This window comes from Limnohabitans sp. (assembly GCF_036804465.1).
GTDB lineage: Bacteria > Pseudomonadota > Gammaproteobacteria > Burkholderiales > Burkholderiaceae_C > Limnohabitans.
This window is the reverse complement of record NZ_DAIRSK010000003.1, coordinates 57,672-166,501: the sequence shown is the minus strand read 5'-3', so window position 1 is coordinate 166,501 and position 108,830 is coordinate 57,672. Positions and strand designations below refer to the sequence as shown.

73 protein-coding genes and 4 tRNA genes are annotated in these 108,830 nt (G+C 56.1%); 28 read left to right on the top strand and 49 right to left on the bottom strand.

Going from position 1 to position 108,830, the window contains the following annotated elements; genetic code table 11:
- The 4 genes from V7Q41_RS02710 to V7Q41_RS02695 all read right to left on the bottom strand — a co-directional run.
- Positions 1-34,067 (bottom strand): autotransporter-associated beta strand repeat-containing protein (locus tag V7Q41_RS02710; protein ID WP_333842454.1); only part of this gene is annotated, 34,067 nt, incomplete at its 3' end.
- Between the two features lie 61 nt (positions 34,068-34,128).
- A complete protein-coding gene (locus V7Q41_RS02705) occupies positions 34,129-35,841 on the bottom strand; it encodes a ShlB/FhaC/HecB family hemolysin secretion/activation protein (protein WP_333842452.1) in 1,713 nt (570 codons plus the stop codon).
- A gap of 188 nt (positions 35,842-36,029) precedes the next feature.
- Positions 36,030-36,473 (bottom strand): POTRA domain-containing protein, encoded by a 444-nt coding sequence (locus V7Q41_RS02700; RefSeq protein WP_333842450.1) that lies wholly within the window; start codon positions 36,471-36,473, stop codon positions 36,030-36,032.
- Between the two features lie 59 nt (positions 36,474-36,532).
- On the bottom strand, positions 36,533-36,940 hold the full coding sequence (locus tag V7Q41_RS02695; protein WP_333842447.1) for a hypothetical protein: 408 nt from the start codon (positions 36,938-36,940) through the stop codon (positions 36,533-36,535).
- A 147-nt stretch (positions 36,941-37,087) separates the two neighbouring features.
- Here V7Q41_RS02695 and V7Q41_RS02690 point away from each other — a divergent pair, with 147 nt between their 5' ends.
- Positions 37,088-37,369 (top strand): tetratricopeptide repeat protein, encoded by a 282-nt coding sequence (locus V7Q41_RS02690; protein WP_333842444.1) that lies wholly within the window; start codon positions 37,088-37,090, stop codon positions 37,367-37,369.
- 215 nt (positions 37,370-37,584) lie between these two features.
- On the top strand, positions 37,585-38,547 hold the full coding sequence (locus V7Q41_RS02685) for an amidohydrolase family protein (RefSeq protein ID WP_333842441.1): 963 nt from the start codon (positions 37,585-37,587) through the stop codon (positions 38,545-38,547).
- 88 nt (positions 38,548-38,635) lie between these two features.
- Here the strand turns inward: V7Q41_RS02685 and V7Q41_RS02680 are convergent.
- The 6 genes from V7Q41_RS02680 to tolB form a co-directional block, all read right to left on the bottom strand.
- A tRNA-Lys gene (locus V7Q41_RS02680) sits at positions 38,636-38,711 on the bottom strand.
- A gap of 62 nt (positions 38,712-38,773) precedes the next feature.
- Positions 38,774-39,592, bottom strand: a complete 819-nt coding sequence (locus V7Q41_RS02675) for a tRNA threonylcarbamoyladenosine dehydratase (RefSeq protein WP_333842439.1) — start codon at positions 39,590-39,592, stop codon at positions 38,774-38,776.
- Entirely contained in the window at positions 39,570-40,652 is a 1,083-nt protein-coding gene (locus V7Q41_RS02670; RefSeq protein WP_333842436.1) for a YeeE/YedE family protein, read from the bottom strand. The genes V7Q41_RS02675 and V7Q41_RS02670 overlap by 23 nt, the downstream gene beginning before the upstream one ends.
- The gene (gene ybgF, locus V7Q41_RS02665) at positions 40,649-41,392 is read right to left on the bottom strand and encodes a tol-pal system protein YbgF (RefSeq protein ID WP_333842434.1); all 744 of its coding nucleotides are present in this window, start codon (positions 41,390-41,392) and stop codon (positions 40,649-40,651) included. The genes V7Q41_RS02670 and ybgF overlap by 4 nt, the downstream gene beginning before the upstream one ends.
- On the bottom strand, positions 41,389-41,910 hold the full coding sequence (gene pal / locus V7Q41_RS02660; protein ID WP_333842432.1) for a peptidoglycan-associated lipoprotein Pal: 522 nt from the start codon (positions 41,908-41,910) through the stop codon (positions 41,389-41,391). The genes ybgF and pal overlap by 4 nt, the downstream gene beginning before the upstream one ends.
- 27 nt (positions 41,911-41,937) lie before the next feature.
- Positions 41,938-43,221 (bottom strand): Tol-Pal system beta propeller repeat protein TolB, encoded by a 1,284-nt coding sequence (tolB, locus tag V7Q41_RS02655; protein WP_333842429.1) that lies wholly within the window; start codon positions 43,219-43,221, stop codon positions 41,938-41,940.
- A 92-nt stretch (positions 43,222-43,313) separates the two neighbouring features.
- Here tolB and msbA point away from each other — a divergent pair, with 92 nt between their 5' ends.
- Positions 43,314-45,122 carry a lipid A export permease/ATP-binding protein MsbA gene (msbA, locus tag V7Q41_RS02650; protein WP_333842426.1) on the top strand — a complete coding sequence of 603 codons (1,809 nt, stop codon included), beginning with the start codon at positions 43,314-43,316 and terminating at the stop codon, positions 45,120-45,122.
- Positions 45,119-45,991 carry a glycosyltransferase gene (locus V7Q41_RS02645; protein WP_333842424.1) on the top strand — a complete coding sequence of 291 codons (873 nt, stop codon included), beginning with the start codon at positions 45,119-45,121 and terminating at the stop codon, positions 45,989-45,991. The genes msbA and V7Q41_RS02645 overlap by 4 nt, the downstream gene beginning before the upstream one ends.
- Before the next feature lie 140 nt (positions 45,992-46,131).
- On the opposite strand, the gene rng is transcribed toward V7Q41_RS02645, so the two are convergent.
- The 9 genes from rng to V7Q41_RS02600 are packed head-to-tail and all read right to left on the bottom strand — an operon-like array spanning position 46,132 to position 53,725.
- Positions 46,132-47,634 (bottom strand): ribonuclease G, encoded by a 1,503-nt coding sequence (gene rng, locus V7Q41_RS02640; protein ID WP_333842422.1) that lies wholly within the window; start codon positions 47,632-47,634, stop codon positions 46,132-46,134.
- 13 nt (positions 47,635-47,647) lie between these two features.
- Positions 47,648-48,265 (bottom strand): Maf family protein, encoded by a 618-nt coding sequence (locus tag V7Q41_RS02635; protein ID WP_333842420.1) that lies wholly within the window; start codon positions 48,263-48,265, stop codon positions 47,648-47,650.
- 3 nt (positions 48,266-48,268) lie between these two features.
- On the bottom strand, positions 48,269-48,736 hold the full coding sequence (rlmH, locus tag V7Q41_RS02630; protein ID WP_333842418.1) for a 23S rRNA (pseudouridine(1915)-N(3))-methyltransferase RlmH: 468 nt from the start codon (positions 48,734-48,736) through the stop codon (positions 48,269-48,271).
- Positions 48,733-49,473 carry a ribosome silencing factor gene (gene rsfS / locus V7Q41_RS02625; protein ID WP_333842415.1) on the bottom strand — a complete coding sequence of 247 codons (741 nt, stop codon included), beginning with the start codon at positions 49,471-49,473 and terminating at the stop codon, positions 48,733-48,735. Before rsfS ends, rlmH begins: the two co-directional genes overlap by 4 nt.
- Before the next feature lie 5 nt (positions 49,474-49,478).
- Positions 49,479-50,090 (bottom strand): nicotinate (nicotinamide) nucleotide adenylyltransferase, encoded by a 612-nt coding sequence (gene nadD / locus V7Q41_RS02620; protein WP_333842413.1) that lies wholly within the window; start codon positions 50,088-50,090, stop codon positions 49,479-49,481.
- Positions 50,091-50,100: 10 nt separating this feature from the next.
- A complete protein-coding gene (hemF, locus tag V7Q41_RS02615; protein WP_333842411.1) occupies positions 50,101-51,048 on the bottom strand; it encodes an oxygen-dependent coproporphyrinogen oxidase in 948 nt (315 codons plus the stop codon).
- Between the two features lie 13 nt (positions 51,049-51,061).
- A complete protein-coding gene (locus V7Q41_RS02610; protein WP_333842408.1) occupies positions 51,062-51,715 on the bottom strand; it encodes a 1-acyl-sn-glycerol-3-phosphate acyltransferase in 654 nt (217 codons plus the stop codon).
- A 1-nt stretch (position 51,716) separates the two neighbouring features.
- Positions 51,717-53,009 carry a phosphoribosylamine--glycine ligase gene (gene purD / locus V7Q41_RS02605; RefSeq protein WP_333842406.1) on the bottom strand — a complete coding sequence of 431 codons (1,293 nt, stop codon included), beginning with the start codon at positions 53,007-53,009 and terminating at the stop codon, positions 51,717-51,719.
- On the bottom strand, positions 53,006-53,725 hold the full coding sequence (locus tag V7Q41_RS02600; protein ID WP_333842404.1) for a YebC/PmpR family DNA-binding transcriptional regulator: 720 nt from the start codon (positions 53,723-53,725) through the stop codon (positions 53,006-53,008). The genes purD and V7Q41_RS02600 overlap by 4 nt, the downstream gene beginning before the upstream one ends.
- 68 nt (positions 53,726-53,793) lie before the next feature.
- Between V7Q41_RS02600 and V7Q41_RS02595 the strand changes: the two genes are divergently transcribed.
- On the top strand, positions 53,794-55,329 hold the full coding sequence (locus V7Q41_RS02595; protein ID WP_333842401.1) for a helicase HerA-like domain-containing protein: 1,536 nt from the start codon (positions 53,794-53,796) through the stop codon (positions 55,327-55,329).
- Here the strand turns inward: V7Q41_RS02595 and clpA are convergent.
- A complete protein-coding gene (gene clpA, locus V7Q41_RS02590; RefSeq protein WP_333842399.1) occupies positions 55,326-57,656 on the bottom strand; it encodes an ATP-dependent Clp protease ATP-binding subunit ClpA in 2,331 nt (776 codons plus the stop codon). The genes V7Q41_RS02595 and clpA overlap by 4 nt on opposite strands.
- A gap of 113 nt (positions 57,657-57,769) precedes the next feature.
- On the bottom strand, positions 57,770-58,117 hold the full coding sequence (gene clpS / locus V7Q41_RS02585; RefSeq protein ID WP_333842397.1) for an ATP-dependent Clp protease adapter ClpS: 348 nt from the start codon (positions 58,115-58,117) through the stop codon (positions 57,770-57,772).
- Between the two features lie 60 nt (positions 58,118-58,177).
- On the opposite strand from clpS, the gene V7Q41_RS02580 reads away from it, so the two are divergent.
- Positions 58,178-58,633 (top strand): DUF192 domain-containing protein, encoded by a 456-nt coding sequence (locus V7Q41_RS02580; RefSeq protein WP_333842395.1) that lies wholly within the window; start codon positions 58,178-58,180, stop codon positions 58,631-58,633.
- 58 nt (positions 58,634-58,691) lie between these two features.
- On the opposite strand, the gene V7Q41_RS02575 is transcribed toward V7Q41_RS02580, so the two are convergent.
- The 8 genes from V7Q41_RS02575 to xseA form a co-directional block, all read right to left on the bottom strand.
- A complete protein-coding gene (locus V7Q41_RS02575) occupies positions 58,692-59,261 on the bottom strand; it encodes a CoxG family protein (protein WP_333842392.1) in 570 nt (189 codons plus the stop codon).
- Positions 59,262-59,275: 14 nt separating this feature from the next.
- Positions 59,276-60,454, bottom strand: a complete 1,179-nt coding sequence (locus V7Q41_RS02570; protein WP_333842390.1) for a vWA domain-containing protein — start codon at positions 60,452-60,454, stop codon at positions 59,276-59,278.
- 12 nt (positions 60,455-60,466) lie between these two features.
- Positions 60,467-61,384, bottom strand: coding sequence for an AAA family ATPase (locus V7Q41_RS02565; RefSeq protein WP_333842388.1), 918 nt, complete (start codon positions 61,382-61,384; stop codon positions 60,467-60,469).
- Entirely contained in the window at positions 61,381-62,172 is a 792-nt protein-coding gene (locus tag V7Q41_RS02560; protein WP_333842386.1) for an FAD binding domain-containing protein, read from the bottom strand. The genes V7Q41_RS02565 and V7Q41_RS02560 overlap by 4 nt, the downstream gene beginning before the upstream one ends.
- A gap of 18 nt (positions 62,173-62,190) precedes the next feature.
- Complete coding sequence (locus tag V7Q41_RS02555) at positions 62,191-64,572, bottom strand: xanthine dehydrogenase family protein molybdopterin-binding subunit (RefSeq protein WP_333842384.1); 2,382 nt, start codon at positions 64,570-64,572, stop codon at positions 62,191-62,193.
- Between the two features lie 10 nt (positions 64,573-64,582).
- Positions 64,583-65,050 carry a (2Fe-2S)-binding protein gene (locus V7Q41_RS02550; protein ID WP_333842381.1) on the bottom strand — a complete coding sequence of 156 codons (468 nt, stop codon included), beginning with the start codon at positions 65,048-65,050 and terminating at the stop codon, positions 64,583-64,585.
- Between the two features lie 160 nt (positions 65,051-65,210).
- Positions 65,211-65,792, bottom strand: a complete 582-nt coding sequence (locus tag V7Q41_RS02545) for a superoxide dismutase (protein WP_333842379.1) — start codon at positions 65,790-65,792, stop codon at positions 65,211-65,213.
- A 35-nt stretch (positions 65,793-65,827) separates the two neighbouring features.
- The gene (gene xseA / locus V7Q41_RS02540; RefSeq protein ID WP_333842376.1) at positions 65,828-67,111 is read right to left on the bottom strand and encodes an exodeoxyribonuclease VII large subunit; all 1,284 of its coding nucleotides are present in this window, start codon (positions 67,109-67,111) and stop codon (positions 65,828-65,830) included.
- A gap of 252 nt (positions 67,112-67,363) precedes the next feature.
- Here xseA and V7Q41_RS02535 point away from each other — a divergent pair, with 252 nt between their 5' ends.
- The 6 genes from V7Q41_RS02535 to adk all read left to right on the top strand — a co-directional run bounded on the left by V7Q41_RS02535 (position 67,364) and on the right by adk (position 71,160).
- Positions 67,364-67,990, top strand: coding sequence for a MotA/TolQ/ExbB proton channel family protein (locus V7Q41_RS02535; protein WP_333842373.1), 627 nt, complete (start codon positions 67,364-67,366; stop codon positions 67,988-67,990).
- A gap of 21 nt (positions 67,991-68,011) precedes the next feature.
- On the top strand, positions 68,012-68,437 hold the full coding sequence (locus V7Q41_RS02530; protein WP_333842460.1) for an ExbD/TolR family protein: 426 nt from the start codon (positions 68,012-68,014) through the stop codon (positions 68,435-68,437).
- A 26-nt stretch (positions 68,438-68,463) separates the two neighbouring features.
- The gene (gene lpxK, locus V7Q41_RS02525) at positions 68,464-69,516 is read left to right on the top strand and encodes a tetraacyldisaccharide 4'-kinase (RefSeq protein WP_333842371.1); all 1,053 of its coding nucleotides are present in this window, start codon (positions 68,464-68,466) and stop codon (positions 69,514-69,516) included.
- Positions 69,497-69,679: a Trm112 family protein gene (locus tag V7Q41_RS02520; RefSeq protein WP_333842369.1), complete on the top strand. Its 183-nt coding sequence runs from the start codon at positions 69,497-69,499 to the stop codon at positions 69,677-69,679. Before lpxK ends, V7Q41_RS02520 begins: the two co-directional genes overlap by 20 nt.
- A complete protein-coding gene (kdsB, locus tag V7Q41_RS02515; protein ID WP_333842367.1) occupies positions 69,680-70,423 on the top strand; it encodes a 3-deoxy-manno-octulosonate cytidylyltransferase in 744 nt (247 codons plus the stop codon).
- A gap of 80 nt (positions 70,424-70,503) precedes the next feature.
- Positions 70,504-71,160, top strand: a complete 657-nt coding sequence (adk, locus tag V7Q41_RS02510; RefSeq protein ID WP_333842365.1) for an adenylate kinase — start codon at positions 70,504-70,506, stop codon at positions 71,158-71,160.
- 50 nt (positions 71,161-71,210) lie between these two features.
- On the opposite strand, the gene V7Q41_RS02505 is transcribed toward adk, so the two are convergent.
- Positions 71,211-72,116, bottom strand: a complete 906-nt coding sequence (locus V7Q41_RS02505; RefSeq protein ID WP_333842363.1) for an asparaginase — start codon at positions 72,114-72,116, stop codon at positions 71,211-71,213.
- 95 nt (positions 72,117-72,211) lie between these two features.
- Here V7Q41_RS02505 and lexA point away from each other — a divergent pair, with 95 nt between their 5' ends.
- The 7 genes from lexA (at position 72,212) to V7Q41_RS02470 (ending at position 78,078) form a co-directional block, all read left to right on the top strand.
- On the top strand, positions 72,212-72,868 hold the full coding sequence (gene lexA / locus V7Q41_RS02500) for a transcriptional repressor LexA (protein WP_333842362.1): 657 nt from the start codon (positions 72,212-72,214) through the stop codon (positions 72,866-72,868).
- Positions 72,869-72,882: 14 nt separating this feature from the next.
- Positions 72,883-73,119: a hypothetical protein gene (locus tag V7Q41_RS02495; protein WP_333842360.1), complete on the top strand. Its 237-nt coding sequence runs from the start codon at positions 72,883-72,885 to the stop codon at positions 73,117-73,119.
- Between the two features lie 28 nt (positions 73,120-73,147).
- Entirely contained in the window at positions 73,148-74,155 is a 1,008-nt protein-coding gene (locus V7Q41_RS02490; RefSeq protein WP_333842358.1) for a D-2-hydroxyacid dehydrogenase family protein, read from the top strand.
- Between the two features lie 105 nt (positions 74,156-74,260).
- The gene (locus V7Q41_RS02485) at positions 74,261-74,980 is read left to right on the top strand and encodes a Crp/Fnr family transcriptional regulator (protein WP_333842355.1); all 720 of its coding nucleotides are present in this window, start codon (positions 74,261-74,263) and stop codon (positions 74,978-74,980) included.
- A 13-nt stretch (positions 74,981-74,993) separates the two neighbouring features.
- A complete protein-coding gene (locus tag V7Q41_RS02480) occupies positions 74,994-76,076 on the top strand; it encodes a phosphotransferase (RefSeq protein WP_333842352.1) in 1,083 nt (360 codons plus the stop codon).
- Between the two features lie 25 nt (positions 76,077-76,101).
- Positions 76,102-77,364, top strand: coding sequence for an acyl-CoA dehydrogenase family protein (locus V7Q41_RS02475; RefSeq protein ID WP_333842350.1), 1,263 nt, complete (start codon positions 76,102-76,104; stop codon positions 77,362-77,364).
- 9 nt (positions 77,365-77,373) lie between these two features.
- Positions 77,374-78,078, top strand: a complete 705-nt coding sequence (locus tag V7Q41_RS02470) for a glutathione binding-like protein (RefSeq protein ID WP_333842348.1) — start codon at positions 77,374-77,376, stop codon at positions 78,076-78,078.
- Here the strand turns inward: V7Q41_RS02470 and V7Q41_RS02465 are convergent.
- The gene (locus V7Q41_RS02465; RefSeq protein WP_333842345.1) at positions 78,075-79,298 is read right to left on the bottom strand and encodes an FG-GAP repeat domain-containing protein; all 1,224 of its coding nucleotides are present in this window, start codon (positions 79,296-79,298) and stop codon (positions 78,075-78,077) included. The two genes, V7Q41_RS02470 and V7Q41_RS02465, sit on opposite strands and share 4 nt — an antisense overlap.
- A gap of 105 nt (positions 79,299-79,403) precedes the next feature.
- Between V7Q41_RS02465 and V7Q41_RS02460 the strand changes: the two genes are divergently transcribed.
- Both V7Q41_RS02460 and V7Q41_RS02455 read left to right on the top strand, forming a co-directional pair.
- Positions 79,404-79,964, top strand: a complete 561-nt coding sequence (locus tag V7Q41_RS02460; RefSeq protein WP_333842342.1) for a hypothetical protein — start codon at positions 79,404-79,406, stop codon at positions 79,962-79,964.
- Positions 79,965-80,021: 57 nt separating this feature from the next.
- Positions 80,022-80,918 (top strand): hypothetical protein, encoded by an 897-nt coding sequence (locus tag V7Q41_RS02455; protein ID WP_333842339.1) that lies wholly within the window; start codon positions 80,022-80,024, stop codon positions 80,916-80,918.
- Between the two features lie 18 nt (positions 80,919-80,936).
- Here V7Q41_RS02455 and V7Q41_RS02450 read toward each other — a convergent pair.
- Both V7Q41_RS02450 and V7Q41_RS02445 read right to left on the bottom strand, forming a co-directional pair.
- Positions 80,937-81,013, bottom strand: a tRNA-Arg gene (locus tag V7Q41_RS02450).
- 43 nt (positions 81,014-81,056) lie between these two features.
- Positions 81,057-81,133, bottom strand: a tRNA-Pro gene (locus V7Q41_RS02445).
- Positions 81,134-81,162: 29 nt separating this feature from the next.
- On the opposite strand from V7Q41_RS02445, the gene V7Q41_RS02440 reads away from it, so the two are divergent.
- Positions 81,163-82,074 (top strand): CoA transferase, encoded by a 912-nt coding sequence (locus V7Q41_RS02440; RefSeq protein ID WP_333842337.1) that lies wholly within the window; start codon positions 81,163-81,165, stop codon positions 82,072-82,074.
- A gap of 76 nt (positions 82,075-82,150) precedes the next feature.
- On the opposite strand, the gene V7Q41_RS02435 is transcribed toward V7Q41_RS02440, so the two are convergent.
- The 11 genes from V7Q41_RS02435 to V7Q41_RS02385 all read right to left on the bottom strand — a co-directional run bounded on the left by V7Q41_RS02435 (position 82,151) and on the right by V7Q41_RS02385 (position 97,263).
- Positions 82,151-83,284, bottom strand: coding sequence for an enoyl-CoA hydratase/isomerase family protein (locus tag V7Q41_RS02435; RefSeq protein ID WP_333842336.1), 1,134 nt, complete (start codon positions 83,282-83,284; stop codon positions 82,151-82,153).
- A gap of 92 nt (positions 83,285-83,376) precedes the next feature.
- A complete protein-coding gene (gene typA, locus V7Q41_RS02430) occupies positions 83,377-85,194 on the bottom strand; it encodes a translational GTPase TypA (RefSeq protein ID WP_333842334.1) in 1,818 nt (605 codons plus the stop codon).
- Positions 85,195-85,208: 14 nt separating this feature from the next.
- A complete protein-coding gene (gene truB, locus V7Q41_RS02425) occupies positions 85,209-86,210 on the bottom strand; it encodes a tRNA pseudouridine(55) synthase TruB (protein WP_333842332.1) in 1,002 nt (333 codons plus the stop codon).
- A gap of 1 nt (position 86,211) precedes the next feature.
- On the bottom strand, positions 86,212-86,583 hold the full coding sequence (rbfA, locus tag V7Q41_RS02420) for a 30S ribosome-binding factor RbfA (protein WP_333842330.1): 372 nt from the start codon (positions 86,581-86,583) through the stop codon (positions 86,212-86,214).
- Positions 86,584-86,617: 34 nt separating this feature from the next.
- Complete coding sequence (infB, locus tag V7Q41_RS02415; RefSeq protein WP_333842328.1) at positions 86,618-89,476, bottom strand: translation initiation factor IF-2; 2,859 nt, start codon at positions 89,474-89,476, stop codon at positions 86,618-86,620.
- A gap of 24 nt (positions 89,477-89,500) precedes the next feature.
- Complete coding sequence (gene nusA, locus V7Q41_RS02410) at positions 89,501-90,985, bottom strand: transcription termination factor NusA (RefSeq protein WP_333842325.1); 1,485 nt, start codon at positions 90,983-90,985, stop codon at positions 89,501-89,503.
- A gap of 28 nt (positions 90,986-91,013) precedes the next feature.
- On the bottom strand, positions 91,014-91,574 hold the full coding sequence (gene rimP / locus V7Q41_RS02405; protein WP_333842323.1) for a ribosome maturation factor RimP: 561 nt from the start codon (positions 91,572-91,574) through the stop codon (positions 91,014-91,016).
- 137 nt (positions 91,575-91,711) lie between these two features.
- Entirely contained in the window at positions 91,712-93,346 is a 1,635-nt protein-coding gene (locus V7Q41_RS02400) for an ABC transporter ATP-binding protein (RefSeq protein ID WP_333842321.1), read from the bottom strand.
- Positions 93,343-94,404 (bottom strand): ABC transporter permease, encoded by a 1,062-nt coding sequence (locus tag V7Q41_RS02395; protein WP_333842318.1) that lies wholly within the window; start codon positions 94,402-94,404, stop codon positions 93,343-93,345. The genes V7Q41_RS02400 and V7Q41_RS02395 overlap by 4 nt, the downstream gene beginning before the upstream one ends.
- Complete coding sequence (locus V7Q41_RS02390) at positions 94,370-95,404, bottom strand: microcin C ABC transporter permease YejB (RefSeq protein WP_333842314.1); 1,035 nt, start codon at positions 95,402-95,404, stop codon at positions 94,370-94,372. The genes V7Q41_RS02395 and V7Q41_RS02390 overlap by 35 nt, the downstream gene beginning before the upstream one ends.
- Positions 95,401-97,263: an extracellular solute-binding protein gene (locus tag V7Q41_RS02385; RefSeq protein ID WP_333842311.1), complete on the bottom strand. Its 1,863-nt coding sequence runs from the start codon at positions 97,261-97,263 to the stop codon at positions 95,401-95,403. The genes V7Q41_RS02390 and V7Q41_RS02385 overlap by 4 nt, the downstream gene beginning before the upstream one ends.
- A gap of 36 nt (positions 97,264-97,299) precedes the next feature.
- Between V7Q41_RS02385 and fabI the strand changes: the two genes are divergently transcribed.
- Positions 97,300-98,112 carry an enoyl-ACP reductase FabI gene (gene fabI / locus V7Q41_RS02380; RefSeq protein WP_333842309.1) on the top strand — a complete coding sequence of 271 codons (813 nt, stop codon included), beginning with the start codon at positions 97,300-97,302 and terminating at the stop codon, positions 98,110-98,112.
- 33 nt (positions 98,113-98,145) lie between these two features.
- Here the strand turns inward: fabI and V7Q41_RS02375 are convergent, their stop codons facing one another.
- Entirely contained in the window at positions 98,146-100,410 is a 2,265-nt protein-coding gene (locus V7Q41_RS02375; protein ID WP_333842306.1) for an arginine/lysine/ornithine decarboxylase, read from the bottom strand.
- Positions 100,411-100,488: 78 nt separating this feature from the next.
- Here V7Q41_RS02375 and V7Q41_RS02370 point away from each other — a divergent pair.
- Together V7Q41_RS02370 and V7Q41_RS02365 are read left to right on the top strand one after the other, a co-directional pair.
- Positions 100,489-100,579: transfer RNA gene (locus V7Q41_RS02370), tRNA-Ser, on the top strand.
- A gap of 70 nt (positions 100,580-100,649) precedes the next feature.
- Complete coding sequence (locus V7Q41_RS02365; RefSeq protein ID WP_333842303.1) at positions 100,650-102,116, top strand: HD domain-containing phosphohydrolase; 1,467 nt, start codon at positions 100,650-100,652, stop codon at positions 102,114-102,116.
- A gap of 7 nt (positions 102,117-102,123) precedes the next feature.
- On the opposite strand, the gene V7Q41_RS02360 is transcribed toward V7Q41_RS02365, so the two are convergent.
- On the bottom strand, positions 102,124-102,567 hold the full coding sequence (locus V7Q41_RS02360) for a bactofilin family protein (protein ID WP_333842301.1): 444 nt from the start codon (positions 102,565-102,567) through the stop codon (positions 102,124-102,126).
- Between the two features lie 27 nt (positions 102,568-102,594).
- Positions 102,595-103,530 (bottom strand): peptidoglycan DD-metalloendopeptidase family protein, encoded by a 936-nt coding sequence (locus tag V7Q41_RS02355; RefSeq protein WP_333842298.1) that lies wholly within the window; start codon positions 103,528-103,530, stop codon positions 102,595-102,597.
- Between the two features lie 176 nt (positions 103,531-103,706).
- Here V7Q41_RS02355 and aat point away from each other — a divergent pair, with 176 nt between their 5' ends.
- Genes aat through V7Q41_RS02340 form a run of 3 tightly spaced genes read left to right on the top strand, consistent with a single transcriptional unit; the run spans position 103,707 to position 105,985 of the window.
- Positions 103,707-104,453, top strand: coding sequence for a leucyl/phenylalanyl-tRNA--protein transferase (gene aat, locus V7Q41_RS02350; RefSeq protein ID WP_333842295.1), 747 nt, complete (start codon positions 103,707-103,709; stop codon positions 104,451-104,453).
- Positions 104,450-105,193: an arginyltransferase gene (locus V7Q41_RS02345; RefSeq protein ID WP_333842292.1), complete on the top strand. Its 744-nt coding sequence runs from the start codon at positions 104,450-104,452 to the stop codon at positions 105,191-105,193. The genes aat and V7Q41_RS02345 overlap by 4 nt, the downstream gene beginning before the upstream one ends.
- A gap of 12 nt (positions 105,194-105,205) precedes the next feature.
- Positions 105,206-105,985, top strand: coding sequence for an IclR family transcriptional regulator (locus tag V7Q41_RS02340; RefSeq protein ID WP_333842290.1), 780 nt, complete (start codon positions 105,206-105,208; stop codon positions 105,983-105,985).
- A gap of 51 nt (positions 105,986-106,036) precedes the next feature.
- Here the strand turns inward: V7Q41_RS02340 and V7Q41_RS02335 are convergent, their stop codons facing one another.
- Positions 106,037-107,008: a serine hydrolase gene (locus tag V7Q41_RS02335; RefSeq protein WP_333842288.1), complete on the bottom strand. Its 972-nt coding sequence runs from the start codon at positions 107,006-107,008 to the stop codon at positions 106,037-106,039.
- A 120-nt stretch (positions 107,009-107,128) separates the two neighbouring features.
- A complete protein-coding gene (locus V7Q41_RS02330) occupies positions 107,129-108,667 on the bottom strand; it encodes a 2-isopropylmalate synthase (RefSeq protein ID WP_333842285.1) in 1,539 nt (512 codons plus the stop codon).
- Positions 108,668-108,830 lie beyond the last annotated feature (163 nt).

The window sequence follows — 108,830 nt, the reverse complement described above, 5'->3', positions numbered from 1 at the left end:
CGAACGGTTCTGCCAGCGCTGGTGTTGCTCAGCACCACGGCGGTGGCTGCGGTGATAGGCGCATTGAAGGTGGCGCCGTCACTGTGGGTCAGCGTCAAGGTATGGAGCGAGGCGCTTTGGCCAATCGCAGCAGTCACACTCACCGCCCCTGCTGCGCCTGCATTCAAGCTGAGCGACTGGCTGTTGGCGCTCGTGCCGTTGACCGCACCGTTGAGGGTCAAAGCCCCACCAGCCGTGTTGAGCGTCAGGTGGTTGTTCAACACCAGCGGGGTGTTGTTGTCGCCCAGCGTCATGGCTGTGTGGGTGGTGTTCACGGTACCGCCTAAGCTCAGGCTGCTCGGTGCGGTGACCACCAAACCACTGTCAAAGCTTAAAACGTCCGAGGCAGAGTCGCCCAGCGTCAACGTGCCCGTGTTCAAGAAGGATGCGGCGCCGCTGATCTGCGTGCTGTCGCCCCCCAACACCACGTGGTAGGCATTGCCGTTGTCGCTTGCTGTGATGGCTGGCGTGCTGAGGTTGTTGGCAAAGCGAACGGTTCTGCCAGCGCTGGTGTTGCTCAGCACCACGGCGGTGGCTGCGGTGACAGGGCCATTGAAGGTGGCACCAAAGCTGTTCGCCAAGGTCAGTGTGTTGAGTGACTTGGTCTGACCTACAGCGCCAGAGACCAAGACGGTGCCACCTGTCCCTGCGTTCAAGGTCACAGACTGGGCGTTGTTGCCAACGCCGTTGAGAGTTTTGCCAAAGGTGATGTCGGCGCCGGTGGTCAACATACCGTTGTTGGTCGTGTCAAACGTGGTGGTAGCCGCTGTGACCACCACATCGTCTGCAATGATGATGGAGTTGGGTCCGTTGGTGCGCACCAAGCCGCCACTGAAGGTGCTGCTGCCCAGCGCATTGGTTTCAAAATGTGCTGGTGCAGTGATGCCCCCAATTGCGCCGCCGTAGGTGGTGTCGCCACTGTCGTTCACGAGCAGTCGGGGTGCGCCATCCAAGGTGCGAACAAAGCTCATGCCCCGACCCGTGAAGGTGGTGGTTGGCGCTGCGCCACCTACCAAGACAGCACCATCGTAGGTTTGCGCGAAGTTTCCAGAGTTCACACTGCCGCCATTGACCACTGTGGCGCCATGAATGGTCAGGTGACCCAAGGCGGTCACTTCACCCCCCAAGGTGATGGTGGTGGCGGTCACGCTGGTGTTGCCACTGAAGGTCACGGGCCCCACCAAACTGAAAGCTCCCGCGCTGGTGATGTCACCCTCCAAGGTGGATGACCCCGTGCTGAGGATGCGCCATGCATAGGTTTGTTCGCCTGTGGTGACGGGGCTTGCCAAACGCACACTGCCCGTGCCAGTGTCGAGGGTGCTGTTAGCCAGCAAGGTGATGGTGCTACCCACACGACCCAGCCACATGTTCTGATTGGCCGTGCGCAAAGTTCCAGCCAGACCCAAGCCACTTGGCGCGGTGGCTGTTAAGCCACCCGCAAAGCTCAAGTCGTCAGATTCAACGCCACCCAAGCGCAAGTTGCCCGTGTTGTTCATCGTCACGGTGTTGGTGATGGCCACTTGGCCAAGCAGTGTCAGTGCAAAAGGAGCCCCCGCCACGCTCAAGGTGGGGGTGGTCAAGCCACCGTTGAAGGCAATACCGAAGCGGGTGTTGGTCAACACCACGCTCGTGCCCGTGGTCACCGCCGCCGTCAACGTGGTGGATTCGCTGTTCACCACCTCAATGGTTCTGAGGGGCACAAGCCCACCGACCACCCCTCCAACGCTGATGGCAGCCGTGTTGCCACCGTTCAGGCTCAGTGTTCGCGTATTAGCAGTGATATCCCCGTCTACGGTGTTGGCCAAGTTGAGCTGGCCTGCCGCTTGCAAGCTGACATCGGTGAACAATTTCACGGGGTCACGCAACACCAAGTTCAAACTGGTGCGAACGGATGCGCCTTTGAGGTGTGTTTGACCCAATGCATCGGTGCTCAGGCTGGTCAATGGTGTGACGCCCCCCACGGCACCACCCAAGACGGTGTTGCCGCTGTCATTCAGTGTCAAGCTGTGCGCGCCATTCACGTTGGACAGCAAAGACAAATGCACGCCGCTCAAGGTGGTGTCGGCCCCTAAATGAAGGTCTTCGCGGTAGGTTTGTGCGCCAGTAGTGATGATCTCACCGCCGTTGATGGCCACGGTGCCTAAGGTATCGGTGGTCAAGCTGCTCAAAGCCGTGGTTCTACCGACTGAATTTTGGAAAATGGTGGCACCCGAGGTGTTCACGGTCAAGTTCTTGGCCCCATTGAGGGTGTTGCCAAAGGTGATGTCGCCAGCTCCAGTGCTGCTCAATGTGTTGTCGACGCTTAAGGTCACCGCACCGCTGTAGGTTTGTGCGCCCGAGGTGGTCACGGTGGAACCGTTCAGCACAACCGCGCCATTGACAGTCAATGAACCTGTGCCAGTGACGGCTTGGTTCAAGGTCACTTGTGTGCCCTCGAATGTGGTGTTGGCAGGCAAGACCACAGGGCTGTTGTACACCTGCGTCGCGCTGGTGGTGACGGAATTCATGGTCAACGTGGTGCTGCGCAAGGTCAGGTTGGCGGCATTGTTCACGCTGATGAGACCCACCATGTTGTTGCCTGCGTTATCCAAGGTCACATTGGCATTCGCCACGGTCAGGTTTGTGGTGCCAGCCGCAGACACAAGGGTGTCCGCTGTTTGGGTCAGTTGGCCACTGGTGGTGCTGATGCTCAAAGCCCCAGTGCTGTTGAGGTGACCCAACACGATCGGCGCATTGCCGCTGATTTGCATCGCGCCACCTGCGGTGAGCGTGCTTTGGGCGCCCATGGTCAAGGCAAATGAGGCGGCTTGCGATGTGGCACCCGTCACGCTCACTTGTGTGGCTGCAGACACGCTCGAGGTTTGTGTCATCCAGACGCCCTCAGCCCCAGCGTTCACACCACGCCCCGTGCCGTTCAAGCTCACGCTGCTGGCCGTCGAGCTGAGCGTTGAGCCATCCAAATAAATACCGCTGTTGTTTGAAGCTGATCCACCCGCGCCTGCTGAACCCGTGCCAGTCAAGCTCACAGCGCCAGTGCCTGTGATGCTGCTGCTGGTGAGTGAAATGCCACGGTTAGACGAGCCATTGCCACCCGCATTGCTCGCGTTGTTTGACACACCCACCAAGCTGATGGCGCCGCCTGTGATCGCCGATGTACCGGCATCACCGCGCAACATGATGCCCATGGCGAAATCATCTGCAGAGCCGACCGACTCTCCGCGCACAGTCACGGCACCTGTGCCCGCGTTGAGGGCGGCATTGAACAAGGCGACGCCGCCAGAATAGTTGGCTGCGTTGTTACCCGTATTGCCTACATGGGTGGTCTTGTGGGTGGCGTAGCCTGTGGCCAGCGAAGTGCCGCCGCCCAAAGTGATGTTGCCGTTTTGGCTGCTGATGCTCGCGCCTGAGTTGAGCAAGATGCTGCCGACATGGACGGTGTCGCCATCGCTGTTGGCCCACAGTGTGATGTCGCCGCCGTTGCTGCTCACCGCCACGTTGCTGGCTTGCGTGATGTTGCCCGCCGCTTTGAACAACAGGGCCGCATTCGCCAAACTGCTGCTGACGTTGGCATTCAAATTGAGGTTGCCGCCGTACAAGCTGATGGGCCCCGCAATACTGAAGGGGCTGGCCACGGTCAAGTCAGCCACGTTCGTCGACTTGCCCCAGGTGAAGCCAGAAATGGTGTTGGCAAAGGTGTAGTTGGCGGTGACAGCGCTGGCAAAGCTGGTACTGGGCTCAATCGTCACAGTGCCCGAACCTGTGAAACCTGCTGTGGTGGGTGCGGTGTCGTGGGTGAACACCACCCCGCCCGAGTTGCCCGTGTCTGTGGCGCCTGTGTAACTGTTCAAGCCTGTCAGGCTGAGCGTGTTGCCGCCAAGCTTGTTGAGTTGTCCGGCGCCACTGATGGCGTTGGCCGCGGTCACCGCGGCGCTGTGGTTGAAATTGAGTGTGGTGCCTGTGCCAATGCTGACCGTGTTGGTACCGAGTGAGGCAGAAGCATCTGTGCCATCCCCCACATTCAAAATGCCAGCCGAGATAGTGGTGAGACCCGTGTAGGTGTTGGCACCCTTCATCACCCACTTGCCTGCGCCCGCTTTGGTCAAGCTGCTGATACCCGTGTCGTTGGCCAACACAGGAGTCATGGTGTTGTCGTTGAGGTTGCTACCTGTCAGCGTGAGCAATCGACCTGCAGTGCCGCTGAAGGCCAAAGCGCCCGTGTTGGTAAACACCAAGGCACCCGTACCCGATGCATCTACGGTGGCGCCGTTGTCACCCAAGGTGAACAAGCGATCCGTGCTGCTGGCCGCGCCCGTGTACTTGAGCGTGGCGTTATTGATGACCAAGTTCGCCGCCGCATTGGTGGACTGGCCGATGTTGCTGGCCACACCCCCATTGGCCAAGCTGGCCACAGTCAAGGTACCGCCTTGCAAGTTGGTGATGCCGCTGTAAGTGTTGGCGCCGCCTAGCGTGAGTGTGTTGGCGCCGTACTTGACCACATAGCCAGTGCCACTGATGGTCTTGGCAAAGTTGTAATCAGCGGTTTGGTTGAAACCCAAGCCTGCGTTGTTCACCACATCGGTCACGATAGAACCTGATTGTTCTAACTCTAAGAAGCCTGCAGACACAGTGGTCAGGCCGCTATAGGTGTTCACGCCACGCAAGTACATCGCACCTGTACCCTGCTTCACCAAGTTGACGCCATCGCCAGAAATGATGCCCGACAAAAAGCTGCTGCTACCGCTGTGATCAAGGGTGAGCGTGCGACCTGTGGCCAAGTTGATGCCATGCGCGCCAGTGATATCCACGCCCCTCAACAGCACATCACCCGTATTGGCTGTCGTGGTGACTGTGTTGTTCAAATTGATGTTGCTGGCCATCAAGCTGATAGGACCAGCAATCGTCACTGGTGAATTGACAGTGATGGTGGCTGTGTTGCCAACACGACCCAAGGTCAAGCCTGTGAGTGAACTGCCAAACCTGTAAGCACTGGTGGACAAGGTGCTGCCAAAACTGCCCGAGGCGGCAGGTTGAATCGTCACAGCGCCATTGCCCGTGAAAGCGCCAAGCGTCACGGGCAAGGTGTTGTTGGTAAACACCATGCCGCCACCCGAATCACCCGTGGCTGTATCACCGTTGTAGGTGTGTACCCCTGTGAGCGTGAGCACATTGGTACCCAGCTTGGTGACGGTGCCTGCACCGCTGATATTGCCCACATGATCAGCGGCGTTTGAATGGCTAAACACCAAGCCCGCTCCCGCAGCCACCGCAGTGTTACCCGTGATGCTGCCTGTAGCGCCTGCGTCGCCCACTTGCAAGACACCTGCATTCACGGCAATGGCATCGGTTGATGTGTGGGTGCCTGTGAGCTTGACTGTGTTGGTTTGTTGCTTGGTCAGCGTACCCGCTGTTAGCGCACCGCTGAAGGTGTAGTTGGTGGTGGAATCAAGCAGCAATCCACCATTGGCTTGTACAACACCAGAAAGCAATTGCCCTGCGCTGCCGCCATTGCCGATGCTGATGGTTTTGCTGGCACTGCCCTTGAGGTTGGCAATCGTCACATCACCGAGTACATATTCTGTGGTGGTCAGTCCACCGCGCATGAACAAGGTGCCCAAGCCAGATAAATTTTTGTAATACAAGCTAGTCGCTAAACCTTGCGTCGCATCTTCAGTCACGCTGACACCAGATGCCACATCAATGCTCATAGCATTCGCCTCGGTGTCACTGCCAATGAACCAGAGGTTGAACGAGCTCACGCCATTGGTCAAAGTGAACTTCGCTGTGGCCTGGCCTGCGGCACGCACCACCAAGCCGCTCATGTTGTGTCCGGTGAAGGTCACGTGACCCTTGATGAAGTAGCTGGCTCCTGCCCCAGTGGGCGTCATCAAATTGGCGATGGTCAAGCCAGCGGTGCCGCCATCTATCACCACGTTGCCTGACAAGTTGGTGTCAATGCCACCTGTGGTGGTGATGGCGTTGCTTCCGATGTTTTCAAAAATACCGCTACCCGTCACACTGAAAGCGTTGGCATACGACACAGCTGCCGAGGTGTCAAAGCTCAAGCGGCTGGCCACAGACACAGCGCCCGTGCCTAGCGCAGTGCCGGCATTACCCCCAACGGTCAATTGACCCGCAGATACCGTAGTCAAACCAGCGTAGTTCGGACTGGCCCCAGTCAAGGTCAAGGTGCCCGAGCCCGACTTGGTCAGTCCACCCGTGCCTGCAATGACGCCTGCGTAGCTCAAGCTCTTGGCAGCATTTACTTGGAAAGTGCCGCCATTGTTCGTGAGTGTGAGGCCACGGTTCGCACGCAGTGTGACGTTGTCTGTGGCATTCAAAGTACCGCCATCCAGCGTGATCAAGTCAGCCGTGGCGCTAGCCGGCACTGCCCCCAAGAAGCTGTCATTGGCCACGCGCAAAGTGCCTGCCAAATGAATCTTGCCGCTGTAGCCTGTTTCAGCGTTCGCCACTGCCGTGGTGCCGGTTGGAATCATGGCCAAGGCCACGTTGCTCTCATCGGGCAACACACCTGTTTGCGCCAAATTGCCCGTCACCGCCCAATTGGCCGCATCACCCCAGTTGGCTCCTGCCGCACCCACCCAAGTTGCGGAGGGAAGCTGAACAATCGTGCCCGACGCGGTTTGACCCGATGCCGTGTCCCACGCATAGTTATTGGCGCTGGTGCCTGTGAGCGTGACACCTGTCACCGTCACCACCCGCGTGGCGGACACATGACGTTGGTCGTAGCTGCCGCTGATGGCGTTGACCGAGACATCATCGCTGCCAAACACGACACTTGGGGTCACGCCCGTGGTGATGACAGAGGCTGACACATTGCCGTCATAGGTTTTACTGGCTGTCAACGTGCCATTGAGCGTGATCAATTTGCGGTTGATCGTCACGGGCGAGCTGGCCAAGGTCACGCTGTAGTTGTTCAGATTGGCCGTGCCCGTGTTGGAGGTGAGCGCCGTCACAAAGTTGTTGCCGTTGTTGGCCACATTAGCAAACTGCGCCGTCACCCCAGTGGGCACCAATGTCTCACTGTTGACCAAGCCCCCCACAATGGAAGTAGTTGGTACCAAAGCCGTGCTGCCGCTGTAGGTGGCTTCGGCCGTGATGGTGATGGCCTTTTTGTGGATGGTCACGTTGTAAGTCGCGCCATCCAAGGTGTATTTGTCGCTGGTGATGCTGAAGCTGTTGGTCGACAAGCTGTTGTAAGTGGCTGCATTGGCGCTGGCCACAGTGGCCGTGCCGCCATTGAGTAGCACCGTATCGCCTGCCACCAGACCTGTCACGGTGTAAACATTGCTGGTGGTGAACAGGGTTGACGCATCGTAGGTTTTTGACATCGTCAAGATGATCGGTGCTTTGGTGATCTCACCAGGCCCCGACATCACGGGGTTGCTCAGCCGATAGCCATAAATGATTTTGTTGCCATTGGTGGCGGTGACGATGGCGGCATTGACATCCACATTTTTGCCAGTGCCCACAGCGACGATGGAGGTGCCTGTACCCGCCGTGGTGAACACCGCATTGGAGTTTTGCGACAGGCTCAACGCATCGCCGTTCAACAAGCCACTGACCAGCAAGTTAGCGGCACCTACGCTGGCGCTGGTGGTGCCGTCATAGTGCTTGCTGATGATGCCGACCAAACTACCCGTCAAGACAGGGGCAAAGGTGTAGAGCAAGCCATTGCCAGTGCCCAAGACTTGGCTGCTGCCATAGGTGGCGTTGTACTGCACAAAGTTGTTGACCAAGTTGCCCGTGTCGTCACCGCCGTTGGCTAGGGTTGCCAAAGGCGTGGGGTTGGCGCTCCAGACTTGCCAGCTCTGACCATTGCTCACCGTCAAGGCATTCACGCCCGCCGCGTTGATGAACTGGGTGCCCGCCAACACAATATTGCCGTTGGTGGTGGTGATGCCCTGCCCGCTCATCAGCGTCAGGCCTGCGGTGTTGTCAATCGTCACGTGGCCTGTGGCGTTGATCTGACCCACGGCCAATGCAACGCTGTTTTTCATCGTCAAGGCATTGATGGTCGACCCAGCAGCTGTGGCCAAGGTGTTGATGGTGTTGCTGGCATTGCTCATGGTGAAGCTACCCGTGCCGCCTAGGGTGAGGCCATAACCGTTGTCATCCACCAAGCCCGACAACGTCATGGCCGTGCCCGTGGTGGACAAGGTGCTGGCAGCACCCAAGTTCACAGAGCCCGACCAGCTGCTGCTGCCTGTTGAGACGCGCAAAGTGCCGCCATTGAGGGTCAGGGTTTCGTTGCCAATGGACGCATTTTGAATGTCCAGCACTGCGCCAGTGGCCACGGTGGCTGTGCCCGTGTTGTTGCCCAAGCCGTTGTTTTGTGTGACCACCACGGTGCCTGTGTTGACCGTGACATTGCCACTCAAGGTGTTGGCCCCAGACAACGTGAGCACGCTGGCAGATGTGTCTTTCACGATGTGGCCTGCGCCGCTGATCACACCACTCAAGGTTTGGTCTGTGCTGCTGCTGTTTTGCAACTGCGCACCTGCGCTCATCGCGATATTGGCTGCATAAGTGCCAGCGCCCAAGCTGCCCGAGCCACTGAGTTTGATGCTGCCTGCACTGAGGGTGGTGTTGCCACCAAAGGTGTTGGCTGCGGTGAGGTTCAACACACCCGCTGCACCCTTGGTCAACGTCGTGGTGGCGCCGCTGATCAAACCGACGGTACCCGAGGTGATGGGGTTCAAGGTCACAGCTTGGGTGGCGTCAATGCTCAGCACCGTCATTTCATCGGCGCTCACGCTCACCGTGGTCAGGGCCGTGGCGCCGCCACCCACCGCACTGGCCAAGCTCACATCACTTGTACCCGCTGAGATGGTCACAGCTTTGGCGGCGTTGGTAGCGGTGAGTGTGCCCGTCATGCTCACGTTGGCACTGGCGACCAAGGTGCTGTCGAACAAAAAGCTGTTGCCCGCAGCCGACAACACCACATTACCGCCAAACGTTTGTGCACCGGCCGAGGTCACTTGGCTACCGCCCAGCGTGGCCAAACCAGTCACGTTGATAGCGCCCAAGCTGGTCATCGAACCGCCCGTGGTCAGAGGGCCATTCACGTTGAGGTTGTATTGGCTGGCCGAGCCTGCCAGTGTGGACGCGGTAGTAACTTGTGTGCCCGTCAGGGCAGCGTGTGCACCCAACGTCACCAAGCCGTTGTAGGTTTGAGTCAAGGCGCTGGTGTAGGTCCCGCCCGACAACGTGAAAGTGGTGCCGTTGTTGGTGATGCCGTTGAGCGTCATCAAGCCCGCATTGCTGGCCGTGGTTTTGCCGTAGACCAAGGAAGTGTTCACATTAAACGCAGCAGCGGTCGTGACAAACTCCAATGAAGAGTTTGTGGGCAATGTGGACGAGAACACGGCACGGTTGTTGGTACCTGCAATGGCGCCCATGGTGTTGTCCATGTTGGTGTTGAGTGCCGTCATGCTCACATCGGCAGTGCGCAGCTGGGTCAGGCCTTGCATGACCTTGCCCAAACCAACACCCGTGCCGTCAATCACCAAGTTGCTGCCTGTCAATACTTGGGTGTCGCTGTAGGCCATGCTTACCACGGTTTTGCTTCCATACAAACTCAGTGTGTTTGCCAGTTTGGTGGATGGGCCAACAACCAACTTGCTGTCTGCAAACAATGCGCCACCCGCTGTATTGGCCAGCAATTCATAGAAGTAACCGTTGGCGCCCGTGGTCACGGTGCCACCATTCAACAAATAGCCGTTGCCATAAATGCCAACCTGTGCTTTCGCTGCAATTGAGGTCCCGTCTGCAAGATAGGCATAACCCAAGATAGCCTGAGGGGCTGAGCTACCGTAAATCGATTTGAGGTAGGGATACAGGCCGGTGCCAGTTCCCCATGTTCCAGCCGCAAAATTGGTGACATTCGCCAACGTTCCTTGCAACGACGTTGTCGTCAAACCACTCGCGGGGCCTGTACCGCCGACGCCCGCAGCGTCCGAATTCACGCTCAAACCCGAAGTGTTGATGTCGTAGAAGAGGTTGTTACGAATCACCCATTGCGTGGTCACTTGGTTCGGCGATATTCCTGAAATCGTTGTCCGAGTACCCACGCTACCAAATGTTGCGCCGACAGAGCTTGCACTGGTCGTCGATAACACCACGCCGGTTGAATAACCATAGTTGAACGTGCCCCGCTCTGCTTTGCCGATTAAGCCGCCCACGTTGGTGGTACCGATGACAGCGCCCGTTGCATAGAAATCTTGAACGGTGCGGTTGTAATAGCCATTTGAACCATCATCCACATAACCAATAAATCCACCTGCATAGTCCCCGGTCGCAGTGACCATGCCCGTGGCGTAACTTCTGGAGATGCCACCACTGATGGTCATACCGCCCATAAATCCACCCACAGAAGATGTGCCCGAGACGGATCCTGCCGCACGCGAATCAGAAATACTTCCTGTGGTGTTGAAGTAACCCACAAAGCCACCTGTGTTGCCGCCTGTGCTGGTGACGTTGGCGTTGGCATAAGAGCCTGACACGTTGCTGGAGTTGTACATGCTGCCAACCAAACCACCCACGCTGCCAACACCGCTTACCGTACCAAGGGAGCCCGAGCTTTGGACAGATGCACCACTGACCATCTGGCCTACCAAACCGCCCACATCAGAGCTTTGACCAATCACCACTGTATTGGCCGTGGATCCTGTGATGGATGAGTTATTGAGGTAGCCCACCAAGCCTCCCACCAGAGAGCTACTACCTCTGACTCCGAAGTACACCGTGGTGCCAGCGTTGTTGTAGGAACCTGTGACCGAGTTATTTGCGGCTGAGTTTGTGATCGTGGTGGAATGGTTCGACACGTCGCCAATCAGACCACCCACGCGGCTGGTACCCGATACCCAGCCAAACGCTTTCGAGTCAGAAATGGTGTTGGCAATCAACGCCTGCCCCAACAAACCGCCGACGCTCGAGCTACCTTGAACGTTACCAAACGCCGTGGAGCTCAAGATATCTGCGTAGTAGTAAAGGTAGCCCACCAAACCGCCCGTGTTGTGTGTGCCCGTCACATTGCCACTGGCATAGGTGTTGTTGATCACGGCATTTGACCACTCTGCATAGCCGAGCAATCCGCCGGTTTCACTATTGCCAGTCACATTGCCTGTTGCATAGGTGGTGCTGCCCACCGTAGCCGTGGTACCTGTGATGGTGGCGTTTGTCCAACCCACCAAGCCGCCAACGCTGGAACTATTGCTTTGAACCTCGCCCGTGCTGTAAGAGTTGGTGATGGGGTTTGAGTTGCGTCCAATCAATCCACCCGTTTGATGGCCGCCCTTGACCAAGGCTCCGATGTAGCGGTTCCAGCTGCTGGTCGCCGAAGACTCGCCAATCAATCCGCCCACATAGTTACCGCTGTAGGCCGAGGCAACGCCCGTCACCGTGCCAGACACTGAACTGTTGGTCACCGTACCGCTGGCACTGCCAATCAAACCGCCCACATAGCTGCCCGACGCTTCCACGTTGCTGGAGTTAAACGTGCTGTAAGTCGGCGTATTGGCCACGACGGTCACACCCACGGTGCCTTGAGATTGACCAATCAAGCCACCCACATACGAGACACCTTTGACCAAACCTGTGGTGTGCGAACTGTTGTTGAGCAACGAAGAGCTATGCTCCAAGTACCCCACCAGACCACCCGTGGTGTTACCTGTGGCCGTGACAGCACTGGTTGAAACAGAACCTGTGAGTGCACCGTTATACAGGCGTCCGATCATGCCGCCAACGTTGTTCACGCCGTTCACCGCACCAGATGAAGTTGAGTTGGTCAATGTGCCTGTGTTCAAACGACCCACAATGCCACCCACATGCGTCCCGCCAGTGACTGTGACACTCGAGGCCACGACTGTCAGTGCGTTGATGGTGTTGCCCGACGCATTGATCCAACCCACCACGCCACCGGCATTGCCCAAACCACGGTTCGACTCTGACCCCGACACGTTGTCACTCGGGTCAAGTTGATAGGCCAAATCACTGCCTGTCACCGAACCCGAAACCGTGGTGTTGGTGATAGCGCGCAAATACGAGGCACCCACCTCTGTACCCACATTCAATTTACCCAAGACAGACGCGTTGCTTATGGTCAAACCATTCAGCGCTTGCGTTGTCGTGCGGCCATTGAGGTAACCAATAAAGCCAAGGTTGGACGTGTTTTGGCTCAGCGTCAAATTGGTGATGGTCTTGCTATTGGCATCAAAGAAACCCGACACATACGGAATGAATACACCCGCAGCCATCGTGATGTTTGTAGACAGACGGAACTTCAAGGTGGCTTGGTCTGAGTAGCCCAAATAGTCTTTGAGGTTTTGCACTGAGCTCAGGTTGTAATAACCGCTGGCCTCAGCAACGCCAAAATAGCTTTCGAGTTTGGCTGTGTTGGCAATCGCTAAACCATTCAAGGCACCAGCGTTGAACCAGTCGGTGTACTGCGTACCAAACAAACCACCCGAGGTAATCAAGCCCGTCACGCTCACACGAGCAGCAAGGCTCGCTGGCGTGAAGCCCGTGATCGACACAGCGTCGATGTTGTAGTGTGAATTCTCTAGAGTTGAGCCAGGTGTCATAAAGCCCACCAAGCCGCCGTAGTTGTGATCAGCGCTCACGGCACCTGTTGAATAGGCGTTTTTGATCACGGCTGAGGTATCAGCACGACCTACTAAGCCGCCCACATCGTTGCGCCCTGTCACAGTGCCTGCGGCATACGAATAGTTAGAACCGTTGCCACCGTTGGTCGTGGGCAATGCACCCATGTTGTCACTCGCCTGAATGGTGCCTGCCAGCTTGCCCACCAGTCCACCCACATAGTCATAGGTCCCGATGACGGGCCGTGCGGTGGATGAACCCTTGATCACAGCCGAACTGTTGGTTCCACCAATCAGGCCACCAACTGCTGACATGCCTGTGACAGTGCCAATGATGTACCTTGAATCTGCAACCACGTAACCGTCTTGGTACCCGATCAAACCACCCGTATTGCTTGAGTTCGCACCGGTAGACGTGACATTGCCCGTGGCGTATGAATTGGTCACATTGCGATAGGAATAACCGACCAAACCACCCACGTTACTGGCCGTGCTTTGCACCACACCTGTTGCAAACGAGTCGATGATGTTGTGAATGCTTTGGCCCACCAAGCCGCCCACGTTGTTGCCGCCATTGGCAGTCACATTACCCGTTGCAGAGCTTGAGGTAATGCTGGTGCCGTTGCTGTAGCCAATCAAGCCGCCCACGTGACTGCCAGAGGAGGTCGCCACAACGTTGCCTGTTGCTGACCCACGCAACAGTGTGGTTGCTGAAAACTGTCCGATCAGACCACCGACCTGCTCGCTGCCAGTCAGTGTCACCACGCCAGAGGCGCTGATGTCGCTGTAGCCTGTTCCGTAGGCCAACCCAATTAAGCCCCCTAAATAAGCGTTGGCGCTATTCACATTTCCTGTAGCCGAGGAATTCGTCAGCACCACGGTTCCACCCGTGGACTCACCAATCAGGCCGCCAGTGCGATCACTCGTGGCTACAACCACACCACTGGCTGTGAGCAAGGTCGCCGAGTTGGTCGTTACGTTGGTGTTTGCAGTTGTGAAGTTGCTGTTCATGTAACCGGTCAGGCCACCTGTCAGCCTTACACCTGTAACAGGAACATCGCTGTTGAGTGACTTAGAGGCAACCGCGTCCATGGAGCCCATCAAGCCGCCCGTATAGGTAGAGCCTTGGACGCTGCCCGTTGTTGGCGTTGCGCGCAGAGATTGGGTGTTGTAGATCACACCTTGGTTGAAAGTACCAGCAAAGCCACCGGTGTAGCTCTGACCGCTGATGAGCGCGCCAAGAGTTGCCAAGCTGCCAGACACTGTGCTGTAGCTGACAAGGCCTGCATAGCCTCCAACATAGTTTGTGCCCGTGACACTGGCTAAGTCCCTCACCGCGCTGTTTGACACCGTCGCTTGGGTGATGTAGCCAGATGAGCCGCCCACGTAGTTCGAGCCAACCACCTTGGCCGTGTTGGTGACCAAACCGCCTGTTATCGTGCCACCGTACATTGCACCCGTTGCGCCACCCACATACTCCAGGGCGTTGATGGCATTGATGGCTTGACCACCATATGCGATGCTGTTCACGACCAAATCAGTCAACGCACTCTTGTACACCATGCCCAAGAAGCCAATGCCTGAGGTCTGACGGTTGAAGGAGAAGTTATTCACGGCAAATGTGTTGCCCTTGAACTCTGTCGCGCCAAAGTAAGGCACATAAGGCGTTCCCGTAGCGATGGCGGTCATGTCAATGTTGTTGGCCAACTTGAAGGAGTAGGGATTCACGTTGCCAGCGCTGGTGGAGCTGACAAACGCCAACATCTTGCTCAGGTCTGACAGGTCACCCGCTACCGTGCTGATCACGTAGGCGTTGTCTGTGTCTTTGGTCAGGTAGTTATCAATGTTCAGCGCCGCACGGCTTGAAGGCGTCACCACCAAAGTAGCACCTACCGCAGCAGGATCACCTTGGTAAGCCCAGCGAGCATATTGGCCCGTGTAAATACCACCCGGCGACACGACCTTGGCGTTGTTGATCTTGCTGTTGTCAATGTCGTAGTAACTGTTGCTGATCCATGTGCCTGGAACCATATAACCCGTCAAACCACCAAAGTTGGTGGGTGTTGTTCCGCTGATCGTGATGTTGCCTGTGTAGTACGTATCCACCAATTTGCCACCGTTGACGTTGCCAGTCGTACCCATCGAACCGACCAAGCCACCGATGTAACTTGTACCGGTCGTGGTGATGTTGCTGTTGACATAGGTGTTGGTCACGTTGGCATTGGAACCAGCGTTACCGATCAAACCGCCCACGTAGTTGCCCGTTGCTGTGATGCCTGGGCTGTTGACATACCCATTGGAAATCGTGGCAGTACTCACCGAACCTGCCATACCGCCCACATAGCTACTGATGTTGCTTGCGCCCGTGCCGCTGATCGTGGTGCCGCTCACGTAGGTGTTGTTGGTGACCAAGTTGTTGGCATTGCCCACCAAGCCACCCACATTCGCACCTGGACCGGTGACCGACACACCCGTCACGCTGGTGTTGTTGATGGTGGTAGTGCCGCCGTAATAGGCATTGGATACGCCAACGATGCCGCCTGCATAGGCGTTGTTACTTGTCTGGGATGTGGCCGTGACTTTGGCATTGGAGGATGGGGAAAGTGATGCACCGTACACGCTGGTATTGGTGTTATCCGATTGAATGCTCAAATTGGAGCCGCCATAGCCCACCATGCCACCCACATAAAACGTGCCTTGCACACCTGTGGCGGAAGACACGTCTACATAGGAGTTTCGAATGTCAATTTGGCGGTAAAAACTCTGACCAACCAATCCGCCCACACCCGAACCCGTACTCGTCACACCAGCACCTCGGTAAGAGGAGCCAAAGATGTTGATGTAACCCCAGTGCGTACCACCGATCAAACCACCGACATAGCTGTCGCCCGTGTTCGTGCCCTGCACGGTGCCTGTGGCGTAAGAGTTAAGGATGGTTTTGGTGTTGCCATAGTTTTGCGTTTCGGTGTAACCAATGAGGCCACCCACACCGTATGTGCCCCTCACATTGCCCGTTGAGAACGCATTTTTGATGGTTGTGTCACCCCTGTCGATGTTGCCCACCAAGCCGCCCACGTAATTGGACGAACCGGTCACATTACCCGTGCTAGAGCCGCCATTGATGGTCAAGCCAACGCTGTTGTAGCCGACCAGTCCGCCCACGTTGTAAGTCCCAGACACAGTTCCCGTGCTGGACACCGTTGTCAAAGTGCCACTGCTGTAGGCGCCAATCAAACCACCCACGCTTTGTGCAGAGCCAGTCACATTGCCAGTGGTCGTCGCGGTGGTGACGTTGATGCTGCTGGTATTGCCAATCAAACCGCCCACGTTGTAGGTACCCGTCACGTTGCCGCTCGTGGTTGCAGAGGTGATGGTGCCGTTGTTGTAATACCCGACCAATCCACCGACGTTATCTGTACCAGAGACATTGCCAGACGTACTGGCCGTTGTGATGTTGCCCGTGCCAGTGACATAGCCCACCAAACCACCCACGCGGTAGGTGCCCGACACGTTGCCGCCCGACGTGGACACATTGGTCAACGTGCCGCTGCCGTTCACGCCGATCAAGCCACCCACTTGGTTTGACGACGTCGCGGCCACAGTACCGGTGGCGAATGCGTTGGTGAGGGTGCTTGAACCGCCATCGCCAATCAAGCCCCCCACGCTGTTGTAGCTTCCGGTCACGGTGACGTTGCCCACTGAGTCCAGATTGCTGTGTGTGCCCGACATGTAGCCAAACGCACCCCCCACGTTGGAACCTGTGGCCGTGACGTTGCCTACCTTGTGCACGTTGCTCGACGACAGGTTGCCGTTGCCCGCAATGCCACCTACAAAGTTGGCGTTTGTACCGGTCACGTTGGTGTTCAACACGTAAATATTGGTCAAGTTCCCTGAACCTGCGGTGCCGATCAAACTACCCAAATAACTGTTGTTGCTGCTGATGGTGTTGGCTCCCGTCACGGCATCCATCACGATGTTGCTGACGGTCAAGCCATTGACTGCGCTGGCCACCAAAGCGCCGGTGTTGGTGCCCCCCGACAGGGTGGTGGCGCTCAAGCGCACATCACGCACTGCAGCAAGGTTGCCTGTGCTTTGGAACAAACCCACGTTGCTGGTGCCAGACAAGCTCAAGCCTGTAATGCTATGACCCAAACCTGTGAAAGTACCCGTATAGGTCGCGTTGGTGGTGCCCAGCACGCGCATGTTGGCAAACTTGGGACCCGCCGCCAAACCAGTGGTGGTGAAGGTGCTGGCATCAATATCGTTTGCCAAGGCAAAGTTTTGGGTATTGTTGCCGCACTGGTTTGAGGTTGAGCAATAGAAAGTAGTTACCCCAGGAGTGGCCGATGAGAAGGCGCTCACCAAAATGAATGACTTCACCGAAGCGACGTTGTTTTGCGTCGTGAACGTGGAATTCGTGCTGGCAAAATTAATCGAACCCGCAGAGCTGGCCGTCATCGCAGCACCCGCACCTGAAGACGTCAAGCCAAAGTTGTAATCGCCCGTTGTGTTGGACTTGTTGTACACCAGCGCAATGCCCGAGGCCGATGTGGTGCCGTTCACCGTGATCGGCGCATTGATGTTGATGTGGCGCGAGGCGGTGAAGGTGCTGATGTTTTCGCCGCTCAACGTCACGGGGCCATTGAGGGTGATGTCGCCGGTGCCAGCGCCTGTGCCCGCTGTGACGGCCAGTGAAAAGGCGCCGCCATTGACAGTCGCTAAGGTGATGCCGGGCGTGCTGATGAATGTGCTGTTGGCCGCCAGCGTGATGGGGCCAGTCACGGATGCTGCGGTTGCAGCGCTATTGAACAAAGAACCACCTGAAGAAATGCCTGTGCCAGCCACAGACAGCGCATTGGGAATCGTCATGCCGTTCAGGTCCAGGGCTGCGCCGCTGGCCACGGTGATGGTGTCTGTGCCCAGCGCGCCACTGGTCACCGCACCCACGGATCCCACCGAGGCGATGCCCACCTTGACGGAGCCGGCAGAAATCGTTGATCCGCCTGAATAGGTGCTGGCACCCGACAAAGTCATGGTGCCGTTGCCCGACTTGGTGAGTCCGCCCGTGCCGGCCATGACGCCTGCGTAGCTCAAGCTCATGCTTGGGTTCACCGAGAACGTGCCACCGCTGGCACCCAAGGTGATGCCACGGTTGGCATTGAGCGTGAGCGTGTTGGTCAACTGGAGCGTGCCGCCGTCCAGAGTGAGGGCATCCGCCACTGCCGCACCAGGTACCGCACCCAAATAGGTTTCCGTACCCACCGACAAGGTGCCGCCGTTGACTTGAATCTTGCCGGTATAGCCATTGGCGGTGTCAGCCACCACGGTACCCGTCACACTGGAAGGAATGATGGCCAAGGCCACATTGCCTTGGTCAGGAATGGCATTGCCCCAGTTGGATGCTGCGGACCAATTGCCACCGGCAGCCGCGCCTGCCCATGTGACGGATGCAAGTTGTGTGATGCTGCCTAAGCCTGTGACCGTTGATGCCGGGTCAAAGGTGTAGTTGGCCGCTCCTGCGCCGCCCAGTGTCAGCCCAGAAACGGTGAAGGTTTTGCCAATCCCCACATGACGGTCTGCAAATGTGCCAGTGATGCCCGAGAGCGTGACCACATCGCCATTGATGACGCCACCAAAGCTGGTGCCGGTGCCACTGCCAGCCACGGTCAGCAATCCGTCATACACCTTCGAGCCGGTAAAAGTGCCAGCTACGGTGATGGTTTTGGGCGTGATGCTGAGTAAACCGTTGTTGATGAAGCTGACCGAGAAACCAGGCTTGACAACACCGCTGCTGGCCGTGATGGCATAAGGACCGCTGCTCACACTGGCTGTGGTGGTGTTGCCCAAAGAAGTCAACGATGGCAAGGTGCTGAACAAATCAGCCAAGGTGTAAGAGCCACTGGCAGTGGTCAGGTAAGGGCCATTGGCTGAAGCAGCGGCACTCACAGACACATAGGAAATCAGATCAATGGCCGCACTTCCGTAGGTTTTGCTGGCGTTGGTGGTTTCCACCGTGGCACTCACGGTTTGGTTATTGGAAGCAAACACATAGCGCTTGCCACTGCCCACACTGGCTGGTGGCAAGCTGCTGTAAGTGCTGCCCCAGAAGGCCAAGTTGCCGCTGCTCAAATCGCCATTGGCGACGGTGCCAAACTGCGCCGTGCCGGGGTCTGCACTGTAAACAATCCAGCGGTCATCTGACCCTGCATCGGTGGTGCTGAGCGCAGCAGAACCTGCGTTATTGATGAAGTTGCCTGTCGCTGCGGCAACCACATGGCCACTGGCCTGACTGCTTGAAACCGACGATGACGCATTGAGGGTGATGTTGCCACCAGACAGCAAGGTGACGCTGTCCACAAAGGTGTTGGTGCCGCCCACAGTGATGTTGCCAGCATCAGCTGCCCCCAACACAATGCCACTGAAGCCATTTTTGAAGACCGAGCTGCCTGTAAACAAGTCGTTTGCCAACGACAAAGTGCCCGCACCTGAGCCTATGCCAATGCTTGCACCCGCTGTCGAAGGCCGTATCGACAAGATGCCGCTACTTTGAACTGCTGAGGCAGAAGTGCCCCAGGAAAAACTGTTGCCAGCAAGCGTGATGTTGCTGGTTGAGCTTGTCACAGAAGAAGCAGCGCGCTGCCCCAGCACCAAGAAACTCGCAGACGCTGTAGACAACCCACGCCCCACATCAAAGACAACAGGGCCAGAATTTGCCAACGCAACCAGGCTTGCTGCATTGTTCAAGTAGCCCACTTCCATTGCAAAAACACTGTTTGAGTTGGTGCTGGCCGTGACGTTGATGCCACCGCCATTTGTCGCCTCAAGCAAGGTTGAGCCTGCAAAAATGCCATTGCCGCCATTGGCCGAGCCCACGAGCGTGATGGCATCCGTTGATTGGTTGGTTGAAGCCACGTTGAATTGCGCAGAACGCACTGTGTAGTGGAGCCCAAAGAAAATACCGATGCCACCCGTGCTGCTGCCCACACCCCTGAGGTAAACCTTGCCCGACCCAGCATTCAAGGTGTTGTTGCCAATGGAAAGAATGCCGTTGTCTGCACTTCCACCATTGCCCCACAGCGCCATGTGGCCACCGCCCGTGTTGAGCGTTGTCGCTTCTAAGTAAATACCCGTTTTAAATGTGGAGCAATTTACACATGCGCTTGCAGTGATTGTGTTGCCCGCCACGGCATAACCATTGCCCACCGTCAACCCATTCCAAGTGGTGGAGCCCGAGCCACCACCCGCCCACACATGGCCGCCAGAAGTGGTGATGCTGGAGCCATCTCGCAGCAACACAGAACCCGTATCTGCACCCCCATCGCTGTTGGACCACAGCACCACATCACCACCATTGGTGGTGATCGTTTTGCCAGCTGCTAGTTCAATATTGCCACTGGCTTTCAGCAAAATGTCACCACTGGCACCACCTGTGGTGGTGTTGAGGTTGGCATTGACGTTAATCGTATTGGCGTAAACCGAGATGGGGCCTGCAATGCTGACTGCACTGTTGAGGGTGACATCTTGCGTGTTGGTGGTTTTACCGATCGTTAAACCACTGACGGTGCTGGCAAACGACAGATTCCCCAAGGTTTGTGCGCCGCCAAAACTGCTGCCAGTGGGTTGCACAATGACCGTTCCACTGGTGTTGAGGGTGGCACTCGAGGAGATGTTGTTCAGATCGCTCGCCCATGTGATGTTGCTGGTGGATGTGGGGACCGCACTCCCCGTGAGAAAGCCCAACGTGGAGGGTTGGTGCAACATCAATCCACGTGTCGCCGCGGTGAGACCAATCGCCCCACTTGAACTCAAAACGGCTGAATAACTCAACACAAGCCCCGTGCTTTGCGTCACGCTCGCATTGGCAGAGCCGTTCAAAGAGATGGCACCGCCACCGCTTGCCATCACATAGAAGGGCTTTGCCACACTGTTGCCGTGAAGCCATAACCCATGACGCCCATCGGTAGATGTTGTGGTGGTCGCACCCGTGATGCTGATGGCCGTTCCGCTGGTGGCCGCAGACTTGATGGTGTTGATATCTGAGCCACCCGAGCCCCAACCCAACTCAGCGCCATGCCCCCCCGCGCTAATGCCCGTGATATCAATGGTTCCAGTGCCGCTGTCCATCATCAACAAAGAACCGTTGACTTGAAAACCTGGCGCAGTCGATGCCGTGCCCTGTCCTTTGATGATGATGTTGCCACCGCCACTGCGAAGGGTGTTGGTGTTGCCAATGAACACACCGCCATTGGTGCCCGTCGCAGCGACAGAGGACTTGGCGTAGCCATCGGGGATGCCATCAGACGCCGTGCCGCCATTGGCCCCGTTATCTAAGCCACCCGCCATCACGATCATGCCGCCACCCGTGGTTTGGGTGGTCGACCCATTGGCTGTGTTGATCGTATTGCCGTTTGCGATAGAAACAAAACCGTCGCCGGAGTTGTCGCTGTCCGCCCAAAAAATTAAGTTGCCGTTGTTGGTTTGGACTGTTGAATTGGCTGCTGTGCTGACACTGCTCGTGCCTTTGAGCAAAATGGTCGAACCACTTCCGGTACTGGTTAGGGTGGTATTCAGGCCGATGATGCCGCCATAGATCGTGACAGGGCCCGCCACACTGATCCCGGCACCTGTCAAGTTCACGTCGGATGTATTCGTGGTCTTACCAAAGCGAAGAGAGGTCAAAGTCGAGGGAAACACAATCCAATTGGTCAGATCAATGCCTTGACCAAAGACGTTGGTGTTCGACTCAAATACAAATGCGCCTTGTGAGCCATTGAGTTTGGGTTTGGTGGCATTAGAGGTGACATCCCAATTCACCGTATGCGCCCGCCAAGTCAATGTGCCTGTGCCCGCTGCGTGCGTGGTGAAGTCGGGATTCAACACACCAGCGCCGCTGGCATCACTGTCGGCATTGAGCGTGATGTCACCGTTAACGGTTTGAATCGTCTTGGCGGTGTTGCTGGTGTTGATATCTGCCGTCGCATTGAACGTGATGGCGGCACCGCTGAGGGTACTGGCGATGTCGTTGTTCAAATTGACCGTGCTGCCGTACACCGTGATGGGGCCATTGATGCTCATCGCACTAGCCAATGTCACCTCGGTGCTGTTGGTGGACTTGCCGATGATCACAGAGGTGAGGTTGCTACCAAAATTCCAGCCAGACGTGGAGAACGCACCGCTAAACGCTGCACCTGGGGACTCAATTCGCAGGCTAGCTGGCCCGTCGATGGAGGAACTGGTGGAGGTGGGTGCGACATTCGAGATCACCAAGCCGCCACCCGACAATGTGGTGCTGCCGGTATAAGAGCCGCTGCCTGTGAGCGTGAGGGTCGTAGTACCCAGCTTCGTCACCCCACCTGCCCCACTGATGTTGCCCGCATAGGTGATGTCGTCTGATCGGTTGAAAACCAGACGAGCGCCACTTGCGATGGATGTATTGCCTGCAATCACCCCCGCAGTGCCACCCGAGCCAACATACAAGTTGCCGCCAGAAATGGTGGTGCCGCTGTAGGTGTTGGTCGCGGTGAGCGTGACCGTGTTGGTGCCTAACTTGGTGAGGCCGAAAGCCCCAGAAATAATGCCGCTGATGGAATAAGGATTTGCGCCGCCTATAGCGCTGGCGGCTGTCAAAGTAATGGTGCCGGTCACTGCGCCGGCAGTCGCGCTGGAGTTGATGATGACGCCATTGGCACCCAAGCCTGTGCCAGAAATACTCAAAGGGTTTGCGAAAGTTTTACCGTTTAAATCCAATACACCGCCATTGATCGTGACAGTGCCGGAGCCCAATGGTCCGCTGATGGGTGGACCAGCGGCTGTGTTGGCGCCCATCTGCAAGGTACCCCCCGTGACGGAGGTGCCACCTGTGTAACTGTTGGCCGCAGACAGGCTTTGCAAACCAGCGCCCGACTTGGTCAGCGTGACAGGGCCCGCAATGACGCCGCTGTAGTCATAGCTGCCTGTGGCGTTGTTGATAGTCAAGGTGCTGGCACTGGTCACGGTGATGCCTGCATCTGCGGTGTCAGTCAAACCGCCAGCAGTGAGGGCAACTGAGCCCGCTGTGATACCCACGATGCTGTTGAAGGAACCAATATTCAAAGGCCCTGCGTTGGTGTAGGTGAGCGAACCCGTCCCCACACTGGCCGCAAGACTGGATACCGAGTTGGAGGCCGTGAACGAATAGTTTTGGTTGGTCGCCAGCAAGGCCAGGCCATAGGATGACATGACGCCACTCACAAAGGGCGTTTTCGCTGCAACCTGTATGTAGCCAGTTGATGAATTGGCGGTGATGTTGCCCGTCCAGTACAAGCCGTTGTTTGCTGCAAAGGCCATATTGGCCGAATCAGCCACTGCAAACAAGGGGGCTGGATTGTTAAATGCGTCCAATGTGCCTGCTGCATTTACCAAGTATCCGCTGCCAGTAGCGGCTGAATTGATTTTGGCAGCTTGGAATACAACAGATCCATTCACTGCAGAAGCGTTGATGGCATTTGAATAGATGCCATAGTGCCCAACGTTTGCGCTTGAGGTGTAACCCGACAAATAAATACTGCCGTTGCTGGATGTCACCGAACCTGTATTCAAGTAAACGCCATTCATGGCCGTCGAATAACCAATCATATGAATGTCGTTCTTTGCCGAAACCGAGCCGTACCAAATGTCTTGCGCAATGCCGCCAGTACCGTAGAAGGAGTTACCGGCACCAGAAATGTAGACAGAACCATTCGTCGCAGTAATGGGCATCCTCACGTAGGTTGAGCCATAGCCCGAATTGTTCAGTCCATTGATGGAGATGTTGCCGTTATCTGAGATCACACCGCCACCCGCTCCAGTTCCAACGGTCAGATACATACCAATACCCTGCATCGAGACGCCTTTGAGCGTCAAGTCGCCCTTGGCTTGCAATGTATTTGAGCCATTCCACAGGGTGATACCCCCTGAAATATTGGCCCAATCAGTGACACCACCGTCAGCATGGTTGGCATAACCCGTGATGGTCAAACTGCCGTTGTAGCTTCGAATGGCCTGTGAACTACCGTAAAGAATCACGCCATGGCCTGCACCGCCCGTGTTCAGCCCTAAAGGTGCGCCGTTGGCGTAAATCGAGATATCACCGTAGCCAATGATCTTTGTGCTGTTGGCATCCAACCTGAGACCGGCATTCGTGATGTCCGTGCCACGGGCCACAGAGTTGATGCTGATCGTGCCACCGCTGGTCGGCGTCGTCAGATGATTACCCGCCACAATGCTGCCGCCGTACATGTACATACCACCTACACCGCTGACGTTGAATGCAATGTTGCCGGCTGTTGATTGAATGGTGCGACTATCCGCGAGATAAACGCCCCAATACGAGGTGGAAGCATGGGTCGCGGTGCCGTTGAGCGTGATGTTGCTGTTTGATTTGATGCCACCCGCGCCGTAGATGTAAAGCCCCTCTCGCGGGCTGGTGCCTGTCACCGTCATGGCCCCATTCGACACCAAAGAACCTGCAGCCACTTGCACACCATAGAACGAGTCACCTGTCGCACTCACCGTCAAGGTGCCACCCGAGGTGGGGTTTGAGGTTGCTGTGACAGGGCTGGTCGCATCGTTGCTGGCAAAGATACCGCCAGTGGTATTGAGGTACATGCCCCCCAGCGTGCCATTGGCGGTAATACCGATATTGCTGCCAGTGGATTGGATGACGGCGTTGTCGTACATCGTGAGGCCCCATGTGCCTGTGCCATTGATGGTCACGCCAGATGCTGATTGCACTTTGGCACCCGTGCCGCGCAAGATGATGCCGTGTTCGTTTGCCGATGTGCCGGTCAAGGAGATCGGCCCGAAGGCAACCATGGAACTGGTTGTGAGCTCTAGGCCGAAGTTTGCGCTGGTTGCGGTGGCATTGACCGTGATGCTGCCGCCCGACGTGGGCGTTGCTGCGTTACCAGCCAGCAAGTTGGCATAGGAGTAAATGCCCCCCGTACCCGAGCCCGTGAGGGAGATGTTGCCCGCGGTTGACTTGATGCTGTAGGCGTCTTGGAGCCACACACCAAAGTTGCCGGAGGGGTTTTGGCCGTTGATGGTGATGTCGCCCGCCGCAGTGATATTGCCTGTGCCGTAGATCCAAACGCCCATGTGGGCAGAACCGCCCGTGCCATGGATGGTCAGTGCGCCAGAGGTCGTGACGGAGGTCGTGCCCTCAAGGCGTACACCGTTGTAAGAGCTGGCCGACAAAGTCGTGCCTGTGAGCGACATCAAGCCCGTGCCTGCAACTAACCCAGCCTCGCCGATTCGAACCGCATTCCAACCCCCTGTCGCCTTACCGTCCAAGGTCATCGTGCCGGTGCCTGAGGTAGATAAAGAGGTGGCCCCCGCATTGCCCATCACCCGAATGCCGTCACCCGTGGTGGAAGCCACCGAATTGCCCAAGCCGTACATGGAAATGTTGCCGCCCGCTGCACTGATGGATGCGGTGGACGTCAGGGACACACCCACTGCGCCCGTGTTGCCGTTGGAGTAGCCAGCCGTACAACTGAACAAGGCGGCACACCCCACCGTGGTGTCAGTGGTACCGCCTCGAATAATGACGTTGCCGCCAAAGGTACTGATGGCAGAAGTCTGGCTGTAACCACCTGCGCCGTTGTTGTCGGTGTTGGCGTAGAAATAGGTGTTGAGCGACTTGCCCGCAGCGCCCGAGATGTTGCTGCTGATGACGATGTCACGTGAAGCCATCAGGGTCAGCGTATTGCCGTTGGTGTTGTTGGTGATGGCACCAGACACCGTGATGTCTTTGTCTGCGGTCACGGTTTGCAAGGTAGTGGCGCCGCTCAGGCTACTGGCGTTGACCGTCAAGGCGCTGGCGGTTTTTAAAGTGACGTCACTGTTGGTGATGGTGACGCTTGAAACCGTGTTGCCTGTATTGACTGCCGTGACATCTGCACCGTTGACAAAGCTGACGGTGTTGGTGCTTGCGGAAATCACACCACTGGCGGTCATGGCGCCTGTACCGCCAAACGCGGCATTGGCAGCAACCGTGATGGCACCCGTGGCTGTGGCCGCTGTGCTGTTGGTGTTGATCAAGGCGCCGTTGCCGTTGAATCCAGCGCCATTGAGTGTGATGGCGTTGGCGATGGAGGAACCATTCAAATCGAGGGTGGCAGCGGGTCGCACATTGACCATGCCTGTACCAAATGGCCCTGCTGCCCCACTCCCAGTGAGCACTGAACCCGCACTGAGCACACCATGCAAAATCTGTGTACCGCCTGAATAGGTGCCACCTACACCCGCCAGCGTGACCTTGTTACCGCCTGCTTTTTGAATGGCAAAGGCCCCAGAAATATTGCCTGTGATGCTGTAGTCCAGCGGACCCGCCAGCAGTGCGCTGCTTTGCAAGGTCACCGCGCCACTGGCAACGCCACCGCCCACTGAGTCTGACAGTGCAATGGTGCCCAGATGAGTGCTGTTGTTGGCAATGAGTTGGCCAAAACTTGAATTCAAATACAAGTTGTTGGAGAGTGTTCGACCTGCCAAGTCAAGCAAGCTGTAGTTGGCACTGCTCACATAAATGCTGCCAGAGCCAAAAGCGGTCGCACTACCCGCTCTTAACGCGCCGCCGTTGACGGTGATGTTGCCCGAATAGGTGCCAGCGCCACCGCTCAAAGTCATCGCGTTGAAGTTTGAAACGGACGCCAGGCCATAGCCCCCCCCAGTCACGCTGGAGGTGTTGAGTGTTTGGGCGTTGTAACCCGTTAAGGATGGGCCCAAGCTTTGCCCCAAAACGTTGCCGCTGTAATACCCAGCGTTTTGCATTTGCAGGGTGACGTTGGCACCCGACTGGGTCAACAAGGCAGTGACATACTTCGTGAAGCCACCACTGATCTCAATCGTTTGGAACTGCACAACCGCACTGGGTGTCGCACCGCCTGTGTAGCTCACGATGTACATGGATGCGCCAACTGGCGCACCGGTAATCGAATTGCCCCCCATCGTGCCCGTCAGCCCAGACGTCAACAGTTGCGCCACCGTTGTGTTGCTGGCAATCACCGTGGGTGCGACCGAACTGAAGTAGCCCGTGGCCAGGGCATTTGACGCATTGATGAGGGTGAGGTTGCCGCTGCCATTGAGCACGCCAGAGAATGTCGCGCCGCCCGAGTTGTTGTTGTTGACCGTGGCTGCAGCGTTGACGCCCAAGGTTCGTGCGCTGCTAAAGGCTGTTGCCCCCGTCAGGGTCAAGTTACCGCCACCAAACACTAAGTTACCCGAGGCCGCGCCTAAATTGGCGTCCGTCGCGATCGACAGCGTGCCTGCATTGATCGATGTATTGCCTGTGTAGGTGTTGGTGCCTGACAGCGTCAAGGTGTTTGAACCCACCTTGCTCAAGCCAAAGCCGCCGCCAATTGCAGCACCCAAAGACATGCCACCGCTGGAGCCCCCCACCGAGGCGTCCGAACCCAGCGTGATCGCCCCCGCATAACTGGCGGCAGTGGCTGATGAGTTGGTCAGCGCACCGACAGAACCAGCGCCAGCACCATTGAGTGTCAAGGCATTGGTGTTGGTGAAGGCCAAACCATTGAGGTCCAAACTGGCGCCAGAGGTGACGCTCACGGCGCCAGCAGAGGTGCCAAGCGCGCCCGCGTTGCCAAGTTTCAAAGTACCTGCATTGATGGTTGTGCTGCCCGTGTAGGTGTTGGCGGCTGAGACTGTCCAGGTGCCCGTTCCCGCCTTGATCAGCTGGCCCGTTCCCGAGACCGTGCCCGCATAGCTGGTGGAGGTGTTGTCGCCACCGGTGGTGAGGCTAAAGCTACCCAATGCAACGCTGCCGCCCGTAGCACCTCCAGAAGCCAATGAGCCGATGCTCAAGTTGCTGAGCAATTGCAGTTGAACACCTGCGGTGTTGCTAAGGCTGACGGCCGAGTTGTTGCCCAAGGCACTCAAGTGATTGGTTTTGACCAAACCACCCGTGACCGAGGTGGCGCCGGTGTAGGTGTTGGCCCCATTGAAGGTCAATGTGCCGCCTGTTGCATTGGCCACGATGGCGCCTGTACCGCTGAGGGTGCCATTGAATGACACGTTCAAGGGGTTGAGTGAAAGCGTTGCAGCGCCTGTACTGGTGAAGTTGTGCAGCGTGTAACCCAAGGCCGAGCCCGTTCCCGATGTCACCGTGCCGCCAGAACCAGCGCTGACACCCACATAGCGAACAATGACAATACCCGAGCCCCCAGCGCCACCTGTTCGGTTTCCCGTTTGGTTAATTGAGGCACCACCGCCACCATTGCCTAGATTATTCTCAGCGTTGACACCATTGCTGTAGGCCAAACCACTTCCGCCCGCGCCACCCGTTGCATAGGTAATTGACTGCCCAGAAATATCCGAAGCCAAGCCTGAACCGCCCGCACCACCTGCGCTGCCGGTTGCGCCAACACTACCTGCACCGCCACCTCCACCTGCGCGATTAGTCGTTGAGGTACTTCCACCATCATTACCCTGACCTGCAGTCCCTGAACCGCGACCGCCACCGGCGCCGCCAAACGACAGGCTACCGCCGCCTCCACTGCCACCATTCAACCCATTCGCTCTTTGAGCGCCACCGCCACCACCGGTTGCAGACACAAGTGTTCCGATGCTTGAGTTAGCACCACTGTTACCACTGCTTGAGCCCGCCGCTGCAACACCGCCGATGCCTACGGTGACGGCGTAGCTGGTATCCATGAAATCTTGTACACCGGCTAACAAACCACCCGCACCACCGCCACCGCCTGGACCAGAGTCATAAGCACCGCCACCAGATCCGCCTCCGCCAACCACCAGATACTCCACCGCTGCATCCAGGTCAAACGTCACACTGCCATTGAGGGTGACGTTGTTAGCGAAGTTGGTAACGTTGCGGCCAAACACCACCGTGGTGCTGCCTGCCGCTGTCAAAGTGCCAGTGCTGATAGAGGCGTTATCGTAAATTCCCAAGGTGCCGCCGCTCAGGGTGGTGCCGCCGGTGTAAGTATTGGCGCGAGTCAATGCAACCCTTCCTGAGCCCAACTTCGTGAGGGTTCCTAGGCCTGAAATAACGCCGCTAGCCACTGAATTGCCTGTGCTGTTGAACACCAGCGCTGTGTTGTTCACCACATCGCCAGAACCCAAAGAGCCTGTTGCACCGCCGTTACCCACTTGCAAGGTGCCTGCATTGATGTAAGTGATGCCGCTGTTGGTGTTGGTGTTGGTCAAAGACAAAGTGCCTGAGCCAAGTTTTGTGAGCGCTGTCGAACCCATCAATGCACCAGCAAAGTTGTTGTTGCTGTTGGCATCAATGGTGAGGTTGCTTAAGTTGGATGCATTCGATGCAAACGATAAAGCGCCAGCACCTGACACCACTTTGAGGGTGGTGCCTGCCGTGCGTGTGCCGTTGGTCAAGGCATAACGAACAACAACCAATCCATTGGCTGCCTGAGGCGTGCCGTAAGACACCGCCCCACCGCCACCGCCGGTGCCAGCCACTGCAGCGCCAGATATCACGCCGCCAGAACCGTATGTGATGTTGCTACCCGTGATGCTAGATGTGACGCCAGCCCCCGCTGCGGCAGGGGTGGATGATGCAGCGTAAGAAGCATTGCCACCCGCACCACCACCAGCGCCACCCCAGCCTAGGGTACCGGTTGTTGCACCCATGCCACCAGTACGTTGAGTTCCCACGCCACCTGCTTTATTGCCACTGACGTTCCAACCAGAACCGCCGCCACCGCCGCCTGCAGCGTAGCCTGCACCGCCGTTACCCGCCATGGCATTGTTATTTCCAGTGCCACCACCCCTGCCACCGCCACCGGCCAAAATGCCTCCAAAAGCAGAGTCAGCGCCTTGCGTGCTTGCAGCACCACCGGCACCAACGTTCAAACTGGTGGTGTTACCAACTAGTGTGTAACTGCCATCGGCTACGCCGCCGCCGCCGCCGCCGCCGCCTGTTGTGGCGCCAGAGACACTTGCGCCGCCACCGCCACCGCCGCCAACCACCAAGTAGTCAACGGATGACACACCATAGGGGGTGTAAAAAGTGTCGCTGCCAACCCCGCTGTATTGGTACAGCATGTAGTTAATGCCGCCCACCGTGATGACACTGAGGCCAACTGAACTGCTTACGGCTGCTTTGTTTTTATTCAAACCAAGCAAACCATAGTCAGCCACCGTGCCGCTAAAGCCAGACACGGTGCCACCTGTCAAGGTGATGGCGCCACCACCCGAATCAACCGTCACAGGGTTGGCATCGGGTGTGGCGCTGAGGTTGGCCAGCTGCACATTGCCCGTCACGCTGATGCCAGTGCCCACAGTTGTGATGTTGCCTGCCAAGTAACTAGTACCTGCGCTGAGCGTGACGCCTCCATTGGCCGTGATGGTGGAGCCCACGGTGGTGGCGTAATTCATCCCCATCGAAAAGCTACTGGCCGCACCCGCTGTGGCACTGAAGGCGCCGCTGGTGGACACATTACCCATCACGGTGACATCACCCGTGCCTTGCAGCAACAGTTGGCCGCCCGCAGTGGAAGCCAAGTTGTCCGCTAAAAACACGTTGCCGCCATAGATACGCACAGGTCCGCCAACACTGAGTGAATAAAGCGCTGATATGTTGGCTGTATTCGTGGTCTTACCAATGGTTAAACCCGCCAAGCCTGAAATAGCTTTATCGAATACAACGGGGCTGGTGAAAGTAGCGCCCGCCGACTGAACCACCAAGCTACCCGCGCCCGAGTAACCACTGGTGGTGAAAGTAGGCGCATTGTTTTCTATCACCAAGCTACCCGTATTGATGGTGGTCGCGCCTGTGTAAGTGTTGTTGCCGCCCAGGGTCAAAGTACCCGCACCATTTTTGATGATGCTGTAGCCCGAGCCCGTGAGGGTGTGGTTGATCACCGTGTTACCTGCCCCGGTGAAAGTCAGATTTCCCGAAATCACTGGCGCTTGTGCGCTGTTGTTCAAATTCCAAGTCACACCAGCCGTGGGGTTGTCAAAGGTTGCACCACCGCTTAGAACCGTGAATGAACGCCAAGCACCACCTGTGATGCCCGAATAAACAATGTTGCCGCCGTTGATGATCAAGTTTCCAGGGTCAAAACGGAACTTACCCAGACTGCCTTCCCAATCCCAGTTGTAGACATCCAACGTAGCCCCCGAATTGACATTCAAAGGGATAGTGATGTCGGTCAGGTAAATCTTGCCGGTGGAACTGATCTTCAAGGTGCCCGCATTTAAGGTGGTGCTACCTGTGTAGTCACTTGTTCCACTGAGGGTCAAAGTGCCAGCGCCAGCTTTGGTCAAAGAGCTCGCGCCCATGATCGCGCCAGTGATGGTTCCAGCCGCACTGTTGGTGATGTTGAATGCAGTGGTTGTGTTGATCGCCGTTGCGCTAAAGCTCGCGCTATTAACAGCCAGTGTTGAAATCGCCTTGTTTGAACCAACCGCACCCGACATGGTCACACTGCCACCCGCATTGATGGTGAGCTTGGATGGGTTGAGGTTTTTCTCCATCACATAGCCCATAACGTTGTATGGCCCACTCATGCTTTGGGAATAGCTGGTGGTTCCGACCAAATCATTCCACAGCGCTTGGCCACCAAAAAACTGGCCTGCGTATTCACTGCCTGTGCCGTTCCCGTTTGGCTCACCCGTACCAAAATTTTGGTAATAGCCAGAGGCCGCAGTAACGCTACTACCACCCGACACTCCGTTGGCGTTGCCTTGAATGCCTAAGACTTTTCCCGCTTCAGGGCTGCCAGCGGCGAACTTCCACGCGTAAGGCTGCCCAGCGTTGTCTTTGTCACGATAGGCGCCAATCCAAGCGCCACGATATTCACCATTTTGAAGACTGGCAGCCGATGCCAGCATGTTTTCTAGGCTTGAAGTAATGGTGACAAGGTAGCCACCCTTCACTTGCGCATCCGACTGAGCCTTGGTCCAGTTATCTACCCCACTAGTGCTGGTAATAGCGCTGTCATCCACAAATGCATACTCATTACCCGAGTCGATGGCGCCGCCGAAGCTGACGGCACCTGTTGTGGTGCTGACAGAGAACCCATTGGCACTCGAGTTAGCCACAATCAACTGACCTTTGACCACTAAATTACCCACCCCTGTGGAGATGCTGACGGCATTTGCTCCGCCTCCGACATAGAGGTCACCGCCAGATCGGTTACTGCCGTCTACCGTGGCACCAAAGGTGATGTTGCCGCCGCCTGAAACCAAAGATACGGCACCTCCGCCTGCAGCCATCAAGGAAATTCCACCGCCATCGCGGCTGGTACCTGTTGGTGATGAGTTATCGGCATCAAACACCATGTTCAACTTGCCGGTGCCCACACCTGACTGGGTAATGTTGGCGTCAATAAAGATGTGGTTGGCGGCCACCAGTTTGAAGGTGACGTCTGTAGCGCCAGAGCTTTTCTGGATAGCAGACTGAACGTTGATGTTGCCTAATTGGCTGCCCGATGAACCTGTGGTGATGGTCACGCTGGTTCCAGCGTTAAGCAAATTGTTGATGTTGGTATTCAGAATGGTCGAGTTGTCGGCGCTAGGCGTCCAGGTGCCGCTGGAAAAACTACCTGCATAGTCCGCCGAAATAATCGTCACGTTGTACGGGTCAAACAGCCAAAGACCTGCTTGACCGGTTTTAGAACCTGCACCACCAGACGCGCCGTCAACATTTAAGTAGTAGCCAGATGTTTCAATGCGGCCACCATTGCCACCAGTCATGCCACCTTTGGCGTAAATGCTGCCGTTCACCGCAGTGACCGAGTTGGCGTTATGAATATCACTCCACAACACAACCTCGCCCCCATCCCCGTTCTCAGTAGCGCTTGCGTCAATGCGGCTGTCCGCACTCATGGCGACCGTGGTGGCTTGGCGCAGTGGGCCGCTGCCTTGCCAGCCGCCGCCTATCCACACGGTGCCGCCTTTTGTGGCGCCAGTGGCTTCGATCAAGGTGCCGGTGTCTAGGCTGATGTCGTCGCCCTCCACCGCCACGCGGCCGGCTTGGGCGCGGGCGCTGTTGGCGCGCAACACGGTGTTGGTGCTCAACAGCACGGCGCCCTTCACGGGCGCTTGGGCAGGATTGTCCGAGGGGGTGGGCACGCCGTCGGCCTGAATGTGGATGCGCCCAGCCCCGCCCTGGCCCGAGGCGTCGAGCACGGCGGTGGTCAGGTCTACCCTGCGTGTGGCTTGCAAATGGATGGTGCCGCCTAGGGCGTTGGCCACGATGTGGGTGGGCTCGGTCACCACGCCGTTGGCAAAAACGCGGCCGCTGACCGACATGGCCTGCGCGGCTGCAATGTCAATGCTGCCCGCGGGGCGGTCCACTGCGGACACATCGATCACACCTGTAGCGGTTTGGGTGAAGGTGTCGGCCTGAATGCTGATGCGGCCAAAGTCTGCCGTTGGCACGCTGGCGTTGCCGCTGTCGGGGAAAAGGTTTGCCGCTGTGTGGCTGGCCGAGATGGTGCCACTGTTCACAATGCTGCTGCTGGCTTCTAACAAAATGCGGCCTGCGCGGCTGACCAAGCTGGTGGCCTCCAAGGTGCCGCTGTTGTTGACCACGCCGCTTTGCAGTCGGCTAGCAGCTTGGGCCGACAAAATGATCAGGCCACCCGGGGCGCGGATGGCGTTTTTGTTTTCCACCAAGGTGTTGATGCTGGCCGCCGTCACGATGACGCGGCTCAGGGCCCCGCTGCCGTCAAACTTGAGCTCAAAGGTTTCGCCCGCCGCCATGGCCACAGTGCCCAAGTTGGCCACGATCACGCCGTTGTTGCGCACCTCGGGCGCCAGCAAGGCGATGTAGCCACCCAGCGCGGCGCGCAGTTCGCCGTCGTTTTCTACCTTGCCGGTGGCGCCGTTGCGGCTGAGCTTGAGCTGGCCATCCATGAAGTCTTTGTTGGTGGTGTTGTGCGTGGTGGCCACCAAGCCGCCCACGTCCACACTGGACGACTTGCCAAAGTACACGCCCTCAGGGTTCACCAGCACCACCGCGCCAGGTGCCGTGATGCGGCCCAAGATCTGGCTGGGCTGGGTGTCGGCCACACGGTTGAGCGTGGCCGACTGCGCGTTGGGCTGCTGAAAGTTGACGGTGGCATCTTTGCCCACGTGGAAGGTGTTCCAGTCCACCACCGCCCTTTGGCTGGTTTGGTTGACATTGAGCGTGTTGCCCGACTGGCTGAGGGTGGCTTGGCCCGCGTTCACCTGCCCGCCGGTGGGCAGCTGGGTGGCGGCAACAGGCGGCGGCGCGGTAATTGGGCCTGTGGTTTGGGCCCACACAGGCGCTGACAACAGCCCAGCAGCCCCCAGAAGTTGGGCCAACAAACATATATATAGACGCGAAGGCGCAAACCGAACACGCGCAGCCGTGTCCAGACGCGCAAGAGCGTCTGAATCAGAGGGGCGTAGATGAACCGTGCGTGACATAACCATTCAGATTCGGAACGGCCAGCGGTTTCTTGAGGGTGTTTATGACAAAAATGTCACGTTAGAAAGGCACCGTGACTTGCAGCCAATAACGGTTGCGATCACGCGTGCCATCTTGGTCGTTGCCGGTTTGCGTGGGGTTGGGATTTTGGCCGCTCTTGCGCGCCCAAATGGCTTTGATGTTCACGCCATCGCTGGTGGTGTAGCCCAGGCTGGCGCCAAAACCTTTGTAGGTGTTTCGATTGTTGATGGGGCCGCCAGGGAAGTTGGGGTCGTGCTGAATCCAGACTTGGCCCCAGTCATAGAAGGTGGACAGGTTGATGCCGCTTTCTAGCTGATGTCGCAGCTCTAGCTGTATGAGTTGAGCGTCCGTGCCCGAGCCCTCGCCCGTGGGGTAGGCGCGCACGCCGTTCATGCCGCCCAATTGCATTTTTTCAGAGCTGTCTAGGTTTTTGTCGGCCAGCTGGCCGGTGTAGGACGTAAAAATTGAGGTTTGGGTGCTGAGGGCCTGTTGCCAGGTGCCGTTCAGACGGATTTTGTTGAAAGTGCCCGCGGTTTGCGGGCCATTGAGATCGGTTTGTTGGCTGAGCGAGCCATCTAGATTGATGTGGCCGTTGGTCAGCTGCGCTGAATAGGTGCCGGTGCCACCGCCCGGGCTGAGGTCGCGGTAAAAGCCCGCCACCTGCGCGGACATGACTTGGGCTTTGTAGTCGGACATCAGCAGGCCTTGGGCCGAGGTGTTTTGAAATTGTTTGGCCTCCGCCGCCAATGTGACGGTGGCGCTGCGGTCATCCGCACGCACCAGTGGGTAGATCCATTCCATGCCCTTGGTCAATGCGCGGCCTACTGCGCCCACCATGCCCTGTTCGCCCACCACCACTTGGTAGTTCATGAGGGATGTGTTCAGGCCCATACGCCAGCCGTCGGTGCCCACCGGCAGGCTGTAGGCCAAGCGGGCGTAGTCGCTGCCACGGGTGTGCACGGCCACCACGTTGAGCAAGTCGGCCAAGTCATTGGGGTTAAACCAGGTCAGGCTGGCCATGACGCGCATGAAGCCGGTAGCGCGCGAACCCGCGTTGTCTGCGGTCAGCTCGGCTTGACGGGTGCGACCTTGGTACATCTTGAGCAGCAATTCGGTCTCGCCCGCCTCTCGGCCTTGACGCAGTGAGCCTTGGACGTTGATGCCCGGTAAGTCATTGGCCAGTGCCAAGGCGCGGTCCAGCGACTTGGTGTTCAAAGGCTCGCCAGTTTTTTGCTGGGCTTCGATGATGGCCTCCACATGGGCTTGGGTGTTGGGCAGGTCAGCGAGTTCTTGCTCAATCTCGACTCTGGAGAACACCGATTCAATGACTTCGACCGTCAAAACCCCGTCAGTCAGGTCTTGCGGCGGCAAAATGGCGCGGGCGAGGTAGTTGTTTTTGCGGTAGTACTGCTCCACCACCATGCCGATTTCCAGCATTTGCTCGTAAGTCATGGGGGTGTTGAGAAAGGGCTCGACCATGCCCCTGAGTTCCATGTCGCCCAAAATCGTGACGCCTGTGAACTTGATGTTTTTGAGGGTCATGAGCGCTTTGGCGGCCTCTTCGACCTCTTGCTGCTCCAGCATTTTTTCCATGACGGCATCGACCATGGTTTTGGGTTCGGCCTTGTGTGGCGCGGGTTTGGTGATGGGTTTGGCGATGGTTTGGCCCGTGATGGACTCGACCCAACGGGTGACGGGCAGATCGGTTGTGTCCTCAATCGCGCGCAGCACAGTGCCTGCGGTTTTTGGCATCACCGGGTCGTAGACATCCCACGACCAGGCCAAAAGGCACAGTAAGGCAATCGCAGCAATGATTCGCGACCGAGTTAATTTCACAAAACGAGTAGAAAAACAACCATAGGGGCTGTCTTCATGCAAGTTTCATGCCTTGCCGCTTAATTGACGGGTTTTCTGGCCTCGGTATTGGGTTATTGGCTTCGTTATTGGCCTGGTTTGCTGGGTGGAATGCTTTCAATCACTTGCAGGGTCAGCACCACACCCGTGAGGGGTTGGCGCGGAATGTAGGCCTGCACCAGCCAGCCGGCTTGGCGATAGGCTTGAGACACGGCGTAGGTGAGCTGCTGCAAATCCTGTTGCTTGAGTGGACGGTTGGCAAAAGGCAAGGCCACTGCTTGCAGCTGACCCGTGGTCAAGAGCTGATTGCCCATGAATTGAAAACGCTGAGCGGTGACCACGGTGGTCTCGTCCACCACCATCTCAGGCGGCAGTGATGCCCGCTGCGGCTGAATGCGTTGCTGCTGGCTTTGTTTGAACATTTGCTCGCTTTGGCGCATCAACGTGCCCGCATCTGGCATGGTTTGCGCCCCTGCGCTTGCGCCAAACAGCAAGGCCCAGGCGGCTAGTGTGTATGGGGTTGGACGCATCAATACTCCCTTCAATCGCGCTATTCAGACAGCCTGAGCATAGCGTGGGCTGGAGGCCGCTACTGAGCCAAGGCCTTCTTCTTAAACACCTCAGGCAAGTTGCATTCAGCCAGCTCAGCCTCGAGTTGGGCGTCACCCACGATGAATTCGCCGCGCTTGGCGTAGTTGTTTTTGAGGCGCTTGCTGTAGACCTCAGACACGGTACCCACGTTGCGCTGCACGGTTTTCATGGTGTCTTTGCTTTTGAGGCCGCGTTTTTTGTCGATTTCGCGCTCATTGGCTTCGGACAAAACCATGTAGTGCTGGGCCAAGGCCTCAAAATCTTGGGCGCCTTTTTTCTCTCCCTTGCGCTGCAATAGCGCCGATACATTGAGTTGCAGTGCGGCGCAGCGGTTGTAGAGGTAGGACAGTCGCGTGGGATCACGGTAGGTTTTGTACTGGGTGCGAACCTCATCAAATGGGGACATTTCAACCGCGTGAACCAGTGACAGGCAGCTAAAAAATAACACGACAAGGAATCTTAAACTTTTCATATTTGGAAGTACCACTGTCAATTTTTTGTTGGCACAAATTATGCTTTAACTCACTCGAATTTTTAAATTTAGGAGAAAGACATGACAAACCAACATCTATCAGGTGCGCATCTCACCAGTTTCACCCTGGGTGAACTGACGCAAGCCGCAGAAATGCTGCAAGCCGCAGGTCAGCACCAAGAAGCAATTGAGTTGTACCGTCAGTGGCTCAAGCACGGCAAAGACGAGTGTAAGCATGTGGCATGGTTCAACTACGGTTGGCTGTTGCAAAAGCAAAACAAATTCGATGAAGCCGCCAGCGCCTACAACGAACTGACCAACAATTACGCCAGCTATTTGTCAGGCAACACCGCGATGGCTTGATCGGCTCACGCCTAATAAAAGATTCAATCGTCAGGACCTGGTGAACGCCAGGCCCTGCTTTTTTGCGTCTATTTTTTGTTTTTATTATATTTACATAAGATTAATCGTATTTTTATTAAAAACGACAATTTTAAAAATTTTAGTGCGTGACAACCAAGCGGTAAAGTTTAGGCGGTGTCTTGCACTCCCAAGTGAGAAGAAAAAAGGAAACTTCCATGCGTTCGTTTAAGTTGATCTTCGTCACACTTGTTGCTTTTTGTGCCGTATCTCAAGCCCAGGACAAACCCATTCAAATTCAAGCCTCTTTGGCGCTTGCAAAGACTGTCCCCATCGCAGACGTTCACATGCACACGGTGGACCGTTTGGTTTCATTTCATCAAGCGCAGATGGACAGAAACAATGTCAAATGGGGTGGCGGCGTCGGCCCCACGGGGAAAAACCCACCTAGCACGCAAGACATGCAAACGGCTTTGGGCAACAGATATTTTTTTGGTCTCGGGCAGGCTGAATTTACGCAAGTCTTTTACTCTGCTGGAGCCCAAGGCTTAACCAATTCAAACCACAGAGCTTTTGTGGAACTGTTCCAAGTCGCGGACGCCTTGCTTGAAACCAGAAAAGCCTATGGATTTGGCGAAATACACATTGACAACAACAACTCTGCACCCAGCAATAACTTTAGAAGAAAAGTCACTTTGGACAATCCCGTGGTTCGCAGGATGTACGAAATTGCCAACAAGCATTCGAGTTTCATACAACTTCACATGGAAGCAGATGATGTCAATATTGCCTCCCTCAAGAAATACCTTGCTGAATTTCCCAATGTCAGCACCGTCCTCTCTCATGGACTGCCCTACAGCAGGCAACCACTCATTCGTGACTTACTTGAAACACACCCAAACATTTATTTTGAGCTGTCTAGAAAAGGCGCGGTGTTGAATGAAAAGGAAGTTGGCCAGGCTTTTTCAACCCGCCACGGCGTCAAAGAAATTTGGCTCAAATCAATTGAGCTGTATCCAGATAGATTCATGATCGGCAGCGATACACACGCGCCAGACGAACACAGATACGACGAAGTCATGCAAGAGTTTAGAGAGGGACTCTTTCCCTACCTTCAGCCAGAGACTCTGAAAAAAGTCGCTTATCAAAACGCTGTCAGGGTATTTAGATTGACGGAATAACAAAAAGTGCGTCGTCGGTGCGCACTCAAAATTCAGGCAGAAAAAAAGCACTTGGATTTCTCTAAGTGCTTGATTTCATTGATATTTTTGGTGGGACCAGCGGGGGTCGAACCCACGACAAACGGATTAAAAGTCCGCTGCTCTACCAACTGAGCTATGGTCCCATCACGCACGGTGTTTAACGCTTATTACCCACCCTGCGAAGCCTGCAAGTATAGCGTATTTTTTACAGCGATGGCAATGGCGCGGAAGAAATTTGGTCCATCACCCAGCCCGCTGCGCACTGCCCAAACGTGGCCGTGACGCTCACCACAGAGCCATAGCCGCTGCAGTTCAACGAGCCATCGACTGGCCCATGGTTTGGAATGTTGCAGCTTGCATCTGGAGGCGCCACAGCCTCTCGGCTGAACACGCAGGCAACGCCTATTTTTTGGCCCTCACGCGCTGCGCCGTGCTCGCGGCGCAGGTTGTAGCGCAACTTGGCTAAGAGCGGATCGTGGCTGGTGTGGCACAGGTCGTCAATGTCCACTTTGTGCGCGTGTCGCTTGCCGCCTGCTGCACCCACGGTGATGAAAATCACATGCTTTTTAATGGCCCATGCAGCCATGGCGGTTTTGGCCTTGATTTGGTCACATGCGTCCACCACAGCATCCACATCTGTGTCGTCCAAGATGCCTGGCCAGTTGCTGGGCTCTACAAACGCTTCGATGCAGTTGACCACGCAGTCAGGGTTGATGTGGGTGATGCGCTGGCGCAATGCCTCAACTTTGGCCATCCCCAGGGTGTCGTCGAGCGCATGAATTTGTCGGTTGATATTGGACTCAGACACGTGGTCAAGGTCGATCAGGGTCAAGCGCCCCACCCCGCTGCGCGCCAAGGCCTCCACCGTCCAAGACCCCACGCCGCCCACGCCCACCACCACCACATGGGCTGCGCGTATGCGCGTCGCACCATGGACACCGTACAAACGTGCAAGGCCGCCAAAGCGACGCTCGGTCACGGAGGTTGCTTGTAAGCCAAGTTCAAGCACAAGCGGTGCGCTCATGCCTTGCGACTTGTTGGCGCAGCGCCACCCACGCGCCCAGCACGATGGCGGCCAAAGCCACGCAAGCGTTGAGGCTCAGGGTAGAGATACCGCTCAGGCCTTGACCAAATGTGCAGCCCATGGCGGTCACCCCGCCCACGCCCATCAACACGCTGCCCAGCAGGTGTTGGCCCAAGTCGCGTGGGTTGGCAAAGCCTTCCCAGCGAAAGCTTTTGTTTTGCAGGGCGGAGGCCGCTGAGCCCAACAAGACGCCCGCCACGGCCGCAATGCCCACGCTCAGCACTTTGGAGGCGTCGCTGTAAAACATCAACCAGTCCAAGGTGTAGGCCACGGGGGCGACAAAGTTCAGGGCTTCCATACGACCAGAGTTGGTGGCAAGGTACACGGCCTCTAAAGTTTCGGGGTGTTCGGGCACAAAGCCCACATGCCCACTGACCCACCACATGGCGACCACCAAGCCGCCCACGCCAAGGCCAGCCAACAGGCTGTCAAAAGTCCAAAAATCTTTGTGTCGCAACACCAACAACAGCAGCCCCGCGCCCAAGATGTAGCCAAGGTACGGCAGATCCAATGCATGGAGGTTGGCACCTGAGGGAAGCTGGATAAACACGGTATCGACTGTGTTGACACGCAGCACAGCGGTGATGCCTTTGAGCGTGGCAAAGGCGCTGATGCCCATCACCACCATGACCACCAAGGACTTGAGGTTGCCGCCACCGATGCGCACCAAGGTTTTGTTGCCGCAGCCAGACGCAATGACCATGCCGTAGCCAAACATGATGCCGCCCACCAGGGTGGACAGCCACATGAGACGGGGGCTGGCATACAAGGTTTTGCTGGGGTCAATGAGCCCGAGGTCAGACAAAGCCGTAAAGCCCAACATGGCCACACCGATGGCGCAGATCCATTGCCGGGCGCGGGTCCAGCTGCCCATGTGCACGATGTCTGCGATGGCGCCCATGGTGCAAAAGTGGGTGCGCTGGCTAATGGCGCCCAGCAACAAGCCGCCTAAAAAAAAGGCCCCTAGGACCTCTCGGGTGAGCGTGGCTAACTCTGTCATTTGAGTTTCGCCAAACGTTCAGACGCGGCCAGAGCGGCCTCGGTTTGTGGATACGTTTTGACCACATCGGCCAAAGTTTTGCGGGCGGCCTTGATGTCTTTGAGCTCCAATTGGCAATTGGCAACGGACAACATGGACTCTGGCGCCCGCAGATGTTGCGGCGCTTTGGCCAAGAGCGCGTTGAAGTGGCCAATGGCGATTGCATAGGCGCGGTTGGCATATTGGGCGTTGCCTAGCCAAAACAGGGAGGGCACCAGATAACCGCTGCTGGGGTAACGCCCTATGAATTCGGTGAAAGCCACGGCAGCGGGCACAAAGTCGCCCTTACGAAAGACGGACAGCGCATCTTCGTAAGCTTTGATTTCGTTGGGTTCAGCCATAAATCCAATCCCGTCGACTTTGACGGCAACGGGTTCAAACTTTTTCAGGCGCTCTTCCATACCCTGCGACTGCTCTTTGGCGCGGCGCAGCTCTTTGCTTAACTCTTGGCTCAATTCTTCTTTTTCACCACGCAAGCGAGCGGCTTCGGTTCTCAAGGCTTCGAACTGGTTTTGTTGTTGCAGCAAGGTGCGTTGGACGTTTTGAATTTCTTCGCCTTGTCGCTCCAAGCGCTGGCGCAAATCCAAAATGGCACGACGTGCATCGCTGTCTTCAAACAATGCCGCTTGCGCGCTCATGCTCAGCAACACACCTGCAGCCAGGGTCACCAGACGGATGGCAAAAGAAGGCTGGCGTGTCATTGGTAGTTCAGCGCCGCACGACGGTTTTGGCTGTAGGCCGACTCATCTGAGCCTTGGGCCACAGGTTTTTCTTTGCCAAAACTCACAGCTTCCATTTGGCTTTCTGGAACACCCAAGGCGGCCAAGGCTCGGCGTACCGCCTCTGAGCGCTTTTGACCCAGCGCCAAGTTGTATTCGCTGCCACCGCGCTCGTCGGTATGGCCTTCTAAGTTGACGCGGCGGTTGCGGTCTGCACGCAAGTAGCGCGCGTGCGCATCGAGCACGGCTTGGTATTCAGACTTGACGCTGTAGCTGTCGAGTTCAAAATAAATGATGTGCTCAACACCCACAGGGCCCACTTTGATGCCTTGCATGGCACCCAAGTTACGCGAGCTCAGACCAGGCACGGCGGTTTGGCTGTTGACGCTGGGAATGCTGCTGGCGGCGCGGTCTTCAACCTGCACATCATCGAGTTTGACACCCGAGGCACAACCCGACAGAAAGGCCACAAGAGAGAGAAGTAAGAGAAGTTTTTTCATGAGAACGCTTTAAAAGAGGAAAAGAAATCAGGGTTGTACTTTGTTGAATGGGCCCCAATGAGGCTCACGCAAGTCGCCAGTTTGGCCAGATAAACGGGCTTTGATGCGGCCATCCAACGTGGTGGTCATCAAGGCCTCGCGGCCATCTTGTTGGGTGGCATAAACAATCAGGCGGCTATTCGGCGCAAAACTGGGGCGTTCATCGCGGCTGGAGTCGGTGATGGCGGCCACATTGCCGCTGGCCAGGTCCATCACATGAAGCTTGAATGCCCCCCCGACACGAGAGATGTAAGCCAACCAACGGCCATCGGGGCTCAGGGCGGGTGAAATGTTGTAGCTGCCGTTGAAGCTCACGCGGTTGGCGGGGCCGCCCATGGCCGGCATGCGGTAAATCTGAGGGGCACCACCGCGGTCGCTGACAAAGTAGATCGCAGTCCCATCAGGCGAGAACACGGGCTCGGTGTCTATGCCCGAGGACTGGGACAAACGACGCGGCTCGCCGCCATGGGCGTCGATCACAAACAGCTGCGAGCCGCCATCTCGGCTGAGCGTCACCGCCAAGCTGCGGCCATCGGGGGACCACGTGGGCGAGCTGTTCGAGCCACGAAAATTGGCCACTACCCGACGTTTGCCGCTGGACACATCGTGCACATACACCACGGGCTTGCGCGATTCAAACGACACATAGGCCAGTTGGCCGCCCGAGGGTGACCAGCTGGGAGAAATGATGGGCTCGGGACTGGCCAAAGCAGATTGGGCGTTTTCACCATCAGAGTCAGCCACCCACAGGTTGAAGCGATCACCCGCCTTGGTGACATAGGCAATGCGGGTGGAGAACACACCTTTATCACCTGTGAGCTTTTCGTAGACAAAGTCAGAAATGCGGTGCGAGGCCAAGCGCAAATCGCCTGTCACCACCGTGTAGCTCATGGCGCCAAGGTCTTGACCCCGCACCACGTCCCACAAGCGCACGCGCACGTCGTAGCGGCCATCCGCCATGCGGCTGATGCTGCCGGTCAACAACGCATCAGCGCCCTTTTGGCGCATGACGCTGATGTCGGGGCGTTGGGTCTCGTCAGTCACCACACCGGCGCTCACGCCACGAAACTGGCCGCTGCGCTCGAGGTCAGACTGCACGATGGATGAAATCTTTTGGGGGGACGCCTCTTCACCCCGCAAAGGTGCAAAGGCAATCGGCACTTGGGTCAGCCCCACACCCGACACTTCCACGCGGAACTGCGCCCATGTGGGCAAGGCCAACAAACCGGCGGTCAAAAGCCCAAGTGAGAAGCGCAGAAGGTGTTGAGTCATGGTGAAAGAGCTAGCCAAAGAATAGGCTGATTTTAGTGGCGAACGAGTGGCGATAATGGCTTGAATTGCGTTTCTTGCTGCTCTCAGGATTTATGACCACCACTTCCCCATCCACGCCGACTGATTCCTTGTATCAAAGGCTCAAACGTGTGGCCCCTTGGTTCGCTGGCCAACCGGCGGCCTTGGGCTTAGGAATTGTGGGCATTTTTGTGGGTGCGGCCACCGAGCCCGCTATTCCTGCTTTGATGAAACCCTTGCTGGACAACGGCTTTGACCGTGGCACTTTAGAGCTCTGGATGATTCCTGTGGTCTTGCTGCTGTTGTTTGGTGTGCGGGGCTTGGCTGGCTTTGTGGCGGCCTACTGTTTGGCCCGCGTGACCAACAACGCCATGGAGGGCTTGCGCCAGCGCTTGTTTGAAAAGTTGTTGCGCGCCGACCCCCAGTTGTTTAACGACAAACACAGCAGTGGTTTGACCAACACCATGGTGTATGAGGTCAACAATGGCGCCTCAGTGCTGGTATCCACCATGTTGGCACTTGCCAAAGACTTGGTCACCGTGTTCGCCCTGCTGGGCTATTTGTTGCTGCTCAACTGGAAGCTCACGTTGATTGTGTTTGCCATCTTCCCACCCATCGCATGGGTGGTCAAAACCCTGTCGCGCCGCCTAGACAACTTGACCCGAGCCAGTCAAGACGCCACCGACGAGCTGGCCTATGTGGTGGAAGAAAACGTGCTGGCCTACCGCATGGTGCGTTTGCACAACGCCCAAGACAGCCAAAACAAAAAATTCGCCAAGTCCAACCTCAAGTTGCGCCAACTGGCGCTCAAAGCCGTGGTGGCCAACTCGGTCATGACCCCGCTGATTCAAATGCTGGCTGCGCTGGCCCTGTCTGCCGTCATCATGATGGCGCTCTACCAAAGCACGGCTGCAGGCGCCACGCAACACGTGACGGTGGGCAGCTTTGCGGCTTTCATCACGGCCATGTTGATGCTGATTTCTCCCATCAAACACTTGTCTGAGGTGGCGGGCACGCTGACGCGCGGCGTCACCTCGCTTGAGCGTGGCCTCAACCTGCTCTCTCTCATTGCCGATGAAACCCAGGGCGCGCACAGCGTGGCCCATGCCAAGGGCGAAATTTGTTTTGATCAGGTGAGCTTGCAATACCCTTCAGCGACGTCACCGGCCTTGAACCAGGTGAGCCTGACCATCCAGCCAGGCCAAACTGTGGCGCTGGTCGGTCCATCGGGTTCGGGCAAAACCACTTTGGCCAATTTGCTGCCGCGCTTTCTTGAGCCCACGTCTGGCCAAGTGCGCTTGGACGGCGTGCCGATCAAAGACTGGTCGCTGATCAGCCTGCGCAGCCAAGTGGCTTATGTGAGTCAAGACGTGGTGATGTTCAACGACACGGTGGCGCAAAACATCGCCTTGGGCGACGCTGTGGACACCGAGCGCGTCTGGCGCGCCCTGGAAGCCGCCAACTTGGGTGACTTTGTCCGCAGCCTGCCCAAGCAAGAGCACACCCTGGTCGGCCACAACGCCACCCAACTCTCTGGTGGTCAGCGCCAACGCTTGGCCATTGCCCGCGCGATCTACAAAGACGCGCCCATCTTGATCTTAGACGAGGCCACCTCCGCACTGGACACCACCTCCGAGCGCGCCGTGAAAGAGGCACTCCAAGTTCTGATGCAAGGCCGCACCTCGCTGGTCATTGCGCACCGTTTGTCCACCATCGAACACGCCGACCTGATCGTTGTCATGCAAGCCGGCACAATCATAGAGACTGGTACACACACCCAACTCATGGCCAAAGGCGGCGCCTATGCGGCCTTGTACCAAGTGGCCTCTCAACGCCAAGACCCACTCGTTCCTTTCATCGCCTCTCACGATCACGCCCTATGAGCCAAGCATCCATCAGCGGTTTCACCTTCATTCGCAACGGCGTGGAGTTGGGCTTCCCGTTTGAAGCCTCCATCCGTTCCCTGCTGCCTTTGGTGGATGAGTTTGTGGTGGTGGTGGGACACAGCAATGATGACACCTTGGCCCGCATCCACGCCCTTGGCTCTTCCAAAATTCGTGTGATAGAAACCATCTGGAACGAAGGCATGGCCGACCGAGGCTTTGTGTACGCCCAACAAAAAATGATCGCGCAATACGCCTGCACAGGCGACTGGGCGTTCTACCTTGAGGGGGACGAGTTGGTGCATCAAGCCGAATTGGCCACGATTCGCGCCAGCGTGGACCAACACCACGCCAACCCCGCAGTGGAAGCCTTGGTGTTTGACTACTTTCATTTCTACGGCACGCCCGACTTTGTGGCCAACAGCCCCGCTTGGTACCGACGCGAGTGCCGTCTGATTCGCAACACCATCCGCTCGTATGCGCCCGATGGCCAGTATTGGTTGATCACCGCCAACCACAAAAAAGGCCGCAACCCGCAGGCGGCTTTGGCCCATGCGCACATCTACCACTACGGCTGGGTGCGCAGCAATGAGGCCATGCAAAAGAAGATGGAACAAGTAAGCAAGTTTTGGTCACACGGCGCACCTACCATTCGCTACAGCCAGTTTGATGCGCAAGTGTTGCAGCCCTTCACGGGCACCCATCCTGAGCTGATCAAACCTTGGTTAGAGAGCTCAGCCGAAAAGAGCTTCACGATGGACCCTGATTACACGCTGAGCAAGCGTGAGAAGCGTCACCGTTGGTTGATGAAGCTTGAAAAGGCGTTTGGGTTGGACTTCAGTCGCAAGCATTTCAAGCTTGTTGCCTGACTTTGTTTCTCTCGCGATGCGCAGCAAGCAAAACGCTTGGGGTGTTTGATTTGGCGCCATCACGGCCCGCAGGGACGTTAAGCCAAGTCAGACACCCCAAGCGTTTTGCGCCTCAGCCACCGAAGTGAAGCCCACAAAAATCAGAGCAACACAATGTCGTACTGTTCTTGCGACATCGCCCCTTCGGCCTGCAACGAAATAGGCTTGCCAATGAAGTCACTCAAACCTGCCAAATGTTGGCTCTCTTCATCGAGCAACACATCAATCACATCGGGCGACGCAATCACACGGAACTCACGTGGGTTGAACTGACGGGCCTCGCGCAAGATCTCGCGCAAGATGTCATACGTCACGGTGCGTGCGGTTTTCACGCTGCCTTTGCCCTCGCACACAGGGCATGGTTCGCACAGCAAGTGCGCCAGCGATTCACGGGTGCGTTTGCGCGTCATCTCCACCAAACCCAAAGCCGAATAACCACTCACCATGGTCTTGACGCGGTCGCGGGCGAGTTGCTTGCGGAACTCGGCCAGGACAGCCTCGCGGTGGTCTTCGCGCGTCATGTCGATGAAGTCCGCAATGACGATGCCGCCCAAGTTGCGCAAGCGCAGTTGTCGGGCAATGGCGCCCGCAGCTTCGAGGTTGGTTTTGAAAATGGTTTCGTCAAAGTTACGTGCACCCACAAAGCCGCCAGTGTTCACATCCACCGTGGTCAAGGCCTCGGTTTGGTCCACGATGAGATAGCCGCCTGACTTCAAGTCCACGCGCCGGCCCAGGGCCTTGCCCACCTCTTCGTCGATGTTGAACAAATCAAAGATGGGACGCTCGCCTTTGTAGAGCTGCAACTTGTCGACTGCGCTGGGCATGAACTCATGGCCGAAGGTTTGCAATTTTTGAAATTGCTCAGCCGAGTCAATGCGGATGGTTTGTGTGGTTTCGCTCACCAAATCACGCAACACCCGCTGCAGCAGGCTCAGGTCTTGGTGCAACAAGGATTTAGGGGGCAAGCGGGTAGAGGCTTCTTTGATGCGCGCCCAAGTCTTGCGCAAGTAGGTAATGTCATCGCCGAGCTCAGCATCGCTGGCGTCTTCACCGTTGGTGCGCAAAATAAAGCCGCCGATTTGACTGCCTGTTTTGCCGTCTTGCGCGGCCGTGTCGGCCAAAGCCAGCAAGCGCTGGCGCAAAGCCTCGCGTTGCTCAAAGGGAATTTTTTGTGACACGCCGATGTGCTGGTCTTGCGGCAAAAACACCAGCAAGCGCCCTGCGATGCTGATTTGCGACGACAAGCGAGCACCTTTGGTGCCAATCGGGTCTTTGATGACTTGCACCAACAAAGACTGACCTTCAAACACTTGCTTCTCAATCGGCACCACCGGGGCTGGGTCGCCCTTGTCGTGGTCTGCATGACGTGCAGCCACGCTGCTCATCAAATCAGCCACATGCAAGAACGCGGCACGCTCTAGGCCAATGTCAATGAAGGCAGATTGCATGCCTGGCAGCACACGGGCCACTTTGCCCAAGTACACATTGCCCACCAACCCGCGCTCGAGCGAGCGCTCGACGTGCAGCTCTTGCACCGCGCCGCTCTCCACCATCGCGACGCGGGTTTCTTGGGGAGACCAGTTGATGAGGATGTCTTGTTGCATGGGCAAATCCGGCTTAAACCTTGAATCCAAACGCACGCAACAGCTGCGCGGTTTCAAACATGGGCAGACCCATGATGCCAGAGTAGCTGCCGCTGATGTGCTCGATGTAGGCAGCCGCCCTGCCCTGTACCGCATATGCGCCGGCTTTGCCCATGGGCTCGCCGCTGGCCACGTAGGTTTGGATTTGTTGGCGGCTCAAGGGCGCAAAACGCACCCTGGAGACGCTGAGCGCTTGCTCGGTTTTGAGCGGCTTGCCCGCTTGGGACAGCGAGCCCAGGGCCACCGAGGTCAACACGCGATGCGTTTGACCACTCAAAGTACCGAGGATGTGGGCGGCATGCTTGGGGTCATCAGGTTTGCCCAAAATGGTTTTGCCCAGGGCCACGGTGGTGTCGCTGCACAACACGGGTGCAACGGGCAAGCCACGGCGCTTCATGCGCGCCAGCGCAGCTGCTAACTTGAGCAAGGTCACGCGTTGCACATAAGCGCGTGGCGCTTCGTGGGGCAGCACCACCTCTAGCGCTTCGGCGTCTTCTGTGTCGTCGGCCAGCAGCAACTCGTAGCGCACACCCAGTTGCTCCAGCAGTTGACGGCGGCGTGGGCTTTGGGAGGCAAGGTAGATGAATTGCATGAATCACTCGCGGTGATAAGGGTGGTTGGCGTTGATCGACCAAGCGCGGTAGAGCTGCTCCACCAGCAACACGCGCACCATGGCATGCGGCAACGTGAGGTCTGAAATGCGAATGCGCTCGTGCGCTTGTTGTTTGAATTCAGGGCACAAGCCATCCGGCCCGCCTATGACCAGCGCCACATCATCGGCTTCGAGCTGCCAATGCTGGAGCTTGGCGGCCAAGGCCACGGTGGTGAGGGGGGCGCCGCGCTCGTCCAAGGCGACGATTTGACAGCCTCGCGGAATGGCGGCTTCGATGCGCTCGCGCTCCGCGGCGTAAATGGTGTCTAGGGTTTTAGAGCTGCGGGGCTCTGTTTTGACGGCCTTGAGCTCGACCTTGAGTTCAGAGGGAAACCGCTTGGCGTAATCATCCCAAGCGGTTTGCGCCCAGTCGGGCACACGTTGGCCGACTGCGACGACCCACAGCTTCATGCTTTGCGGGCAGTGGTCTTTTTCGCGGCGGGCGGACGCTTGCCTGTTGGCTTACCAGCAGTGGTCGAAGCACTACGCGCTGCGGCTTTGGCAGTTGACTTGGCACCTTTGAGGCCCACAGTTTTGACGGGCAACTTGGCGGGTGCTGCGACTGGCTTTTTAGCGGCTGGCGTTTTGGCGGGTGCGCGCTTCGTTGCAGATGAGGCAGCCGTCGTTTTGGTAGGCGCGGCCTTGAGCGGGCCGCGTGTGGAGGTGCTGCGCGTGGCGGGCTTCTTGTCAGCGACTGCTGCTTTTTTCTTGGCCGCTGGCTTTTGAGTAGCCGACTTCTTGGCGGGTGCCTCTTCAGGCTCAAACGCTTTGGCAGGCTTGGGGGCGCCAAACTTCAAGCGCACAGGTTTATCACCCCAAATTTCTTCTAGGTTGTAGTAGCTGCGAATGGTGGGTTGCATGACATGGACCACCACCGCACCACAGTCCACAATGATCCATTCGCCGTTGTCTTCACCTTCGATACGGGGCTTGCCAAAACCGGCGTCGCGAACTTTGTCGCGCACGCTGGCAGCCAACGCTTTGGTTTGGCGGTTCGAGGTGCCCGATGCCACGATGACGCGCTCAAACAGCGAGGACAAGTGTTCGGTGTCAAACACCACAAGCTCTTGGGCTTTGACGTCCTCTAGCGCATCGACGACGGTGCGTTGTAATTTTTGGACATCTTTTTTGGCGGAGGTTTCGGTCATCTGTTTTATCGGTAAAGGCTGTGTTTTTCAATGTAGTGCTGCACAGCGGCAGGCAACCACGCGAGCATGGGTTGAACCGGATAGGGGCCTTGTGCAAAATGCGCACGGATTTCGGTGGCACTCACATTCAGGCTCGGCATGTCCAAGCGTTGTACGTCGGGGGATACTGCATTGTGCCACTGACTGACGAAGGGGCTCTGTCGAGTTTGCCGCCGCTCGGCCACCACCACCGTCGCGAGCCCCAAAATATCTTGCCAGCGGTGCCATGTTTGAAAGGCATGTGCTTGGTCTGCGCCAATGAAGAGGTACAAATGGGCAGCAGGACACTCGGTTTTGAACTCTTCGAGTGTCTCCACGGTGTAGGTCGGGCCTTGTCTGTCGATCTCGCGCGGGTCAACCAATGCGTGCGCGACATCGGCAAAAGCCAAACGTGCCATCGCAAGCCGATGCGGTGAAGGCGAGAGTGAGCGGTCTTTGTGCCAAGCGTCACCTGTGGGAATGATGCGCAACTCATCCAAAGAAAATTGATCCACTGCGTGCTGGGCCAACGCGAGGTGAGCGGTGTGCGGCGGATCAAACGCACCGCCAAAAATGCCCAATCGGTGGATGAGGTTCATGGGACGCAGCTCAGCTGAGCCAATCGCGCGGCACCAAAAAGTCATGCAACAAGGCATGCTCGGGTGTCCCCAACTCTGGCTGGTGCTGATAGCTCCAACTCACCAAGGGCGGCATGGACAACAAAATGGACTCGGTGCGCCCCCCCGACTGCAAGCCAAAGTGCGTGCCACGGTCCCACACGAGATTGAATTCCACATAGCGGCCACGGCGATACAACTGATGGTTGCGTTCGCGCTCACCATACGCGGTGTTCATGCGGCGGTCGACGATGGGCAGATAAGCGTCGAGCAAGGCATCGCCCACACTTTGCAGCATGTCAAAACTGCGCTCAAAACCCAGCTCAGCGAAGTCGTCAAAGAAAATGCCCCCAATGCCGCGTTGCTCATGGCGGTGTTTGTTGCAAAAGTAGTCGTCGCACCAGGTTTTAAAGCGTGGGTACAAGTCGTTGCCAAACGGTTGCAAAGCGTCGTGACAGACCTGGTGGAAGTGCGTGGCATCTTGGGCAAAGCCGTAGTAAGGTGTCAAATCCATGCCGCCACCAAACCATGCCACGGTTTGGCCGTTGGCTGGCGTGGCTGCAATCATGCGCACGTTCATGTGCACGGTGGGCACATAGGGGTTGCGGGGATGAAACACCAGCGACATGCCCATGGCTTCAAACGGCGCGCCTGCCAACTCTGGGCGGTGCTGTGTGGCGGAGGGTGGCAACTGGGGGCCCCGCACATGCGAAAAACCGCAGCCCGCACGCTCAAACACCAGCCCGTTTTCCAAAATTTGGGTGATGCCATTGCCCTGCAACTGCTCACCTGGCCCCTTTTCCCAAGGGTCTACCAAGAATTTGGCTTGACCGTCTTTGGCTTCAATGGCGCTGGTGATGCGAGTTTGCAAGTCCAAGAGATAGGTGCGCGCTGCAGTCACCACGTGTTCGTGGCCTTGATGGTGAGGATGGGTCGTCATCGTGGTCTTGGCTCTAAGAAGTGGGGCTCGTGGGCTTGGCCTTTGCATCGCGACGCGGTGGCAAAGGGCGGATCGGCGCTGCTTGGCTCATATGACGCCCCTGCACGCCTTCATACACTTGGGCGATGTGAGCGTAATCGGCTTGTACATCGCCTGTCAAACGCATGAAGTCAGTGATCTTCGCCACTTTTTGACCGTAGTCAATGCGTAGCATGCACAGGGGCACGTCAGCGCCCAAAGCCAATTGGTAGAAGCCACTGCGCCAGCCATCGGTGAGCTTGCGCGTGCCTTCAGGTGACAGACCAATCCACAGCAGTTCATTGTTTTGTTTGTGCAGTTTGAGCGCCTCCACCATCTCAGCCACCATGCCTTTGGGGGACGAGCGGTCGATCGGTACGGCACCAATGAAGCGCAGCCAGCGGCCAAACAGCGGAATGCGAAACAGGCTTTCTTTGGCAAAAAATTGCAAGGGCAGCCCCACTGCCCACTTGACAGGCATCATGGTGATGAAGTCCCAGTTGCTGGTGTGAGGGTAGCCAATGAGCACGCCTTGTTTGGTGGGCAAGCCGTCAAACTCAATCCTCCAGCCCATCCACTTGACCAGCCACGCCGCCCAAGCCCGTTGCTGAAAGCGCACATGCATGGGGTTGCTGAATTCGGCGCTCATCTCAGCGTGATATGGCGCGGAAACCAATGTCCGTGCGGTACTGCATGCCATCAAAGTGAATGCCTTCAATGGTGTCGTAGGCCAACTGCTGCGCCAACTTCAAAGTACCCCCCAAAGCAGTGACACACATCACGCGGCCGCCTGTGGTGCGCAGATGCCCCTCTGTCATGTGTGTGCCCGCGTGAAACACCACCACATCGTCGGTGTCTTGCTGCAAACCCGAGATGACATCACCCTTGCGCGGATTCATCGGATAGCCATGGGCGGCCAACACCACGCCAATGGCGGTGCGGCGATCCCAATCGAGCTCAAAGTCGTCAAAGCGGGTTTCTGCGTGCTGACTCGTGGCAGCCAACAGCACGTCGACCAGATCAGTTTTGAGTCGGGCCATGATGGGTTGCGTCTCAGGGTCACCCATGCGGCAATTGAACTCAAGGGTCTTGACCTGGCCTTGGGGGTCGATCATCAAGCCTGCGTACAAAAAGCCGGTGAAGGGGATGCCATCTTTTTCCATGCCCTTGATCGTGGGCAAAATGATTTCGCGCATCGCCCGGGCATGCACCTCGGGCGTCACCACGGGGGCTGGCGAATAGGCGCCCATGCCGCCTGTGTTGGGGCCTTCATCACCGTCTAGCAAGCGCTTGTGGTCTTGGCTGGTGGCCAAAGGCAATACCGTTTTGCCATCGCACATGACGATGAAGCTGGCCTCTTCGCCTTGCAAAAACTCTTCAATCACAACCCGGGCGCCACCTTCGTTGTGGCTCACGCCCAAGGCGTTGCCCTGCAACATGAAGTCAATGGCCTGATGTGCCTCATCTTCGGTCATGGCGACTACCACGCCTTTGCCAGCTGCCAAGCCATCGGCCTTCACCACAATGGGTGCGCCTTTGGCAGTGACGTAATCGTGCGCGGCTTGTGCCTCGGTGAAGGTGTCGTAGGCGGCGGTGGGAATGTTGTGCCGCTTCATGAAGGCCTTGCTGAAGGCCTTCGAACTTTCCAACTGTGCAGCGGCTTGGGTAGGGCCAAAAATACGCAGTCCGTGGGCTCGGAATTCGTCCACCACGCCAGCGGCCAATGGCGTTTCAGGCCCCACCACAGTCAGCTCCACCGCATTGGCTAGAGCAAATTCACGCAGTGCTTGGACATCGGTGATGTCGATGTTGTCCAAGCGCTTGTCGCGCGCAGTGCCGCCGTTGCCGGGCGCCACAAACACTTTTTGCACTTTGTTGGACTGAGCAATCTTCCACGCCAAGGCGTGCTCGCGGCCACCACCGCCAATAATTAATACGTTCATAGTGCTGCGTTGTGATAGACATCTTGCACATCGTCAAGGTCTTCTAGCGCGTCCAAAATTTTTTGCATCTTCGCAGCCTCATCACCTTCAAGCTCGATGGTGTTGTCTGCACGGTAGGTCACCTCGGCCACTGCGGGCTTGAGGCCCGCCGCGTCCAAAGCGTGTTTGACCGCCTCTAGGCTGGCAGGCGGGGTCAGCACTTCAATGGCGCCATCCTCATCGACGACGACATCGTCTGCACCGGCTTCGAGGGCGATTTCCATGATCTGGTCTTCGTTGCTGCCAGGCGCAAACACCAATTGGCCACAGTGTTTAAATTGAAACGCCACCGACCCCTCGGTGCCCATGTTGCCGCCGTTTTTGCTGAAGGCAAAGCGCACTTCAGCCACGGTGCGCACGCGGTTGTCGGTCATGGTGTCAACGATAATGGCGACGCCGCCCACGCCATAGCCTTCGTAGCGAATTTCTTCGTACACGACGCCGTCAAGGTTGCCGGTGGCTTTGTCGATATTGCGTTTGATGTTGTCGGCAGGCATGTTGGCTGCCTTTGCTTTTTCGATGGCCAAGCGCAGGCGGGGGTTGAGGCCTAGGTCGCCGCCGCCTAAGCGCGCAGAAACAATGATTTCACGCGTGATGCGTGTCCAAATCTTGCCGCGCTTCTCGTCTTGCCGCCCTTTGCGGTGTTGAATATTTGCCCATTTGCTGTGGCCTGCCATCAAAAATCCTCGTGATTTGAATTAACCTTATCTGGTTATTTTACTTTTCAAGTGATGGAGAACTTTCGATGGCTGAACCCATGCTAATTGCGCTGCATAAGACTACTGAATGCCACATGCTACCCGCCTTGGCCAATCGCCACGGCCTGATCACAGGCGCGACTGGCACAGGCAAGACCGTCACGCTGCAGACCCTGGCTGAGGGTTTCTCCAAAATCGGCGTGCCGGTGTTCATGGCCGATGTCAAGGGTGACTTGGCCGGCATCAGTCAGCCAGGTGTCGTCCCGCCCAAGTTGGCGGCCTCACTGCAAGAACGCGGTGTGCCCATGCCCTCCCCAATAGCTTGCCCCACCACGCTGTGGGACGTGTTTGGCAAAACAGGCCACCCCGTTCGCGCCACCATCACCGACATGGGGCCGTTGCTGCTGGGGCGCATGCTCAACCTGAACGACACCCAAGCTGGCGTGCTCAACATGGTCTTCAAGATAGCGGACGACCAAGGCTTGCTGCTGCTCGACCTCAAAGACCTGCGCGCCATGCTGCAGCACGTGGGCGAGCACGCCCGTGACTTCACCACCCAATACGGCAACGTCAGCGCCGCCAGCATTGGTGCCATTCAACGTGCCTTGCTAGAAATTGAAGCACAAGGCGGCGATGCCTTTTTCGGTGAGCCCATGCTCAACATCCAAGACTTTATGCAAACCGATGCCAAAGGTCTGGGTGTGATCAACCTTTTGGCGGCTGACAAACTCATGAACGCGCCCCGCTTGTATGGCACCTTTTTGCTGTGGATGCTGTCCGAGTTGTTTGAGCAACTCCCCGAGGTTGGGGACGTAGACAAACCCAAAATGGTGTTTTTCTTTGACGAAGCGCATTTGCTGTTCAATGAAGCGCCCAAAGTCTTGCTGGAGCGCATCGAGTTGCTGGTGCGCCTGATTCGCTCCAAAGGCGTGGGCGTGTACTTTGTCACCCAAAACCCGCTGGATGTGCCCGAAACTGTGCTCGGCCAACTGGGCAACCGGGTGCAGCACGCCCTGCGTGCCTTCACCCCTCGCGACCAAAAAGCCGTCAAAGCCACCGCGCAAACCATGCGCGGCAAAGCGGGCCTAGACATCGAAAAGGCCATCACCGAACTGGGTGTGGGTGAAGCGCTGGTCAGCCTGCTCGATGCAAAAGGCCGCCCATCAGAGGCCGAACAGGTCTATGTGCTGCTGCCAGGCAGCCAGCTTGGCCCCATCACGCCAGAGCAGCGCCAAGCCTTGCTGGCCAACTCACTGGTGGCTGGGGTGTACGAACAAACCTTGGACCGAGAGTCAGCTTATGAACGCCTCAAAGGTGCGGCCCCTGCTGCGGGGAGTTCTGCTGGTGCGACAGGCACCACAGCTCAACCCGCGGGCCAAGCGCCAGCACAAGCGAGCGTCACCGACCAAGTGCTGACGGGTTTGGGCGAAGCCTTGTTTGGCTCCACCGGTCCTCGCGGCGGGCAGAACCAAGGTTTGGCACAAGTGATGGTGAAGTCAGCTGTGCGCAATATTGGCTCCGCTGTGGGACGCGAGATTGTGCGAGGGGTGATGGGCAGTATCTTGGGTGGCCGCAAGCGTTAACTGGCGGCTGGCTCCTCAGATGCCGCTTGCTCGCCCTTGGCAGCCTTTTCCTTCTTAGGCAAAGGCGTGATGTCAAGCAGAACTTCGTCTTTGTCATCGATGTCCACGCTCAGGCGGCCACCGTCGATCAAACGGCCAAACAGCAACTCGTCGGCCAAGGCCTTGCGAATCGTGTCTTGAATCAGGCGCTGCATGGGGCGTGCGCCCATCAGTGGATCAAAGCCCTTCTTGGCCAAGTGCTTGCGCAGCGCGTCGCTGAAGGTCACTTCAACCTTTTTCTCAGACAACTGGCCTTCGAGTTGCAGCAAGAACTTGTCGACCACGCGCATGATGACGTTTTCGTCCAAGGCTTTGAAGCCCACGATGGCGTCCAAGCGGTTGCGGAACTCTGGGGTAAACAAGCGCTTGATGTCCCCCATTTCGTCGCCTGCAACGCGTGGGTTGGTAAAGCCAATGGTGGCTTTGTTCATGGTCTCAGCGCCCGCATTCGTCGTCATGATGAGGATGACGTTGCGAAAGTCTGCCTTGCGGCCGTTGTTGTCGGTCAGCGTGCCGTGGTCCATCACCTGCAACAGCACGTTGAAGATGTCGGGATGGGCTTTTTCGATTTCATCGAGCAACAAGACGCAATGCGGCTTCTTGGTCACAGCTTCGGTCAACAAGCCGCCTTGGTCAAAGCCCACATAGCCGGGGGGCGCGCCAATCAGGCGGCTCACCGCATGGCGTTCCATGTACTCGGACATATCAAAGCGCACCAAGTCGATGCCCATGATGTAGGCCAGTTGCTTGGCCGCTTCGGTCTTGCCTACGCCCGTTGGGCCGCTGAACAAGAAAGCGCCAATCGGCTTGTCGGCTTTACCGAGGCCAGAGCGCGCCATCTTGACGGCAGACGCCAGCACTTCAAGGGCTTTGTCTTGGCCAAACACCACGCTCTTCAAATCGCGTTCGATGGTCTGCAACTTGCCACGGTCGTCGTTGGACACGTTGGCGGGCGGAATGCGCGCAATCTTGGCCACAATGTCTTCAATCTCTGACTTGCCAATGATTTTCTTGCGCTTAGACGCCACCATGATGCGTTGTGCCGCACCGGCTTCATCGATCACGTCAATCGCTTTGTCGGGCAAATGGCGGTCGTTGATGTATTTGGCGCTGAGCTCGGCGGCAGCTTGCAGCGCAGCCACGGCATACTTGACGTTGTGGTGTTCTTCAAAACGCGACTTCAGGCCTTTGAGGATGTCGACGGTTTCTTGAACGGTAGGCTCGACCACATCGACTTTTTGGAAGCGGCGGCTCAGGGCTGCGTCTTTTTCAAAGATGCCACGGTATTCGGTGAAGGTGGTGGCGCCAATGCACTTGAGTTGGCCGCTGGACAAAGCTGGCTTGAGCAAGTTCGAGGCATCCAAGGTGCCGCCCGAGGCCGCACCAGCACCAATCAGCGTGTGGATTTCGTCGATGAACAAAATCGCATGGGGCTTGCTTTGCAAATTCTTGATCACGCCTTTCAAGCGTTGCTCAAAGTCGCCACGGTACTTGGTGCCTGCCAACAAGGCGCCCATGTCCAATGAATAAACCACGGCTTCGGCCAAGATTTCAGGCACTTCGCCTTGGGTGATGCGCCATGCCAATCCTTCGGCAATGGCGGTTTTACCCACGCCCGCCTCGCCCACCAAGAGCGGGTTGTTTTTGCGGCGACGGCACAAGATCTGAATCGTCCGTTCGACCTCGTACTCGCGACCAATCAGCGGGTCAATCTTGCCGTCTTTGGCAGCTTGGTTCAGATTTTGGGTGAACTGCTCAAGCGGGGAAGCCTTCTCGTTCTTCTCGGACGATGCACCCTCCTCTTGTTCGGTGTGTGAGGGCTCTGCGCTCTTGGAAGCTTCAGGCGGATCGCTCTTTTTGATGCCGTGAGCAATGAAGTTCACCACGTCCAAGCGCGTCACGCCTTGCTGGTGGAGGTAGTAGACCGCATGTGAGTCTTTTTCGCCAAAAATGGCCACCAGCACGTTGGCGCCAGTCACTTCTTTTTTGCCATTGCCTGTGGACTGCACATGCATGATGGCGCGCTGAATCACACGTTGAAAGCCCAGGGTGGGCTGTGTGTCCACTTCCTCGGTGCCCGACACCTGAGGCGTGTTGTCAGCAATGAAGTTGGACAGCGACTTGCGCAAATCGTCAATATTGGCTGAGCAGGCGCGTAGCACTTCGGCGGCGCTGGGGTTGTCCAGCAAAGCGAGCAACAAGTGCTCGACCGTGATGAATTCGTGTCTCTGCTGACGGGCCTCGACAAAGGCCATGTGCAAGCTGACTTCAAGTTCTTGGGCAATCATGTGTTTTCCTTCTGGCTTGCAACTGAGATTCAAATGTATATGGAAACAAAAGCCGTTTATTCAATAGGTGTCATTCATCCGTGCAAACGATAGGGTCGTCTGCCAGTGATCCGTCACTCAATGGGCTCAGCCACACATTGCAGCGGATGGCCAGATTTGCGTGCAGCGTCGAGCACTTGGTCTACTTTGGTGGCGGCCACGTCTTTGCTGTAAATGCCACACACACCTTTGCCGTCGAGGTGGATTTGCAACATGATCTGGGTGGCTTGTTCGCGGTCTTTGCTGAAAAACTCTTGCAGCACCATCACCACAAACTCCATGGGTGTGAAGTCGTCGTTGAGCATCAGCACCTGAAACATCTGGGGGGGCTTGGTGCGCTGCGTCAGGCGCTCTAAAACGACCGATCCGCCGTCGTCTTGGTCGGGCAGTTGGACTTTAGGGGTGGGTTTTTTCGTTGACATGAAGAGATTCTATCGGGCGCAGAATCGATTGGCGTAGCGCCTTGCGATACAGTCTGAGCCATGAAACGCGCTTTGCTCACCTTTCTTTTGTCTGGCTTGGCATGTTGGGCCATAGCCCAAGACACGCCTCAAACCCATCTGTCCCGTATCAAGTTGCAAGCGGGCATGTATCAAATCGACACGCAGGTGGCGCAAACGCCAGAGCAGCGCAGCATGGGCCTGATGTTTCGCAAAGAAATGCCTCAACATGAAGGCATGTTGTTTGTTTTTGAGCAGCCTGCAAAGCAATGTTTTTGGATGAAAAACACTTTTTTGCCGCTCACTGCTGCATTTGTGGCCGACGATGGCACCATCGTCAATTTGGTAGACATGAAGCCACAAACCACCGACTCTCACTGCTCAGAAAAGCCCGTACGCTTTGTGCTGGAAATGAACCAAGGCTGGTTTGCGAAAAAAGGCATCAAGGCTGGCAGCCGTTTGAGTGGCGTCGCGTTCAGCAAAAACACCACGCCTTAAAAAAAAACACGCCCAATGGCCGCCACCGGCTGGGGTTTGTCCCAGCGCAGACGGGTCATCAAGCCCAGGCCCACCAAGCCAAGCCCGCTGCAAGTAGTAGGACTGGCCACACCCAGACCGCCATGGACGGCTTGCCCTGATCTTCAGGGTCTGGGCTGGGGGCTGCGCTGTTGCCAGCGCCCAAGGATTGAGCCAGCAAGGCCTCTTCGAATTTTTTGAAAAAGTCTTCCGCCAGCGACTTGGCTGCACCGTCGATCAAGCGCTGTCCCAATTGAGCCAACTTGCCGCCCACGCTCGAGTGCACCGTGTAGCGCAACTCACACCCCTCAGGATGGGGCAACAACGACACCTGCGACTCGCCTTTGCCAAAACCTGCCACGCCGCCTTGGGCATCAAAATGCAAGGCATAACTGTTGGGAGGCTGAATGTCGCTGAGGCTAACTTTGCCGCTGAATTTGGCGGAAACAGGCCCAATTTTGATGGCCACACCGACGCTGTAGACATGGTTGTCGATCAACTCAAACTTGTCGCAGCCAGCGATGCACGACTTCAAGACCTCTGGGTCGTTGAGTGCGCTCCAAGCTTGGGCTTGGGTGACTTTCAAGACGCGTTGTCCTTGCATATCCATGACCAAATCTCCAGTTAGTTTTTTTGAAGTAACTTGGTCATGGCCGAAGCCAGCTCTTCCAAGCGGGATAAATTGTGAATGGCCAGCATGCCATCGACGCGTCGGTGCAACACGGAAGCGCCCGTGGCCAAAGGCGCATAGGCGTCAAATCGCAACAGAGGATTGAGCCAAAGTACTTTGCGCGAATGCCGTTTGAGCCAACACAGCTCAGAGTCTAGCGTTTGCGCGGGCCCGGTGTCTAAGCCGTCGCTGATCAACAGCACCACCGTGCGCCTGCCTGTGAGCTTTTTGGCATGGTTCAGCCGCAATTCTGCCAAGGACGCGCCCAGCTGCGTGCCGCCTGCAAAGTCTTGAATGCGGGCACTGGCCATGGCCAGCATCTCATCTGGATCCCTTTGTTTGAAGGGCAGCTTCAAATCGGTCAACGCCGTGCCAAACGAAAAAACTTGTCGCGGGTGCTTGCGGCTGGACTGGTGCAAAAAGGCCAGCAGCAACCGCGCATACCGCTCCATCGAGCCTGAGATGTCAACCAAAATCAACAACGGCAGGGGTTGCGCTTGACGTTGCAGGCGAGGCAAATGCCAAGCGTCACCATCGTATTGAGCGGCCAAACGCAAGGTTTGAGCCCCATGGATGCGGTCCCCCTTGCGCCCTGAGCGGGTTCTGCGGCTTTGGATGCGCGGCAGCGGCATGGCAATGGTGCGCGCCAGTTTTTCGACCAACTGGAACTCGCTGGCGCTCAAACTTTGAAAATCAGCGTGTTGCAAGCGCGTTCGATCACTCGCGGTCATGGCCGCATCCCATTGGAGCTGATCTTCTTTGGGTTTAGACGGGTCGTTTTGTTTGTTTTTGCCAGACAGTGCTTCTTGCACGCGTGACTTTCGCGGCAGTCCCTTTGCCGCGGTCGGAGCTTTGGGCAACAGCTGGGACAAGAGCTGCCGAGTCAATTCGGGGTCCTTGAAGAAGGCCGCAAAAAGTTGGTCAAACACCGCGAGGTCTTCGGGCCGACTGACCAGACATGTGCGCAGTGCTGCTGCCAGATCGTCTTTGCGCTCCACGCCTATGAGCAAGATGGCTTCTATGGCAAGGCTGATTTTGGAAGAATCTAGCGGCAATCCCGCCCTGCGCAACGCGCGGGAAAAACCTGTGATGTTGTCACCCAGTTTGCCGCTACGGGCGTCTCCCAGTCGCATCAAAGGTGGGCCTCAGAGGGACGCAAGGTTGACGGCGGCAGGGGCCAGCAGATCGTTGAGCAAGGGGGTGATGGCCGCAATGTCCTCACGCTGCTTGAACAAAATGCCCGCGGTGTCTTGAATCACCTCGGGGTCCAAAGTCAGGGTGTCCAGCGCGACCAAGGCTTTGGCCCACTCGACGCTTTCCGCAATGCCGGGTGCCCTTTGAAACGCGCTGACAAAGGGCTGGCTTCTGAGACGAGCGACAAACTCTGCCACTTGCTCGCTCAGATGGGCACTGGCCTGCGGGACTTGTGATCGAACCACGGCCAGTTCACGCGCACGATCGGGGTAATCCATCCATTGGTAGAGGCAGCGGCGCTTGACCGCATCATTCAAATCGCGCGTGCGGTTACTGGTCAACAAGGTCACTGGCGTGGCATTGGCGGTGATGGTGCCCAGCTCTGGAATGCTGACTTGGTATTCGCCCAAATACTCCAGCAAAAAGGCTTCAAAGGGTTCATCCGCCCGGTCAACTTCATCGATCAACAACAAGGCGCCAGGCGCGTCCGTTTGCAGCGCTTGCAGCAAGGGGCGTTTGACCAAAAACCGGGGCTGGTAGACCTCACGCTCGAGCTCCTCTGGCGAAACATGGGCCGCCGCCGCTCGCATGTGCAGCAGTTGCGCGGTGTAATTCCATTCGTACAAGGCCTCGCGTTGCTCCATGCCGTCATAGCACTGCAAGCGAATCAGCGGACGGTTCAGCACTTTGGCCAGGGCTTTGGCCAACTCGGTCTTACCAACGCCGGGTTCGCCCTCGAGCAAGAGGGGGCGCTCTAAACGCAGGCTCAAAAAAACGGCGGTGATGAGCCGCCGTTCTGCAAAGTAACCCACACTTTCTAAGGCCAGAGCCAATTGATCAATGGAATCAAAGGTCGTCTGAGCGCTCATCCGTTCGCCTGCTGCACTGCTTTTTGGGTCTGCACAGAGATCAGCTGCGCTCGGTAGGCTTTGGAAGCGTGCAAGTCGGCATTGAGGTCTTGGTCATCAATGGCCACCTGCGCTGCAGACTCGGGCGTGAAGTTTTGGCTCAAGGCCGCTTCAAGCCCTGCATGGCGAAACACACCGCTGCCCGCGCCCGTGATGGCAACGCGCGCACCCGCGGGGGTTTGAGCCACAAAAACGCCGACCAAGGAATAGCGCGATGCAGCTTGCTTGAACTTGGCATAAGCCGACTTGGCTGGAATTGGAAAGTGCACAGCGGTGATGATTTCTCCAGCTTCCAAAGCCGTGGCGTACATGCCCAAGAAAAAATCGTCCGCTGCAATCGTGCGCCGGTCGGTGTGGATGGTCGCACCCAAAGCCAACAGTGCACTGGGGTAGCAGGCAGCTGGGTCGTTGTTGGCGACCGAACCGCCCAGTGTGCCCATGGCACGAACCTGTTTGTCACCAATGCCATTGGCTAAGGCGGCTAACCCAGGAATGCTGTGTTGCACCTCGGCGTGATCTGCCACATCTTGGTGACGCGTCATCGCGCCAATGACAATGTGCTGGCCACTCTTTTGGATGCCCGACAAACTGCTGATGGCGGCTAAGTCCACCACGGTTTCGGGTTGCTGAAGGCGTTGCTTCATGGCGGCGATCATGGTCTGACCCCCGGCCAGCAGTTGCCCCCCCGCTTGCACAGCTTTTTGCACATCGGGCAAAGTTGCAGGGCGTTGGTAGTCGAATGCGTACATGAAGGATTCTCCGAAAATTTAGGCCGTGGCTTTGGCCGATTGAATGGCTTGCCAGACGCGGTGAGGCGTTGCGGGCATGTCAAAGTCTCTGACCCCTAGTGGGGCCAAGGCATCCAGCACGGCATTGATCACTGCAGGGGGCGAGCCAATCGCGCCGGCTTCGCCGCATCCTTTGGTCCCTAACGGGTTGGTGGTGCAGGGTGTGCATTCGTGACCGATAACAAAGTCTGGAAAATCATCGGCGCGCGGCATGGTGTAGTCCATGAATGAGCCAGTCAAGAGCTGACCCGTTTCCTTGTCGTAAACACAATGCTCCATCAAGGCCTGACCGATGCCTTGCACCAAGCCGCCATGCACCTGGCCCTCCACGATCATGGGGTTGATGATGGTGCCAAAGTCGTCCACGGCCGTGAATTTGGCGATGGTGGTCAAACCCGTCTGGGGATCGATTTCGACTTCACAAATGTAGGTCCCGGCCGGAAAGGTGAAATTGGTCGGGTCATAAAAAGCGGTTTCGTTCAAGCCTGGCTCGAGCTTGTCGAGCGGGTAGTTGTGGGGAACATAGGCCGTCAGGGCCACCGTGCCAAATGGGATTTTTTTGTCAGTGCCTTTGACGCTGAATTCGCCGTTGGCAAAGTCAATGTCAGCGTCACCCGCTTCCATCAGGTGGGCTGCAATTTTCTTGGCTTTGGCTTCAATTTTGTCCAGGGCGCGCATGATGGCTGCACCGCCCACAGAAATGGAGCGCGAGCCGTAGGTGCCCATGCCAAAGGGCACACGACCCGTGTCGCCGTGGACAATGTCGACATTGTCAACAGGTATGCCCAGCCGCGCCGCCACGACCTGCGCAAACGTTGTTTCGTGTCCTTGGCCGTGGCTGTGCGAGCCCGTGAAAACGGTCACACTGCCTGTGGGGTGGACGCGAACTTCACCGCACTCAAACAAACCAGCGCGGGCACCCAAAGCACCCGCCACGTTGCTGGGCGCTAGTCCGCAAGCTTCGATGTAACTGGAGTAACCGATGCCGCGCAACAAGCCCTTGGCCGCACTGGCCGCTTTGCGCTCGGAAAAACCCGCCACATCGCCAAGCTGGTTGGCATGGTTCATCAAGGCATGAAAATCGCCGGTGTCGTATTGCAGTGCAACCGGTGTTTGGTAGGGGAACTGGGTGATGAAGTTTTTGCTGCGAATGGCGTCTTGGCTCATGCCCAATTCAAAGGCTGCACGCGAGACGATGCGCTCGAGCAAATACGTGGCTTCAGGTCGACCCGCGCCGCGGTAGGCATCGACGGGGGCTGTGTTGGTGAACCAAGCGTCGACCTCCACGTAGACCAGGGGCGTTGCGTATTGGCCTGCCAAAAGCGTGGCGTACAAAATGGTGGGGACGGCGGTGGAAAACGTGGACAAATAAGCGCCCAAATTGGCGTCAGTGTGCACGCGCAAGGCCAAAAATTTGCCATCTTTGTCCAAGGCCAATTCGGCATGACTGGCATGGTCACGGCCGTGGGCGTCGCTTAAAAAAGCCTCAGAGCGGTCGCAAGTCCATTTGATGTTGCGGTTGAGTTTTTTGGATGCCCAAGTCAGGCACACATCTTCGGCGTAGAGGTAAATCTTGGCGCCAAAACCACCCCCCACATCTGGCGCAATCACGCGTACTTTGTGTTCGGGCAATCCCAGAACAAACGCGGTCATGAGCAGGCGTTCCACATGGGGGTTTTGATTCGATACATACAGCGTGTATTCGTCGCTGGCGCGGTTGTAGCTGCCGATCGCAGCGCGTGGCTCCATGGGGTTAGGCGCCAAACGGTTGTTGATCAAGTCGAGCTTGGTGATGTGGGCAGCACCGACGAAGGCCGCATCAACAGCGGCTTTTTCGCCAATCGCCCATTTGTAGCAATGGTTGTCGGGTGCCTCACCGTGCAAGGCCGTGGCGTTACGAGCTTCGCGCACATCCACCACAGCGGGCAAAACGTCGTATTCCACGCCCACCAATTCAGCAGCGTTCTTGGCTTGTTCCAATGTTTCTGCCACCACCATGGCCACATGGTCGCCCACATAGCGCACTTTGCCATTGGCCAAGATGGGGTGCGGTGGCTCCTTCATGGGTTGGCCGCTGGTGTCGGTGATCAACCAGCCGCAAGGCAAGCCATTGATCTTGGCATCCACCACGTCAGCACCATCCAAAATGGCCACCACACCGGGCGCAGCCAAGGCGCTCGCCTTGTCAATTCGCAAGATGTTGGCATGGGCATGGGGAGAGCGCACAAACACGGCGTGCGTCATGTTCTCTAGGCGAATGTCGTCGGTGTAGTTGCCCGCACCCGTGAGGAAGCGGTAGTCTTCCTTGCGGCGCAAGGCCTCGCCAATGTGGGGAAGTTTGGAAAAATCAGATGCACCCATGATCCACTCCTTAAGCTTTCATGGCTGCAGCACCATGCTGCACAGCCTTGATGATGTTTTGATAGCCCGTGCAACGGCATAGATTGCCTTCAAGCAAGGCGCGAATCTCAATCGCGCTGGCGTTGGGGTGGTTGTTGCAAATATCCACCGCACTCATGACCATGCCAGGCGTGCAAAAGCCGCACTGCAGGCCATGACATTCTTTGAAAGACGCTTGCATGGGATGCATGGTGCCATCGGCTTGCGCCATGCCTTCAATGGTGGTGACCTGTGCACCTTGGGCTTGTGCCAAGAGCATGTTGCACGACTTCACTGCACGTCCATTGACATGCACTGTGCATGCCCCGCATTGGGCGGTGTCGCATCCCACATGGGTGCCTGTGAGTTTGAGTTGCTCACGCAATGCTTGAACCAGCAATGTGTTGGGCGGGGCCTCCACCGTGACGTTTTTTCCATTGACTTGCATTTGAACCTGCATGCATGACTCCTCTGTTAAATATCGAAATAGTGGATCATGAGAGTCCAAGGCCTTCACTTGGTGATTTCCCCAGTCGGGTCAACAACTTGGCGATGGGTATAAAAAAAGCCGCCTCAAAAGGCGGCTTTGTCGTTTCAACGCGCCAGGCGCGAGCACTGGTTTAGGCGAAGTTGCTTTCAGCAAATGACCAGTTCACCAGTTGGTCGAAGAAGGTTTCAACGAACTTAGGGCGCATGTTGCGGTAGTCGATGTAGTAGGCGTGTTCCCAAACGTCCACAGTCAACAAAGCAGTGTCACCCGTGGTCAATGGCGTGCCAGCAGCGCCCATGTTGACGATGTCCACCGAGCCGTCCGCCTTTTTGACCAACCAAGTCCAACCTGAGCCGAAGTTACCCACAGCGCTTTTGACAAAAGCCTCTTTGAACGCGGCGTAGCTGCCAAATTTGGCGTTGATGGCTGCGGCCAATGCGCCTGTGGGTTCACCGCCACCGTGAGGCTTCATGCAGTTCCAAAAGAAGGTGTGGTTCCAAATCTGAGCCGAGTTGTTGTAGATGCCACCGCTGGACTTCTTGATGATGTCTTCTAAGGCCATGCCTTCAAACTCGGTCCCTTTTTGCAGGTTGTTCAAGTTCACCACATACGCGTTGTGGTGCTTGCCGTGGTGAAACTCCAGAGTTTCTTGGCTGTAGTGAGGGGCCAATGCGTCGATGGCATAAGGCAGTGCGGGGAGCGTGTGTTCCATGAAGTCCTCTTGTGAAAAAAATGTGATTGTAAAAACTAAATGCGTCGTTTGGCCGCGACGCTCAAATCAACCACGCCATCGGCAAGGGTTGCTTGAAGCGCTTGGCCTTGGGAAGTCTGCGCCACAGATGTGACAGCTTGACCATCGAGGTCGCTGAGCCAGGCGAAACCTCGTTGCAACACAAGTTGAGGGTCGAGCAGCTCAAGGCGTAATGCGGCGCGTTGCAGACGTTCACGGGCGGTGACGGGGGTTTGCAGCGCACCACGGGAGAGGCCGCTGGCCAGGGTGGCCAGCACGTTGTGGCAACCTTGGCTGCGCATACGTACCGCTTGGCTGAGGCTTTGTTGAAAACGCAAGAGTCGAATTTTTTCGGCGCTCAGAACTTCTGACGGACGGCCCAAGCGCGCTTGAACACGGTCTAGGCGTTGCGCTTGGGTGTCGAGTTGACGATGGGAAAGGGTTTGCATCGCGCCGCCCCACATCTGCAGGTGGGCCATCAGCTCTGCTTGCGGCAGCGCACACATTTCAGCGGCGGCGGTGGGTGTGGGGGCTCGCAGGTCGGCACAAAAGTCGGCCATGGTGAAGTCGGTTTCGTGGCCTACGCCACTGATGATCGGCACGGGGCTGCTGACAATGACTCGGGCCAAGTTTTCATCATTGAAGGCCCACAGGTCTTCCATCGAGCCGCCACCGCGCACCAACAAGATGACGTCGATGCCGGGCTGCTGTCCTAGCTGTTGCAGCGCTTGTGCCAAGTTGGCAGGCGCGTCTGGCCCTTGCACCAACGACGGGGCCAGCACCACGGGAATGTGCGGCACACGTCGCTGCAATGCGGTGGCAACGTCATGCAAAGCAGCGGCACCAAGAGAGGTCACCACGCCGATGCCACGCGGCATGGTTTTGACGGGGCGTTTGCGTTCAGCGTCAAACAAGCCCTCAGCTTCTAGCTTGGCTTTGAGTTTTAAAAACTGTTCAAACCACGCGCCCTGCCCCGCGCGACGCATGTTTTCAACCACCAATTGAAGCTCGCCTCGCGGTTGGTAGACACCCAAACGCCCACGAATTTCGACCAATTCCCCGTCCACAGGCCGAAAGTCGAGCATTTGCGCGGCACGCTTGAACATGGCGCATCGCAACTGCCCTCTTTCATCCTTGAGGGTGAAGTAACAATGACCGCTGGCCGCCAGCGTGAAGCCTGAAATCTCGCCTCGGACCGCGACTGGATTAAATCGGCTGTCCAAGACCTCAGCAACGGCGAGGCACAGAGCACCAACTGCCCATACACGGGGCATCAAACCTAGTGATTCTTGGGCCGGCATGCAAGACTCATCCACAAAATAATTGAATGTTTATTTTTCATTTGCAAATCAACAAAATCACCAATCTTCGTAGCAAGTCATTGATTTTAAAGGGATTTTTATCGCTCATTTTTGAGTCAATTTGATGAATCCGCCCATTTAAGCGGCTTCGGCGGCCATACGCTGATGCTTATCCCCAAAGTTATCCACAGTTCATGTGGATGAGAGGGTGGGCCATAATCACCCCACACACAATATTCTGGAGTGTTGGCTTTGTTCACCATCATACAAGCGGCTGGTTGGCCGATTTGGCCCCTTTTGATCTGCTCCATTGTGGCTTTGGCCTTGATCATTGAGCGCATGATGAGCCTGCGCCGGCATTTGGTCGCACCGGAGGGTTTGCTGGAACAAGCGATGCAAGCCTCGCGCGACAACTTACCTTCACAAGAAGCCACGCAGCAATTGCAGGATCACTCCGTCTTGGGTCGCATCTTGGCGGGTGGCTTACTCGCCATGACCGCTGAGCCACTCATCAGTGCAGAGGATTTGCGCTCGAGCATGGAGTCTGCTGGCCGAAAGGCTGCCCATGATTTGGAACGGTATTTGGTGGCTTTGGCCACGATCGCTTCCGCAGCCCCTTTGCTGGGTTTATTGGGCACGGTCATTGGCATGATTGAAATCTTTGGCTCGCAAGCCCCAGGCACCAGCAACCCTGTGCAATTGGCGCAAGGCATATCGATTGCGCTCTACAACACAGCGTTTGGTTTGATCGTGGCGATTCCGGCCCTGATGTTTTGGCGCTACTTGCGCGGCCGCGTGGATGCGTATGTGCTGGGTTTGGAGTTAGACGCTGAGCGCTTTGTGCGCCATTTGCTCGCGATGCGCGCACGTTTGAAATAACAGGCGTGCCACCTCATGGTTATGAAATTTCATCGCGACAAGAGCCCCGAGCCGGAAATCAACCTGATTCCTTTCATTGACATTTTGTTGGTGGTGGTGATCTTTTTGATGCTCTCCACCACTTACAGCAAGTTCACTGAGCTGCAACTCAACTTGCCCGTGGCTGATGCACCGGCGCCCAAAGAACACCCGCGCGAGGTGATTGTGGCCATCAGCAGCGAAGGCCAATTCAGTGTGAACCGCAACGTGGTGCAGACGCGAGATGTGCAGGGCTTGAGCCAAGCGCTGGCCAGAGCCACGCAGAGTATTGACAGCCCCATGATCATCATCAGTGCCGACGCTCAGGCCAGCCACCAATCGGTGATGATGGTGATGGAAGCGGCCCGCCGCAATGGCTTGAACCAACTCACCTTCGCAGCACAGTCGCCAAGCGGAAAAGTCGACTGACTCGCATGAGTGGCATGCGCACAGCAATGAGCCGCGCGTTGATCCGTGCATGGAATGGCCAAGGCGGGTGGGGCCAAACGCTTGCCTTTGTTTTACTGCCCTTGAGTTGGCTGTTTGCTGGCCTGGTCATGATCCGCCGCGCCCTCTATCAAAACGGTTTTTACCGCCAACACATGCTGCCCGTACCCGTGATTGTGGTGGGCAATGTGATGGTGGGGGGCGTGGGCAAAACGCCCATCACCATGGCCTTGGTGAACCACTTGAAAACACGAGGCCTCAGCGTGGGCGTGTTGTCCCGCGGCTACGGCCGCATGACCAACAGCACCGTGGCTGTGTCCCCATCCAGCCAATCACACAACGTGGGCGATGAGCCCTTGCTGATAGCCCGAAGCTGCCGGGTGCCGGTGTTTGTTGGCAACAACCGTGTGGATGCAGGCCGAGCACTGCTTGCCCTGCACCCCGATGTGCAAGTGCTGGTGTGTGACGACGGCTTGCAGCATTGGCCACTCGCACGCGACCTTGAGTTGTGTGTGTTTGACGAACGCGGCGTGGGCAATGGCCTCATGCTTCCAGCTGGCCCTCTCAGGGAGGCCTGGCCTCGCAAACCTTGGCCGCACGCTTCATCGGGCAAGGACGTGCCGTGCTGGGTGTTGAACACGGGGGGGCAAACTGGCGCCAACGAGCTGGCCGTGCAACGCCAACTGGCCGACTACGCCCTACAAGCAGATGGCACGCAACGCGCGCTCAGCAGTTGGGGTCAAACGCCCGTGCAAGCCTTGGCTGGCATTGCCAAACCTGATCAGTTTTTTGCCATGCTGCGGGATCAAGGCTTGAACCTCTGCCACACCATGGCCTTGGCAGACCACGCGGATTTAGCAACAATCAGCATCGACACATCTTTAGGCGATGTGTTGTGCACCGAAAAAGACGCTGTCAAGCTCTGGGCACATCACCCACACGCGTGGTCTGTGCCCCTGCAAACCACGTTACCGACCGATCTGCTGTCTGCCATCGATATGCATCTGGCAGCGGCTCAACACGCCAAGTTATCATCACCCCATGGACACCAAACTGCTTGAACTCTTGGTCTGCCCTGTGACCAAAGGCCCACTGGAATTGAAACGCGACACACAAGAGCTGGTCTCTCGCAGCGCACGCTTGGCATACCCCATTCGCGACGGCATTGCGGTGTTGCTAGAAAACGAAGCCCGCCCCCTGAGTGACGCCGAACTGGAAACGTGAATGTCGTTTTGCGTTCTTATTCCAGCGCGCATGGCGTCGTCGCGCTTGCCCGAAAAGCCACTGGCCGACATTGCTGGTTTGCCCATGGTGGTGCGCGTGGCGCAACGCGCCAAGCTGTCTGCCGCTTCACGCGTTGTGGTGGCCGCAGACGATGCGCGCATCGTGGCCGCCTGCCAAGCGCATGGCATTGATGCGCTGCTGACCCGCACCGACCACCCCTCTGGCAGTGACCGCTTGGCCCAAGCCTGTGACTTGCTGGACCTTCAAGACAGTGACATGGTGGTGAATGTGCAAGGCGACGAACCCCTGATTGACCCCGCATCGATTGACGCCGCAGCCAAGCTGCTGCAAAACCGGATCGATTGCAGCATGAGCACGCTGGCCCACCCCATCGACAACGTCGAAGACTTTACCAATCCGAATGTGGTCAAAGTGGTGCTCGATGCTCACAACACGGCGATGTATTTCAGCCGTGCGCCCATCTCCTGGTGGCGTGATGGCGGCATCACTGCCTTGCCCAAGCCTGCACCCCTGCGCCATGTGGGCTTGTATGGCTACCGCGTAGGTTTTTTGCGTGAGTTCCCCCACTTGGCGCAAGCGCCCATGGAGTTGACCGAGTCGCTTGAACAGCTGCGCGCCTTGTGGCATGGCCACCGCATTGCCGTGCACGTCACAGCCCACTCACCCGGCCCCGGCGTGGACACACCTGAAGATTTGGCCAAGGTCAGAGCCCTATTGCGCTAGTCCACGTCCGCTTTTTTTGGCGAGCCCGTGATATCCTTGCATAAGTAATAAAACGTATAAATAATGAAGAAGGAACAAGCATGAGACTGATTTTGTTGGGCGCCCCCGGTGCTGGAAAAGGCACACAAGCCACCTTCATTTGCCAAAAGTACGGCATTCCCCAAATCTCCACCGGCGACATGTTGCGTGCTGCGGTGAAAGCTGGTACCCAACTAGGCATTGAAGCCAAAAAAGTCATGGATGCTGGTGGCTTGGTGAGTGACGAGCTCATCATCAATTTGGTCAAAGAGCGCATCACCGAGTCCGATTGCGCCAACGGTTTTTTGTTTGACGGTTTCCCACGCACCATTCCACAAGCCGATGCCATGAAAGCAGCAGGTGTCAAACTGGACTATGTGTTGGAAATCGATGTGCCTTTTGATGCCATCATCGAGCGCATGAGCGGTCGACGCTCACACCCTGCTTCTGGCCGCACTTACCACGTCAAGTTCAACCCACCCAAAGTGGAAGGCAAAGACGACGAAACTGGCGAACCCTTGGTGCAACGTGCCGACGACCATGAAGAAACCGTCAAGAAACGTTTGGACGTTTACAGCGCCCAAACCCGCCCCTTGGTCGACTACTACTCTGGTTGGGCCAAAGCCGACGCGGCTGCGGCACCTAAGTACCGCGCCATCAGCGGCACAGGCTCTGTCGAGGAAATCAAAGAACGCGCTTTCCAAGCCCTCTCGGCTTGAGCCTGCTTGCACTGTTTTGCCCAACAGCCGCTCTGATGAGCGGCTTTTTTTTAGGTCGACTGCGCCATCAAATGCAGCTGCAAAGCCACCCGGGCTTGCACTGCCGTCAATGAGCCCGCATGCGGCAACACATCCGCCACACGTGACTGCACGCCACCCTGCGCACAACGCGAGGCACGCAACACAAAGACACCCTGCTTGTGCGCGTCCAACAACGCAGCCTCTAATTGATGATGCAAAGTGCCGTTGCCTGTGCCTGCCACCACCCAGCCTTGGGGGGCATCGTGCGCCATCAAGCTGCGCACGTGGCGGCCATCCGCGCCAACGTGGTTGAACACAAGCTCAACGCGCGGCCACTGCTGACAAACCAAGACCTTGGCAACACTGGGCACCGCCAGATGAGCGGGATGCACGACATTGACTTGTGAAGTGAATGGGTTGCGTTGGTGGCTGTGGCTTTTTTGTATGCCAAGCCCTGCATGCACATGGCTGGCACACACCACCGCCACGCCTGTGGCGTCAGGCTGTTGCACCCAAGCCAAAGCATCTTTGAGATTGCCTGGCCCGTCACTGTCGCGCGCATTGGCGGGCAACATGGCGCAAGTCAGGGCAACTGGTTTGATGGGCTGCAACACCGTTTGCAAAAAATACGCCGTTTCTTCCAGCGTGTCTGTGCCGTGGGTGATGACCACGCCTTGCACATCCTCATGCGCCAACCAATGCGCCACTCTGCCCAGCAGGTTTTGCCAAATGGCAAACGACATGTCTTTGCTGTCGATTTGGGCCACTTGTTCGCTCAGCAGTTCAACGCCTTCAAAAGCCTGACCTTGCAGCAAATCAGCCACCCCCACTTGTGCTGCTGAATAGTGATGCGGCCTTGCGGCATCAGAGGCCAAGCCCGCAATCGTGCCACCTGTGGCTAAAACAACGATTTTTTTAGTTTTTTTTGCATTCATAGCTTGCCAAACTTAAAAAGCTGGTTAAAAATACAGTTACTGGATATGCAAACAGTTGCAATCCCCAACACTCACATTGTGCAGGAGTCAGACTGATGATTGAAATGCCAAAACTCACCGCCCGTCAGCAGCAGATTCTGGAGCTCATCCAGTCTGCCATTGCCAACACCGGCTCGCCCCCTACCCGTGCTGAGATTGCGGCAGAGCTTGGCTTCAAGTCAGCCAATGCCGCAGAGGAACACTTGCAAGCCTTGGCTCGCAAAGGTACTATCGAGTTAGTCAGCGGCACCTCGCGCGGCATTCGCCTCAAAGGCGGCAATCCACGCAACCAACAAGAAGGCATGTTCAGCACCTCGCCTTTGGGCTTCTCATTGCCGCTGGTGGGACGTGTGGCAGCAGGCTCGCCCATCTTGGCCCAAGAACATGTTGACCAAACTTTTTTTGTGGAAAGCAGCTTGTTCCAACGCAAGCCCGACTATCTGCTGCGTGTGCGCGGTATGTCCATGCGCGACGCCGGCATCATGGACGGCGACTTGCTGGCAGTGCAGTCCACCCGCGACGCCAAAAATGGCCAAATCGTGGTGGCCCGCTTGGGCGAAGACGTGACCGTCAAGCGTTTTCGCAAAACTGCCAGCCACATCGAGCTGCTCGCCGAAAACCCCGACTTCAAAACCATCGTGGTCGAACCCGGTGAGCCCTTTGAAATTGAGGGTCTGGCCGTCGGCCTGATCCGTAACACCATGATGATGTAAAGAAAGAAACGACCATGAGCCTCGCACTTTTTGGCGCCTATCGCCTCATAAATCCTCTGCAAAACCTGGCCCGCAGCTTCATGCCCGCCCAAGCCTTGCAAAGCGCCCGACGACCCTTGCCCTTACGCGTGGCACGCGTGATGGAAGACCAACACAACCGCAGCAACGCAGGCCGCATGGTGATCTCTGGCCGCATGGCCGATGTGTGCGCCGAACTTGACCGTCTCGCCGAGCTTGAAAACCGTCACTGAGCGTCATTTCACAAGGCACAATTGGGGGATGAATATTGTCATCCTCGACGACTACCAAGATGTCGTACGCAAACTCAATTGCGCCTCCAAATTAGAAGCTTTTCCCGCCAAGGTCTACACCAACACCATCAAAGGTGTTGGGCAGTTATCCGTCAGGCTCAAAGATGCTGAAGTTCTGGTGCTCATTCGTGAGCGCACGCAACTTTCTAAGCAGTTGCTAGAAAAGCTACCCAAACTCAAGCTCATCTCACAAACGGGCAAAGTTGGCAGTCATATTGATGTGGCCGCCTGCACCGAACGTGGCATTGCAGTGGCCGAAGGTTTTGGTTCTCCAGTAGCCCCCGCAGAGTTGACATGGGCCTTGATCATGGCCGCCATGCGCCGCCTGCCCCAATACATCAGCAATCTCAAGCATGGTGCATGGCAACAGTCAGGGCTCAAAGCCGGCTCTATGCCCACCAACTTTGGTTTAGGTCAAGTCTTGCGCGGCAAAACACTGGGCATTTGGGGTTATGGCAAAACGGGTGAGTTGTTGGCAGGCTACGGCAAAGCGTTTGGCATGCGGGTCATGATATGGGGCAGCGATGCCTCGCGTGAACGCGCAGCGAAAGATGGATTAACCGTAGCCAGTTCACGTGAAGCGTTCTTTGAGGAATCTGACGTACTCACTTTGCACCTGCGCTTGGTGGATGCAACACGTGGCATCGTCAAACAAGCCGACTTGGCCCGCATGAAACCCACATCTCTGTTGGTGAACACCTCAAGAGCCGAACTGATCGAACCAGATGCACTCATCACAGGCCTCAACCGTGGTCGCCCAGGCATGGCGGCAATTGATGTCTTTGAAAGCGAACCCATCATGCAAGGCCACGCACTGCTGCGTCTAGAGAACTGCATCTGCACCCCCCACCTCGGCTATGTGGAGCAAGACAGCTACGAGCTGTATTTTGGAACTGCCTTTGACAATGTGGTGAACTTCATCAAGGGCACCCCCACCCACATCGTCAACCCCGGCGCCTTGCAGGTGCGCCGCTGACATTCAATTTCAATCCAACCAAGATTCTTCCCACGCGCGAGACCCTATTTCAATAGGTCTCGCGTGTGACAAACTTTCAATTTCAGGTCACCCAAAAGACAGGCTATGGACGATCCAATTCTTAACATCGAAGAACGCGAGGCCATCAACGCAGGACGTTGGTTTTCTTCCCTCTCACCTTCACTACGACACGACATTCTTCGATGCGCTTACGTCAAACGATGCAAAGACAGCGACTTGATCGCCGCACGCGGCGACCCAGCCGAGGAGTGGATGGCGTGTGCGCGTGGCGCGGTGCGTGTGAGCTCCACCTCGCTGTCGGGCAAACAAATCACCTTCACTTATGTGGAGCCGGGCATTTGGTTTGGCGATGTGGCGATTCTGGACGGAGACCGCCGCACGCACGATGTGTACGCGCATGGCGAGACCACCATTTTGTGTGTGGCCAAAGCCGACTTCCAAAAAATTCTCAGCCAGCATGTGGAATTTTACGAAGCCATGTTGCGCTTGCAAGCACGCCGCATTCGCCAGTTGTTTGGTTTGGTAGAAGACCTCAACACCCTGCCCTTGCGTTCGCGCTTGGCCAAGCAACTGCTGCACTTGGCGCGCAGCTATGGCGTACCTTGCTTGAACAATGGTCAAGAAATTCGCATTGGTTTGCATTTGGCACAGGAAGAGTTGGCGCAACTCTTAGGCGCCTCACGCCAACGTGTGAACCAAGAACTCAAATCCATGGAGCGCGAACAAGCCATCCGCATCGAACAAGGCGGTTTGGTGATTCGCAACCGCAACGCCTTGCTGCAGATCAGCGAAGCCGACCACTGACAGGACCCTCCGCATGAGCCGGGACGACACATCCACATCCCAGCCCATGCAAACGTCGCACAGCGTGGACACAGCGGCGCTTTGCACATGGTTGCACGCCAACTTGCCCGGCTTTGAAGGCCCCATCTCGCTGGTGCCCTTCAAAGGCGGACAGTCCAACCCCACTTACCAACTCATCACGCCAGGGCGCAGCTTTGTGCTTCGCACCAAGCCCGGCCCAGTGGCCAAACTACTGCCCTCGGCCCACGCGATTGAGCGCGAGTTCAAGGTGATGCAAGGTCTTCAAGGCACCGATGTGCCAGTGCCACACATGCATGTGCTGTGCGAAGACGAGTCCATCATCGGACGCGCTTTTTACGTGATGGCGTTTGTGCAAGGTCGTGTGCTGTGGGACCAAACCCTGCCGGGCATGACCCACACCGAACGTGGTGCGATTTACGATGAAATGAACCGCGTCATGGCGGCACTTCACACGGTGAAATTTGCCGAACGCGGGCTGGAAAGCTATGGTCGCCCCGGCAATTATTTTGAACGACAAATTGGTCGCTGGAGCAAACAATACCTGGCCTCGGTCACGCAGCCCATTGCCGAGATGGACCAGCTCATGGCGTGGCTGCCGGCCAACATGCCTGCAAGCGCACTGGATGCCAGCCAGGTGAGCATCGTGCACGGCGACTACCGCCTTGACAACCTCATGTTTCACCCCACGGAGCCCCGTGTGTTGGCCGTGCTCGATTGGGAGCTCTCCACCCTCGGGCACCCGCTGGCTGACTTCAGCTATCACTGTATGGGCTGGCATATTCCGCCCGGTACCTTCCGTGGCATTGGCGGCGTTGACATTGCCGCCCTTGGCATTCCCAGCGAGAGCGACAACATCCACCGCTATTGCGACCGCACAGGCTTAGCCACCCCAGCCGATCTGAAAGCAGACTGGAACTTTTACCTCGCCTACAACATGTTCCGCATGGCGGCCATTTTGCAAGGCATAGCCAAACGCGTAGAAGCCGGAACAGCATCCAGCGACGAGGCCAAAGCCAACGGCGCGGCAGCGCGCCCGATGGCCAAGCTGGCCTGGCAATTTGCGCAACAGGCCTAAAACAAAACAACAAGGAAAACATCCCATGAATTTTGATTACAGCGACAAAGTCAAAGACCTGCAAACACGCTTGCTTGCCTTCATGGACACGTACATCTACCCCAATGAAACGCGCTTCTTTGAAGAGATTGCAGCCAACCGCGCCAAGGGCAACGCATGGGTTCCCACAGCGCTGGTGGAAGAACTCAAGCCCAAGGCCCGCGCCGCTGGTTTGTGGAATTTGTTCATCCCTCACAGCCCACGGGTGCCCGATGGCTTGAGCAATCTGGAATACGCGCCCTTGTGCGAAATCATGGGTCGCGTGTCCTTTGCTGCCGAGGTGTTCAATTCCTCCGCCCCCGACACAGGCAACATGGAGACCTTTGAGCGCTACGCCAGCGAAGCCCTGAAAGTGCAATGGCTGGAGCCTTTGCTGCGGGGCGATATTCGCTCTGCGTTTTTGATGACCGAGCCCGCGGTGGCTTCGTCAGACGCCACCAACATCCAATGCAGCATCGTGCGCGAGGGCAACACGTACGTCATCAACGGCACCAAGTGGTGGAGCTCTGGTGCGGGCGACCCACGCTGCGCGGTGTACATCGTGATGGGCAAGACAGACCCCAACGCGCCCAAGCATGCCCAGCAAAGCATGGTGGTCGTGCCAGCCAACACCCCAGGCGTGAAAGTGATTCGCCCCTTGAGCGTGTTTGGCTATGACGATGCGCCCCATGGCCACATGGAAGTCACCCTCACGAATGTGCGTGTGCCAGTTGAAAACCTGCTGCTGGGTGAAGGCCGAGGCTTTGAGATTGCCCAAGGCCGCTTAGGCCCAGGCCGCATCCACCATTGCATGCGCTCGATTGGTGCAGCAGAACGCGCGCTTGAGCTGATGTGCCAGCGCCTCAACAGCCGAGTGGCCTTTGGCAAGCCCTTGTCAGCCCAAGGCGTGTGGCATGAGCGCATTGCCAACGCCCGCATCATGATTGAGCAAGCCCGTTTGCTCACCCTCAAAGCCGCCTACATGATGGACACCGTGGGCAACAAGGACGCACGTGCAGAGATTGCCATGATCAAGGTGATTGCACCCAACATGGCCAGCCAAGTGATCGACTGGGCCATCCAAGCCCATGGTGCAGCGGGCATATCGGATGACTTTCCGCTTGCTTATGCTTATTGCACCCAACGCTGGTTGCGCTTGGCCGATGGCCCTGACGAAGTGCATCGCCAATCCATTGCTAAACTCGAGCTGGCAAAGCACATCGCTGCCGCCTCTCAAGACATCGAAATGCCCATCACCCGAGGCAGTTAAGGAATACCAATGATTGACGTTTATTCATGGGCCACGCCCAACGGCCACAAAGTGCACATCATGCTCGAGGAGTGTGGCTTGCGATTAGGCCGTGACTGGCTGGCACACCCCATCAACATTGGCAAAGGTGACCAGTTCACACCTGAATTTTTGAAGATCAGCCCCAACAACAAAATCCCAGCTCTTGTGGATCCGCATGGGCCGGACGGCAAACCCATCAACGTGTTTGAGTCGGGCGCGATTTTGTTGTACCTCGCCTCGAAGACGGGCAAGTTCTTGCCCAAGAGCGACCGCGCCAAGTTTGACGTGCTGCAATGGCTGATGTTTCAAATGGGTGGCGTGGGCCCCATGCTGGGTCAGGCACACCACTTTCGCATCTATGCGCCAGAGAAGGTGGAATATGCCTACAACCGCTACACCAACGAAGCCAAACGTTTGTACGGCGTGATGGACAGGCAACTGCAATCAACCAAGTTCATCGCAGGCAGCAGCTACAGCATCGCCGACATTGCCATCTTCCCGTGGCTACGCAGCTGGCAAAACCAGGGAATTGATTGGGCCGACTACCCTCACCTCAAAGCGTGGTTTGATTTGATTGCCGCTCGTCCCGCTGTTCAGCGCGGGGTTCAGGTGTTGGCTGATTTGCGCAAGCCTTTGTACGACAACCAGGCCAAAGAGGTGTTGTTTGGCGCAGCTCAGTACGAAAAACGTTAAGGTGTGACGCTGAAAGCACAGCGCGTTTCACTTGAAAAGCACGCTGCATCAAAAGCAACAAAAGCGCCTTGACGGTTCGGCTTCATTTGCGACACATAGCCACCCAACGGTGAATAAGGATTGGCTGGCAAGGCCAATTCTGTGCCGTTCATGTTGATCAGGTTCAGTTGAGATGCGGGTTGGTTTCTTGCTGGCAGCTCATAGCGTAAGACGCTCATGCTGGTGGCAGAAGCAGCGCTCTCCAATGGCACATTTTTGGTCAACACATACAAGTACGTCTCTGTTTCTATCACGTCGTACAACTGTGCGCTGATGCCATTGGACAAGCGACTCTCAAACACATTCGAGACGCCTGTTGAATGATTCAAATAGTAAAAACCTGAGCCATTGTTTTTCAGATAGACCATCGTGGTGTTCAATACAGCACCACTGCCACCAATGACCAAATCAGGTTTGGCATTGGTTCTGGGCAATAAAAATACTTTGCGATGTGACGTGGGGAAGGTATTGACGCCATCTGAACTGGGAATTCGGCTGGTATCTTTGCTCAAGCTCGCAGCACCCAAGCCCCGGCCATCGTTCATCAAAGCAATGGCCTGTCCATTGTCAGAAACGACCAAATCCACATCGCCATCGCCATCGATATCACCGGCCGTCGCCCCCCAAGCCTGCTGCAGAGTAAAGCTCGTTTCTTGTCGCACATAAGTCGATGCATTGGCTTGGCTCATGAAGAGCACTTGCTTAAAAGCCCCAGCGCTGGCGCCACCACACACCACATACACGTCGGGTTTGCCATCACCATTCAAATCGGCTGTGATCGCTTGAACCACGGTGGTACAGACAGATCTGTCTGACAGCAAGGAGGCGCTGGCATCTTCCCAAACACCGTTTGCATTTTTCTTTAAAAAGTATGCCTTGGCACTGCCACCAGACTGACTCACGGCCACGAAAGCCGCATAGCTTCCTTCTTGAAAAAAATCACCAAAGGTGAGTGACTCTGCCACAGAGCTGCCAGACGGCGACGTTGTCGTGATGTTGGGAATTTGGGGCACATCCAAGGCAATGCTGTTTTTATTGGCATAGGAAGTCAAAGCGACGCCCAAGGGCGCAAGCTTTTCCGCCTTGTCACCACCCGCAGATCCACCGCCCCCACCACCACCACATCCCAAAAGACTGGCGAGCAAAAGCAGTTCAAGTAGAAAAACTTTATTTTTTTTCATGTTGCCCCTTTGATCGACCTGATTGAGCTTTACTTGATACCTACCTCTAGGCTTACAAAACAAACTGATAAAGTTGACCTTGTTGTAACCGATTGGTAGCTCGTCATGTTTAAAAAGTTTTTTCTGTTGACCTGCCTGCTCTTGAGTGTTTGGACAGGCGTGCTTGCGCAAGACAAACCCGCTGCATCACGCGCCTTACTGGCCCGACCGCCGCAGTCAGGGACTGAACCCATGCTGCTGCTGGGCCCGAAAAATCGTCCTTACACAGAGATCTTGGTTCACACCACCAAGCTGGACTACTTCGATTGCAAGGGCATCGTTGCGCCGTGGTTTCGCGAGCTTGTGGTGGCTGAGATGAACTACTTTGCCGAATTGGTCGACCTGCCTTTCGTCAAAGGCGATGCTTGCGTGGTGAGCATTGGCACCGACAAAAGCCTGACGCCCGGGCGCATCAACATTCATCTGTACGTGAATGAGCAACGTCTGAACGCCTGTGTGCGCAATGAGCAATGCCCCGTGTTTCGCAGCATCAGCTTGATTCCCAAAGACACCGTGTTGTATCGGTCTTACTTTTTGTCAGACATGTCTCGTAAGCTGATTTCGCAGCAATGCGTGACCGACAAAGGCAAGCTGCACACCGACACCACCTGTTACACCGTTCAGTAAAGCCTTTTTGCCTCTCGGTGCTAAAGCCCCACCTTGAAAAGCCGATCTTGTAGGGATATGCGTTTTTCTATTTCCACATTCTTTGCGTTCACGCTTGTTCTGACAAACCTATTTGGCGCGTCAGCGTGGGCCAGCGACCCTCCCAAAAAGGCAGAAGTCAAAGAGGAGCCCAAAATCATCTATGTGGAAGAGGCTGGAGAACTAGGTCGCCGTGGCAACGTGTACAAGCGAGTGGCCAAACCTAAGTTTGAGGAACCCGAGCCTGTCGCCAAAGCACCGTTTCCTGCGCCTCCAGAGCCGCCTAAGAAGGAAGACTCTGGAAAAAAAGACGATGCTAAAAAGGAAGAGAAGAAGGACGACGGTCATAGCGCCGAGCCCAAGAAAGACGAAAAGAAAAAAGACGACGGCCACGGCGGTGGCCATGGCAAAGAAGCTAAAAAGTCACAAGCCCCTGCTTACAGCGCCGTGTACGACTCGGCTGTGATCAAGCTCGATGTCAACCACCGCCCCTTCACGCCTGTGGCATTCACCAATGCGTACGCCGACTACTTTGTCTGTCACAAGACCATCACAGCCAAGTACCGCGACACCGTGCTGGCCGAGATGAACACATTTGCTGACCGCATGGGCCTTCCCCGCGCCCAAGACATGCCCTGCATGATCAAAGTGGCCAAAGCGAATACAAAATTTCCAGGGTCTCTCTACATTGAGTTTTATGTGGATGACAAGGCAGAAAAGGCATGCATCAAGATGGGCGAATGCGGCGCCACACGCTTGATGATGCTGCACCCCAAAGACAAGACGGGCAAAAAGAGCCAAGAGCTCTACCGATCCTATGTGCTGACGGATGAGAAGAAGTTTCGCCGCGCCAACTTTTGTGTGAGCCCTGCAGGCCAGTTGTTGGGCGAAAAGCACTGCTATGTGGTGTTGAACCCGGATTGGTTGTTCAACTGAGCAGCGGCTTGAAAAAATTGGCCTGTCCGACAGGAATCGAACCTGTGACCCACAACTTAGAAGGTTGTTGCTCTATCCAACTGAGCTACGGACAGAAATGAAAAAAGGCCCCGAAATTCGAGGCCTTTTTTGCTTTTTTGGTCGGGGCGATAGGATTCGAACCTACGACCCTCTGGTCCCAAACCAGATGCGCTACCAGGCTGCGCTACGCCCCGATTCAGCTATTCTAACTCATAATCACTGGATGCTTTCCACTCTAGACACCGCCACGAACCCTCTCAAAGGGGTGCGCGTTCTCACCCTTGCCCTGAACCTGCCCGGCCCCGCCGCCGTGATGCGGCTAAAGGCCATGGGCGCCAAATGCACCAAGCTTGAACCGCTCGCAGCTGCAGGCAAGCACACAGCAGACCCCATGGGCATTTACAAGCCTGCTGCCTATCAAGAAATGCACCAGGGCTTGAAGGTGTTGCAGGCGGAACTGAAGTCAGAACGCGGCCAAGCCGCCCTGCACAAGCAACTCGCGCAAACCGATGTGCTCATCACCTCCTTTCGCCCTTCTGCTTTGGTCAAGCTGGGTTTGACATGGCGAGCGCTACACAAGCGCTACCCCGCCCTGTGTATGGTGAGCATCGTGGGTGCGCTTGGGGAACGTGCTGAAGAGGCTGGGCATGATCTGACCTATCAAGCCGAGGCTGGTTTGGTGAATGGCCTGGATGTACCTGCAAGCTTGTATGCCGACATGAGCGGCGCGTTGTTCGCGACGGAGGCGGTCTTACAAGCGTTGCTGTTGCGTCAACGCCCTGGCCGATCACAAGGCAAAGGGGTGTTTCATGAAGTCGCTTTGAGCCAAGCCTCAGCCTTTGTGGCACTGCCCCGAACATGGGGCCTCACAACGTCCACTGGCGAGGTGGGCGGCGCACACGCTGGCTACAAGGTCTACCCTTGCAAAAACGGGCGAGTGGCTGTGGCGGCACTCGAGCCGCACTTTGCACAACGTTTGTGTGAGGCGGCAGGCTTGGCCCAACAAGCTGCGCTGCAAATGCACAAGCGCACCACGCACCAGGGCATTGCTCAGTTTTTAGCCACGCAAACCCGCGCACAGTTGGACAAGCTCGCCAGCAGCAAAGACATTCCGCTGCACACCTTGCCGCGCTGAAACATGACTCAACAGGGTTTGCAAGCGCTGCAGCGCTGATGCATTCATCCAACGCGGTTCAGCTCCATCAGCTCCATCAGCTCAAATGGCGCAAAGGATGCGCCGCTGCAGGCCAAGGGCTTTCAAAAAAAGGCAGCACCATCTCAGGCGTGACATCGGCAATGCACGCGGGTTGCCATTTGGGTGCATGGTCTTTGTCCACGGCCAATGCCCGTATTCCCTCCACCGTCTCGCTGCGCACACCACGACGCGACAGATGGTCGGTTTGAAAACAATGACGCACCAAATCGCGCTCCATGCGCAAGGCGTCAGCCAATGTCATGTGGCGACCACGACGAATTTGCTCTAGCGTGACGCACAACATCAAGGGCGACTGAAGCTGCAGAGCCTTCAAGGTGTGCACCGACCAGTCATCTGTGCCCTGCAAGGCTTGCTCGATTGCAGCCACAGTGGGTAAACCAAACACCGTGTCGGTGGGCGCACTGCGCCATGCAGGCGAGATGGCCAGCGCTTGTTCTGTGGTCGCCTTGCCGTGTTGATGAAGCCAGGCCACCACAGCCTCACCACTGGCCCAGTCTTGCTGACACAATGCGTCCCACATCGCAGGCAAGGCAGATGAATCGACGCACACATCAGCCAAACCCACATGCAGCGATTCGCCAGCGCGCAACACATGGCCCGTCAGCGCTAAATACTCGCCCATGTGGGCTGGGCAATTGGGCCCGTGGCAACGGCTTAAGAAAAAACCGCCCCCTACATCGGGGAACAAACCAATGTGCGTCTCAGGCATGGCCATCTTGGTGCGCTCGGTGACCACCCGCAAGGCAGCACCTTGGCTGATGCCCATGCCGCCGCCCATGACAATGCCATCCATCAACGCGATGTAGGGCTTGGCGTAGTGTTGAATCAAATGGTTGAGGCTGTACTCCTCGGTGAAGAAATCCTCCAAGGTCACATCGCCGCTGAGCGCCGCTTGGTGGAAATAGCGAATGTCACCGCCCGCACAAAACGCTCCAAACGGGCCTTCTTTGTTGCTGCCGCGCACCACCACCGCCAGCACCTGCGCATCGTCTTGCCATGCTTGCAAGACGAGGCTCAACTCACGCACCATGGCCAGTGACAAGGCATTCAAGGCCTTGGGACGGTTGAGCGTGATCAAACCTAAATGGCCGACACGTTGCGCATGAACATCGGTGGTGTAAGTGGACATGAATGCTCCTCCATAAAACCGTATTTTCTTCAATTCAATCGCGACATAAAAAAGCCGAGGCAGACCTCGGCTTTTTGAGCAAAACAAGTGAATTACTTGTTGCGCTTGCGCTCGTGCTCTTTCAAAAAGCGCTTACGCAGACGCACGCTCTTGGGCGTGATTTCGACCAGCTCGTCGTCTTCGATGAATTCCACACCGTATTCGAGTGTGAGGTCAATCGGCGGCGTGATCTTGATCGCGTCTTCTTTGCCAGACACGCGGAAGTTGGTCAGCTGCTTGGTACGTGTGGCGTTGACCACCAAGTCGTTGTCACGGCTGTGGATACCCACAATCATGCCTTCGTAAACAGGGTCATTCGCCTTGACAAACATACGTCCACGGTCGTCCAACTTGCCCAAAGCGTAGGTGAAAATTTCACCATCGTCCATCGAGATCAACACACCGTTTTTACGGCCACCGATTTCACCTTTGTGCAGCTCATAGCTGTCAAAGATGTTGGAGATCAAACCTGAACCACGGGTCAAGTTCAAGAACTCGTTGGTGAAGCCAATCAAACCACGCGCAGGAATACGGTATTCCAAACGCACGCGGCCACGGCCATCGGGTTCCATGTTGACGAGTTCGCCTTTGCGCTCGCCCAAGGCTTGCATCACACCGCCCTGATGGGTTTCTTCGATGTCTGCGGTGACCAATTCGATAGGCTCATGGCGCTCGCCATTCACATCACGGTAAACCACGCGAGGCTTAGACACAGCCAACTCATAGCCTTCACGCCGCATGTTTTCCAACAAAATCGTCAGGTGCAATTCACCGCGCCCAGCGACGTCAAACACACCCTCTTCGTCGGTTTCTTTGACGCGCAAAGCCACGTTGTGCTGCAGTTCTTTTTGCAGACGGTCCCAGATTTGACGGCTGGTGACGTACTTGCCTTCACGACCGGCCAGGGGGCTGGTGTTGACGCAAAAGTTCATGGTCAAGGTGGGCTCGTCAATCTTGAGCATCGGCAGCGGTGCTGGATTGATCGGGTCTGTCACGGTCACGCCAATATTGAGATCAGCAATGCCGTTGATCAACACGATGTCACCAGGACCAGCTTCAGTGGCTTGCACGCGGTCTAAGCCTTGGAACTTCAACACTTGGTTGACACGACCTTTGATGGCCGTGCCATCTGGGCCTTCCATCACCATGACATCCATCATCGGCTTGACGGTGCCTTGGCTGATGCGGCCTACGCCGATACGACCCACAAAGGTCGAGAAGTCGAGTGCGGAAATTTGCAATTGCAAAGGTGCTGCTGGGTCGCCTTGTTGAGGTGGCACGTGCTTCAATACGGTGTTGAAGAGGGCCGACATGTCGGGACCCCACTGCTCACCCGGTGCGCCTTCTTCCATCGACGTCCAACCGTTGATGCCCGAGGCGTAGACCACAGGGAAATCCAGTTGCTCGTCGGTGGCGCCGAGTTTGTCGAACAAATCAAAAGCAGCGTTCACCACTTTGTCTGGGTTCGCACCAGGCTTGTCCACTTTGTTCACGACCACGATGGGCTTCAAGCCCAAAGCCAAGGCTTTCTTGGTCACGAAACGGGTTTGAGGCATGGGGCCTTCTTGCGCGTCGATCAACAACACCACACCGTCCACCATCGACAAAGCACGCTCCACTTCGCCGCCAAAGTCCGCGTGGCCAGGGGTGTCAACGATGTTGATGTGTGTGCCTTCCCAGCTCACCGCACAGTTTTTAGCCAAGATGGTGATGCCACGCTCGCGTTCAATGGCGTTGTTGTCCATCACGGTGTCAACCACTTTTTCGTGCTCAGCAAAGGTACCCGATTGGCGCAGCAGCTGGTCAACCATGGTGGTTTTACCGTGGTCAACGTGGGCGATGATCGCGATGTTACGGATTTGTTTAGTCATGCTTCTCTCTTCGTTTATGCCTGCTGAGCCAGCACGGGCTGGTTGACAGGCGATCTTTCCAAAATTTGTTGAATTTCAAGGGGACTCAACAATCGTCCCGGAATCAGTTCTCCTGCTTTCACATGGGCGCTGCCCAGCAAAGCCGCAGGGTTTTCTCCAAACACAGACACGCGATCCAAATCAGGCCAATCACCACGACGACGCACGCCGCTTAAGAATCGACCTGAATTCTCGCTGTCCAACGTGACGGTTGTGTGATCGGGCAGCAAGCACTGCACAGGCATTAAACGGGCTTCGCGCTGGGGCTCGTCCATCGCCGTCAAGTCTTCCAAAGTCACGCAAGCAGACGCATCAAAAGGCCCCGTCGCCACCCGACGCAAAGCGCTTAAATGGCCACCACAGCCCAAGGCCTCGGCAATGTCTTCACCCAAGGTGCGGATGTAAGTGCCTTTGCTGCACGACACACGCAAACGCAAAAAAGGCGCGTCGCTCTCCAGCTGCATGTCGAGCAACTCTAGATCGTGAATCACCACATGGCGTGCTTCGCGCTCAACGGTTTGTCCCGCGCGCGCATATTCGTACAAAGCTTTGCCGCCTTTTTTTAAGGCGCTGTACATGGGCGGCACTTGTGCCAGCGAACCCATGAAACGGTCTAGCACCTCGACCACTTGACCGGCAGTACAAGTGACGGGACGCTGTTCAATCACTTCGCCTTCGGCATCGGCCGTGGTGGTTTTGATTCCTAAGCGAACCGTGGTTTCATAGGTTTTGTCAGCTTCTAAATGAAGCTGACTGAATTTGGTGGCCGCGCCAAAACACAAAGGCAACACGCCCGTGGCCAGAGGGTCTAACGTGCCCGTGTGACCCGCTTTTTCTGCACGCAACAGCCACTTGGCTTTTTGCAAGGCATCGTTGCTGGATAAACCCAAGGGCTTGTCTAGCAACAACACACCGTGCACAGGGCGTCGTTGCACCCGTGCGCGTGGCACACGAGGGCTTTGGGCTGGGGCGATCATCTCAGTCGTCCTTCGCTTTGGAAGCGACTGCCTTGGCAATCAAAGCATTCATGTCGGACGCATGTTCGGGCGTGCGGTCGTAGACAAAATGCAAGGTCGGCACGGTGTGGATGTGTAAGCGCTTGAACAAACCATTGCGCAAAAAACCCGCAGCTTGGTTCAAGCCTTCCCCTGTTTTCACAGGGTCGCCATTCAACACGCTGAAATGCACTTTGGCATGGGCGTAATCGGGCGTCACTTCCACACCTTGTAGCGTGACCATCCCTACGCGCGGGTCTTTCAACTCGCGCGCGATCAGGTCTGCCAAATCGCGTTGGATCTGGTCAGCCACTTGGTAGCTGCGGTTGGGGGTGCTGGTCGGTTTACGCGCCATGCTGGATTTGTCTATTCAAAGTGCCACTCACGCCTTACAGCGTACGTGCCACTTCTTTGATCTCGAAGAATTCCAACACATCGCCTTCGACGATGTCGTTGTAGTTCTTGACGGTCAAACCGCACTCGAAGTTTTCTTTGATTTCTTTGGCATCGTCTTTGAAACGCTTCAAGCTGTCTAGTTCGCCGGTGAAGACGACCACGTTGTTGCGCAACAAACGCAACTTGGCCGAACGACGGACCACGCCCGAGGTGACCATACAACCCGCGATCGCACCAATCTTGCTGACGCGCAGCACTTGGCGAATCTCGGCGGTACCGATGACTTCCTCTTTCTTGTCTGGCGTGAGCATGCCGGACATGGCAGCTTTGAGTTCGTCCACCGCGTCATAAATGATGTTGTAGTAACGAATGTCCACGCCATTGTTTTCGGCTAACTTGCGCGCGCCTGCATCAGCACGTGTATTGAAGCCAATGATCACAGCCTTGGAGGCAATCGACAAGTTGACGTCACTCTCGCTGATACCACCCACGGCGGCATATACCAACTGAACTTTGACTTCAGCAGTCGACAACTTGAGCAGCGAGGCGGCCAAAGCTTCTTGCGAGCCTTGCACGTCGGCTTTGACGATGATGGGCAAGAGCTTGACTTCACCAGACGTCATGTCGGAGAACATGTTCTCCAACTTCGACGCTTGTTGCTTGGCCAACTTGGTGTTGCGCACCTTGCCTGCACGGTAGGTGGCGATTTCGCGGGCACGACGCTCGTCGGTCATGACCATGAATTCGTCGCCCGCTTGCGGCACTTCGACCAAACCTTGAATCTCCACGGGGATGGAAGGGCCAGCCGATTTGATGGCTTTGCCGTTCTCGTCCAACATCGCCCGGACACGGCCGTAGGTTTGACCACCCAACACCACATCGCCCACATGGAGGGTACCGGACTGAACCAGCACCGTGGCCACAGGACCGCGACCTTTGTCCAAACGCGCTTCGATCACCAAGCCCTTGGCCATGGCGTCGACAGGCGCTTTGAGTTCGAGCACTTCCGCTTGCAAGAGCACTTGCTCAAGCAGTGCATCAATGCCTGTACCGGTTTTGGCTGAGACTTCACAGAACGGTGAATCACCACCGAACTCTTCTGGCACCACTTCTTCAGACACCAGCTCGCCTTTGACGCGCTCTGGATTTGCCCCTGGTTTGTCAATCTTGTTGATCGCCACCACAATCGGCACACCCGCTGCTTTGGCATGCTTGATGGCTTCTTTGGTTTGAGGCATCACGCCGTCGTCGGCTGCCACCACCAAGATGACGATGTCGGTGGCTTTGGCACCGCGCGCACGCATGGCTGTGAAGGCCTCGTGACCAGGCGTGTCTAAGAACGAAATCATGCCACGCGGCGTTTCGACGTGGTAGGCGCCAATGTGTTGGGTAATGCCACCAGCTTCGCCCGACGCGACTTTGGCGCGACGGATGTAGTCAAGCAACGATGTTTTACCGTGGTCCACGTGGCCCATGACCGTGACCACAGGCGCACGCGTGATGGACACGGCTTGATGGCCCGATGATTCTTCTTCGGTAAAGGCCTCTGGATCGTCCAAGGCTGCCACGACAGCTTTGTGCCCCAGCTCTTCCACCACGATCATGGCCGTGTCTTGGTCCAAGGGCTGGTTGATGGTGGCCATTTGGCCAAGCTTCATCAACTGCTTGATGACCTCGGAGGCCTTGATGGCCATCTTGTGTGCCAATTCGCCCACGGTGATGGTTTCGGGCACGTGGACTTCCAGCACACGCGCTTCCACAGCGGCTTGCGGTGAGCGGTCATCGTCACGGTCACGTTCACGACGACCTTTGGGGCCACCACGCCAGCTGTTGCGGCCTACGCCACCGCTGGCATCGCCACGGGTTTTGATGGCTTTCTTTTTGGCTTGTTCGTCGGCCCAGCTGGAAGACAACTTGGCGCTTTTGACTTCTTTGTTGACAGGCGTGGCAGTGCCAGGCGCAGCAGGCGCAGTGGTGCGGGTTCCCGCACCGGGTGTGCCCGCGGGCTTGTGCAAAGTGCCTTTGATGACTTTGGGGTCTGGAATGGGCTCTGCCTTTTTGGCCACCATCTGCTTTTGTGGCGTGCTCATCATCAAGCGAATGGCTTCGGCTTCAGCCAAAGCTTTGCGGCGACGCGCATCCAAATCCACCGCTCGGGCCGTGTCTTCATCGGCCCGCGCTTTAGAGGCGGCAGCAGCTGCGAGACGGGCGGCTTCAACGGCCTCCAATCGGGCAGCCTGAGCAGCTTGGGCCTGGAGATCCACCCCAGCCTTTGCGGCTTGCGCTTGGGTTTGAGGCGCATCACTTGGATCCACCACATCAGCTTCGGCCAATGCTTTGGCTTTGGCAGCGTCTTGCTTGGCTTGCTCTTTGGCTTCTTGTTCTTCTCGCAGGCGGCGTTTTTCTACCAGCTCTTCTTCTTGGCGACGGATCAGCTCGGCTTGGCGTCGCGCTTCTTCTTCACGGCGGGCTAACTCAGCATGGTCAATCAGTGGCGCAACAGGCTCTGGCGCAGCGACCGGTGTGACTGGCACGTCGACACCCTCGTCTTCATCGCGTTTGACGAAGGTGCGTTTTTTTCGCACTTCCACTTGGATGGTGCGGGCTTTGCCAGTGGCATCGGCTTGTTTGATCTCGGTGGTCGATTTCTTGACCAGCGTGATTTTCTTGCGCTCGGGCGAAGCCGTGCCGTGGCTGGCTTGAAGATGGCTTAAAAGCATTTGCTTGTCAGCTTCGGTCAGCACATCGCTGGCAGAAGATTTGGCGACACCGGCTGCCTTGAGTTGATCAAGCAAGGTGTCGGTTGTTTTTTTGAGTTCGCTGGCAAACTCGGCTACGGTCGTACTGGACATATCTGATCTTCCTCGCCATGACCATTACTCTTGACCCGTGAACCAGTGTTCACGTGCCTTCAAGATCAGGGCTTTGGCCTCTTCTTCGCTTTGGCCGGTGATGGCTGTGAGCTCGTCTACGGCCAAGTCGGCCAAATCGTCACGGGTATGGATGCCGCTCTCAGCCAACTGTGGCAGGAACTCCGCATTCAATCCTTCGAGGTCGCGCAAATCTTGCGAAACTTCTTCGACACTCTCTTCGCGTGCAATTTCTAAGGTGAGCAGCGCATCCTTGGCACGTGTGCGCAACTCGTTGACAGTGTCTTCGTCAAAACTTTCAATTTCCAACATCTCTTGCAAGGGCACATAGGCCACTTCTTCGAGGCTGGTGAAACCCTCTTCAATCAAGATGTCAGCCACCTCTTGGTCCACGTCCAACTTGGCCATGAACAATTCACGAATGCTGAAGGTTTCATCGGCCTGCTTTTGAGCAGACTCAGCCGCATCCATGATGTTGATTTTCCAGCCCGTCAACTCAGCCGCCAAGCGCACGTTTTGACCACCACGACCGATGGCAATGGCGAGATTTTCTTCGTCTACCACCACATCCATGGCGTGACGCTCTTCGTCCACCACGATGGAGCTGACGTTGGCTGGCGCCAAAGCACCAATGACAAACTGGGCTGGGTCTTCACTCCACAGCACGATGTCCACGCGCTCGCCAGCGAGCTCGGTGGTCACAGCGTTCACGCGGGTGCCACGCACACCCACGCACGTTCCGATGGGGTCCACACGTTTGTCGTGTGAAATCACAGCAATCTTGGCGCGAGAACCAGCGTCACGGGCGCAGGATTTGATCTCGAGCATGCCTTGTTCAATTTCTGGCACTTCGTGGCGGAACAGCTCCACCATGAACTCTGGCGACGAACGCGACAAAATGATGGGTGCACCGCGCAAGGTGAGATCCACATCCATGATCATGGCGCGCACACGGTCACCACTGCGAAAGTTTTCCTTGGGAATCATTTCGGTGCGGCGCAAACGGCCTTCCACGCGACCGGATTCGACAATCAAATCGCCTTTGTCCATGCGCTTGACTGTGCCCACAAAAATCTTGTCACCACGCGACATGAAATCATTAAGCAACATTTCTCGCTCGGCATCACGGATCTTTTGCAAGATCACTTGCTTGGCAGCCATGGCGCCGATACGACCGATCGGCAAAGACTCAATGCCTTCTTCGATGTATTCACCCTCTTCGACATCGGCCACTCGTTCGCGGGCGTCCATCAACATTTCTTCGGCTTCTGGGTTTTGCAAACCCGCCTCGTCCGGCACGACCAACCAACGGCGGAAGGTTTCGTACTCGCCTGTGTCGCGGTCCACCGCCACACGAATATCGACTTCACCTTGGTACAGTTTTTTGGTGGCCTGGGCCAACGCCAACTCGACGGCGCCAAACACCACATCGCGTTCGACGTTTTTCTCGCGCGAGATTGCCTCGACCAGCATCAACATTTCGCGGTTCATGATCAGATACTCCTTCTCTTACCTAAGTTCAACGGGGCTGTTTGCCCTTGAAATCCACAATCGGAGCCAGTCGAGCTTCTCGCAGCTCGTCCAGCGTGAAACCCAGCGCGTGCACTGGCATTTCGGCTAATCTTTTGGGGCTCACTTTTTGACCTGGCTTGGCCTTGACCTCATCGCGCCAGGTGATTTGCCAGCCAGCACCATCGTCGGTGCGCTCTAAGGTGCCACGAAATTTTTTTCGACTCGCCGCCACTTGGCCGGCCGCAGCGGCACCGATGGGCGCTTTGAGCGTGAGGTCAACCTCTTCGCCCACAAAGCGCTCAAAATCCGCTTGATGACGCAAGGGGCGGTCAATGCCAGGGGAAGAGACTTCCAGACGGGCGTATTCAGCACCCTCAACTTCCAATGCAAACTGCAGCTGGCGGGTAACGCGCTCGCAATCTTCCACGTTGATGGGCTGAACGGGCGTGTCAGCCGTCCAAGGCATGTCGATCGTGATGCGCAAGAGACCTCCGGCGGAGCGTTCGATCTCTACCAGGTCGTAACCTAAGCCGGTCACTGTTTGTTCTACGGTTTGCTGCAAACTCACGTCGAGAAAAAGCCTTCTTATTGAGATACTCAAAAAACAATCGACCAAAAAAAACGAGCGGTAATTACCCGCCCGTTTGGTCGTGAAGCGCACATTGTAGCGCTTAAATGCTTGATTATCAAAGGATAAATGTAGTTTTAGGAGGCTGCACCTAGCAAAATCTTGGTGTAGGGCGCTTGCGGATTGTTCAGCACTTGCTCAAACGTGCCCGCCTCCACCACCTGACCCGCTTGCATCACCATCACGTGGTGCGCCATGGCGCGGATCACGGAGACATCGTGGGTGATGAGCAAATAGCTCAATCCACGCTCGCGTTGGAGCTTTTGCAAAAGTTGCAACACTTGCAACTGGGTGGTGGCATCCAAGGCGCTGGTGGGCTCATCCAACACCAACACCTGCGGCTCAACGACCAAGGCCCTTGCAATTGCCAAGCGCTGTCTCTGTCCACCCGAAAACTCGTGGGGGTAGCGCTGTAGCAAACCCGCAAACTCAGTTTCAGTCAAACCTACCGCCGCCAAGGTAACCAACATACGTCGCAAACGGCCCAAGTGATCCAATTCTGGTGCGTGCAGGGTCAAGCCCTCTGACACCAGTTCTTGCACGTTCATGCGCGGTGACAGTGAAGAAAACGGGTCTTGAAAGACCACCTGAACTTTGCGGCGCAGTGGCAAATCATGGGCGGCATGGCCCTGCCAAGCAGCACCTTCGATCGTGAGCGTGCCCTCAGAGGGCATCAACCCGAGCGCAGCCAAAGCCAAGGTGGTTTTCCCCGAGCCCGATTCGCCAATCACACCCAAGGTTTGTCCGGCTCGCAAGTCAAAACTCGCGGCCTGCACCGCCACAAAGTGGTCGCCCTTGAACCATCCACGCCAACCCGAGCGACGGATGGGGTAGCGCACGCGCAGTGATCTGGCTTGCATCACCACGGGCGAATTGGCTTTGGCCTCCACCACATGGCGCGGCGGTTGGCTGTCGATCAACTTTTGTGTGTAGGGATGGCTGGGATAGGACAGCACCACATCAACAGCACCCGACTCCACGATGACCCCTTTTTCCATGACCAACACTTGGTCGGCAAAACGGCGCACCGTGTTGAGGTCGTGTGTGATGAGCAACACAGCCATGCCAAATTGTTTTTGCAAGTCATTGAGCAAATCCAAAATCTGTGCACGCAAGGACACGTCCAGTGCAGTGGTGGGCTCATCAGCCACTAACAAACGTGGACGACAAGCCAAGGCCATGGCAATCATCACACGCTGGCGTTGACCGCCTGACAACTGATGGGGGTAGGTGCTGGCCCGACGCACAGGCTCGGTGATGCCGGTGATTTTGAGCAATTCGATGGCTTCATGCCAAGCCTCTTCACGCGACATGCCGCGTTTGATTTCAAGGACTTCTGCAATTTGCGCACCCACCATCATGAGGGGGTTCAAAGCCGTCATCGGCTCTTGAAACACAAAGGCAATGTCTTGACCTCGGATGTTGACCAGTTGTCGCTCGTTGAGCTTGACCAAATCCCAGGTTTGCGGCGCATCGGTGGCCTCTGGCTTTAAAGTTTCTGAGTCTTGAGGCGTCCACAGCACGCGGCCCGACACACGCGCACCTTCGAGCAGCTTGACAAAGCTCAGTGCCGTCACGCTTTTGCCGGAACCCGATTCACCCACCAAGGCCAGCTTTTCGCCAAGGTCTAAATTGAAGCTGATGCCTTTGACAACATCTTCGGCTTGAAAACCAATGCGCAAATCGCGCACTTGCAGCAAGGGCAATCTCATGGGCGCGCCTTTCTGGGGTCCAAGGCATCGCGCAGCGCATCCCCCATGAAGGTCAGCAACATCAAAGTCAGAACCAACACAGCAAAGGTGGACAAGGAAATCCACCACGCATCGATGTTGTTTTTACCCTGTGCCAACAACTCGCCCAAGCTGGGCGTGCCAGGCGGCACGCCCAATCCCAAAAAGTCCAGTGAGGTCAAAGAGAGAATGGCCGCGCTCATGCGAAACGGCAAAAAAGTGACCACAGGCGTCAAGCTGTTGGGCAAGACATGGCGCCACATGATTTGTGCATCCGACAAACCCAGCGCTCGCGCTGCACGCACGTAATCAAGGTGGCGGTTGCGTAAGAACTCGGCCCGCACATAGTCAGACAAACCCATCCAACCAAACAGGCCCAGCAAGACCAGCAACAAGGTGATGCTCGGGTCAAACACCGCAGAGAAGATGATCAGCAAATACAGCTCAGGCATAGCGCTCCACACCTCAATGAAACGTTGCATGGCGAGGTCTGTCTTGCCACCCAAAAAACCTTGAATGGCACCCGTCAAAATGCCAATCACTGTGCCAAAAAAGGTCAGTGCCAACGCAAACAAGACCGAGAGGCGAAAGCCATACAGCAATCGCGCCAACACATCACGGCCTCGGTCATCGGTGCCTAGCCAGTTTTCCCAAGAAGGCGGTGCAGGGTTGGGCGCTTTGGCAAAGTAGTTGAGCGTGCCGTGATGATAAGGAATGGGCGGATACACGGCCCAATTGCCAGACTTGTCAAACTGGGCTTGGATGAAAGGGTCGAGGTAGTCGGTGGGTGAGTCAAAATCGCCCCCAAAAGTTGTCTCGGGCTGGTTGAACAAAATGGGCATGTAAAAGCTACCGTTGTAGCGAGCCAGCAAGGGCTTGTCGTTACACAGCACTTCGGCCAACAAACTCAAGCCAAAAAAAAGCACAAACAACACCAAGCTATAAAAGCCCAAACGGTTGTGCCTAAAGCGCAACCAAGCACGCTGGGTAGGAGACAAAGAGGCTTCAGTCAAATTTGACACGTGGGTCCACCCATACATAGCAAAGGTCGCTGATGAGCTTGGTGACCAAGCCAATCAGCGTGAACAAATACAAAGTCCCCATCACCACAGGGTAGTCACGACGCATGACGCTTTCGTAGCTCAACAGTCCGAGGCCATCGAGTGAGAACAATGTTTCAATCAAAAGTGAGCCTGTGAAAAACGCGCCAATGAAGGCCGCAGGAAATCCGGTGACCAAAGGAATCAATGCGTTACGAAACACATGACTCCAAATCACCCTGCGTTCCGATAAACCTTTGGCACGAGCGGTGAGCACGTATTGCTTGCGAATTTCTTCGAGCATGGCATTTTTGGTGAGCAAGGTGGTGACTGCAAAAGCCCCAAGCACACTCGATGTGACGGGCAACACGATGTGCCACAAATAGTCGGTGATGCGCGCTCCCCATGTGAGCTGTTCCCAGTTGGCTGAGGTCAAGCCACGCAGCGGAAACCACTGCAATTGCCCGCCAAACACCACCAACAAGGCCACGCCCAACACAAAGCCAGGAATGGCAAAACCCATCAACACCAACAAACTGCTGACCCAATCAAAAGTGGATCCTGCACGCACGGCCTTGGCGACGCCCAGCGGAATTGAAATCAGGTAACTAAGCAAAAAAGTCCACAAGCCCAAGCTGATGGAAACGGGTAATTTTTCTTTCACCAGTTCCCACACAGTTTTGGGATAAAAAAAGCTCTTACCCAAATCAAACACTGCAAACTGTTGGAGCATTTGCCAAAAGCGCTCTGTGGGCGGTTTGTCAAAGCCATACTGTTGCCGAATTTCCTCGATGCGCGCTGCATCCACCCCTTGGCGTCCCCGGTAGCCGGCACCGGCCACAGCTGCGCCCTCACCCCCACTGTCTCTGCCTTGCAGTTGAGAGACCATTTGTTCTACCGGTCCACCAGGCACAAACTGGATGACCACAAACGTCATCAGCAACACACCAAACAAAGTTGGAATCATCAACAGCAAACGCTTCAGAATGTACGAACTCATGGTGCACGCTCCGCTCTTTTGGTTGCGGCCAAGGTGGCCCGGTTGTCAATGGTGGCCCACCATGTGGACGAGGCCCATGTTTCGGGTTGGTAGTAGCGCGGGGTGACTGCGGGTTTCTCAAACCTGCCATTGCGCCAGGCCACGCGGTGTACACCCCCGTACCAATGCGGCACGCTGTAGTGGCCGTGGCGAAGCACGCGGTCTAAGGCGCGCACCGCTGTGATGAGTTGGGGCCGCGTTTTGGCAGAAATAACGTTGTCTAACAGGGCATCGACCGCAGGGTCTTGGATGCCAATGAAGTTACCCGAGCCCTCTGTGCTGGCGGCCTTGGAGCCAAAGCGCTCCATGAGCTCAGTTCCCGGCGACTCGCTGCCCACAATGCGGTTGCTGATGATTTCAAAATCAAACACATCCAAGCGTTTTTGCAGGATCGCAAAGTCAATGACTTTGTAGTTCACCTGAAAGCCCAGTTTCTCCAAGTTCTTGGTGTAGGGGGTAATGACACGGCCCATCGCGCCCGAGTTGTCTAAAAACTCCACCATGAAGGGCTCGCCCTTTGCATTACGCAAAGCGCCATCTCGGTATGTCCAGCCGGCTTCCGCCAGCAATGCTTTGGCGCGGCGCAAATGGTCACGCAAGGTTTCGCCAGACTTGGGGTCCAGCGATGTACGAGGTGGCAGCGGCACGGCATCTTTAAAAATTTGAGGAGAAAGTTTGTCTCGCAGAGGGTTGAGCAAGGCCAGCTCGGCCGCATCGGGCATACCTGTGGCTTCAAAGTCACTGGCAACAAAGTAGCCGCGCACGCGTTGATAAGCGCCGTAGAACAACTGGCGGTTCATCCATTCGTAATCCATCGCCAAGCCAATCGCCTCACGCACACGGGCGTCCTTGAACTTTGGCAAACGGGTGTTGAACATAAAGCCCTGGAAGTCACCCGCATTGCCATGTTTGAATTCGCTTTTCAACAACTCACGGCTCACAAACTGCTTACCCGTGAACCCCCTTGCCCATTCACGCGCAATAAAAGATTGCACCAAATCAAATTCACCTGCTTTGAAGCCCTCGAGTTGCGCGGTGCTGTCTTTGTAGAGACGGTAGGTGATGCGATCAAAGTTGAACAAGCCTTTGCGAACATTGAGATCGCGCGCCCAATAGTTGTTATCGCGCTCATAGCTCACATCGCGGCCAAACACCACACGGCCGACCTTGTAGGGGCCGCTGCCAATCGGGAGATCTGTGACGATTTTGTCAAAAGGCTTGGTTCGCCCCTCCTCTTGTCCCCAATGGCGGCTGAACACAGGCATGCCACCCACAATCAAGGGCAACTCTGGATTCACACGTTTAAAGTCAAAGCGCACGGTCCGAGGATCCAACACCGTCACAGCCGCCACTTCTGCATACAGCGTTCTGAACTGCGGCGCAGCCTGTTTGCTGATCAGTTGCTCAAACGAATACTTCACATCCTCTGCCATCACCCCATCGCCATTGTGGAAACGGGCTTGCGCTCGCAGCTTGAAAGTGACTGATCGGCGGTCCAAGGACACGGCCACGTCCTCAGCCAACAGGCCATAGGCGGTGGTTGGCTCGTCCAAGGTGCCGGTGAGTAAAGTCTCAAACACCAAGGCAGACAAACCAGGGGCCGCATTGCCTTTGAGGGTAAATGGGTTGTATTTGTCAAAGCTAGACAAGCGTGAAGGCGGCACCAACACCAACTCGCCGCCCTTGGGTGCAAGTGGGTTGGCGTAATCAAAATTTTTAAAGTTGGCGGGGTATTTGATGTCCCCAAATTGGGCATAGGCGTGAGCCGCCCACGAGGGGCCACAACACAAAAACGCCAACAAAATGAGCAAGCTACGCATGCGACAATTCTGCAAGATTTTTTCGGAGTGATTCACATGAATACAAAAACTGGTTTCCTGTCTGGCAAAAAACTACTCATCACGGGGGTGTTGTCCAACCGTTCCATCGCTTATGGCATCGCCAAAGCATGCCACGAACAGGGAGCCGAATTGGCGTTTAGCTACGTGGGTGAACGATTCAAGGACCGTATCACAGAGTTTGCAGCTGACTTCGATTCCACCCTTATTTTTGATTGTGATGTGGCGAGCGACGAGCAAATCAACCTCATGTTCAAAGACCTGTCAGTTCATTGGCCCACGTTTGACGGCTTTGTGCACAGCATTGGCTATGCACCGCGCGAAGCCATCGCCGGTGACTTTCTTGACGGTTTGTCACGCGAAGGTTTTCAAATTGCACACGACATCAGCGCTTACAGCTTCCCTGCGATGGCCAAAGCTGCACTGCCCTATCTGAACGACAACTCAGCGGTGCTGACACTGTCCTACCTTGGCGCGATACGGACCGTGCCCAACTACAACACCATGGGCTTGGCCAAAGCTTCACTGGAAGCCTCGGTGCGCTACTTGGCCGAATCCTTGGGCGCCAAAGGCCGCAATCTGCGCGCCAACGGCATCAGCGCGGGCCCCATCAAAACCCTAGCAGCCAGCGGTATCAAAGGCTTTGGAAAAATTTTGAGTGTAGTGGCCCAAGCATCCCCCATCCGTCGCAATGTGACCATCGAAGACGTGGGCAACGTGGCCGCGTTTCTGATGTCCGACTTGGCCGCTGGCGTGACCGCTGAAATTACCTATGTGGACGGCGGATTTAGCCAAGTTGTCGGCGGCATTGCAGAGCCAGTGGGCGAGTAAATGCTTAGCGCATAGGCGCTTTGTGGCTAGAACTTAGACTTTCACGCAGTCAGCGTAGTACCGCTTGACGCCGTCTTCGCCATCCACCTCAACCAAGCCGTGGATGTCAGTCTCAAAACCTGGACACTGCAAGTTGAATTCTCGGGCGAACTTGAGGTAGTCGATGATCTTCTTGTTGAACACTTCACCAGGAATGAGCAACGGAATACCTGGTGGGTAGGGCGTGACCAAGCTGGTGGTGATGCGCCCTAGCAGGTCGTCCACAGGCACGCGCTCGGTGTTGCGGTGTGCGATTTGCGCATAAGCGTCGCTCGGTTTCATGGCGGGCGTCAGGTCGCTCAAATACATCTCTGTGGTCAAACGCGCAATGTCGTACTTGGCATAAAGCGTGTGTACATGCTGACACAAGTCGCGCAAGCCCATGCGCTCATAAGCGCGGTGCTTTTGGCAGAACTCAGGCAGGATGCGCCACATGGGTTGGTTGCGGTCATAGTCGTCCTTGAACTGCTGCAAGGCGGTGAGCAGAGAGTTCCAACGGCCTTTGGTGATGCCGATGGTGAACATGATGAAGAAGCTGTACAAGCCCGTCTTCTCCACAATCACGCCGTTTTCAGCCAAGAATTTGGTGACGATGCTGGCTGGGATGCCGCTCTTGTCAAACTTGCCCGTCAAATCCAAACCGGGCGTGACGATGGTGGCCTTGATAGGGTCCAACATGTTGAAACCATCGGCCAAGTTGCCAAAGCCGTGCCACTTGGACGACTTGCCCTTGCCTTTGATGATCCAGCTGTCAGCACGGCCAATGCCGTCGTCTACCAACTCATCCGGCCCCCACACCTTGAACCACCAGTCTTTGCCGTATTCGTCGTCCACCTTGCGCATGGCGCGGCGGAAATCGAGGGCTTCGGCAATGCTCTCCTCCACCAAGGCAGTGCCACCGGGCGGCTCCATCATGGCAGCGGCCACATCGCAGCTGGCGATGATGCTGTACTGCGGGCTGGTGCTGGTGTGCATCAGATACGCTTCGTTAAACAAGTGGCGGTCCAACTTGGTTTGTTGCGAGTCCTGCACCAAGACATGACTGGCTTGACTGATACCGGCCAACAACTTGTGAATTGACTGGGTCGCGTACACCACCGAATGCATGGGACGCTCGCGTTTCTTGCCCATAGCGTGGTAAGTGCCATAAAACGGGTTGAACGCTGCATGCGGCAACCAAGCCTCGTCAAAGTGCAAATTGGCGATGTAGCCGTCGAGCATGGTCTTGATGGTTTCTGTGTTGTACAACACGCCGTCATAGGTGGACTGCGTGAGGGTCAACACACGGGGCTTGACCTTTTTGGCATCCACGCCCTTGAGCAAGGGGTTGGCCTTGATCTTGGCCTGAATTGCAGCGGGCTCAAACTCGCTTTTTGGAATCGGGCCGATGATGCCGTAGTGGTTGCGCGTGGGCTTCAAAAACACTGGCACAGCGCCGGTCATGATGATGGAATGCAAAACGGATTTGTGGCAGTTGCGATCGACCACCACCACGTCGTCAGGCGCGACGGTGTGATGCCAAACAATTTTGTTGGAGGTGCTCGTGCCATTGGTCACAAAGAAGCAATGGTCGGCATTGAAGATACGCGCTGCATTGCGCTCACTCTCACCGATTGCGCCGTTGTGATCCAACAACTGGCCGAGCTCTTCGACCGCGTTGCACACGTCGGCACGCAACATGTTTTCACCATAAAACTGGTGGTACATCTGCCCCACTGGGCTTTTCAAAAAAGCCACGCCGCCGGAGTGACCAGGGCAGTGCCATGAGTATGAGCCGTCTTCAGCGTAATCGAGCAAAGCCTTGAAAAACGGGGGTTGTACACCTTCTAAGTAACTTTTGGCTTCACGGATGATGTGACGCGCCACAAACTCTGGCGTGTCCTCAAACATGTGGATGAAGCCATGTAGTTCGCGCAGTATGTCGTTGGGCAAGTGACGCGAAGTTTTGGTTTCGCCGTACACATAAATAGGCACGTCTGCATTTTTACGGCGCACTTCCTCAATGAAATTACGCAAATTCAACACCGCGGGGTCCAGGTCGGGGCCAGGGGTGAACTCCTCGTCATCAATCGACAAAATAAACGCACTGGCACGTGACTGCTGTTGCGCAAACTGACTCAAGTCACCATAACTCGTGGCACCCATGACCTCGTAACCCTCACCTTCGATCGCATCAGCCAGTGCACGGATGCCCAAACCTGAGGTGTTTTCAGAACGAAAATCCTCGTCAATGATGACGATGGGAAAGCGAAATTTCATGCGGAGCTCCGAGCGTTGAAAGCAAGACAAAACGAATGCGCCGAAGTGTACTCGCCCGCTGTTACAATAGACAGCTTCGGAGCGATGGATGAGTGGTTTAAGTCGCACGCCTGGAAAGCGTGTGTGGGTTAATAGCCCACCGAGGGTTCGAATCCCTCTTGCTCCGCCAAATCTAACAGTTCGAGCATGTTGACCCAGTTTAGATATGATTTACGCATATTTAACTGATTGAGTTAACAGTGAGCCATTCAAACGCATCGACCGACGCTGTGGCACATGCTTTGGATCTTTCTCACTACGTGATCCTTTGCGTAGACGACGAACCCCATATTTCTTCAGCGCTTCGGCGCATTTTTGATATGGCGGGTTTATCCGTTATGGTAGCTGCCAGTGCGTCTGAGGCACTGAATTTATTGGCAGAAAACGAAGTTCATGTGGTGCTATCTGACATGCACATGCCAGAGATGAATGGCGCCGATTTTCTTGCGCAAGTGCGAATCCGATGGCCCCATATCATGCGCCTGATGTTGACAGGCACCACCGATTCCTCCGTTGCAATTGATGCCATCAACAAAGGTGAAATTTACAGATACCTCGCCAAGCCTTGGGACAATGATGAGCTTGTCTGTGTCGTGCGTGAGGCGATTGACAAATATGCGCTGATCTCTGAGCGAGATCAATTGCTTGATTTAACAAAGCAACAAAATTCAGAGCTCTCCAATATGGTGAACATATTGGAGGAAAAAGTTCAGGAAAGAACTGCTGACTTAACCAAGTCATTGACTGAGCTCAGAGGCTCCTACATTGCGTCGATCAAGGCTTATTCAAAACTGATTGTTCTTAAAAACCATGGCTTGTTTGTTCACTCGCAAGCTGTGGCAGATCTTTGCGTGAAAATTGCCAGACTGGCAGGTTGCTCACAAAGTGAAGTCCAAGATATCTATATCGCAGGCTTGCTTCACGACTTAGGCAAAATTGGCTTACCCGAATCGATGCTGATCAATTTCAATTCGCAAGGCGACGAATACCAGCGAAAAATCTATGAATCACATCCAAAGTCTGGAGAAGATTGTCTCGGTAGTTTGTATGAGATGGGCCAAATTGCCAGCTATATAGGCATGCATCACGAAAGGTTTGATGGCACGGGCTTCCCGAAGGGTCTCAAAGGTCAACAAACACCCTTTGGTGCGAGAGTTCTGTGTGCGGTTGAGGCATACGAGGAATTAAAAACCAGTCTGACGGGCACTGACAAACTGAGCTCTGCTGATGCAGCACGCATGATCCACCAGCAATCAGGCAAACTTTTTTGTCCCGATGTTTGTCATTTGCTCATGAAAGCGCTCGGCATTGATAAACCAGACAGTCAGCCGCTTGGGTCGACTGATGGTGCTGATGCGTCTCAGCCAGCCCATCATCGGGGCAACACCCCTGCTAAAGCTGAGCACCCACTCAAGCCCTCGAATTTTGCCGACGGCCAAAAAACAGATGTGTTGATTCGCAATGTCCTCACCTATTCTGAATTGATGGCCGAAATCGCTCAACATTCAGGGGCAGGCATCGTTGACGAACGAGATAAACCGAAGGGCTATTTATGGGTGAGACAGGCGGGTGGGGTCCACAATGCCAGCCCCAAACTGGTGAAGTGGCTCAAAGACCATCGGTTTTTGATCAATCAAGAAAAGGGATGGTTTTTGCCCTTGCTTTAAAACGCGATCAAGTGCTGCTCTCCTGCGCTTTCTTGATGACGCTCTTTGCATCCGCATTGCTGTTTGCGGCCGCTGAGCTGATAGGGTTTTGAATCACCAAGCCCAACAAACGGGCACCGTGTTCTACCGCAATCGAGCCATAAGAAATATCGCCCTGAACGATAGAGTCTTTGTGGAACTCCACTCGCTCAGCCGCGTAAATATTGCCTTCTACCTTGCCAGCCACCATCACGCGATGCGCCGTGATGTCGCCTGACACCTCACCGGTTTTGCCAATGGCGACGGTGACTTTGTTGTCTTTGGTCGTTTCAATGTTACCCACCACCTTGCCGTCAATGCGCACGCTGTCGAGCAAGACCAGGCGTCCATAGATTTGCGTGGTACGACCAATGATGGTGTCAAAGCGCTCTTGCGAGGGGGTCAATGACTTGTCTCTGAGTTTTTCAAACATCGCTGGCCTTATGGTGAGTCAGGTGGATCACGGCGTGACGGCTGTGGCTTGCAACAACATGTGCGTAGGATTCAAAACACGGTCGTTGCGAATGACTTCGTAATGCAAATGGGGTCCGGTCGAGCGGCCGGTATTACCCAGCTGACCAATTGTTTCGCCACGCTGCACCTTTTGCCCTACCTCGACCATGCGCTTATTCAAATGCGCATAACGGGTAATGAACCCTTCCACATGGCTCACTTCAATGACATTGCCGTAGGAAGCGTCCCAACCAGAGCGGGTCACTGAGCCCGCAGCGGTAGCGACGATGGGGGAGCCGACCTCCGCAACAAAATCCAAACCTTCGTGCATCGCCAATTGCCCCGTGAATGGGTCATTGCGAATACCAAAGCCGCTGGTGATACGGAAGTCTTTAGCCATCGGAATGCCTGTGGGCAAGGCATGGAGCCAGCTGAGCTGTGAAGACCAAGTTTGCGTCAGAATCTTCACTGCAGCTTGCGTCTGATTGAATTCATCCATGGCAGAGGAAAAATCTTGGCTCAAATCACGCGATGGGCTGCCTAGAAAACGAGGTGGTAGCCATGGCCCGCCGCGTGCATCTTCTTTCTTGATGTATTTGTCACGCAAGTTGGTAGGCGTGGCCACTTCCATGAACCGATTTTTCAAGGTTTCAAGCTGACGAATCTCTTGCACGGTCGCACTCATGGTTTGGCGCAAATTTTCAAGCCGCTCGCGGTATATTGCCTCCACCTTTTGCTGCTCAGCCTCGGTGGTGACGCCGCCCATGCTGCGCGCTAAGCCAGGACTCATCTCAATTGCGATTCGAAAACCGATAAAGTGCAACAACACGCCAAACGTCACCAGCACAAACGCAGAGACGCACACAGCCATCAACACCTTTTTGGCTGTGATGGAAATGGTCCGCACCGAGGCGGTGGGCCCTGACACCCACATCAATTGCATAGATCGCTCCGAGACTTCTGAGGTTTGGTTCGTGATTATTCACAGTAGGAGGGAGGATTGTAGGGAGTTCCACTCACGAATGTGACTTAGTTTTGAAGATAAAGCAATTATAATTATAAAGAAAACATTTATCTTTTAAAAACGTTAAAAATAACAATAAAGCAAAAGGAAAATAATTGAATATCCCGTGGTTAGAGCCAGATAGCCCCCTCCCAGCCCCTGAACTTGCCCAAAAAAATGGCTCTGCTTTGGAAGGGCTAGTTGCCGCGGGGGGTGGGTTGTCAGTTGGGCGACTGTGTGAGGCATACCAGCAAGGGATGTTTCCATGGTTTAGCCAAGGACAACCTGTGCTGTGGTGGTCGCCTGATCCGCGCATGGTGCTCCAAACGGCAGATTTCAAACTTCATCGCTCCTTTCGCAAAACCTTGCATAGCTTCATCATGGACGACCAATGCGAAATTCGCATCAATCACGACTTCAGCGCCGTGATTCGACATTGCGCACAGGCCAGCAGAAAGGGCAAACCGGGCACTTGGATCGTGGAAGAAATGATATTGGCCTATGAGGCCCTGCATGCCCAGGGTCTGGCACACACCGTAGAGACTTGGCAAGACAATCGGCTAGTCGGGGGCTTGTATTGCGTGTCTATGGGAGATACCTTGTTTGGCGAGTCCATGTTTGCCCTACAAACAGATGCCTCCAAGATCGCGCTAGCCGCCTTGGTGGCCTTTGCTCGCCATCATGAGCTAGCTTGGATAGACTGCCAACAAAACACCGCACACCTTGCATCGTTGGGTGCACGTGAAATGCCACGCATGAAATTTTTGAAACTTGTGCGAGAGGCCCGCAAAGACGTCTCTCGCGCCTGGCTGTTCCAGCCCGAATATTGGCAAACCCTCTTGTTGGACAAAGCGACCAAGTGACCTACGCCCGTGATTTACCCATGCAAACCGTGCAGTTTTATGCCACGGCTCCCTACCCGTGCAGCTACCTTCCTCACAAAACAGCTCGCTCCCAAGTAGCCACCCCCAGCCACTTGGTGAACAACGATTTGTACACAGAGTTGGTGAATGTTGGGTTTCGGCGCAGCGGTCTATTTACCTACCGCCCTTATTGCGACAACTGCCGCGCATGCATCCCCTTACGTGTGGATGCACAACATTACCAAGCCAACCGAAGCCAACGCCGCGCTTGGGCTCAGCATCAACACTTGGACGTGCGAGTCTTGACGCTAGACTTTCAGCCTGAGCATTACGATTTGTATCTGCGCTACCAATCCCTGCGCCACGCGGGTGGTGGCATGGATGATGACAGCATTGAGCAATACACCCAGTTTTTACTTCAAAGCCGTGTCAACACGAGGTTGGTCGAGTTTCGCGAACCTTCAGACAACGACCAAGCGGGCGCGCTCAAAATGGTCTCGATCGTGGATGTGCTCCATGATGGTTTGTCTGGCGTCTACACTTTTTATGAACCAGAGCCACACACCAGCTACGGCACCTTCAACGTGATGTGGCAAATCGCACAAGCGAAAAAGCTCAATCTCGCCTACGCTTATTTAGGTTACTGGATAAAAGACAGTCCCAAAATGCGCTACAAAGCCAGTTTTAAGCCACATGAATACTTGGTCAACGAAACATGGACGAAATCTGATTTCACATGATAAAATTTCAACATGCGTAAAACCACTGTGCCAAGCACGCCCAATATTCAAGTCATTGAGCGGATTTTCACACTCATTGATGTGCTCGCTTCTCGCGAAGAGGCTATTTCGCTCAAAGAAATCAGTGAACGCACAGGCCTTCACCCGTCCACGACCCACCGCATCTTGAATGACTTGGCCGTGGGTCGCTTTGTCGACCGTCCAGAAGCAGGCAGCTATCGCCTTGGGATGCGCTTGCTTGAGTTAGGCAATTTGGTCAAAGGTCGTTTGAACGTGCGCGATGTCGCCTTTCAGCCCATGCGAGAGTTGCACAAACTCATACAGCAGCCAGTGAATCTCAGCGTGCGTCAAGGTGACGAAATTGTCTACATTGAACGCGCATTCAGCGAGCGTTCGGGCATGCAAGTGGTTCGAGCCATTGGTGGGCGTGCCCCACTCCACCTCACCTCAGTTGGCAAATTATTTTTAGCGTTGGACGACCCGCAACGTGTTCGCGCTTACGCGACGCGCACAGGCCTGAGCGGACAAACCCGCAACAGCCTCACACAGTTGTCAGCCCTAGAGCGCGAACTCTCAAAGGCTCGCCAATATGGGGTGGCACGTGACAACGAGGAGCTTGAACTGGGCGTGCGATGTATGGCGTCGGGCATTTACGATGACCAAGGCAAGTTGGTCGCAGGTTTGTCCATTTCCGCTCCAGCGGATCGGCTCGATGAGGCTTGGCTACCTAAACTTCAAGCCACCACGCAAGGTATTTCTCATGCGCTAGGCTTCAAATTGAACGACGCCTAAAGGACAAAAAAGCCAGCAAGATGGCTGGCTTTTTATGTGTCAACAAGACCGTTAAGTTTGTGGCCGACCGTTGCTGACTTGGTTGGTCTCGACCCACTTGCGAACGCGCTCAGCATCAGAAATACGGCTGAGTTTGCCCGCAGAGTCTAGGAAAACCATGATCAACTTGCGACCAGACACCTTGGCTTGCATCACCAAGCACTGGCCCGCTTCAGAAATGTAGCCCGTTTTTTGCAAACCGATATCCCAATTGGGATTTTTTATCAAACGGTTGGTTGTGTTGTATTGCAAGGTTCGGTTGCCCACTTCCACGCGGTGGCTGGGTGAGGTCGACAACTGGCTCACCGTGTCATCGAGGTAAGCATTCCCCACCAGGGTGGCCAAGTCTTTGGCGCTGGATTGGTTTTGGCTAGACAGGCCCGTTGGCTCTACATAGCGTGTATCACGCATGCCCAACTGGTTGGCTTTGGCGTTCATCAAGCTCACAAAAACAGGCATGCCGCCTGGATAGGTTCGACCCAAGGCATGGGCCGCGCGGTTTTCACTGGCCATCAAAGCCAAATGAAGCAACTCACCGCGCGTCAAAGTGGCGCCTACGCGTAACCGAGAACTGCTGCCCTTTTCGGTGTCCACATCATCTTGGGTGATGGTGATCGACTCGTCCATCGGTAATTTGGCTTCACTGATGATCAAACCTGTCATCAGCTTGGTGATGGAGGCAATAGGCAAAACAGCATGGTCGTTTTTGCTGATCAACACCTCCTGGGTGTCTTGGTCGATCACATAAGCCACGCTGGATTTCAAATCCAACAAGTCACTGGTGGCATGCAAGCCAGCTTTTTGACCAAAAGAAGGAATCAAGGGCGCCGCCTTGACGACCTTGGCGCGACGCACATGGGCCTTCTTGACCGCAGACTTGCTTTTTTGAACAGTGGGTTTTTTCTGATTCGGCGCAGCTGTGGCATGCACAGTGCAAAACGAAGCAAACAAACCAAGTGAGGTCGCAATGAGGAGTCGTTTCAAGGGCTGGTCCTTAATCTTGAAAAACACAATTGCGATGAGTCTAACAAGAAAAGTCACGCAAGATCAAGGACTTGCGTGACTTATTTAATAAATTTGATGCTATGTGACAGTTTTTTCAATTTAACCTTGCGCAGCAACCCGGTCAGCCTTGCTTTGCAGCTTGTTCAACGCACTCAAATAGGCCTTGGCGGAAGCAACCACGATATCTGGGTCAGAGCCCACGCCGTTGACCACACGGCCGCTGTTTTGCAAACGCACCGTCACTTCACCTTGGCTCTCTGTCGAACCACTGATGGCATTGACCGAGTACAACACCATTTCAGCACCGCTCTTGACGTGAGACTCAATCGCTTTGAGTGAAGCGTCGACTGGACCGTTGCCTGCGGAATCGCCTTTGACCTCCTTACCCGCCACGGTAAACACCACACTGGCATGTGGACGCTCACCTGTTTCGCTGTGTTGCGATAAGGAGACAAACGCATACTGTTCGCTTGCATGGCTAACAGACTCTTCGCTGACCAAGGCCAAGATATCCTCGTCAAAAATCTCGCTTTTGCGGTCAGCCAATTCTTTGAACTTGGCAAAAGCCGCGTTGATTTCTGCCTCGCTCTCCAATTGAACCCCCAAGTCTTCCAAGCGTTGCTTGAACGCATTGCGCCCGCTGAGTTTGCCCAACACAATTTTGTTGGCGCTCCAGCCTACGTCTTCCGCACGCATGATTTCATAGGTGTCACGCGCTTTGAGCACGCCGTCTTGGTGGATGCCAGAGGCATGCGCAAAGGCATTTGCGCCAACCACCGCCTTGTTGGGTTGCACCACAAAGCCAGTGGTTTGGCTCACCATGCGGCTGGCAGCCAATATTTGCTGGGTGTCGATGTTCATGGTGAGGTCAAAGTAATCGCGGCGTGTTTTGATGGCCATGACCACCTCTTCCAACGAACAGTTACCTGCGCGTTCACCCAAACCATTGACCGTGCATTCCACCTGACGTGCGCCACCAATCTTGACACCCGCCAACGAGTTGGCCACGGCCATGCCCAAATCGTTGTGGCAGTGAACGGACCAAATGGCTTTGTCAGAGTTGGGGACACGCTCGCGTAAAGTTTTGATGAAGTTGCCATACAACTCTGGAATGGCGTAGCCCACGGTGTCTGGAATGTTGATGGTGGTGGCACCCTCAGCAATCACTGCCTCGACCACGCGGCACAAAAAGTCCATCTCGCTGCGGTATCCGTCTTCGGCGCTGAACTCGATGTCCCCCACCAAGTTGCGGGCAAATCGCACCGACTGTTTGGCTTGCTCAAGCACCTGCTCGGGCGACATGCGCAACTTCTTTTCCATGTGCAACGGCGAGGTGGCAATAAAAGTATGAATGCGTGCGCTGTTGGCACCTTTGAGTGCTTCAGCCGCACGGCTGATGTCTCGGTCATTGGCGCGTGACAACGAGCAAACAGTGGCATCTTTGATGGCTTTGGCGATGCCCTGCACCGCTTCAAAGTCTCCGTTTGAGCTGGCCGCAAAACCAGCCTCGATCACATCCACCTTCAATCGCTCCAGTTGCCGGGCAATGCGCAGTTTTTCATCGCGCGTCATGGAAGCGCCGGGCGACTGTTCGCCATCACGCAAGGTGGTGTCAAAAATAATGAGCTTATCGGTCATGGTCAGGACTCCTCAATTTAAAAAACCTGCAACGTTTGTATCAGCCCCAAAGCAAAAGGCCCGCTGCATGTGCATACGGGCCTTGTGGGGTTTGCGCGTGCGCTACCAACTCCGCCCGGTGGGGGATAGAAGTAGTAGGGCCAGCGAAAAATTTGTCATGTCT

Excerpts from the sequence above, each read along its gene's own strand:
- fabI (WP_333842309.1), top strand. The coding sequence starts at position 97,300 with ATGAATACAAAAACTGGTTTCCTGTCTGGCAAAAAACTACTCATCACG.
- V7Q41_RS02675 (WP_333842439.1), bottom strand. The coding sequence starts at position 39,592 with ATGAGCGCACCGCTTGTGCTTGAACTTGGCTTACAAGCAACCTCCGTG.
- V7Q41_RS02550 (WP_333842381.1), bottom strand. The coding sequence starts at position 65,050 with ATGCAGGTTCAAATGCAAGTCAATGGAAAAAACGTCACGGTGGAGGCC.
- hemF (WP_333842411.1), bottom strand. The coding sequence starts at position 51,048 with ATGACGACCCATCCTCACCATCAAGGCCACGAACACGTGGTGACTGCA.
- V7Q41_RS02505 (WP_333842363.1), bottom strand. The coding sequence starts at position 72,116 with ATGAATGCAAAAAAAACTAAAAAAATCGTTGTTTTAGCCACAGGTGGC.
- V7Q41_RS02495 (WP_333842360.1), top strand. The coding sequence starts at position 72,883 with ATGAGCCTCGCACTTTTTGGCGCCTATCGCCTCATAAATCCTCTGCAA.
- ybgF (WP_333842434.1), bottom strand. The coding sequence starts at position 41,392 with ATGACACGCCAGCCTTCTTTTGCCATCCGTCTGGTGACCCTGGCTGCA.
- V7Q41_RS02670 (WP_333842436.1), bottom strand. The coding sequence starts at position 40,652 with ATGACAGAGTTAGCCACGCTCACCCGAGAGGTCCTAGGGGCCTTTTTT.
- clpS (WP_333842397.1), bottom strand. The coding sequence starts at position 58,117 with ATGTCAACGAAAAAACCCACCCCTAAAGTCCAACTGCCCGACCAAGAC.
- nusA (WP_333842325.1), bottom strand. The coding sequence starts at position 90,985 with ATGAACCGCGAAATGTTGATGCTGGTCGAGGCAATCTCGCGCGAGAAA.
- V7Q41_RS02455 (WP_333842339.1), top strand. The coding sequence starts at position 80,022 with ATGCGTTTTTCTATTTCCACATTCTTTGCGTTCACGCTTGTTCTGACA.
- V7Q41_RS02465 (WP_333842345.1), bottom strand. The coding sequence starts at position 79,298 with ATGAAAAAAAATAAAGTTTTTCTACTTGAACTGCTTTTGCTCGCCAGT.
- V7Q41_RS02690 (WP_333842444.1), top strand. The coding sequence starts at position 37,088 with ATGACAAACCAACATCTATCAGGTGCGCATCTCACCAGTTTCACCCTG.
- V7Q41_RS02355 (WP_333842298.1), bottom strand. The coding sequence starts at position 103,530 with ATGCAATTGATGTGGGTGTCAGGGCCCACCGCCTCGGTGCGGACCATT.
- V7Q41_RS02575 (WP_333842392.1), bottom strand. The coding sequence starts at position 59,261 with ATGGATATGCAAGGACAACGCGTCTTGAAAGTCACCCAAGCCCAAGCT.
- V7Q41_RS02440 (WP_333842337.1), top strand. The coding sequence starts at position 81,163 with ATGCTTTCCACTCTAGACACCGCCACGAACCCTCTCAAAGGGGTGCGC.
- V7Q41_RS02580 (WP_333842395.1), top strand. The coding sequence starts at position 58,178 with ATGAAACGCGCTTTGCTCACCTTTCTTTTGTCTGGCTTGGCATGTTGG.
- V7Q41_RS02570 (WP_333842390.1), bottom strand. The coding sequence starts at position 60,454 with ATGCGACTGGGAGACGCCCGTAGCGGCAAACTGGGTGACAACATCACA.
- V7Q41_RS02400 (WP_333842321.1), bottom strand. The coding sequence starts at position 93,346 with ATGAGATTGCCCTTGCTGCAAGTGCGCGATTTGCGCATTGGTTTTCAA.
- purD (WP_333842406.1), bottom strand. The coding sequence starts at position 53,009 with ATGAACGTATTAATTATTGGCGGTGGTGGCCGCGAGCACGCCTTGGCG.
- V7Q41_RS02705 (WP_333842452.1), bottom strand. The coding sequence starts at position 35,841 with ATGCCAAAAACCGCAGGCACTGTGCTGCGCGCGATTGAGGACACAACC.
- V7Q41_RS02560 (WP_333842386.1), bottom strand. The coding sequence starts at position 62,172 with ATGTACGCATTCGACTACCAACGCCCTGCAACTTTGCCCGATGTGCAA.
- V7Q41_RS02340 (WP_333842290.1), top strand. The coding sequence starts at position 105,206 with ATGCGTAAAACCACTGTGCCAAGCACGCCCAATATTCAAGTCATTGAG.
- rsfS (WP_333842415.1), bottom strand. The coding sequence starts at position 49,473 with ATGACCGAAACCTCCGCCAAAAAAGATGTCCAAAAATTACAACGCACC.
- V7Q41_RS02385 (WP_333842311.1), bottom strand. The coding sequence starts at position 97,263 with ATGCGTAGCTTGCTCATTTTGTTGGCGTTTTTGTGTTGTGGCCCCTCG.
- V7Q41_RS02635 (WP_333842420.1), bottom strand. The coding sequence starts at position 48,265 with ATGCAATTCATCTACCTTGCCTCCCAAAGCCCACGCCGCCGTCAACTG.
- msbA (WP_333842426.1), top strand. The coding sequence starts at position 43,314 with ATGACCACCACTTCCCCATCCACGCCGACTGATTCCTTGTATCAAAGG.
- V7Q41_RS02685 (WP_333842441.1), top strand. The coding sequence starts at position 37,585 with ATGCGTTCGTTTAAGTTGATCTTCGTCACACTTGTTGCTTTTTGTGCC.
- V7Q41_RS02360 (WP_333842301.1), bottom strand. The coding sequence starts at position 102,567 with ATGTTTGAAAAACTCAGAGACAAGTCATTGACCCCCTCGCAAGAGCGC.
- V7Q41_RS02555 (WP_333842384.1), bottom strand. The coding sequence starts at position 64,572 with ATGGGTGCATCTGATTTTTCCAAACTTCCCCACATTGGCGAGGCCTTG.
- V7Q41_RS02530 (WP_333842460.1), top strand. The coding sequence starts at position 68,012 with ATGAAATTTCATCGCGACAAGAGCCCCGAGCCGGAAATCAACCTGATT.
- V7Q41_RS02485 (WP_333842355.1), top strand. The coding sequence starts at position 74,261 with ATGGACGATCCAATTCTTAACATCGAAGAACGCGAGGCCATCAACGCA.
- nadD (WP_333842413.1), bottom strand. The coding sequence starts at position 50,090 with ATGAACCTCATCCACCGATTGGGCATTTTTGGCGGTGCGTTTGATCCG.
- V7Q41_RS02435 (WP_333842336.1), bottom strand. The coding sequence starts at position 83,284 with ATGTCCACTTACACCACCGATGTTCATGCGCAACGTGTCGGCCATTTA.
- lexA (WP_333842362.1), top strand. The coding sequence starts at position 72,212 with ATGATTGAAATGCCAAAACTCACCGCCCGTCAGCAGCAGATTCTGGAG.
- V7Q41_RS02700 (WP_333842450.1), bottom strand. The coding sequence starts at position 36,473 with ATGCGTCCAACCCCATACACACTAGCCGCCTGGGCCTTGCTGTTTGGC.
- V7Q41_RS02460 (WP_333842342.1), top strand. The coding sequence starts at position 79,404 with ATGTTTAAAAAGTTTTTTCTGTTGACCTGCCTGCTCTTGAGTGTTTGG.
- rng (WP_333842422.1), bottom strand. The coding sequence starts at position 47,634 with ATGCAACAAGACATCCTCATCAACTGGTCTCCCCAAGAAACCCGCGTC.
- V7Q41_RS02395 (WP_333842318.1), bottom strand. The coding sequence starts at position 94,404 with ATGTATGGGTGGACCCACGTGTCAAATTTGACTGAAGCCTCTTTGTCT.
- rbfA (WP_333842330.1), bottom strand. The coding sequence starts at position 86,583 with ATGGCGCGTAAACCGACCAGCACCCCCAACCGCAGCTACCAAGTGGCT.
- V7Q41_RS02520 (WP_333842369.1), top strand. The coding sequence starts at position 69,497 with ATGGACACCAAACTGCTTGAACTCTTGGTCTGCCCTGTGACCAAAGGC.
- clpA (WP_333842399.1), bottom strand. The coding sequence starts at position 57,656 with ATGATTGCCCAAGAACTTGAAGTCAGCTTGCACATGGCCTTTGTCGAG.
- V7Q41_RS02565 (WP_333842388.1), bottom strand. The coding sequence starts at position 61,384 with ATGAGCGCTCAGACGACCTTTGATTCCATTGATCAATTGGCTCTGGCC.
- V7Q41_RS02545 (WP_333842379.1), bottom strand. The coding sequence starts at position 65,792 with ATGGAACACACGCTCCCCGCACTGCCTTATGCCATCGACGCATTGGCC.
- V7Q41_RS02645 (WP_333842424.1), top strand. The coding sequence starts at position 45,119 with ATGAGCCAAGCATCCATCAGCGGTTTCACCTTCATTCGCAACGGCGTG.
- V7Q41_RS02375 (WP_333842306.1), bottom strand. The coding sequence starts at position 100,410 with ATGAAATTTCGCTTTCCCATCGTCATCATTGACGAGGATTTTCGTTCT.
- truB (WP_333842332.1), bottom strand. The coding sequence starts at position 86,210 with ATGATCGCCCCAGCCCAAAGCCCTCGTGTGCCACGCGCACGGGTGCAA.
- V7Q41_RS02610 (WP_333842408.1), bottom strand. The coding sequence starts at position 51,715 with ATGAGCGCCGAATTCAGCAACCCCATGCATGTGCGCTTTCAGCAACGG.
- V7Q41_RS02330 (WP_333842285.1), bottom strand. The coding sequence starts at position 108,667 with ATGACCGATAAGCTCATTATTTTTGACACCACCTTGCGTGATGGCGAA.
- V7Q41_RS02480 (WP_333842352.1), top strand. The coding sequence starts at position 74,994 with ATGAGCCGGGACGACACATCCACATCCCAGCCCATGCAAACGTCGCAC.
- tolB (WP_333842429.1), bottom strand. The coding sequence starts at position 43,221 with ATGACTCAACACCTTCTGCGCTTCTCACTTGGGCTTTTGACCGCCGGT.
- V7Q41_RS02390 (WP_333842314.1), bottom strand. The coding sequence starts at position 95,404 with ATGAGTTCGTACATTCTGAAGCGTTTGCTGTTGATGATTCCAACTTTG.
- kdsB (WP_333842367.1), top strand. The coding sequence starts at position 69,680 with ATGTCGTTTTGCGTTCTTATTCCAGCGCGCATGGCGTCGTCGCGCTTG.
- pal (WP_333842432.1), bottom strand. The coding sequence starts at position 41,910 with ATGAAAAAACTTCTCTTACTTCTCTCTCTTGTGGCCTTTCTGTCGGGT.
- V7Q41_RS02695 (WP_333842447.1), bottom strand. The coding sequence starts at position 36,940 with ATGTCCCCATTTGATGAGGTTCGCACCCAGTACAAAACCTACCGTGAT.
- V7Q41_RS02490 (WP_333842358.1), top strand. The coding sequence starts at position 73,148 with ATGAATATTGTCATCCTCGACGACTACCAAGATGTCGTACGCAAACTC.
- adk (WP_333842365.1), top strand. The coding sequence starts at position 70,504 with ATGAGACTGATTTTGTTGGGCGCCCCCGGTGCTGGAAAAGGCACACAA.
- typA (WP_333842334.1), bottom strand. The coding sequence starts at position 85,194 with ATGACTAAACAAATCCGTAACATCGCGATCATCGCCCACGTTGACCAC.
- infB (WP_333842328.1), bottom strand. The coding sequence starts at position 89,476 with ATGTCCAGTACGACCGTAGCCGAGTTTGCCAGCGAACTCAAAAAAACA.
- lpxK (WP_333842371.1), top strand. The coding sequence starts at position 68,464 with ATGAGCCGCGCGTTGATCCGTGCATGGAATGGCCAAGGCGGGTGGGGC.
- V7Q41_RS02600 (WP_333842404.1), bottom strand. The coding sequence starts at position 53,725 with ATGGCAGGCCACAGCAAATGGGCAAATATTCAACACCGCAAAGGGCGG.
- xseA (WP_333842376.1), bottom strand. The coding sequence starts at position 67,111 with ATGCCGGCCCAAGAATCACTAGGTTTGATGCCCCGTGTATGGGCAGTT.
- V7Q41_RS02475 (WP_333842350.1), top strand. The coding sequence starts at position 76,102 with ATGAATTTTGATTACAGCGACAAAGTCAAAGACCTGCAAACACGCTTG.
- V7Q41_RS02470 (WP_333842348.1), top strand. The coding sequence starts at position 77,374 with ATGATTGACGTTTATTCATGGGCCACGCCCAACGGCCACAAAGTGCAC.
- rlmH (WP_333842418.1), bottom strand. The coding sequence starts at position 48,736 with ATGAAGCTGTGGGTCGTCGCAGTCGGCCAACGTGTGCCCGACTGGGCG.
- V7Q41_RS02595 (WP_333842401.1), top strand. The coding sequence starts at position 53,794 with ATGGCTGAACCCATGCTAATTGCGCTGCATAAGACTACTGAATGCCAC.